At 61.9% G+C, this 83,091-nt stretch carries 74 protein-coding genes, 1 tRNA gene and 2 riboswitches; of the genes, 24 read left to right on the top strand and 51 right to left on the bottom strand.

The window, feature by feature from the left end:
* Positions 1-437: 437 nt before the first annotated feature.
* The 3 genes from AB4Y87_RS19750 to AB4Y87_RS19740 all read right to left on the bottom strand — a co-directional run bounded on the left by AB4Y87_RS19750 (position 438) and on the right by AB4Y87_RS19740 (position 3,757).
* A complete protein-coding gene (locus AB4Y87_RS19750; RefSeq protein ID WP_442005977.1) occupies positions 438-1,460 on the bottom strand; it encodes a Gfo/Idh/MocA family oxidoreductase in 1,023 nt (340 codons plus the stop codon).
* An 84-nt stretch (positions 1,461-1,544) separates the two neighbouring features.
* On the bottom strand, positions 1,545-2,576 hold the full coding sequence (locus AB4Y87_RS19745) for a sugar phosphate isomerase/epimerase family protein (RefSeq protein WP_442005973.1): 1,032 nt from the start codon (positions 2,574-2,576) through the stop codon (positions 1,545-1,547).
* A complete protein-coding gene (locus AB4Y87_RS19740; RefSeq protein ID WP_442005972.1) occupies positions 2,573-3,757 on the bottom strand; it encodes a Gfo/Idh/MocA family protein in 1,185 nt (394 codons plus the stop codon). The genes AB4Y87_RS19745 and AB4Y87_RS19740 overlap by 4 nt, the downstream gene beginning before the upstream one ends.
* Positions 3,758-3,914: 157 nt before the next feature.
* On the opposite strand from AB4Y87_RS19740, the gene AB4Y87_RS19735 reads away from it, so the two are divergent.
* Entirely contained in the window at positions 3,915-4,916 is a 1,002-nt protein-coding gene (locus tag AB4Y87_RS19735) for a LacI family DNA-binding transcriptional regulator (protein WP_442005971.1), read from the top strand.
* Positions 4,917-5,010: 94 nt separating this feature from the next.
* Here the strand turns inward: AB4Y87_RS19735 and AB4Y87_RS19730 are convergent, their stop codons facing one another.
* From AB4Y87_RS19730 to AB4Y87_RS19720, 3 genes are all read right to left on the bottom strand, one after another.
* Positions 5,011-5,937 carry an ATP-binding cassette domain-containing protein gene (locus AB4Y87_RS19730; protein WP_442005970.1) on the bottom strand — a complete coding sequence of 309 codons (927 nt, stop codon included), beginning with the start codon at positions 5,935-5,937 and terminating at the stop codon, positions 5,011-5,013.
* A gap of 12 nt (positions 5,938-5,949) precedes the next feature.
* The gene (locus tag AB4Y87_RS19725) at positions 5,950-7,008 is read right to left on the bottom strand and encodes an ABC transporter permease (protein ID WP_442005969.1); all 1,059 of its coding nucleotides are present in this window, start codon (positions 7,006-7,008) and stop codon (positions 5,950-5,952) included.
* 64 nt (positions 7,009-7,072) lie between these two features.
* Complete coding sequence (locus AB4Y87_RS19720; protein WP_431118628.1) at positions 7,073-8,068, bottom strand: substrate-binding domain-containing protein; 996 nt, start codon at positions 8,066-8,068, stop codon at positions 7,073-7,075.
* A 308-nt stretch (positions 8,069-8,376) separates the two neighbouring features.
* Between AB4Y87_RS19720 and AB4Y87_RS19715 the strand changes: the two genes are divergently transcribed.
* Both AB4Y87_RS19715 and iolB read left to right on the top strand, forming a co-directional pair.
* Positions 8,377-9,117 (top strand): GntR family transcriptional regulator, encoded by a 741-nt coding sequence (locus tag AB4Y87_RS19715; protein WP_442005968.1) that lies wholly within the window; start codon positions 8,377-8,379, stop codon positions 9,115-9,117.
* Positions 9,118-9,134: 17 nt separating this feature from the next.
* The gene (gene iolB, locus AB4Y87_RS19710; RefSeq protein WP_442005967.1) at positions 9,135-10,028 is read left to right on the top strand and encodes a 5-deoxy-glucuronate isomerase; all 894 of its coding nucleotides are present in this window, start codon (positions 9,135-9,137) and stop codon (positions 10,026-10,028) included.
* Positions 10,029-10,098: 70 nt separating this feature from the next.
* Here iolB and AB4Y87_RS19705 read toward each other — a convergent pair whose 3' ends face one another.
* The 14 genes from AB4Y87_RS19705 to AB4Y87_RS19640 all read right to left on the bottom strand — a co-directional run bounded on the left by AB4Y87_RS19705 (position 10,099) and on the right by AB4Y87_RS19640 (position 27,465).
* Positions 10,099-10,971 carry a sugar phosphate isomerase/epimerase family protein gene (locus tag AB4Y87_RS19705; protein ID WP_442005966.1) on the bottom strand — a complete coding sequence of 291 codons (873 nt, stop codon included), beginning with the start codon at positions 10,969-10,971 and terminating at the stop codon, positions 10,099-10,101.
* A gap of 9 nt (positions 10,972-10,980) precedes the next feature.
* Complete coding sequence (locus tag AB4Y87_RS19700) at positions 10,981-11,994, bottom strand: Gfo/Idh/MocA family protein (RefSeq protein WP_442005965.1); 1,014 nt, start codon at positions 11,992-11,994, stop codon at positions 10,981-10,983.
* Positions 11,995-12,035: 41 nt separating this feature from the next.
* Positions 12,036-12,953 carry a sugar phosphate isomerase/epimerase family protein gene (locus tag AB4Y87_RS19695; RefSeq protein WP_216926073.1) on the bottom strand — a complete coding sequence of 306 codons (918 nt, stop codon included), beginning with the start codon at positions 12,951-12,953 and terminating at the stop codon, positions 12,036-12,038.
* Between the two features lie 27 nt (positions 12,954-12,980).
* On the bottom strand, positions 12,981-14,492 hold the full coding sequence (locus tag AB4Y87_RS19690) for a CoA-acylating methylmalonate-semialdehyde dehydrogenase (protein ID WP_442005964.1): 1,512 nt from the start codon (positions 14,490-14,492) through the stop codon (positions 12,981-12,983).
* Positions 14,493-14,558: 66 nt separating this feature from the next.
* Entirely contained in the window at positions 14,559-16,484 is a 1,926-nt protein-coding gene (iolD, locus tag AB4Y87_RS19685; protein ID WP_442005976.1) for a 3D-(3,5/4)-trihydroxycyclohexane-1,2-dione acylhydrolase (decyclizing), read from the bottom strand.
* Between the two features lie 40 nt (positions 16,485-16,524).
* A complete protein-coding gene (locus AB4Y87_RS19680; RefSeq protein ID WP_442005963.1) occupies positions 16,525-17,508 on the bottom strand; it encodes a Cgl0159 family (beta/alpha)8-fold protein in 984 nt (327 codons plus the stop codon).
* Positions 17,505-18,539, bottom strand: a complete 1,035-nt coding sequence (iolC, locus tag AB4Y87_RS19675; RefSeq protein ID WP_442005962.1) for a 5-dehydro-2-deoxygluconokinase — start codon at positions 18,537-18,539, stop codon at positions 17,505-17,507. Before iolC ends, AB4Y87_RS19680 begins: the two co-directional genes overlap by 4 nt.
* Positions 18,540-18,701: 162 nt before the next feature.
* Entirely contained in the window at positions 18,702-19,106 is a 405-nt protein-coding gene (locus AB4Y87_RS19670) for a tautomerase family protein (RefSeq protein WP_442005961.1), read from the bottom strand.
* A 214-nt stretch (positions 19,107-19,320) separates the two neighbouring features.
* On the bottom strand, positions 19,321-20,223 hold the full coding sequence (gene sucD / locus AB4Y87_RS19665) for a succinate--CoA ligase subunit alpha (protein WP_442005960.1): 903 nt from the start codon (positions 20,221-20,223) through the stop codon (positions 19,321-19,323).
* 12 nt (positions 20,224-20,235) lie between these two features.
* A complete protein-coding gene (gene sucC, locus AB4Y87_RS19660; protein WP_224093741.1) occupies positions 20,236-21,405 on the bottom strand; it encodes an ADP-forming succinate--CoA ligase subunit beta in 1,170 nt (389 codons plus the stop codon).
* A 265-nt stretch (positions 21,406-21,670) separates the two neighbouring features.
* A complete protein-coding gene (locus tag AB4Y87_RS19655; RefSeq protein WP_442005959.1) occupies positions 21,671-22,360 on the bottom strand; it encodes a hypothetical protein in 690 nt (229 codons plus the stop codon).
* A 22-nt stretch (positions 22,361-22,382) separates the two neighbouring features.
* The gene (locus tag AB4Y87_RS19650; RefSeq protein ID WP_442005975.1) at positions 22,383-23,801 is read right to left on the bottom strand and encodes a putative Ig domain-containing protein; all 1,419 of its coding nucleotides are present in this window, start codon (positions 23,799-23,801) and stop codon (positions 22,383-22,385) included.
* Positions 23,802-23,981: 180 nt separating this feature from the next.
* Entirely contained in the window at positions 23,982-26,534 is a 2,553-nt protein-coding gene (gene pcrA / locus AB4Y87_RS19645; protein ID WP_442005958.1) for a DNA helicase PcrA, read from the bottom strand.
* A 76-nt stretch (positions 26,535-26,610) separates the two neighbouring features.
* Positions 26,611-27,465 carry an inositol monophosphatase family protein gene (locus tag AB4Y87_RS19640; protein ID WP_442005957.1) on the bottom strand — a complete coding sequence of 285 codons (855 nt, stop codon included), beginning with the start codon at positions 27,463-27,465 and terminating at the stop codon, positions 26,611-26,613.
* Positions 27,466-27,498: 33 nt separating this feature from the next.
* Here AB4Y87_RS19640 and AB4Y87_RS19635 point away from each other — a divergent pair, with 33 nt between their 5' ends.
* A complete protein-coding gene (locus tag AB4Y87_RS19635; RefSeq protein ID WP_442005956.1) occupies positions 27,499-28,125 on the top strand; it encodes a hypothetical protein in 627 nt (208 codons plus the stop codon).
* Here the strand turns inward: AB4Y87_RS19635 and AB4Y87_RS19630 are convergent.
* Complete coding sequence (locus AB4Y87_RS19630; RefSeq protein WP_442005955.1) at positions 28,064-28,888, bottom strand: hypothetical protein; 825 nt, start codon at positions 28,886-28,888, stop codon at positions 28,064-28,066. The two genes, AB4Y87_RS19635 and AB4Y87_RS19630, sit on opposite strands and share 62 nt — an antisense overlap.
* A gap of 285 nt (positions 28,889-29,173) precedes the next feature.
* Positions 29,174-29,965 (bottom strand): hypothetical protein, encoded by a 792-nt coding sequence (locus AB4Y87_RS19625; RefSeq protein WP_442005954.1) that lies wholly within the window; start codon positions 29,963-29,965, stop codon positions 29,174-29,176.
* Positions 29,966-30,071: 106 nt separating this feature from the next.
* Between AB4Y87_RS19625 and AB4Y87_RS19620 the strand changes: the two genes are divergently transcribed.
* The 3 genes from AB4Y87_RS19620 (at position 30,072) to AB4Y87_RS19610 (ending at position 31,025) form a co-directional block, all read left to right on the top strand.
* Positions 30,072-30,144 (top strand) — tRNA-Arg (locus AB4Y87_RS19620).
* A gap of 1 nt (position 30,145) precedes the next feature.
* Positions 30,146-30,631, top strand: a complete 486-nt coding sequence (locus AB4Y87_RS19615) for a DUF6314 family protein (RefSeq protein WP_442005953.1) — start codon at positions 30,146-30,148, stop codon at positions 30,629-30,631.
* On the top strand, positions 30,618-31,025 hold the full coding sequence (locus tag AB4Y87_RS19610; protein WP_442005952.1) for an NUDIX hydrolase: 408 nt from the start codon (positions 30,618-30,620) through the stop codon (positions 31,023-31,025). Before AB4Y87_RS19615 ends, AB4Y87_RS19610 begins: the two co-directional genes overlap by 14 nt.
* Positions 31,026-31,089: 64 nt before the next feature.
* Here the strand turns inward: AB4Y87_RS19610 and AB4Y87_RS19605 are convergent, their stop codons facing one another.
* Both AB4Y87_RS19605 and AB4Y87_RS19600 read right to left on the bottom strand, forming a co-directional pair.
* A complete protein-coding gene (locus tag AB4Y87_RS19605; protein ID WP_442005951.1) occupies positions 31,090-33,003 on the bottom strand; it encodes an ABC transporter ATP-binding protein in 1,914 nt (637 codons plus the stop codon).
* Between the two features lie 2 nt (positions 33,004-33,005).
* Complete coding sequence (locus AB4Y87_RS19600) at positions 33,006-34,667, bottom strand: ABC-F family ATP-binding cassette domain-containing protein (protein WP_442005950.1); 1,662 nt, start codon at positions 34,665-34,667, stop codon at positions 33,006-33,008.
* 278 nt (positions 34,668-34,945) lie between these two features.
* Here AB4Y87_RS19600 and AB4Y87_RS19595 point away from each other — a divergent pair, with 278 nt between their 5' ends.
* The 5 genes from AB4Y87_RS19595 (at position 34,946) to AB4Y87_RS19575 (ending at position 38,928) form a co-directional block, all read left to right on the top strand.
* On the top strand, positions 34,946-35,668 hold the full coding sequence (locus AB4Y87_RS19595) for a hypothetical protein (RefSeq protein WP_442005949.1): 723 nt from the start codon (positions 34,946-34,948) through the stop codon (positions 35,666-35,668).
* Positions 35,665-36,372, top strand: coding sequence for a hypothetical protein (locus AB4Y87_RS19590; protein ID WP_442005948.1), 708 nt, complete (start codon positions 35,665-35,667; stop codon positions 36,370-36,372). Before AB4Y87_RS19595 ends, AB4Y87_RS19590 begins: the two co-directional genes overlap by 4 nt.
* A gap of 242 nt (positions 36,373-36,614) precedes the next feature.
* On the top strand, positions 36,615-37,430 hold the full coding sequence (locus AB4Y87_RS19585) for an amino acid ABC transporter substrate-binding protein (RefSeq protein ID WP_442005947.1): 816 nt from the start codon (positions 36,615-36,617) through the stop codon (positions 37,428-37,430).
* Complete coding sequence (locus AB4Y87_RS19580) at positions 37,431-38,090, top strand: amino acid ABC transporter permease (RefSeq protein ID WP_442005946.1); 660 nt, start codon at positions 37,431-37,433, stop codon at positions 38,088-38,090.
* Complete coding sequence (locus AB4Y87_RS19575) at positions 38,077-38,928, top strand: amino acid ABC transporter ATP-binding protein (protein WP_442005945.1); 852 nt, start codon at positions 38,077-38,079, stop codon at positions 38,926-38,928. The genes AB4Y87_RS19580 and AB4Y87_RS19575 overlap by 14 nt, the downstream gene beginning before the upstream one ends.
* Before the next feature lie 37 nt (positions 38,929-38,965).
* On the opposite strand, the gene AB4Y87_RS19570 is transcribed toward AB4Y87_RS19575, so the two are convergent.
* From AB4Y87_RS19570 to AB4Y87_RS19525, 10 genes are all read right to left on the bottom strand, one after another.
* Positions 38,966-41,992, bottom strand: coding sequence for an alpha-mannosidase (locus tag AB4Y87_RS19570; RefSeq protein ID WP_442005944.1), 3,027 nt, complete (start codon positions 41,990-41,992; stop codon positions 38,966-38,968).
* A gap of 171 nt (positions 41,993-42,163) precedes the next feature.
* A complete protein-coding gene (gene fdhD / locus AB4Y87_RS19565; protein WP_442005943.1) occupies positions 42,164-43,030 on the bottom strand; it encodes a formate dehydrogenase accessory sulfurtransferase FdhD in 867 nt (288 codons plus the stop codon).
* 1 nt (position 43,031) lies between these two features.
* Entirely contained in the window at positions 43,032-45,341 is a 2,310-nt protein-coding gene (locus tag AB4Y87_RS19560; RefSeq protein ID WP_442005942.1) for an FdhF/YdeP family oxidoreductase, read from the bottom strand.
* A gap of 57 nt (positions 45,342-45,398) precedes the next feature.
* Entirely contained in the window at positions 45,399-46,745 is a 1,347-nt protein-coding gene (locus AB4Y87_RS19555; protein ID WP_442005941.1) for a molybdopterin molybdotransferase MoeA, read from the bottom strand.
* Positions 46,742-47,635 (bottom strand): NTP transferase domain-containing protein, encoded by an 894-nt coding sequence (locus AB4Y87_RS19550; RefSeq protein ID WP_442005940.1) that lies wholly within the window; start codon positions 47,633-47,635, stop codon positions 46,742-46,744. Before AB4Y87_RS19550 ends, AB4Y87_RS19555 begins: the two co-directional genes overlap by 4 nt.
* Positions 47,636-47,677: 42 nt before the next feature.
* On the bottom strand, positions 47,678-48,178 hold the full coding sequence (locus tag AB4Y87_RS19545) for an HNH endonuclease (RefSeq protein WP_442005939.1): 501 nt from the start codon (positions 48,176-48,178) through the stop codon (positions 47,678-47,680).
* A 229-nt stretch (positions 48,179-48,407) separates the two neighbouring features.
* Positions 48,408-49,160, bottom strand: coding sequence for an NlpC/P60 family protein (locus AB4Y87_RS19540; protein ID WP_442005938.1), 753 nt, complete (start codon positions 49,158-49,160; stop codon positions 48,408-48,410).
* A 99-nt stretch (positions 49,161-49,259) separates the two neighbouring features.
* Complete coding sequence (locus tag AB4Y87_RS19535; protein WP_442005937.1) at positions 49,260-49,991, bottom strand: C40 family peptidase; 732 nt, start codon at positions 49,989-49,991, stop codon at positions 49,260-49,262.
* Positions 49,992-49,995: 4 nt separating this feature from the next.
* Positions 49,996-50,159: riboswitch (cyclic di-AMP (ydaO/yuaA leader) on the bottom strand.
* A 144-nt stretch (positions 50,160-50,303) separates the two neighbouring features.
* Entirely contained in the window at positions 50,304-51,134 is an 831-nt protein-coding gene (locus tag AB4Y87_RS19530; RefSeq protein ID WP_442005936.1) for a M23 family metallopeptidase, read from the bottom strand.
* Between the two features lie 6 nt (positions 51,135-51,140).
* Positions 51,141-51,370, bottom strand: a riboswitch (cyclic di-AMP (ydaO/yuaA leader).
* Between the two features lie 184 nt (positions 51,371-51,554).
* Positions 51,555-52,250 carry a metal-dependent transcriptional regulator gene (locus tag AB4Y87_RS19525; RefSeq protein WP_442005935.1) on the bottom strand — a complete coding sequence of 232 codons (696 nt, stop codon included), beginning with the start codon at positions 52,248-52,250 and terminating at the stop codon, positions 51,555-51,557.
* Between the two features lie 304 nt (positions 52,251-52,554).
* Between AB4Y87_RS19525 and serC the strand changes: the two genes are divergently transcribed.
* Positions 52,555-53,685: a phosphoserine transaminase gene (gene serC / locus AB4Y87_RS19520; protein ID WP_442005934.1), complete on the top strand. Its 1,131-nt coding sequence runs from the start codon at positions 52,555-52,557 to the stop codon at positions 53,683-53,685.
* Between the two features lie 85 nt (positions 53,686-53,770).
* On the opposite strand, the gene AB4Y87_RS19515 is transcribed toward serC, so the two are convergent.
* Together AB4Y87_RS19515 and AB4Y87_RS19510 are read right to left on the bottom strand one after the other, a co-directional pair.
* Positions 53,771-54,520, bottom strand: coding sequence for a DUF3027 domain-containing protein (locus tag AB4Y87_RS19515; protein WP_442005933.1), 750 nt, complete (start codon positions 54,518-54,520; stop codon positions 53,771-53,773).
* Between the two features lie 8 nt (positions 54,521-54,528).
* Positions 54,529-54,912 (bottom strand): cold-shock protein, encoded by a 384-nt coding sequence (locus AB4Y87_RS19510; protein WP_216926040.1) that lies wholly within the window; start codon positions 54,910-54,912, stop codon positions 54,529-54,531.
* Positions 54,913-55,225: 313 nt separating this feature from the next.
* On the opposite strand from AB4Y87_RS19510, the gene AB4Y87_RS19505 reads away from it, so the two are divergent.
* The 5 genes from AB4Y87_RS19505 (at position 55,226) to AB4Y87_RS19485 (ending at position 62,534) form a co-directional block, all read left to right on the top strand.
* Positions 55,226-55,441 (top strand): hypothetical protein, encoded by a 216-nt coding sequence (locus AB4Y87_RS19505; protein ID WP_442005932.1) that lies wholly within the window; start codon positions 55,226-55,228, stop codon positions 55,439-55,441.
* Positions 55,442-55,549: 108 nt separating this feature from the next.
* Positions 55,550-58,021 carry a helicase-associated domain-containing protein gene (locus AB4Y87_RS19500; RefSeq protein WP_442005931.1) on the top strand — a complete coding sequence of 824 codons (2,472 nt, stop codon included), beginning with the start codon at positions 55,550-55,552 and terminating at the stop codon, positions 58,019-58,021.
* A gap of 10 nt (positions 58,022-58,031) precedes the next feature.
* On the top strand, positions 58,032-59,690 hold the full coding sequence (locus AB4Y87_RS19495; protein WP_216926037.1) for a DNA repair helicase XPB: 1,659 nt from the start codon (positions 58,032-58,034) through the stop codon (positions 59,688-59,690).
* A gap of 186 nt (positions 59,691-59,876) precedes the next feature.
* The gene (locus AB4Y87_RS19490) at positions 59,877-60,350 is read left to right on the top strand and encodes a hypothetical protein (protein ID WP_442005930.1); all 474 of its coding nucleotides are present in this window, start codon (positions 59,877-59,879) and stop codon (positions 60,348-60,350) included.
* A gap of 12 nt (positions 60,351-60,362) precedes the next feature.
* Positions 60,363-62,534, top strand: a complete 2,172-nt coding sequence (locus tag AB4Y87_RS19485) for a multicopper oxidase family protein (protein ID WP_442005929.1) — start codon at positions 60,363-60,365, stop codon at positions 62,532-62,534.
* Between the two features lie 38 nt (positions 62,535-62,572).
* Here the strand turns inward: AB4Y87_RS19485 and AB4Y87_RS19480 are convergent, their stop codons facing one another.
* Together AB4Y87_RS19480 and AB4Y87_RS19475 are read right to left on the bottom strand one after the other, a co-directional pair.
* Entirely contained in the window at positions 62,573-62,797 is a 225-nt protein-coding gene (locus AB4Y87_RS19480; protein ID WP_442005928.1) for a hypothetical protein, read from the bottom strand.
* Positions 62,798-62,879: 82 nt separating this feature from the next.
* Positions 62,880-63,785 (bottom strand): LysR family transcriptional regulator ArgP, encoded by a 906-nt coding sequence (locus AB4Y87_RS19475; RefSeq protein WP_442005927.1) that lies wholly within the window; start codon positions 63,783-63,785, stop codon positions 62,880-62,882.
* A gap of 68 nt (positions 63,786-63,853) precedes the next feature.
* Between AB4Y87_RS19475 and AB4Y87_RS19470 the strand changes: the two genes are divergently transcribed.
* From AB4Y87_RS19470 to AB4Y87_RS19455, 4 genes are all read left to right on the top strand, one after another.
* On the top strand, positions 63,854-64,489 hold the full coding sequence (locus AB4Y87_RS19470; protein WP_442005926.1) for a LysE/ArgO family amino acid transporter: 636 nt from the start codon (positions 63,854-63,856) through the stop codon (positions 64,487-64,489).
* Positions 64,490-64,557: 68 nt separating this feature from the next.
* Positions 64,558-65,268: a response regulator transcription factor gene (locus tag AB4Y87_RS19465; protein ID WP_089597209.1), complete on the top strand. Its 711-nt coding sequence runs from the start codon at positions 64,558-64,560 to the stop codon at positions 65,266-65,268.
* A 2-nt stretch (positions 65,269-65,270) separates the two neighbouring features.
* Positions 65,271-66,716, top strand: a complete 1,446-nt coding sequence (locus AB4Y87_RS19460) for an ATP-binding protein (RefSeq protein ID WP_442005925.1) — start codon at positions 65,271-65,273, stop codon at positions 66,714-66,716.
* Positions 66,717-66,885: 169 nt separating this feature from the next.
* Complete coding sequence (locus AB4Y87_RS19455; protein ID WP_431118557.1) at positions 66,886-67,176, top strand: WXG100 family type VII secretion target; 291 nt, start codon at positions 66,886-66,888, stop codon at positions 67,174-67,176.
* A 145-nt stretch (positions 67,177-67,321) separates the two neighbouring features.
* Here the strand turns inward: AB4Y87_RS19455 and AB4Y87_RS19450 are convergent, their stop codons facing one another.
* The 5 genes from AB4Y87_RS19450 to AB4Y87_RS19430 form a co-directional block, all read right to left on the bottom strand.
* Positions 67,322-68,281 (bottom strand): RNase H family protein, encoded by a 960-nt coding sequence (locus AB4Y87_RS19450; RefSeq protein ID WP_442005924.1) that lies wholly within the window; start codon positions 68,279-68,281, stop codon positions 67,322-67,324.
* A 196-nt stretch (positions 68,282-68,477) separates the two neighbouring features.
* On the bottom strand, positions 68,478-70,103 hold the full coding sequence (gene groL / locus AB4Y87_RS19445) for a chaperonin GroEL (protein ID WP_442005923.1): 1,626 nt from the start codon (positions 70,101-70,103) through the stop codon (positions 68,478-68,480).
* A 313-nt stretch (positions 70,104-70,416) separates the two neighbouring features.
* Positions 70,417-70,620: a cold-shock protein gene (locus AB4Y87_RS19440; protein WP_216926027.1), complete on the bottom strand. Its 204-nt coding sequence runs from the start codon at positions 70,618-70,620 to the stop codon at positions 70,417-70,419.
* A gap of 188 nt (positions 70,621-70,808) precedes the next feature.
* On the bottom strand, positions 70,809-71,429 hold the full coding sequence (locus tag AB4Y87_RS19435; RefSeq protein WP_442005922.1) for a LytR C-terminal domain-containing protein: 621 nt from the start codon (positions 71,427-71,429) through the stop codon (positions 70,809-70,811).
* A 48-nt stretch (positions 71,430-71,477) separates the two neighbouring features.
* Positions 71,478-71,813 (bottom strand): DUF3263 domain-containing protein, encoded by a 336-nt coding sequence (locus AB4Y87_RS19430; RefSeq protein ID WP_442005921.1) that lies wholly within the window; start codon positions 71,811-71,813, stop codon positions 71,478-71,480.
* Between the two features lie 109 nt (positions 71,814-71,922).
* Here AB4Y87_RS19430 and AB4Y87_RS19425 point away from each other — a divergent pair, with 109 nt between their 5' ends.
* Entirely contained in the window at positions 71,923-72,690 is a 768-nt protein-coding gene (locus tag AB4Y87_RS19425; protein WP_442005920.1) for a uracil-DNA glycosylase, read from the top strand.
* 52 nt (positions 72,691-72,742) lie between these two features.
* Positions 72,743-73,582: a siderophore-interacting protein gene (locus AB4Y87_RS19420; protein ID WP_442005919.1), complete on the top strand. Its 840-nt coding sequence runs from the start codon at positions 72,743-72,745 to the stop codon at positions 73,580-73,582.
* A 24-nt stretch (positions 73,583-73,606) separates the two neighbouring features.
* Here AB4Y87_RS19420 and AB4Y87_RS19415 read toward each other — a convergent pair whose 3' ends face one another.
* From AB4Y87_RS19415 to AB4Y87_RS19380, 8 genes are all read right to left on the bottom strand, one after another.
* The gene (locus AB4Y87_RS19415) at positions 73,607-75,094 is read right to left on the bottom strand and encodes a threonine/serine ThrE exporter family protein (protein WP_442005918.1); all 1,488 of its coding nucleotides are present in this window, start codon (positions 75,092-75,094) and stop codon (positions 73,607-73,609) included.
* Positions 75,095-75,122: 28 nt separating this feature from the next.
* Entirely contained in the window at positions 75,123-76,436 is a 1,314-nt protein-coding gene (locus AB4Y87_RS19410; RefSeq protein ID WP_442005974.1) for a peptidoglycan bridge formation glycyltransferase FemA/FemB family protein, read from the bottom strand.
* A 105-nt stretch (positions 76,437-76,541) separates the two neighbouring features.
* The gene (locus AB4Y87_RS19405; protein WP_442005917.1) at positions 76,542-77,630 is read right to left on the bottom strand and encodes a lipid II:glycine glycyltransferase FemX; all 1,089 of its coding nucleotides are present in this window, start codon (positions 77,628-77,630) and stop codon (positions 76,542-76,544) included.
* Positions 77,631-77,741: 111 nt separating this feature from the next.
* Positions 77,742-79,652, bottom strand: coding sequence for an ABC transporter ATP-binding protein/permease (locus AB4Y87_RS19400; protein WP_442005916.1), 1,911 nt, complete (start codon positions 79,650-79,652; stop codon positions 77,742-77,744).
* Between the two features lie 77 nt (positions 79,653-79,729).
* Positions 79,730-80,869 carry a peptidoglycan-binding protein gene (locus tag AB4Y87_RS19395; protein WP_442005915.1) on the bottom strand — a complete coding sequence of 380 codons (1,140 nt, stop codon included), beginning with the start codon at positions 80,867-80,869 and terminating at the stop codon, positions 79,730-79,732.
* On the bottom strand, positions 80,869-81,663 hold the full coding sequence (locus AB4Y87_RS19390) for a hypothetical protein (protein ID WP_442005914.1): 795 nt from the start codon (positions 81,661-81,663) through the stop codon (positions 80,869-80,871). Before AB4Y87_RS19390 ends, AB4Y87_RS19395 begins: the two co-directional genes overlap by 1 nt.
* A 281-nt stretch (positions 81,664-81,944) precedes the next feature.
* Positions 81,945-82,766, bottom strand: a complete 822-nt coding sequence (locus AB4Y87_RS19385) for a DNA/RNA non-specific endonuclease (RefSeq protein WP_442005913.1) — start codon at positions 82,764-82,766, stop codon at positions 81,945-81,947.
* A 38-nt stretch (positions 82,767-82,804) separates the two neighbouring features.
* A partial coding sequence (locus AB4Y87_RS19380) for an L-serine ammonia-lyase, iron-sulfur-dependent, subunit alpha (RefSeq protein WP_442005912.1) occupies positions 82,805-83,091 on the bottom strand: 287 nt, incomplete at its 5' end.

Here is an 83,091-nt window from a genome sequence, read left to right as displayed (position 1 = left end):
GACCAAACCGCCGCGCCGGCGGCGTCCCACCAGCCACAGCCCACGCAAACCACCACACCAGCGCCCAGGAACCCCTGGCCGCCTAACCAACAACAACGAGAACTGTCTCAAAAACTTGACGAGCGCAATCGGGGAAAAAGCCGCAGGATGTGAGAGAAGATCAGGGGGCGACGCGGACGGGAAACGGGAACGCCGGTTTCCAGGGATTCCTGGGCGGCGTCGGCCACCTTGAGAGCAGCTACCCGCCCGATCCTCTCTCACATCGAGGCCCCTTTCGCCCGATCCTCTCTCACCTACCCGCGCGGCCGACCCCGACGTCGGCAGTCAGGTCAAGCGCCGGCGTCGTGGCTTTCCTGAAGCAAGGGAGAGAGGAACGCCGGCAATCCCGCAGGAAGTGAGAGAAGATCAGGAAAAATGGCGCAGGAAGTGAGAGAAGATCAGGGGGCGACGCGGACGGGGACGCCTGTTTCGAGGGATTCCTGGGCGGCGTCGGCCACCTTGGAAGCGGCGACGGCGTCCTCGGGGGTGCACGGATTCTTTCGTTCCCCGAGGACCAATTCCACAAACGCAGCCATCTCAGAGCGGTACGCCTGGTCGAAGCGCTCGGCAAAGGTCTTGTGGGAGTTGCCGGAGGGGAAGGCAACCCCTGGCTCAGCCGAACGGACAGCCATCTGTTCATCCATGCCAACCACAATGGAGCCGTCAGAGCCCTGGAGTTCCAGGCGGACATCGTGCCCGGCCCCGTTGTAACGGCTGGCTGAGACCGTGCCTACCGTGCCGTCGTCGAACGTTACTACCGCCAGGGCGGTATCGACGTCGCCCACCTCACCGATTGCGGGGTCGCCATTGTTGGAGCCCTTGGCGTAGACCTCCACGATTTCCTTGCCCGTGAGCCAGCGAAGGATGTCGAAATCGTGCACGGAACAGTCCCGGAACAGGCCGCCCGAGGTTGCCAGGAATTGGACCGGCGGCGGTGTCATGTCGCATGTGAGGGCACGGACGGAGTGGATCCAGCCCAATTCTCCGGCTTCGTAGGCCCGCTTGGCTTCCAGGTAGCCGGCGTCGAAGCGGCGTTGGTGGCCGATCTGCACGGTTCCACCCTTCTCCCGGATGTACTCAAGGACCGGCAGGGACTGGGCGACATTCACAGCCACCGGCTTCTCGCAGAACACGGGAATCCCAGCATCCACACCGGCGCGGATGAGGTCCGGGTGTGTCGCCGTGCCGGTGGCGATCACCAGTCCATCCACACCCGAGGAGATCAGCTCCGCCACTGAACCCAGGAATTCCGCTCCACATTCAGCGGCCACGGAACGGGCGTGTTCGCCGGCAACATCGGTCAGCTTGAGTTGGACCTGGACCCCCTCCGGGTTCAGGACCTGGTTGAGCGCACTGATGTTCTTGGCGTGCATTACACCGATCCGGCCGACACCCACAAGGCCGAGGGTCACTTGCTTCATCATTATCTGTCTCCGTCAGTGCAGCAGAAGTTGAGTCTTAAGAGGGATTCTTGAGGCGACACTAAACCTTGTCAGTTTGTCCTGTCAAATGGCACTAGCGGTAGAAGCGTTCAGTGACGCTTCCAGTGCCGCGTCAGCATCCTTAAGGACCTGAGCCGCCACCTCAAGTCCTTCAATGCGACCCAGGGAAACGTCTTCGTGTTCGATGTTCACCAGCATGTTGGGATCAACCTCATGGAGCGCCCGGAGGAACTCTGTCCAAAAGGCCGTATCGTGTCCACGGCCCAAGGCAACGAAGTCCCAGGCCGAGTTCTTGGGCCATTCGTTGGCCCACTCGTCTCCGCCCAGGTTGGTGCGGTTTTCCTCGGGTGAAAGCCGTCGGAAGCTGTTGTCCAAAACTCCGTACAGCGCAGCGTTTTCCTTGTTCACGCGGACGTCCTTCGCAGCTGCCTGGAACACCAGTGGGCCAAGTTYGCGAACCACAGCAACGGGGTCCATCTGCTGCCAGAACAGGTGGGAAGCATCGAGTTCGACACCAACATGGGTGGCACCGGTGAGCTCGATGAGTTTGTAGACATCAGCGGTGTTGAAGACGAGGTTCTGCGGGTGCAGTTCCAGCGCCACCTTGACGCCGTGATCAGCAGCAAGGCGGTCCGTTTCCCTCCAGAACGCAGCGGCCACATCCCACTGGTAATCCAGCACGTCCAGGGCCGCGGAGTTCCAGGCGTTGACTACCCAGTTGACGGTGCTCGCTCGAGGCTCGCCACCGGGCAGGCCGGACATGGTGACAACCCGGTTCTGTCCGAGTCGATGGGCCAGGCGAATGGAGCGGCGGATGTCTTCGGCATGCTTCTCACCGATTTCGCGCTTGGGATGCAGCGGGTTGCCGTTGCAGTTCAGGCCAGCGATGGAAACGCCGGTGCCCTCGAAGATCGCCAGATAGTCGTCGCGCGCTGCGTCGCTCTTCAGAATCTGGTCAAAGGTGGGGACGTGCACGGCGGGCAGGAACCCGCCAGTGTTGATCTCGATGCCCGTGAGGCCAAGATCAGCGATGACCTTCAGCGCTTCGGGAAGCGGGCGGTCGTGCAGGATCGAGTTGTAGACGCCGAGCTTCATAGCGTGATCTTCTTTCCGTTGCTCAGGCTGGATTCGGTGACTGCATTGAGTAGTTCCATGTTGCGGACGCCTTCATCGAAGGCGCAACGGGGCAAGGATGCTTCTGCGCTGAGTCCGGCAACTTCTTCGAGGAACGCGCGGGCCTGATAGCCGAATGCGTCGTTCTGGCCAAAGCCAACTTCCGGGGCGTCCATGGCGAGTCCGCCGGAGATATAAGGGTGACCCGGGCCGAGGATGACTTGGCGGTAACCGTTCTCGTTACCTGAGCCGTCATTGAGGAACAGTTGGATTTCAGACGGGCGGCGCTGATCGAACTTGGCCGCGCCGTTCTCGCAGAAGACCTCGAACTGGAGGCTGTTGGCGTGGCCGGCTGCAACGCGGGAGACCTCGAAGCTTCCGGCGCCGTTGGTGAACTCTGCGTTGAATGCTGCGTAGTCGTCATTCTCCACCGCTTCGAACGTGTCGCTGACGGCCACGTGATCGTGACCCATCACGGCACTCAGCGGAAGAGGGCGCTTGGCAATCGCCGTGGCGAGCCGGCCACCGCTGATGGACTTGATGTCGCCGCACAGGAATTCGGATACGTACGTCAGGTGACTTCCGACGTCGGCCAGCGCACCGGAGCCGGGCCCGCCCTTGTATCTCCAGCTCATGGGAGCCGAGGGGCTGAAGCCGTAGTCGGTCCAGTACCGGCCACTGAAGTGCAGGACGTTCCCGAGAACGCCGTTCTGGATCAGGTCACGGATGTAGGCGATGCCCGGAGTCCGGCGAAAGGTGAAGCCGATGCGGGCAAGCGTTCCATGTGCCTCTGCTTGCCGGGCGGCGTCTGCCATGGCGCGGGCATCGGCCAGGGTATCGCTGAGCGGCTTCTCGCACAGCACGTGCTTGCCGGCGGCGAGCAAGCCTTCCACGACTTCGCGGTGGAGGGAGTTGGCGATGACCACGCTCACCACGTCAATGTCATCGGCCTCGGCGATTGCCTGCCAGGACGTGTCGTTGCGCTCGTAGCCGAAGCGTCGAGCAGCCAGGGAACCAAATTCTGCATTCACGTCGCCGATCGAGACGAGGCGGAGCTGCGGCAGTACCGGGCTGTAGAGGGCAGATGCCGTGCGATATGCGGCAGCATGGGCTTTGCCCGCCATCCCTGCACCGATGACGGCGACGCCGAGGCTTTCAGCCATTGATTTCTCCTTTGAAATTTCGCCGTGCCATGAGGCATGAACGGCATTCTGTAGCGCTACAATTTTGCACTGGGCTCGATCGTAACTACGTCTATATGTCCTGTCAATCCTAGAGCGACTATCCTCAAGGACAGACACGAAAGGCACACCGATTCCGTTGAACAACGCACAGACCCGACGCCCCACCCTCTACGACGTCGCTACCCAGGCCGGAGTCTCGCCGTCGTTGGTTTCCTTGTTCCTCAAGGATCCGGCGAGGATCAGCGAAAAGCGTAGGCAGGCCGTCCAAAAGGCGATACACGATTTGGGCTACCGGCCAAGCCGGGCTGCCACCACTCTTGCCAGCCACCGCACCAAGAGCATCGGCCTGGTCATCGACGATTACCGCAACCCCTGGTTCGTCGATCTCCTCCGGGGTATGGAATCCGTCCTTTCGGATCTTGGCTACCACGTCATGCTCGCGGACTCCAGGCCTGGCGCGAACCGCATCAAGGAAGCCACCGACGGCCTGCTGGCCATGCACGTGGACGCTTTGGTCCTGGCCGCCGAGCCCAGCGAACCAATGCTCGCCGGAACGTGGGTCCCCATCGTGGTTGCCGGATGGCGGAACGGCGTCCCGACAGGCGCGGACCTGATAACCAACGACGACGACCGCGGGGGCAGCATGGCAGCGGACCACCTGCTGGGGTTGGGCCACAGCCGCATCGGCCACCTTTCGGGGTCCGACGGCGCGTCAGCACACCGGCGTGCCGGTTACCAAAGCGCGCTGGAGGCTGCCGGCGTCGAAGTCGTCATCGGTGAGACTGAAGGAACATCTGAAGAAGACGGGTACGGAGCCGCTTGCTGGCTACTGGACCACCATCCCGGCACTACCGCCATCTTCGCCGCCAACGACACCATGGCGCTGGGCGCTTTCGCCGCCATCAAAGCCCGTGGGCTTTCCGTGCCCAACGATATTTCGGTGATCGGGTACGACAATTCCCCGTTAGCTAAGTCGCGCTTCCTGGACCTCACATCCATCGATAACCGAAGCGATCTTGTTGGCGTAGATGCAGCACGCAGGCTGCTGGCCCGCATCGAGGATCCGACGTTGGAGCCAGAGCGGAAGCTCATCGAGCCGACGCTGGTACTCCGCGGCACGACATCGGCGGTTCGGTAGAGGCGGACGCTGCAGGGGGCCGCTCACTAGAGGTACTCGAAACGACTCTGCCCGGAGCCATCAGGCGCTCCGGGCAGAAGACAGCCGACCAAGCCTAGTGCCGCTTCGTGGCACCCTCCGGTGCAGCGTCAGCCACACCCGCCACTTCAGCCTTAACCTCCTCGAGCGCATCGGAGTGCCCGCCGAGCTGCTCCAGCTCATGGGCCAACTCCGCGAGCTCTGCACCGCCGGCCATTTGGGCCGTCAGCTCATCCAAGGTGATGTCCTTCTTGTCGTAGTAGCCGATCGACTTGCCGCGCTTGAGCAGCAGGAAGCGGTCACCCACAGGGAAGGCGTGGTGCGGGTTGTGGGTAATGAAGATTACGCCGAGACCACGGTCGCGGGCCTGCAGGATGTACCGAAGCACCACACCGGACTGCTTCACGCCAAGTGCGGCTGTTGGCTCATCCAGGATCAGCACCTTCGCGCCGAAGTACACGGCCCGGGCAATGGCGACACACTGGCGCTCGCCGCCGGAGAGCTGGCCGATGGGCTGGTCAACGTCACGGAGGTCGATGCCCATCTCGGCCAGCGCCTTCAGCGTGATGTCCTTCATCTTCTGGACATCCATGCTCTTGAACGGACCGAATCCGCTGATCAGTTCCGAGCCAAGGAAGAAGTTACGCCAGATGGGCATCAGCGGGACCACGGCCAGGTCCTGATAGACAGTGGCGATACCGGCGTCGAGGGCGTCCCTGGGCGAATTGAACTTTCTGGCATCGCCCATCACGTGCAAGGTGCCTTCGTCGTGCTGGTGCAGGCCTGCGATGATCTTGATCAGCGTTGACTTGCCGGCGCCATTGTCGCCCAGGACGCAGGTGACCCGGCCATTGTCCACAGCCATGGTTACATCGCGCAGGGCGATGATGTTGCCGTAGTGCTTGCCTACTCCCTCGAGCGAAAGCAGGTGCACGGGTGTGTGCGTCAACGGGTCCTTCTCGTTTTTCAGCAGTGTCTGCTGGTCGATCTGTTGTGCGTTCATTGTTCCGGCCCCTTACTTGAGCTCTGCCCGGCGCTTGACGATCAGGTTCACGATGGTGGCCAGGAGGAGCATCAAGCCCAGGAAGAACTTGAACCAGTCCGGATTCCATTGTGCGTACACGATGCCCTTGTTGGCCATGCCAAAGATGAAGGCACCGATAGCGCCACCCACCGCCGAGCCGTAGCCGCCTGTCAGGAGGCAACCACCGATGACGGCAGCAATGATGTAGAGGAACTCGTTGCCAACACCTTCACCGGACTGCACGGCATCGAAGGCAAAGAGGTTGTGCATGCCCAGGATCCAGCCGCAGAAACCAACGGCCATAAAGAGGCCGATCTTGGTCTTGGTCACCGGGACGCCAACTGCGCGGGCAGCATTGGCGTCACCGCCCACTGCGAAGATCCAGTTGCCAACGCGCGTGCGCAACAGGATCCACGAGGCCACTGCCACAAGGATGATCCAGAAGAACACGGTGATCTTGACTTCCACGCCGCCGATGCTGATGGAGGACGCGAATACCGCTCGTGCCGATTCGAACCCGTCCAGCTTGGAGATCGACGGCGAGGAGACACTGCCGCCGATGAGGCGGGTCAGTGCCAGGTTCAGGCCCGTCAGCATGAGGAAGGTCGCCAGGGTGACGATGAAGCTCGGAAGTTTGGTCTTGACGAGAATCCAGCCGTTGATGAATCCAATGCCCAAGGAGACAACCAGTGCCAGCGTGACACCAACCCATGCATTCGTTGAGAAGTTCCAGCTGAAGAGAGAGGCGGTCAGGGCGGAAGAAATCACGGCCACACCTGTGGAAAGGTCGAACTCACCGCCGATCATCAGCAGGGAAACCCCTACCGCCATGATGCCAATGGTTGAGGAACCGTAGAGCACCGTAGCGAGCGCGTTCGGCTGCGTAAACGTCTGGGAAACAGACGCGAAGAAGATGAAAAGGACAACTGCTCCGACCAGTGCACCGACCTCGGGCCTCGCCAGGAACTTTTGGACCGGACTACGGCGTCCGACCCGTTCGTCGCCAGGGGCAGAAGCCCCCGCCGGCGGCAGAGTTGTTGTATTTGCCATAGGAATGACTCCTTGTTGGTCAGGCTGCGCGGCGGTTCCCCGCCGCGCAGCCGAATGCCTGGATCTAGCGGACGCCCTGCTGGGCGAACTTGAGGACATCGGCGGCGTTGGCCTTGTCCACGAGGGTCGGGCCGGTCAGCACAGGCTGGCCGCCGCCAATCTTGAAGCCACCGCGCTTTGCCTGCCACAGGGCATCAACTGACATGTAGCCCTGAAGCCATGGCTGCTGGTCAACGGTGAAGATCACTTGGCCGTCTACGATCTTCTGGGCGAGATCGGCATTGAGGTCGAAGCTGGCCACCTTGGCCGAACTGCCGGCGTCAGTAACTGACTTGAGCAGGGTGAGGGTGATGGGGGCACCGAGACCGATGATCACATCAGCATCTTTGGCCGCCTGGAGTTTCGCTGTGGCCGTTGACTGGACCGCAGTCATGTCCTTGCCATCAACGTAGAGGATTTCCGTTGCCGGGACCTTGGCCTTCACGCCGGCGCAGCGAGCTTCCAGGCCCACGTGGCCCTGCTGCTGAATAACGCAAACGGGGTGCTTGTATCCTTCTGCAGCGAGCCGCGTGCCAACCGCCTCGCCTGCGAGCTTTTCGTTGGATCCGAAGTGCGTGAAAGCGCCCAGCTGGCTGGACACGGATTCACCCGCGTTGAGGCTCACCACGGGGATACCTGCATCGGTTGCCTTCTTCAGCACATCCTTCAAGGCGTCCGGAGTTGCCAGGGTGACAGCAATGCCGTCCACCTTCTGGTCGATGGCCTGCTGAACAAGCTGCGCCTGGCGCCCGGCTTCGGGATCGCTGGTGTACAGGAGTTCTACGTTGTCCTTGCTTGATGCTTCCTCTGCGCCCTTGCGGACAATATCCCAGAAGGTGTCACCCGCCGCTGCGTGCGTAATGAGGGCCACCTTGATGCGTGCCGTGCTGGCTGCTTGTCCGGCAGCTGCACCTCCCCCGGAATCAGCCGGTTTGCCGCCCTGGCTCGAACAGGCGCTCAGGGCCACCAATGGAACCACTGCTGCGACGACCGCCGCTTTGCGCCACGAGAATTTTGCCACCGTTATCTCCTTTGATGTCAGCTTCGGACGTCCGGGGACTCGTGCCCGGATCGCCTGCTACCTCGATCATGGTGACTCGTCTCACACTTTGTCAATAGTTTGTCCTGACATTAGGATGTTTTTACGTAAGTTCCTCGAGTAGATGACGCCGCAGCGTGGGCGGAAGTCACTTCCTTGACCAGCACAGCCCGGCTGCTATTATCAGAAAAAGGCAGTATGTCCTATCAAGAGAACATGGGCGGACATACTCATCCATCCGGCCGGGATACTGCTTCCCCGGCCGGGCTTCCGCAGGCTAGGAGAATCCCGTGGCGAACCAACTCAGCCTCAGCATCGACCGTTCGTCCCCGGTGCCGCTCTATCACCAAGTGGTCCAGGGAATCGAAGCCGCCATCCACAGCGGCGTCCTGGAACCGGGCAGCAGGTTGGACAACGAAATCGACCTTGCAGCGCAGCTGAACCTGTCCCGCCCCACTATGCGAAAGGCCATGGACGAACTGGTCCGCTCCGGCCTCCTGGTCCGCAAACGCGGCGTTGGCACGCAGGTTGTTTCAAGCCAGGTCCGGCGGCCGCTGGAGCTCTCCAGCCTTTACGATGACCTGAGCAATAACGGCAAGAAACCCACCACGGATGTGCTCAGCTTCTCCCACGTGGAGGCCGACGCCGCCACCCTCACGGCACTTCAGCTGCCGCCCGGGTCAAAGGTCTACCACTTCACCCGCCTGCGCAAAGTTGGCGGCAAGCCCCTGGCGCTCATGGAGAACTGGGTGCGTGACGACATCACCAGCATGGATGAAGCCCAGCTCTCCAGCGAGGGACTGTATTCCATCCTTCGCCGCGGCGGCGTGAATTTCCGGTTGGCGTCCCAGCGTATCGGCGCCATGATCGCCAACGACTACCAGGCTCCGCTCCTCGAAGCCGAAGTAGGTTCGGCGCTTGTGACCATGGAGCGCACCGCGGTGGACGACACGGGACGCATGGTTGAAACGGGCCACCACGTCTACCGCGCCGATTCCTACAGCTTTGAAATGACACTCGTACAGCGCTAACGCAAGGACACATACTTATGGCCAACTGGGTCTACCCGCTGGGAACCGCCACTGACGGCAAGTGGGACATCTCGCTCGGCACTTCCGATTCCACTCTCGCGATCGACGGCTGGGCCCATACGGGACTGAAGGTTGCGACGCTCGTGCCTGGTGCCGCCGTCGAGCTTCCTGCCGCTGCGGAAGAACGCATTGTGGTTCCGTTGAGCGGCTCGTTTACCGTCACGGTCGACGACGGCGAGTACAGCCTCGCGGGCCGGCCTTCAGTTTTCCACGGGCCAAGTGACGTCCTGTACACAGGTATCAATAAGGCCGTCACCATCAGCTCGCACGACGGCGGCAGGGTGGCAGTCGCGACCGCACCGGCGAAGGCCGAGTACCCAATCCGCCTGATCACGGCAGCCGAGACCCCCGTAGAGCTGCGTGGGGCGGGCAACTGCTCCCGGCAGGTCCACAACTTCGGCACCCCGGCCGCGCTGGAAGCTGATCGCTTCATTGTTTGCGAGGTCATCACCCCTGCCGGCAATTGGTCCTCCTACCCTCCCCACAAGCACGATGAGGAGAAGGAACGCGAGACCAGCCTGGAGGAGATCTACTACTTCGAAACGCGCGTCGCTGAAGGTTCGCCCGCCCCGGAAAACTCAGACGCCGTCGGCTACGCCCGCGTCTACGCCTCCGATGACCGGCCCATCGATGTTTCGGCTGAGGTCCGCACCGGTGACGTAGTCCTGGTCCCCTACGGCTGGCATGGACCTGCCATGGCAGCTCCGGGTTATGACCTCTACTACCTGAACGTCATGGCAGGCCCCGGACGCGTGCGCGACTGGCTCATCAGCGATGACCCCCACCACGGCTGGATCCGCCAGACCTGGGACGGCCAGGACGTGGACCCAAGGCTCCCGTTCGGCGCCTAACCTTCCGACCTTTTGCAAAGCCAAGGCCCCCTGGATGATATCCAGGGGGCCTTAGCCGTACACAAGCTACCTATTTTGTTCCTGCGATGTAGTCGTTCATCGTCTTGAGCTGGTACCGGGAAACGTCCTCGGCATTCTCGTCCTCTGCGAACACCGAAGAGACCATGACGGTGTTCTCCTTGTCCAGGAACCCGATCTCCTTCAGGCCGCCGAAGAACTCGTCCCAGTTCACATCCCCGTCACCGATCTTGAGGTGCTGGTGGACGCGCACAGCGTTGCCCGGAGGGTTGGTGATGTACCGGAGGCCGTGTGAGGCGTGGTGGTTCATGGTGTCTGACACGTGCACCAGGCGGAGCTTGTCGCCGGCCGCACGCATAATCTCCAACGGCTTGTTGCCCATATGGAAAGAGTGCGAAGCCACGTAGACCATGCCGATGTTCGGGGAGTTCACGCCTCGGATCACGCGCAGCGCGGCCAGTCCGTCCTCCACAAAGTCGTCCGGATGGGGATCAATGAGCACATCGATGTCTTCGCGCTCGATGATCGGCAGGAGTTCCTCCATGGAGCGGTAGAACGCGCGTTCAGACTCCTCGGCCTTCTCCGGACGGCCACTGAACTCAGTGTTCATGGTCTGGACCCCGAGATCGACGGCGATCTGGATGGCCCGCTTCCAGTAGCGGACCGCAGCTTCCCGGGCGTCCTCATCGGGTCCAGACCACCGCAGGACGGGCAGGACCGAGGCGATTTCGACGCCGGCGTCCTTACACGCGGCCTTCAACTTGGCCACAAGCTCGTCATCAGCCTTGGGGTGGTTGAAGAACGGGATGAGGTCCGCATGCGGGGTCATCTGCAAGTACTTGTAGCCGAGATCAGCTGCCACGCGCGGGAACTCCAGCAGCGTATGGCTGTGGTGGAACGGAGTGGGATCAAGGGCGATCTTCATAACAGTCCCTTACTTGTAGAGATCCGGCTTGGTGTTCAACTGGACCTTGACCTTTTCGCCCGACTTCTGGGCCTCGACGCCGGCCTCGCAGCAGGCAGCGGTGGCATAACCGTCCCAGGCGGTGGGACCACCGATGTCGCCGCGAAGGGCGGCATCAACCCAAGCTTGTACCTCGACGTCGTACGCTGCTCCGAAGCGCTCCTCGAAGCCCGGAGTGACGCTGCCGCCCCACTTGCCAGCCGACTGGATGTAAGGGCCGCTGTCCCCGCCGATGCTCACAATGCCGTCCTCGAAGGACGCCTGAGTGGCCACCTGGTAGCCGAACTTGGCGTTGACGTAAATCTCGACGTCGGCCAACACGCCGGATTCAGTTTCAAGCAGCACATGCTGGGGGTCGTGCTGGCCATTCGGGGCGTTGCGCGTAGGCTTCCCCAGACGGACCTGCACCGACGTGATTTCTTCGCCGGTGAAGTAACGGATGGCATCGAACTCGTGGACCACGGAGTCGTTGATCAGCATCTCGTTGGTGAAGCCTTCAGGTGTGCTGGGGTTGCGGTGCTGGTGGTGCAACATCAACAGCTCCCCCAATTCACTGTTGCGGATGATCGAACCCAGTGCCGAGTACTCGGCATCAAAGCGGCGCATGAAACCCACCTGGATGCGCTTGTGGCCCAAAGCCAGCTCAGCCTGGACAACCTTCCACGCGCTCTCTGCATCCGGCGTGAGCGGCTTCTCACAGAGAATCGGGAAGTCCTTCTCCAACGCCTTGTACAGGATTTCCTCGTGCAGGAAGCCCGGCGTGGCGATCAGGACGGCGTTGACGTCACCATTGTTCAGCGCCTCATCGGCACTGGACAGCGCCACGGCGCCGTCGATTCCTTCAACGGCAGCCTGCGCACGGGCRAGGTCAACATCGACGACGGCGGCTACTTCAGCGCCGTGGATGCGGGTGCTGAGGCGCTTGATGTGGTCCGCACCCATGCGGCCTGCGCCGATGACGGCAACGCGGAGAATCTTTGTCACTTTTCTATCCTTCGTGAGGTTCGGTTTGTTACTGGACCGCGCTACTGGACCCGTGTGCGGGATCCGCAGGAGAGCAGATAGTTCCGGGTTCGCTTGGCGATGGGCATCGGCACATCGAACGCTACCGGGTACATGTCCTGCTCCACGATGCCAAAGATCGGCCGGTTGAGGCCCTCCACAGCTTCGATGACCGCGCGCAGGTCCGGGAGGCCGTTCGGCGGTTCGGTCATGACGCCGGCCAGGTTCGCCGCAGCCCAGGTCATGTTCTTCTCGTTGACCTCGGCCAGGATCTCGGGGTTGATCTGCTTGAGGTGCAGGTAGCCGATGCGGTCCGGGTAATTCTTGATGAGCTCCAGGCTGGAAGCGCCACAGTATTCCGCATGGCCCGTGTCCAAGCAAAGGTTCAGGTACTGGGGATCCGTTGCCGCCAAGAGGGTTTCGATGTCCTGCTGCGCGCCAACGTGGGAGTCAGCGTGGGAGTGGAACTGCTGGTGCAGACCAAAGTCCTCCAACAGGACCTTGCCCATCCGGTTGTGGCCCGCGAAGAGATCAGCCCACTGTTCGTCGGTCAGTTCGCCATTCTCTACGGCCTCGCCCGTGACGTCGTCCCGCCACATCGCGGGGATAACCACAATGTGTTCGCCACCCATGGCCGCAGTCAGTTCGGCCACCTTGCGTGCCGGCTCCCAGGCTTCGTCGTACTGCTTGGCACCCCGGTGGAATGCCGTGAACACCGTTCCGGCAGTGACCTTGAGGTCGCGCTGCTTGAGCTCTTCCGCCAAGCGGGTGGGGTCGTTCGGCAGGTAGCCGTAGGGACCCAGTTCAATCCATTTGTAGCCGGATTCAGCAACCTCATCCAGGAACCGTTCCCACGGAGTCTGCTGGGGGTCATCGGCAAACCACACGCCCCAGGAGTCGGGGGCGGTGCCGATGATGAGCTTGTTCTCGACGTCAGTCATGACAGCAGTGTCTTTCTTCGGGATGGGTCAGTTGGAGGGGAAGTTGTAGGAGGCGCCGGAGGCGTGGGTGGGTTCTGGCCAGCGGGAGGTGATGACTTTGCCGCGGGTGTAGAAGGAGACGCCTTCGGGGCCGTAGATGTGTTTGTCGCCGAAGAGGGAGTTCTTCCAGCCGCCGAAGGAGTGGTAGGCCACGGGGACGGGTAGGGGCACGTTGATGCCGACCATGCCCACGGTCACGGAGCGCTGGAATTTGCGGGCGGCGGCGCCGGAGGAGGTGAAGATTGCGGTTCCGTTGCCGTAGGGGTTGGCGTTGATCAGCCGGATGCCTTCCTCGAGGTCGGCGACGCGGACCACCACCAGCACGGGGCCGAAGATTTCCTCGGTGTACGCAGTCATTTCGGTGCTGACGTGATCGATCACGGTGGGTCCGACCCAGAAGCCTTCTTCGTGGCCCGGGACGACGAGGTCCCGGCCGTCGACGACCATGGCTGCGCCGGCGGTTTCGGCTTCGGTGACGATCTTCAGGATGCGTTCCTTCGAGGCCGGGGTGATGACCGGGCCCATGTCGGCGTCGGGTTCGGTGCCGTTGCTGACCTTGATGGCCAAGGCGCGTTCTTCGACTTTCTTCACGATCAGGTCTGCTGCGTCTCCGACGGCGACCGCGACGGAGATCGCCATGCAGCGTTCCCCGGCGGAGCCGAAAGCGGCGGCGGCGAGGTGGTCTGCGGCGTTGTCCAGGTCCGCGTCTGGCAACACGATGGCGTGGTTCTTCGCCCCGCCCAGGGCCTGGACCCGTTTGCCGTGCTTCGTGGCGGTTTCGTGGACGTACTGCGCGATCGGGGTGGAACCAACAAAGCTGATGCCGTCCACGTCCGGGTGGGTCAGGAGCCCGTCGACGGTTTCCTTCCCGCCGTGGAGGACCTGGAACACCCCATCCGGCAGCCCGGCCTGCTTCCACAACTTGGCGAGGAGCATCGGGGCGGACGGGTCACGCTCGGAGGGTTTGAGGATGAACGCGTTGCCCGTGGCGATCGCCATCGGCGCCATCCACAACGGCACCATGACGGGGAAGTTGAACGGGGTGATACCTGCAACCACGCCCAGGGGTTCGCGGAAGGAGAACACGTCGATGCCGGTGGAGACCTGGTCCGAGTAGTCGCCCTTGAGCAACTGTGGGATGCCGCAGGCGAATTCGATGACTTCCAGGCCCCGGCCGATCTCGCCCTTCGCATCCGAGAGGACCTTGCCGTGCTCGGCCGTGATCAGCTCGGCGAGATCGTCCACGTGCGCGGCGACCAGTTCACGGAACTTGAACAACACGCCGGTGCGTTTGGCCAGGGAAATATCGCCCCAGGACTCGGCAGCGTTCTTCGCCGCAGCGACCGCGGTGTTCAGGTCAGCCTCGTTGGCCAGGCGCAGTTCGGCGCTGACCTGCCCTGTCGCGGGGTTATACACGGGCTGGGTGCGGTCGCCGTCGCCTGCGGTTTCGGCGCCGTTGATGAAGTGGTTAATGGTGGTCAGTGTGGTCGTCGTTGACATGCGGACTTCCTTTGGTCTGTGGCTTTGAAAGCTGTGGCTTTAGAGGCGGGGGCTGTGTGTTGGGAATCAGCCGAGCAGTTTGCGCTGGCGGTTCTTGTGCTCGGTGTACGTCGTGTAGGCCTGCTGGGTGGATTCGAGCTCGGAGATCTGGGAGACGGGAACGTCCCACCAGGATTCGGAGCTGGGGGCGTCCAGCAGAGGATCGGACTCGACGTGGATGACGATCGGGCCGGTTTCGGGGGCTGCCTTGGCTTCTTTGATGGCCGAGCCAAGGGCTTGGATGACGTTCTCGCCTGGTTCGATCCGGATGACCTTGGCGCCGAGGGACTCGGCGTTGGTGGCCAGATCGATCGGCAGGTGCTCACCGGCGTCGAAACTGTGCTGTTCCTTGTCCAGGACCCGGTACTGTGTCCCGAAACGCTGGGAACCGAGCGACTCGGACAGCGAACCGATGGAAGCGTAGCCGTGGTTCTGGATCAGGACCACGATCAGTTTGATGCGTTCGGCGACGGCGGTGACCAGTTCGGTGTGCATCATCAGGTAGGAACCGTCCCCCACCATCACCACGACATCCCTGTTGGGACCGCCGGCAGCGGCTTCGGCCAGTGCTGCGCGCTTCACGCCCAGCCCGCCAGGGATTTCGTAGCCCATGCAGGAGTACGCGTATTCCACGTGGTAGCCGAACGGGTCCCGGACGCGCCACATTTTGTGCAGGTCCCCGGGCAGGGAACCCGCCGCGCAGATGACGACGTCCTGGTCATCCATGGCTTTGTTCGTGGCGCCGATGATCTCGTTCTGGGCCGGCAAAGGTGTGTAGCGGGTCTCGAAGGCTTCGTCCACGATCGCGTTCCAGCGTTTCTTCTCCGCCGCGACCTTTTCTTCAAGGTCGGCACCTACACGGTAGCCGCCCAGTGCCTGGTTCAGTTTGACCAGGGCCTTGCGGGCGTCAGCGACGACCGGAATGGTGGTCCCGTGCTTGTAGGCATCGATCGGGGCGACGTTGATGTTCACGAACTTCACGTCCGGGTTCTGGAACGCGGTGCGGGAGGCGGTGGTGAAGTCTTCGTAGCGCGTGCCGATCCCGATGACCAGGTCCGCTTCGGCAGCGATGGCGTTGGCCGCCGTCGTGCCCGTGGACCCGATCGCACCCAGGGAGTGCTTGTGGTCCCAGGGCAGAACCCCGACTCCGGCCTGCGTGTTCCCCACGGGAATGCCGGTCAGTTCGGCGAACTTGGCGAGTTCCTCGTTGGCGTAGGCGTAGAGCACGCCGCCGCCAGCGATGATCAGGGGGCGCTTCGCGGCACGGATGGCCTCGACGGCGCGGCGAATGTCATCGTCCTCAGCCTCGGGACGGCGAATCCGCCAGTCACGCTCGGCCAGGAATTCTTCCGGGACGTCGAGGGCTTCGGCTTGGACGTCCTGCGGCAGGGAAATGGTTACGGCACCGGTCTCGGCCGGATCCGTCAGGACACGCAGGCCGTGGTGGAAGGCCGAGAACAACTGCTCCGGGCGGGACACCCGGTCAAAGAACTTGGACAAAGGACGGAAAGCATCATTGACCGTGATGTCGTAGGCGTACGGCAACTCCAACTGCTGCAACACCGGGTCCGCTGCCCTTGTGGCAAAAGTGTCGCTGGGCAGCAGCAGGACCGGCAAACGGTTGGTCGTGGCCAAGGCGGCACCCGTCAGCAGGTTCGAGGAACCCGGTCCGATCGAGGTGCTGATCGCGAACGTCTGGCGCCGGCGCGTGTGCCGGGCGTAGCCCACGGCTTGGTGGGCCTGGGCCTGCTCATTGCGGCCCTGGTAGTACGGCATGATGGACGGGTCCAGGGCCTGGTACTGCTTCAAAGCCTGACCAACGCCGGCAACGTTGCCGTGCCCGAAGATACCGAACATGCCCGGGATCAGGCGCTCGCGATAGTCCACCCCGTTGATGGAATCCACTGTGTACTGCTTGGAGAGGAACTCGACCACGGCCTGGGCCACGGTCATCCGACGGGTTACTGTTCCTGTTGAGGTCCGCATGGCGGGGCTACTCCGATACTTTCACTGGAATACGGTCAGACGAGGTGGGCTCCCCCGCAGCTGGCGCGGGGCCGGTCGCGGGCCCGGTCGCAGGTGCAGTGCTGTTCAGCAGCGAGGCGGCCGTCGCTACGGCACCTGCCACATCGCCGTCGTGCGGGTAGAGCAGCGTCCGGCCCACCGTGAGGCCGCGGACGCCCGGCAGCGCGAGGGCAGCCTGCCAACTGGCGAAGACCTCGTCCTGGGAGCCATCAGGGTCACCACCCAACAGCACCGTGGGAAGCGTGGTGGAGGCCATGACGCGTTCCATGTCTGCCACCACTGGAAGTTTCATCCAGGTGTAGGCACTGGTGGAACCCAGGCCCTCGGCGATCCCGACGGACTTGATCACGGCGTCCGCGCGAAGATCGTTGCGGACCTTGCCATGGGCGTCCCGCACCGACAGGAACGGCTCCACCATGGCGATGAGCTTGCGTTCGGCCAACGAATCGATGGCCTTGGCGGTCGCTTCCAGCGTGGCCACCGTGTCCGGGTCACCCAGGCAGATCCGCGTGAGCATCTTGCCGCCATCTGCGCCCAGTGCCTGCAACGCGGCGGCTGTGTGGCCGGTGAACCGGTCATCGAACTCGTTGACCAGACCAGCCAGGCCACCGCGGTTCATCGAGCCGAAGACGAGTTTGCCGTCCAACGCACCCAGCAGCAGGAGGTCGTCCATGATGTCCGGTGAGGCGAGGATGCCATCCACGGCCGGGTTCGCGAGGGCGATCTGCAACCGGTCCAGCAGGTCCCGGCGATCGGCCATCGCCATCGGCTCCGCCCCGACTGACAAGGCGCCACGCGCCGGGTGGTCCGCCGCAACAATGAAATTCTGCACACCGTGCTTCAAGCCCGGATGGCGACGCCGGGTGGCGGCCGCGCGCGCGACGGCCTCCGGGTCCTCAAGCCGGATGCGGCTCAAATGCTCATACCGGCGGGGGTCATCGTTCAAGCTCAACGGACTGCTCCTTCTGCGAACGTGGGTGCTGCCGGGGCAGGGGCCACAACAGGGGAAGCTCCCGGGATCCGCCGGCCGCGTTCGGCCAGCAGCGAGGTGACCTCATCCGGCGTCGGCATCGCATCCGCGCAGGAAACCCGCGAAGCGACGATCGCGCCGGACGCATTGGCGTAATCCAGGACCTCGGACAACGGCCAGCCGGACAGCAGCCCGTGGCAGAAAGCCCCGCCGAAGGAATCGCCCGCGCCCAGGCCGTTGACGGTTTCCACCGGCACAGGGGCCGAGACAACACGCTCAGTGCGGGTCTTGGCCATGACGCCTTCCGGGCCGAGCTTCACCACGGCGATCTCGACGCCGGCGGCCAGCAGGCGGTCTGCCTGTTCGTCCGGCGTCCCCTCCCCTACCGCAACGGCGCATTCCTTGTCGTTGCCGATCGCGACCGTAACGTGCGGGAGGATCTTGGCAACCTCCGCGCGGGCTTCCTCTTCCGAATCCCAAAACATCGGCCGGTAATCCAGGTCCAGGATGGTGAACTGGCCTTCCTTCAAACCAGTCCGGGGCCGGGCTTCGTGGGCGGCGAGGTGAGCGCTGCGGCTCGGTTCCTGGCAAAGGCCGGTCACCGTGGACCAGAAAATGCCCGCGTCCGTGATAGCGTCCAGATCCAACTCTTCGGCCTTGATCTGCAGGTCCGGCGCCGTGGGGAACCGTCCGTAGAAGTACAGCGGGAAATCTTCCGGCGGCTTGATCGCACAGAAAGTCACCGCCGTCGGGTACTCCTTCACTGGGGAGACGAACGAATCATCAACATTGAACTTGCGCAGTTCCCGGTGCAGGTACTTTCCGAACGCGTCATCGCCCGTGCGGGTAATGACACCGGTCCGGCGTCCGTGGCGTGCAGCGGCGACGGCCACGTTGGAGGGCGAGCCTCCCAAATATTTGCCGAAGGACGTTACGTCCTCCAGGTCCACCCCAATATCGTTCGGGTAGATATCAACGCTGATGCGCCCGATCGTAAGCAGTTCGTGGGTCACGATGATCGTTGACCTTTCTCTTGTGAACTCTGAACCTTTGAGCGCTGGGCCCCAATGCCTTGCCACCCCTCAGTGAGCGGGGCCACATGACTACTTTGCCCCAGATTTCATGTCCTGTCAAAGGTTTGTACTGACATATTTACAACATGACACGGACTGCATCTACTTGCGTGGGACGGCCAATTCTCCGGTGACATATTGACTGCGCCCGAAGCCGAAAGACCAGTCGCCGGGCGAGTTCTCCATGTAGCCAATGAAGACATCCTCGCCCTTGACGCCAAGCTCGCTAAGCCCTCCGGCGATGGCCTCGAAGAGCGAACTCTTGGCCATCTGGGTTCGTCCGGCCTGCGTGAAGATCTGGATCATGATCACGCCAAGGCTCCGCTCAAAGCCCAACCCGGCATCCTGGGCCACTATCTGCGCCTCCGGATGTTCGGTGAGGATATGGAAGTAGTCACGCTCAGGGATTTCATACTCAGAGACGATTGCATCGTGGATGGCCCGGCTGATAGCGGCCAATTCCTCCGCCGACCGGCCCTGATTGACGTCGATTCTTACCAGTGGCATCTTGTGCGCTCCTTCGAAGTAGTTTGTCCTGACATACTAACAAACAAAGGGCATGAAGGTACAGGGGCTCCGCGTTAAAGCACGACGGCGACCCCGCACCTTCCGTGTGGAAAGGGCGGGGCCGCCGTCGTGCTTTAAAGAGCAACGCGGGGTCACTTTGAGCCCATTCCACGTTCAGGAATGGGCCATAAGTGACCCCGCGTTGCTTTAGGAACTAGAGCGTTGCGAAAACCTCGCGCAGCAGCTTAGCGGTTTCGGACGGCGTCTTGCCGACCTTCACGCCTGCAGCTTCGAGAGCTTCCTTTTTGGCCTGTGCGGTACCTGCGGAGCCGGAGACGATGGCGCCGGCGTGGCCCATGGTCTTGCCCTCAGGAGCGGTGAAGCCTGCAACGTAGCCAACAACCGGCTTAGTGACGTTGGCCTTGATGAAGTCAGCAGCGCGCTCTTCGGCATCGCCACCGATTTCGCCGATCATGACGATCGCCTTGGTCTCCGGGTCAGCCTCAAACGCAGCCAGGGCGTCGATGTGCGTGGTGCCGATGATGGGGTCGCCACCAATACCGATGGCGGTGGAGAAGCCGAGGTCGCGGAGTTCGTACATCATCTGGTAGGTCAAGGTACCGGACTTGGACACCAGGCCGATGGGGCCCTTGCCCGTGATGTTCGCCGGGGTGATGCCAACCAGGGCTTCGCCCGGGGTGATGATGCCGGGGCAGTTCGGCCCGATGATGCGGGTGACCTGGTTGCCGTCGGCGTCAACCTTGGACTGGGCGAGTGCCCAGAATTCGGCGGAGTCCTGAACCGGAACGCCTTCAGTGATGACTACAACGAGGCCGATGCCGGCTTCGATGGCTTCAACGACTGCATCCTTGGTGAATGCCGGCGGAACGAAGACGATGGAGACGTCTGCGCCGGTTTCAGCGATGGCTTCCTTGACGGTGCCAAAGACGGTGATTTCCTTGTCGCCGTGCAGGACCGTGGTGCCGGCCTTGCGGGCGTTGACGCCGCCAACAATGTTGGTGCCGGCCTTGAGCATCAGTGCGGTGTGCTTGGTGCCTTCGCCGCCGGTGATGCCCTGAACGATGACCTTGGAGTCTTTGTTGAGGTAGATAGACATTGTCGCGTCCCTTTACTTAGCTGCGTTGGCGAGCTCGGCGGCCTTGTCGGCGCCCTCGTCCATGGTGGCGGCCAGAGTAACCAGCGGGTGGTTGGCCTCGGTCAGGATGCGGCGGCCTTCCTCGACGTTGTTGCCATCGAGGCGAACGACCAGCGGCTTGTTCGCAGCGGATCCGAGCTCAGCAAGTGCACCCACGATGCCCTTTGCCACAGCGTCACAAGCGGTGATGCCACCGAAGACGTTCACGAACACGCTCTTGACCTGGGAGTCGCCCAGGATGACGTCCAGGCCGTTCGCCATGACCTCGGCGGATGCTCCACCACCGATGTCCAGGAAGTTGGCAGGCTTGACGTTGCCGTGGTTTTCGCCAGCGTATGCAACGACGTCCAGGGTGGACATCACAAGACCGGCGCCGTTGCCGATGATGCCTACTTCGCCGTCCAGCTTGACGTAGTTGAGGTCCTGCGCCTTTGCCTTGGCCTCGAGCGGGTCAGCTGACTCCTTGTCCTCGAGCAGTGCGTGGTGCACGTGGCGGAAGTCGGCGTTTTCGTCGAGGGTAACCTTGCCGTCGAGGGCAATGATGTCGCCTGCGCCGGTGCGGACCAACGGGTTGACCTCAACCAGGGTTGCGTCTTCCTTCTTGAAAACGTCCCAGAGCTTCAGAATGACGTCGGCCACTTTGCCGCGCAGTTCTTCAGCGAAGCCTGCAGCTGCGACGATCTCGTCAGCCTTGGCCTGGTCAATGCCCACAGCGGGGTCGATGGCGATCTTGGCCAGGGCCTCGGGACGCTCAACAGCCAGCTGCTCAATTTCCATTCCGCCTTCAACCGAGCACATGGCCAGGTAGTTGCGGTTTGCGCGGTCCAGGAGGACCGAGAAGTAGAATTCCTCGGCGATGTCCGCACCCTGGGCGATCATCACCTTGTTGACGGTGTGGCCCTTGATGTCCATGCCCAGGATGTTGGTGGAGTGCTCAAGCGCCTCTTCGGCGGTCTTGGCAACCTTGACGCCGCCAGCCTTGCCGCGGCCACCAACCTTAACCTGTGCCTTTACGACAGTAACGCCGCCGATCTTCTCGGCAGCTGCCTTTGCTTCTTCAGGAGTGTGCGCCACGATGCCGGCGAGCACGGGTACACCGTGCGCTTCGAACATATCGCGCGCCTGATATTCAAACAGGTCCACGGTTTAGTGTCCTTCTACGTCGAAGTAGTTTTCTGTTCAGCCGGGAACCGCGATGACCGCGATAGCCAGCTGCGGAAAGTACGCGGTAAACAACCGGGATTGAAGCCGGTCACATTGCGTAAGGTCCTCTCGGAACTTTAGCCCTTTGAGGAGTCCCGCCAGCTACACACTACCTGTTAAGTGAGTAACCTTACACTTCTATCGGCTGTAGAAAACCCGCAGAATGACGCGGTTTTTTGGCCGCTCATCGTCTGTTCGACGGCGATCACGACGCCGGTTTCAGGTTCCCGCGGACCGTTTTGCCGCCGTCGGAAATCAGCTGGTAGCCCTCCCGGCTAACAAAGAACGCCACGCCACCGGAGACATTTCCGCAGGCTACGCCGTCGTTATAGGCCGAGCACCGCAGGCCGTTGCGCTCGATGTTCTGCCCGTCGGCCAGCTCGCGCAGCTTGGAAATGGGGCCGCTCCGGCTACCTTTGGGCCCGAACTCTGACTCCATTTGTGTTACGCCGGAACGACACGAGCCATAGACGGCCTTATCCGGAGAAAGGAGAACCGTGCCGCCAAGGTAGCCCAGGCCTGTGCCGGCGCAGTCGTCGGAGATGTCATCGATCTCCGGTTTGGCATACTTCGCCAATTCGCAGTGCACCACGGGCACCACGGCGAACTTATTATTGGCCGCATCAGAATACGAGTTCGCCTCGTACGGCACGTTGAGGTGCCCGCCCTTGGAAGACGTCATGGCGCACACGATGTTGCGGTCCGGCGTCACAAACGCGGTGACGCCCTCGCCTGCAGCCAGGGCGGTCTGCTCGGTAACGGGGACCTGCTTGAGCTGTTCCAGCGGAGGCAACGGCGCCGGCGGAACGTAATCAGGGTCCTTGGTGGCGAAGGAGCAGCCCGTGGCCAATACCATCAGCAAGGCGGCAAGAATCCCCAATACAGTCCGTCGCATGGCACTAATTATGCCGGTGACCTCAAACCGGACTGCTTCGCCGCCGACGCAAGCTGTTCAGGACGATCAGCGCAGCGCCCACAACCAGCAGGCCCACGGCGGCCCCCAGAGTGGTTTTCAGGCTTCCGGACTGCAGTCCGGTTACGGCGAGTTCAGCGCCCGACGTCGACGCCACCGCTCCTGCCGGAGTCACCGCGGCCGGAGGTGCTGGAGCTGCTGGAGCCTCCACTGCCGCCGGTGGACTTACCGCGGGCGGCTGCTCGACGACCGGAGGCCGCGTTTCGAGTACAGTCACGGTTGTCCAGAAAATGCGCTGCGTCAGCTGGTCCGCGTCGCGGACCCACACGGCAATCCGGAAAGAGCCAACGCGTGTGGGTATCCCAGTGAGGAAACCGTTCGCATCCACAGTCAGGCCCTCTGGAGAGGGATCACTCGAGCTCAATCCGCCGGCAAAGTACCTCCGCGTGGAATAGCCGTAAACATAAGGTGCTACTCCCCCGGTAGCTTGTGCAATCCTGGCCGCATACGGCTCACCCAACACGGCCGGCGGAACGTCAAAACCAGTGGTTTGCATTCCCAAGGCATGGACGATGATTCTGGATGTCTTGTCCGAGAAGCCGAAACGGTCCTGGATATGGAGAGTAAATCCATAGGTACCCGGAGTGGTTGGCACTCCGGAAACCGATGACTCGCGAAGTTCCAGGCCCGGGGGAAGTTGCCCGGAAACTATTGAGATCGAGGTGTTCGCACGGTCCAACCCGTAATAGTCGAGGAACTCTTGGTAGTACCACCCCACCACACCGTCGTCGAACGTGCCCATACCCGGCAGCAGCTCTCCGTCCGACACGTAAACGCTCGGCGGATAGTAGCTTTTGATGTCGATGTATATCTGTTCGGTCAGGGTTTGCCGGGGATCCGAGGAGTCCGAAACAGTGACCGTCAGAGATGGGCTGTACAGCTCAGTAGGAGTACCGCTGAAGCTCAGGGTCACCGGGTCAAAAACCAAACCTGCTGGGATATCCGTCGCCGTAGCGGTATATGGGCCGGTCCCGCCGGTAACCTGCAACTCAGCCTCAAACGGTTTGCCCACGAACGCGCGGTCCTCGCTGAGCCTTACCGACAGCGGGGCTGCCGCCTCAACGGCGACTTTTTCGACGGCGGGTGGTTGGGTTTCGGTAGGGCTCGCAGTTGGTGTCGGGCTGGGCGTGTTTGTCGCGCTGGCGCTGGGACTGGCACTGGGCGAGGGACTCGCACTGGCGGTGGGACTCGCGCTGGGCGTGGCGGCCGGGTTTGGAGTGGGGACGCTACTCGGAGCGGGCAGATCAGCAGCAGTTCCCGGCTCTGCGCCCTGCAGGGCGAGGCCCCCGGCGAAGCCGCCAACGAGGAGCACAGCAAGCGAGAACCTCAGAGATTTACCGGCATAACCATGCCGCCCAGCCATTGCGCCCACGCGCGTCCTCCCCCACAGGAATGCAACATTTGTTGGCGCTGCAAGGTAGGCAAAACAATCGACGCCGGCCCCAGTGCAACGCCCCGTCAGTCTAGGGGTGGCCTGAACTTATGGCAACAAACCCGGCGGGACGTCAACGAGGAGGCGGCCTTGCCTGCAGTTGAGCCTCGGTCAGGCATCCAGTTTGGTCAGGGGCGCGTACCGCAACAGCAGACGCTTCTCACCGACGTCGAACTTCACCTTGGCGACGGTCTTGTCACCCGAGCCCTCGACCCCCAGCACAACGCCGTTGCCGAAGCTTGTGTGGTTGACCTTGTCCCCCACCACCACTGAAATGACTTCCTTTTGTGGCTGCACCCTGTTGCGTGCGACGGCAGCCGGGACGTCGGCGTCGAAACCTGCGGTTGGGCTGGCGGCAACGCCGCGGGACGTGCCTGCTCCCCAGAAAGAGCCGCCGTAGCGGTTGGAGCCGATTGGAGCATTTCCCCAACCACTACCTGCCGCTTGCCGGCTCATGCCTTCACGTTTCCAGTCCACCAGCTCGGAGGGTATCTCTTCCAGGAACTGGCTGGCGGGGTTGTACTGGCTTTGGCCCCACATGCTGCGGACCTCGGAGCGCGTGACATAGAGCCGTTTGCGTGCACGGGTAAGTCCCACGTAGGCCAGGCGGCGTTCTTCGGCCAGTTCCTTGGGGTCCGTGGCCGAGCGCTGATGCGGGAAGATACCGTGTTCCATGCCGGTGAGGAAAACCACCGGGAACTCCAGGCCCTTGGCGGTGTGCAATGTCATGAGCGTGACAACGCCCATGCGCTTGGCTTCGGCCACCGCGGCGTCAATGTCTCCGCCGGGAGCATCAGGAATTTGATCAGCGTCAGCCACCAGGGAAACCTGCTCCAGGAACTCGCCCAGCGAACCGTCCGGGTTGTCGCGTTCATACTCACGGACTACGGCCACCAATTCGGCGAGGTTTTCCACGCGGGACTCGTCCTGAGGATCGTTGCTGGCGCGCAGACCCTCGAGATATCCGGTCTGCTCAAGCACGGCCTCCAGGGCAGCGGAAGCACCGGATCCGGAAGCCACTTCAGCGAGGTCATCCAGCAGCTTCACAAAGCCGAGGACTGCGTTCACAGAACGCGTTGCCATCCCTGGCGCCTGGTCAGCACGGCGGGCCGCGGTCATGAAGGACGTCCGCTCACGTTCAGCCAAGGCAGCGACTGCACCCTCTGCACGGTCGCCGATCCCCCGCTTTGGTTCGTTCAGGACACGGCGGAGGTTGACGTCGTCGTCGGGGTTTACCAGGACGCGCAGGTACGCCAGGGCGTCTTTGATTTCCTTGCGTTCATAGAACCGAGTGCCGCCCACCACTTTGTACGGCAGGCCCACCCGCACCAGCACGTCTTCAATGGACCGTGACTGGGCGTTGGTGCGATAGAAAATGGCGACGTCGCCGGGACGCAGCCCTTCCTCGTCCTGAAGCCGGTCGATTTCCTTGGCGATGAACTGGGCTTCGTCGTGCTCGTTTTCTCCTACGTAGCCGACGATCTTCTCGCCATCGCCCTCTGCCGTCCACAGCCGCTTTTCCTGGCGGTTGGGGTTGCGGGAAATCACGGAGTTGGCAGCGGTGAGGATGTTCTGCGTGGAACGGTAGTTTTGCTCAAGCTTGATGGTGCGCGCATTGGGGTAATCGGCTTCAAACTCCACGATGTTGCGGATGTCCGCGCCACGGAAAGCGTAGATGGACTGATCGGAGTCTCCGACCACCGTGAGTTCGCTGGGCTCGACGTCGGTATCAGTGCCAAGGCCAACGATTTCCCTGACCAGCGCGTACTGGGCGTGGTTGGTGTCCTGGTACTCGTCCACCAGCACGTGCCGGAACCGGCGCCGGTAGGACTCCGCGAGCGCGGGGAACGCCCGGAACATGTAGACGGTCTCCGCGATGAGGTCATCGAAGTCCATGGCATTGGCTTGGCGCAAGCGCTGCGTGTAGCCCTTGAAGACCTCTGCCACGGCTTGTTCGAAGGGGTCGTTGTGGTTTGCCGAGGAGACGTAGGAGTCGGCGTCGATTAGCTCGTTCTTGAGTGCGGAAATCTTGTGCTGGATGGCCTTGGGCGGGAACTTCTTGGGGTCCAGATCCAGATTCTTGGACACAAGGGTGATCAGTCGCAGGGAATCCGCGGAGTCATAGATGGAGAAGTTCGAGTTCAGGCCAACATTGGCAGCCTCGCGGCGAAGGATGCGCACACAGGAGGAGTGGAACGTGGAGATCCACATGCTCTTGGCCCGGCCACCCACCAAGGCCTCGATACGCTCGCGCATCTCCGCGGCGGCCTTGTTGGTAAACGTGATGGCCAGGATTTCGCCGTGGTGGGCACGCTTGGTGGCAATGAGGTAGGCGATCCGGTTACTCAGCACGCGGGTCTTGCCTGAGCCTGCACCCGCAACGATCAGCAACGGGCTGCCGGCGTGCTTCACAGCTTCTTCCTGCTGGGGGTTCAGGCCCTGGAGGAGGGCGTCGGCGGACGGAAGCCTTCCAGTCCCTTGGTTGCCCCAACCACCGGGAGCAGGAGCGTCGTTTGTTCCACTGCTGGACCCACCACTGCCCTCACCGAAGCGGGCGCGGGAAGCGCCGCCGCCCGCGTGCGAGAGCTCCGGGGCAGCCTTGATTGCGGCTTTGGAGCCTGCGTTGAAGGGGCCGTCTGCGTAGGGGTCGAACAACATATCCATGGTGACTACCAGTCTAGGCGGTGCCTCTGACACTCAAGGGCCACCCCAAAGAGAGCACGGCCCCGGCGATCAAGAACTACGCAAACTGCGGTACAGAGGTGAGGGCCCCGCTCAGCTCGCGGACCGCCGTCGGGCCTCCTGCGATGAACCAGTTAAGACCGTTGACCTGCACGACGGCGGTGTCCCCACCCGCAGCGCGGACGATCGCCTTGCCGGGGAGCCAATCCCACTCAGGGCAGCTGTGCTGGAACCAGCAGCCGAGCTCGCCATCAGCCACGCGGCCGAGGTCGCATGAGCCTGAACCGAACATGCGCAGCGATGCGGCGGAGACAGCTGCGGCATGCCAGGGCATGGCAGTGCGGGGGTCCGCCAACCAGGTGGGGTGGATGTAGGTTGCTGCACAGATTTGGCCAACAGGGAGGTCTCCGGAACCTGAAATAGGTTCGCCGTTCAGGCTTGCCGGATGCTCGTCCCCGCCGAGCCACAGCTTGTCCAGTTCGGGCTGATAGATGGCCCCGAGCAGCACGTCAGGGTCCGCAACTGGATTGACTCGGTGATCTGAGGGGTCTGAACCGTCGCGTTTGAGGGCAATGGCCGAGCACCAGTAAGTGGAGCCGTGCAGGAAGTTGTATGTTCCATCCACCGGATCGATCACCCAGGTCCGGCCACTCGTCCCGGCAACAGAGGTGCCTTCTTCGCCAAGGATGCCATCTTCGGGGCGGCAGCGTTGCAACTGTTCCAGGACATACGCCTCGGCCGCATGATCGGCTGCCGTGACGACGTCGGACACTGACGTCTTGCGCGTGCCCTGCAGTCCGCCCATCCGCATGAGCAGCGCCAGTTGGCCTGCCTCGCGGACCAGTGCGCTGGCCAATTGGTAGTCATCAAGTGATGGATCGAGTTCAGTTGCGGTGTGCCTGCCGGTGGTCATGGTCCCAGCTTATGTGGCGGGATAATGAATGACATGGCCAAGACACCAGCGCAGCGCATCAAGAAGCACGGAGCCAAGGCGGTGGTCCCGGATCACACCCTCCCACCCGTGATCAATCCCACCACGCGGCGGACCCCAGAGAAGGCGCAGAGCAATTCCAAGCTCATTGTGATTGCAGGCGTAGTGGCCAGCCTGTTCCTGTTTTGGTACCTGCACTTGCTGACGCTGAACCAGATGACGCAGCTTTCAGGCGGCCTGGCAATGCCGGATTCGCTGATTGGTGGGTTCTCACAGGACTACGTCGCCCAGCTTCGCGCCGCGATGGACGAAGCCGCGCGCGGTCAGTTGAATTACGTCCATAAGACTGCCGGCACGCTCTTTCCGCTGATCTTCGGTTTCAGTTGGCTCCTGCTGATCGGCATCAACGTTGCACGCAAATCGTGGCGCTGGGCAATGTGGGCCGCTACCTTGCTTTTTGCTGTGGCTCACTTGTGGTCCAACGTCGCCATTGATTCCATGCTGGCTGCGGAAACGCCCGACGCCGGTTCGGTTGCCCTGGCTTCCGCCGTCACCATTGCGTCGTGGGTGCTGTTCCTTATCAGCCTGCTGTGCGGCGTGGCGGCGGTGTTCCTCGGACGGAAGAACGCGAAACAGCCCTGACAGCTTTCCGTTCCCTTGTGACGCGGTGAGCCACTACCAGCCCTACTAAGGACAACCCCAGGATGATCGGATACGCCATAGTGCGCTCGATGGCCCCCGGTTCCTCGACGCGCAGCTGCACGGCAAGGACGTAGATGGTTGCTCCCAGAGAAACAACCCCGAACAACAGCACTATCCACGACATCTGCGTATGACCCCGCCAGACGAGACCCAGTATCACCAAGGACAGCGGTCCTGCGATGAAGTACAGTCCCGCACCCGTCAGATGCAGGGCGAGGTCGGTGTCTTCGGGGATCAGGCCAACCATTGCCTGGCCTATGCCCGCCACGAGGATCAGCACCCTGACGGCCCCGGCTGCAAGCCAGGGAAAGGCGTCGGGTGACGCGACGCTTGATGCCATCCTTGGCCGGATGACCCGCACGCCCGGCTCAGCCGCCACAGAAAGGACAGCGGAGCTCAACAGCACCGCCCCGAGCACCATGGCAACTCCCTGAAGCACAAACGAAGCATTCATGAGCCAATTAAGCGGCGAGCACACCTCGTAACCGTTGAACGGACCGCAGTGGGCAGCGCCCAGATCACTGATGACGTGGGCACGCCGGTCATAACCTGGATTGCCTTGCCAGACAGCCATCGCAGTGGCTTCCACCACGAAATAGTGGATGAGGGTGATCGCGGCCCAACCCCCAATCAGCTCGCGCCGGCTGGCGAGGTCAGGCAGAAGTCCCCGGTCGCCGCCGCGCGGACCAGCCGCCGTCGTCATAGCGTCAGAATAGTCCCGCAGCCCGGCAGGCGCACCCGTTCAGTGATGCGGACCGCTGACTTCGGATGGGCAAGGCTGTACGAAGCGGGCGCAATAAAAACGATAGTGTTATACCAGTGGGCCAACCGCCCACCCCTTCGTTAAAACAATTGACCCGCCGGCAAGCGGGTCATTGTTAGGCGCAGGGCGCCTATGTTGTGCGATCAAGGGACTAATCCTTGGTGCCCACACATCAAGACTAGGCCCCCGAGCGGATTTTCCGCTCCTGCTGCCCCCATGCCTGAATCACCGCAGGGCCTTCGCCGCCTTTCGTACCGCGTGCACGCGCTGGGCGACGACCAGGCCGGCAGTTGCCAAGCCAATGGTGACGGGGTAGCCCATCAGCCGTTCCAGTGTTCCGGGCTGCGGCACGTCCATTCCCGTGATCCCGCCAACGATGAGCGCCCCGATACAGAGGGAGCCGCAGGCAGCTATGAACCAGCTCATCGGCGTCTGCCGGAACCAAAGGATGCCCAGCAGAAGCAAGGCGAAGCCGCCGCCGATGAAGAACATCAGCGCGCCGGCAAAATGCCATGGGGAGCCGACGTCTTCGGGCACCAGTCCAACAATGACCGTCCCGAGGCCGGAAACACCTGTCAGTATGCGAATGGCCACAGCCATGATCCATGGCTTGGCCAGGACCCGGGTCCGGGGCTCGTCATCGGCTGTGGCGGTGTGGAAACGCTGGGCATGCAAACCCGGACGCGCTGCCACGCACAAAAGCCCTGCGGTCAGGAACACCGCGCCAAGGATCAATGCCAGGCCCTGGACAACAAAAGAGGCGTTCATCAGCACATGTAAAGGCGAGCACACTGCCCGGTCCTCGTAGACGCCGCACGATACTGCGCCGAGGTCGCTGATGAACCCGGTGGCCCTGCTGTAGGGTTGCGGACCGGCCCAAACCTCGATGACAGCAGACTCTGCGACGAAATACTGGACCACGCTCAACTGGGCCCAGCCGCCGATGTTTGCCCGCGTGGCGCGAACGTCCGGAAGGAACGTGCCGGTGCTTTCCCGTGCTGTCGCATGCCCTCTCATGACCGCCAGCCTAGCCGTGTTCGGGCACTGGCCCGGCAGCTTGTATGCTTGTAGTCGTGTCCGGCCATGGAGCTCCGTAACGGTACTCCGGGCCATGGACACGCAGGCCCTCGTAGCTCAGTGGATAGAGCACGGCTCTCCTAAAGCCGGTGTCGTTGGTTCGATTCCAATCGAGGGCACTTGAACCACCAGCAGCCCATCCAGGACTTGCGTGCCTATTTGGCTGGCACGTGGAATGTGGAGCGGACTCTGTTGGACCGGGCCTCCGGCACCCGCGGAACCTTTACCGGCGTCGTGCGTTACACGGAAGAGCCCGACGGCGGCCTTCACTACCGCGAAGATGGAACCATGCACTGGCCCACGCACACAGGCCCGGCGTTCCGCGAATATCTCCTCAAACCTGGCCCTGAAGCGGATTCCATGGACGTTTTCTTCCCCGATGGCCGGCCATTCCATGTGATGAGTTTTGCGGAGCAAGCCAACCAGGACAAACACTGGTGCGATCCCGACGACTACTACGTGAACTACACCTGGGAAGGCCAGGACGCGTTCCGTTTCACGTGGGATGTCCGCGGTCCGGCCAAGGATCTGCTGCTGGAATCGCACTTGGTCCGAATGAACGCCTTGTCCGAATCAACAATGGGAGGCAAGCGTGAGCGTTACTGATGTGATCGTGGTCAGCGCCGTGTGCGTTTACAACAAGGAGGGCCAGCTCCTGACCGTCCGCAAGCGCGGCACGGACAAATTCATGCATCCCGGTGGCAAGCCCGAAGCCGGTGAAACCGCGGCAGAAGCTGCAGCCCGGGAATTGCTCGAGGAAGTGGGCATCGAGGTTGCCCCCGAAGACCTCGAACCCCTGGGCGCTTGGCTCGCAGTGGCCGCCAACGAGGCCGCGACCAACATCGAAGCCACGGTCTTCACCGCTCCTGGGACCTGGGAAGCGCACCCTTCGGCCGAGATCGCCGAGATCCGTTGGCTGGACCTCACAGCACCTTTACCCGGGGACCTCGCACCGCTCCTGACGGATCACGTGCTGCCTTTGCTCACCCCGCCCAAGTAGCTGGCATTAGTGGTTGTTCTGAGGGCTCAGAACAACCACTAATGCCAGCTAGTTGCGGACAGCGTTAGAGTTCCGGAAGCGCTTCCTCAGCCACCGCCGTGGCTTCCGCGAACTGGGTCCGATACAACTCCGCATAGCGGCCATCGGCAACAAGCAGTTCGGTGTGCGTGCCACGCTCCACGATCCTGCCGTCCTCTACCACCAGGATCACGTCCGCGGCCCGGATCGTGGACAACCTGTGCGCAATCACGACGGCGGTACGCCCCTCGAGCGCTTCCCCCAAGGCCGCCTGGACGGCGGCTTCGTTAGTGGAGTCCAGCGCGGCGGTCGCCTCATCAAGAATGACGACGCGAGGCTGCTTGATGAGCAAACGGGCGATGGTGAGCCGTTGCCTTTCGCCGCCGGAGAGCCGGTACCCGCGCTCGCCAACAACTGTTTCCAGGCCATCCGGGAGAGACCGGATCATGGGTTCCAGGCGTGCACGCCGGAGCACCTCCCACATGTCTTCTTCCGTGGCATCCGGCCGGGCCAGGCGCAGGTTGGATGCAATGGTTTCGTGGAACAGGTGGCCGTCCTGGGTCACCATGCCCAGCGTGTCGCGCAGTGAGTCAAAGCCGAGGTCCCGGACATCCACGCCGGTGCCAGGTCCCTGCCCGCCAAGGCGCACGGTTCCGGAGTCGACGTCGTACAGGCGCGACAACAGTTGGGCCACCGTGGATTTTCCTGCGCCGGAGGAGCCCACCAAGGCGACGGTTTGGCCTGGCTCAACACGGAAGCTGACACCGTGCAGGACTTCCTCGCCGCCGCGCGTGTCCAGGGTGGACACATCTTCCAAGGAGGCAAGGGACACTTTGTCAGCCGACGGGTAGGAGAAGCGGACGTCGTGGAATTCCACGGCGACGGGTCCGGATGGAACGGCTACGGCGTCCGGCTTTTCCGTGATGAGGGGCTGCAGGTCCAGGATCTCGAAGACCCTCTCGAAGCTGACAAGTGCGCTCATAATTTCCACGCGAGCGTTGGAGAGGGCGGTCAGCGGAGCGTAGAGACGGGTCAGGAGGAGGGCCAGGACCACTACGTCGCCAGGTGCCAGTTGGCCACCAAGTGCAAGCCAGCCGCCCAGTCCATAAACGAGGGCCAGGGCCAGGGCCGAGACCAAAGTCAGCGCCGTGACGAAGGTGAACTGCAGCATGGCGGTTCGGATGCCGATGTCACGCACCCGGCCGGCGCGGGCAGCGAACTCCTGGGATTCCTCGTCCGGCCTGCCGAAGAGTTTCACGAGTGTGGCGCCGGGAGCGGAGAACCTTTCGGTCATCTGCGTACCCATGGCAGCGTTATGCGCGGCCGCCTCGCGGCGGAGGTCGGCCAGCTTGGATCCCATACGCCGGGCTGGTACGAGGAAGATTGGCAGCAACACCATGGCCAGGACAGTGACCAGCCAGGACGTGTTGAGCATGACCACCAGGGTCAAGGCAAGCGCCACAACGTTGCTGACCACACCGGACAACGTGCCGGCGAAGGCAGACTGTGCCCCGATGACGTCGTTGTTCAGGCGGCTGACCAGCGCGCCTGTCCGGGTCCGGGTGAAGAAAGCGATGGGCATGCGCTGCACGTGGTCGAACACGCGGCTGCGCAGGTCCACGATGACGCCCTCGCCAATGGTGGAGGACAACCATCGCGTCACCAGGCCAACCCCAGCCTCGCCGACAGCCACAATCGCGATGAGTACGGCCAGCCAGATGACCGTGCCCACATCCGCCTTGGCAATGATGGCGTCAACCACTTGCCCCGCGAGCACTGGCGTGGCGACGGCGAGGAAGGCACCCGCGATCGAGGCAATGACGAAGGCGATGAGCTTGGCCTTGTGCGGCGCGGCAAAGCCCAGCACGCGCTTCAGCGTTTCCTTGGAGAACGGCTGTGAACCGCTCTTGGCTGTGGTGATGTTGTAAAGCGAGCTCCACGCTACGCGGTCCATACTCATGGTTACTTCTCCTGGCCGAGGGTGTGGTGAAGCTCCTGGACACGGCCGTTTTCCAGGTGCCAACGCGAATCGAGCCGAACGTTCTGAAGCAAACGCCGGTCATGGGTGACCAGCAGGAGGGCGCCTTCGTAGCTTTCCAGCGCCTCTTCAAGTTGCTCGATCGCGGGGAGGTCAAGGTGGTTGGTGGGTTCGTCCAGCACCAGCAGGTTCACGCCACGGGCCTGCAGGAGGGCCAGCGCGGCACGGGTCCGTTCTCCCGGGGATAACGAATCGACGGTCCGCGAGGTGTGGTCCGCTTTCAGGCCGAACTTGGCCAGGAGTGTGCGGACGTCCGCGCTATTCCAGTCCACCAGCACGGCTTCGACGGCGTCGCCCAGCTGCCGTCCGCCGTCGAGCAGTCCGCGGGCCTGGTCGATTTCGCCGACGGCGACAGAGGCGCCCATGGAGGCTTCGCCGTCGTCCGGTTTCCGGGTGCCGAGCAGCAAGCGGAGGAGAGTGGATTTGCCGGCGCCGTTGGGCCCGGTGATCCCGATGCGCTCACCGCCGTTGAGCTGGAGGTTGACTGGTCCCAGCGTGAAGTCGCCTTGACGGACCACGACGTCCCGAAGGGTTGCGACGACGGCACTTGAGCGGGGCGCCTGGCCGATGCTGAACTGCAGTTGCCATTCCTTGCGCGGTTCCTCTACCTCGGTGAGGCGGGCGATGCGCGACTCCATCTGGCGGACCTTCTGTGCCTGCTTTTCGGAGGACTCGGTGCTCGCGGCCCTGCGGATTTTGTCGTTGTCCGGATTCTTCTTCATCGCATTGCGGACGCCCTGGGAGCTCCACTCGCGCTGGGTCCGTGCGCGGGACACAAGATCGGCCTTGGTGTTGGCAAAATCTTCGTAACGTTCGCGGGCGTGGCGCTTGGCGACCGCACGTTCCTCGAGGAACGCTTCGTAGCCGCCGTCGTAGACAGCCACTGAATTCTGGGCGAGGTCCAGTTCCACAACGGTGGTGACGCAGTGGGCCAGGAACTCACGGTCGTGGGAAACCAGAACCACTCCTCCGCGCAGGCCCTGCACGAAAGCCTCCAGCCGGGCCAGGCCATCAAGGTCCAGATCATTGGTGGGTTCATCAAGAAGGACAACATCGAAGCGGCTGAGCAGCAGTGCACCCAAAGCAACCCGGGCAGCCTGCCCGCCGGAGAGCCCGGTCATGAGGGCATCGGTACCAAGCTCCAGGCCAAGGTCTGCCAGCACGGCCGGAATCCGGTCCTCGAGGTCTGCAGCGCCGGATGCCATCCAGCGGTCAAAGGCCAGGGAGTATGCGTCATCCGTTCCGGGAGCTCCGGAACCGAGGGCTTCGGCAGTAGCTTCCATCTCCGCCGTCGCCTGTGCGCACCCCGTACGACGGGCGATATACGCTGCGATGGTTTCGCCTGCGGTGCGCTCATGTTCCTGGGGCAGCCAGCCCACAAAGGCGTCCGACGGAGCCAGGTTGACGGTCCCCTCCTGCGGTTGGTCCACGCCGGCGAGGATGCGCAGGAGCGTCGATTTGCCGGCGCCGTTCGCGCCTACCACGCCCACCACATCGCCGGGCGCAACGGTGAGGGAAAGCTTTGAAAAGAGCGTGCGGTGGCCATGACCACCGGAAAGATCCTTGGCCACGAGTGTTGCAGTCATTCTCTATTCCTCTCGCAGCGCCATCAGGCGCTCGCGTCTACATCACCAGCACGGTAAAACAAGTGCGGGTTCACCTACGAAACGCGGCCACACTGCCCGTGATTCCCATGGGCATGGAAAAACCCGCTGGTCCGGACTTGGGGGGTGTACGGACCAACGGGTTCAAGCATCAAGCATAATTCAATGTGGCGTCGGCGTAAAATCAATCCGTACCTTCGCTTCGGCTCCTTTTTGGGCCCGGCCGGACTGCCCGTTTGAAATACCCCAGAAAGCCCCCCATGCCCTTACCGTCCAAGGCGTTCCAACGCTGGCTTCACGGCGTTGCACCCAACGCCAGCACAGCGGACGTCTGCAGGATTTCCGGGATAAAACGGACAACGCTGGCCCAACAGTTGGTCCGGGGCAAGGTGGCAGAGTCAACGTTGGTCAGCATCAGCCGGGGCTATCACATCAATCCCGTGCAAGCCCTTGCCACGTTTGACCTCTACGCAGATCTTCGGGGCGACGCCGTCCCGCCCACGCCGGATGAACTGGTGAGCCAGATTGCCACCATGGATTTGCTGCGCGCGGTAGTGGAACGCAGTGAACCGGGGTCCGTCTCCGTCACAGGACTGTCGCCAACACCGCACCCCACCGCAGTTCGCAACTGGGTGGATGCAATCGACGACGGCGAGTTGCGGCACCGGGTCAGCGAAGCCACCGGCATCGCGCCACAGAACTTCTCCGCCCACCTGACCGCCAACAGGCTTCCTCCCGAGTTGGCCATCGCGACGTCGCGGGCTGCCGGCGTCGGACCAGCGGGCGGGCTGGTTGCTGGAGGGCTGATCACGGAGGCGGAGGCCGGTTGGTCCCCCAACGGGCGGCAGGAGGCCCTTGACCGGATGACCTTGGGCGAGCTGGTGACCCTGGCCGGTGAGAGGCTTCAGTCGCTGGGCAAGACCTTGCGCCGCCAAGAACAAGACCACGAACGAACTGAACGAATTTGGGAGAATCTCGGATGACGGCTGTCCTGCCTTGGGCAACGCTGCTGGTGTGCCTGGCGATTACCATCGCGCGGATTCCGAGCCTGCTCAGGGGTGAGAACCGGGTGGTCTTCTACATTTTCGCGCTGATCACCCTGGATATCCTTCTCAGCATCGAGGCGCCATACCTCGCCATCGATGCCCTTCTCGGCGGGGTTAACGTCACCAACCTGATCCTGCGGTTCCTGCTGTACGGCACGCTCCTGCTGATGGGCATCAAAATTGCCATGGGTTTCGCTTCCAGGTCAGCGGAACGGGCCATTCGTGGCCCTTGGGGGCTGACAGTCCTCGGAATCACGGTGGCGTTGACCACGTTCTTCTTTGTCATCACGGACACCCGCGGCTCCACGGCGGGAATGACAGGACTGACCTGGGGACCTTCCATGGAGGCCTACGCGGCTCTGGGCCGCTTTTATCCTGGATACGTATCAGCCTGCTTGCTGCCCGCGATCTGGCGCACCATCATGGGCCGCTACCCCGCCTTGCTGCGTGCCGCCTCGGCCCTCCTGTTCGTTGGGCTGGCGTTGCTTTTGGTGTCCCAACTCTTCCCGCTGATCCCGCTGGTGCACCTGTGGCTGCGTTCCCTGATCAACTACTCCGCCGTGCTGGCGACGGCCATTGGGCTCGCCGGGATCTGGTTTTCCAAGGCGTTTGCCCGGCGGAAAGCAAGACGCACAGCGTAAGACTTTCACAAAACCATTAGATCGTGGCACAATCATGAATGTGTGAACGCGGTTGCAGCCTGGCACCGGAATCAGAGAACGGGTTTCCGGTGAATGTGGCGCCCACGTGATCACAATTGGGGGGATGAGTGGTGGCGGGCTGTTGGGGACCGCCCCCACTCAGCCTTTTTAACCACCCTTTCCGCAGGCCTCCAAGCCTTTCCTGCCGGGAATCCGTGGTGCCCCGTGACTAAGATGGCTCCATGACCAGCCTTCGCTCCCGCCGTTCTCTTTTCGCCGCTACCCTGGCCGCCGCCGCCATTGCACTCTCTGCCTGCGGTGGCGGTTCCACTCCTGCCCAGTCCGGTGGCGATACATCCTTGTCCGACGTGAAATCCAAGGGCGAACTCGTCATCGCAACGGAAGGAACCTACCGGCCGTTCAGTTTCCACGCCGAGGGCGCTGGTGAATTGACGGGCTACGACGTTGAGATTGCCAAAGCCGTGGCTGAAAAGCTGGGCGTGAAGGCGAGCTTCCAAGAGACGCAATTTGATGGCATTTTTGCGGGGCTGGACGCCAAGCGGTTCGATACCATCGCCAACCAGATCTCCATCAATGACGAACGCAAAGCCAAGTACGAGTTCTCCAAGCCCTACACGGTCTCAACCGGCGTTGTGGTGACCAAGAAGGACAATTCCAGCATCAACAGCTTCGCTGACCTCAAGGGCAAGACCACCGCGCAGTCGCTGACCAGCAACTTCTACAAAATGGCCGTGGAGGCCGGCGCCAACGTTCAGGCCGTTGAAGGCTGGGCCCAGTCTGCCACCCTCGTACAGCAGGGACGCGTGGACGCTACTGTCAACGACAAACTCACCTACTTGGACTACGCGAAAACCACCCCGGATTCCGGTTTGAAGGTGGCCGCCGAAGCACCGGACAAGACCGAGAGTGCACTGGTGTTCCGCAAGGGTTCCACCGAGCTGGCCAAGGCTGTAGACAAGGCGCTGGATGATCTCCGGGCAGATGGAACCCTGGTAAAGATCTCCGAAAAGTACTTCGGTGCGGATGTCACCAAATAAATGAACTGGGACCTCATTTGGAGTTCCTTCGGGCCAATCATCACGGGGGCCGTAACGGGCACCATCCCCCTTACTCTGGCCTCCTTTGCGTTTGGCCTGGTGCTGGCCTTGGTGGTGGCGCTGTTGCGGCTGAGCTCGAATTGGCTGCTGTCCGGCATAGGTCGTTTCTACGTCTCGGTCATCCGCGGAACTCCCCTGCTGGTGCAGCTGTTTGTGATCTTCTTCGGCCTTCCCAGCATTGGTATCCGGCTGGATCCCTGGCCGAGCGCCATCATCGCGTTCTCCTTGAACGTGGGCGGCTACGCGGCCGAGATCATCCGGGCCGCAATTCTTTCCGTCCCCAAGGGACAGTGGGAAGCCGGCCACACCATCGGAATGTCCCACCCCCAAGCGCTGGTGCGGATTATCCTTCCGCAAGCGGCACGGGTGTCTGTTCCACCGTTGTCCAACACCTTCATTTCCCTGGTGAAGGACACCTCGCTCGCTTCCCTCATCCTGGTTACTGAACTTTTCCGCAATGCCCAGCAAATCGCTGCGTTCAGCCAGGAGTTCATGGCCCTGTACTTGCAGGCAGCCCTGGTTTACTGGGTCATCTGCCTGATCCTTTCCACTGCGCAATCCGCCGTGGAAAGGAGATTGGACCGCTATGTCGCCCACTGATGCACCTCAACAGCGCGAACCGCGCGTCACCTCAGTCCTGAAGGCCCGGAACCTCGCCAAAGCCTTCGGCAGCAACGTGGTTCTGCGCGACATCGATATCGACATCCGGCGCGGCCAGGTGGTAGCCCTGATCGGGCCGTCGGGTTCGGGCAAGACCACTGTTTTGCGTTCGCTCAACGGCCTTGAAATCCCCGACGCCGGTACCGTCACCTTCGGCGGCACCGGCCGGGGTCCGCGCTCGGCTTCAGGCTCCGGCTCCGGGAGCGAGACGTCTGATGGCCTCTCCATCGATTTCGGCGCCAAAGTGGGCAAGAAGGAGATCGCAGCGCTGAGGGACCGCAGCGCCATGGTGTTCCAGCACTACAACTTGTTCCCGCACATGACGGTCCTGAAGAACATCATTGAAGGCCCCGTCCAAGTCCAGAAGCGGCCCAAGGCAGAGGCCATCGCCGAAGCCGAGCGATTGCTGGAGCGGGTGGGCCTGGCTGACAAGCGGGACGCTTATCCGTTTGAGCTCTCAGGCGGACAACAGCAGCGCGTGGGCATTGTCCGTGCTTTGGCRCTCCAGCCCCAACTGCTGTTGTTCGACGAGCCCACGTCGGCATTGGATCCCGAGCTCGTCGGTGACGTTCTGGGCGTTATCAAGGAACTCGCCGAGGAAGGCTGGACCATGGTGATCGTGACCCATGAGTTGGCCTTTGCCCAGCACGTGGCAGACGAGGTCATCTTCATGGACGGCGGCGTTGTGGTGGAGCGCGGCCCTGCTGCCGAGGTGCTGCGCGCACCCCGGCAGGAACGGACCAAGCTGTTCGTGAAGCGGCTGCAGCACGACGTCTAAACCTCTTGGCGCGGGTCCTCTTGGTGCTGGCCAGCCGTTATCGGGCGAACCGCAACGTCACCAATTGGAACGGGCGCAGGACCAGCTCAGCTGAGTCCTGCCCCACAGTCACTCCAGGGGCCTCTACCGGCCGTTCCAGCAGGTCCGTGGCCAGGACGCCATGAGCTTTAAAATTGGCCCTGACAACGCCGGCTGAGCGTTGTCCCAGGGATTCGTAAAGACGCACAATGACGTCTCCGGAGCCATCCTCGGCCAGCTTCACTGCCTCCACTGCCAAGGCAGGGTTGGACACGGACAGCAGGGGTTCCACTGGCTTGCTGCCAGTGACATAGCGGGGCTTCAGGTTGGTGCGGTAGCCCTCCTCCACGGCATCCCCGATCCCCGCTCCAGGCCTGATGGACAGTTCAAGCGTGTGCTCGCCGCGGTCTGCTTCGGGGTCCGGGAACCTGGCGGAGCGCAACAGCGAGACACGGACGGTGGTCGTCGTCCCCCCGTCTCCGCGGACAGCCCTGGTGACGTCGTGCCCATAGCTGGAAGAGTTGCTGACCGCCACGCCATAACCTGGCTCGGCAACGTGGATCCAGCGATGTGCGCAGATCTCGAACTTCGCAGCATCCCATGATGTGTTCGTGTGGGTCGGCCGGAGCACATGGCCGAACTGGGTCTCGGAGGCCGAACGGTCCGCCCGGACATCCAGTGGGAAGGCGATCTTGAGCATCTTTTCGCGTTCCTGCCAGTCCACTGTGGTGGCGATCCCCAGCGACTCCGCACCGGCGTCGAGCGTTATCCGTTGCGTGATGGTGGAGGCACCAACCGTACGCTTGACCACCACGACGGCGCCTGCCGCCGTACGCTCAAGATCGATGGTTTCCGCCTGCGTCAGCTTGGTGACGTTGCGACGGTAGAACTCCTCGATGTCCCAGGCGTCCCATTCATTGGGAGTATCCCTGAACAGCTCAAGCAGGTTGCCGGGCTGATCGGGGGCAATCGCCTCACGGCCAGAGGAATGATCCGTAAGCGAGGTCAACAAGCCATCACTGTCCACCACGGCTCGGATGATTCCGTTGTCCAGGACGTAGCCGCCGTCCTTTTCGCCGGCATCAACAACTGCGTCCGGCTTCACGGCTTCCGCAGCGGCGAGTGCCGGCACGCCAGCCCGCTTGTGTGGGGCCGCGTTGAGCAGGAACTGCCTGTCTCCCTGGCCGACAAGTGCCTGAGCAGCCTGGGTGATGATGGCCTCGAGATCGCGGGCGATTGCCTCGTAGTTCCGCTCGGCATCCTGGTGGACCCAGGCGATGGAACTGCCCGGCAGGATGTCGTGGAATTGCTGGAGGAGCACCAACCGCCAGAGCCTCTTGAGCTCCGCTTCGGGATAGGCATAGGCGTCGCCCAGTCGCACTGCAGCCGTGGAGCACCACAGTTCTGCCTCACGCAGCAGGTGCTCGCTGCGCCGGTTGCCCCGCTTGGTCTTCGCTTGGCTGGTGTACGTTCCGCGGTGCATCTCCAGATACATCTCGCCCACCCACACCGGGAGGTTGCGGTACTCGGCTTCGGCCGCCGTGAAGAAGTCCTTGGCCGTGCCCAACTTTACCTTGGGTGAACCCTCGAGATCTGCCGTGCGGTGTGCAGCGGCCACCATCTCGCGCGTGGGGCCGCCACCGCCGTCGCCATAACCGAAGGGAACCAGTGACATTGTGCCGCGCCCGTGCTCACGGTAGTTGCGTTCCGCATGCGCAAGCTCGCGGGCATGAAGCTCTGCGTTATACGTGTCGACCGGCGGGAAATGGGTGAATAACCGGGTGCCATCGATGCCTTCCCACGTGAACGTGTGGTGCGGCATCCGGTTCACCTTGTTCCAGGAAATCTTCTGCGTAAGGAACCATCGCAAACCTGCAGATTTAACGATTTGTGGGAGTGCGCCGGAGTAGCCGAACGAATCGGGCAGCCAGGCTTCCTGGCACTCCACATCGAATTCCTTCAGGAAGAAACTCTTGCCTTCCACGAACTGACGCGCCAGGGCCTCGCCACCGGGCATGTTGGTGTCCGATTCAACCCACATGCCACCGACGGGAACGAACTGCCCGGCCCTGACCTTTTCCCGGATGCGGACAAAAAGCTCAGGGAAGAATTCCTTGATCCAGGCCATCTGCTGGGCCGAGGAACACGAGAAGACGAAGTCGGGGTTCTCGTCCATGAGAGCCACGACATTGGAGAATGTACGGGCACACTTGCGGATGGTTTCACGGACAGGCCACAACCAAGCGGAGTCGATGTGCGCATGACCGGTGGCCACGAGTTGGTGGGCCGAAGCGTAGGCGGGCCGGCTCAGTACTTCTGCCAGTGCCTGGCGGCCTGCGGCAGCAGTTCCCGCGATATCGTCCGGGTCCATGATGTCCAGCATCCGTTCCAGGGCCCGCAGGATTTCGTGGCGGCGCGGCAGCTCCATGGGGAGCTCGTGCATGAGACCACTGAGTGTCCACACGTCCTGGTTCAGTTCCCACACCGTCTCGTTGAGTTCGGCAATGGCAATCCGGCCGAGGCGATACCGGGGTTCGTCTCCGGATGTCGCCTTGTCCCCCAAAGGAGTAGGCGCAAATGACCAACCCTGCGACACATCCGGGTTGGCTGCTGCTTCCACATAGAAATCCACGGACAATCCGCCACCGAGCAGCTTCAGCGGAACGTGGTAGTTACGTGGGGAGATGGCCTTGATGATGCTGGCATCGGCGCGCCAGGCTGTGCCTTCACACTGGAACCCCGGCACGTCGCTGTTGAAGCCAAGGTCCACGATGATTTCCACCGCCGTCCCCTCGGCAGAACCCCAGCCTTCTGGAACTTCACCCTGCAGGCGGAGCCATTTAGTGCTCCACGGCTTACCCCAAGGTGCGCCCGGCTCCTGGGGCGTGAAGAGCTGGCGCATGGCCTCGGCTGCGGGCACGGGTTCTCCAGGCGCATCCCAGCTGCTGAGCTGCAGTGGGACGGACCTGCCGTAAATGGCCGGAAGAAGACGTTCCCGAACGAATCGATCGAGACGCTGTTCAGTGATCCGGCGATCGTCGTGCAATTAAATCCCCTTAGGCATTGGCTGGTGGCAAAGCGTCATGGCCGGCGGGCGAGCCGGCACTTTATGGACGGCGTTATTCGAGGACACAGCGATTCCAATCGATGGATAAAATCTACGTTGTTCCAGCTCAATAGCCAAGTGAACGAGGACTATCCACAGGGAATAGCGGCGCTAGCCAGCCTCTTCTCCCACGATCCGGTCCCTGCCCGCGTACACGTTCAGGCTCGACCCACGGCTGAAGCCCACCAACGTGATACCTGTTTCGTCCGCGAGCTCGGCCGCGAGGCTGGAGGGAGCGCTGACGGCCGCAAGGACGGGAATGCCCGCCATGGCAGCTTTTTGGACGAGCTCGAAAGATGCCCGGCCGGATACCTGAAGAACTGTTCCTTTCAATGGCAGCTTGCCGGCCCGCAAAGCCCAACCCACCACTTTGTCCACGGCGTTGTGACGGCCCACGTCTTCCCGCAGGCACAGCAGCTCGGAAGTACCGTCGTCGTGAATCCTGAAAAGGCCCGCGGCATGGACGCCACCTGTTTTGGCGAAAACCGCCTGCGCCTCACGCAACCGGTCCGGGAGGGCAGCCAGCGCTTTTACGGGGACCGTGACCTCATCGCCTTGGGGACTGTGCCGCGAGGACTTCCGGACGGCGTCGATCGAGTCGGTGCCGCAAATGCCGCAGGAGCTTGAGGTGTAGACGTTACGGCCGGTGTCCGGACGTTCGACGTCGGGCCGCAGCTGTGCGTCCACAACGTTGAAGGTCTGCACGCCGTCCTCGTCCTCCCCCGCGCAGAAACGCTCGGAGACCAGTTGCCCCGGCTCCCAGATGATGCCCTCCGAGACAAGGAATCCCGCCACCAGATCGAAGTCGTCTCCCGGGGTCCGCATGGTCACCGAGAACGACATATCTCCGAGACGGATCTCCAAGGGTTCCTCGACCGCGAGGATGTCTTCCTTGTATCGGACAGGGTGTTCCAGGGCCTGGGGCGATCCGTCCAGGACGAACTTATGCAGCTTTCGGCGCTGGGTCACACGTCCCATGTCAGGATCCGTTCTCCTCGGGGTGTTTCACGAACCGCACGGTCATCGCCTTGTAGCCGGGCGTGTTGGATTCCCGGGCCACAAGCTCGCGGTGGACCAGGGCGTTAGCCTCCGGGAAGTATGCGGCAGCGCATCCCTTGGCCGTGGGGTACGCGATCAGCCGGAACTTATTGGCTCGCCGCTCAGTGCCGGCAAAAGTGGAAATGACATCCACCAGGTCACGGTCCTTGAAGCCCAGGCCAGCGAGGTCTTCCTCGTGGACCAGGATCACCCTTCTGGCGTCCGAGACCCCACGGTAGCGGTCATCCAGGCCATAGAACGTGGTGTTGTATTGATCGTGGCTGCGTACCGTCTGCAGGATCAAGTGGCCCTGTGGAGCTTCAAGATACTCAAGCGGACTTACGGAGAACCGTGCTTTGCCGATGTCAGTTGCGAAGGTACGGGTATCCCGTGGCGGGTTCGGCAGGACAAAGCCGTTCTTCGTCCGGACCCTGGCGTTGAAGTCCTCGAACCCCGGGATAACGCGTGAGATGTGGTCCCGGATCACGTCATAGTCCTCTGCCATGGCACGCCAGTCCACGCCGTGGTCATCCCCGAGGGTCGCCTGCGCCATGCGGGCAACGATGACCGGTTCGCTCAGGAGGTGCTCGGAGACGGGAGTTAGCCTGCCCTGGGTCTTGTGGATGACCGACATTGAGTCCTCCACGGAGAGGAACTGCTTGCCCTTGGGGTGTTTGTCGTCCGTGTCCGTGCGTCCCAGTGTGGGCAGGATCAGGGATGTCTTCCCGTGCACCACGTGGGCACGGTTCGGTTTGGTGGAGATGTGGACGGTCAGTCCAGCGGTCTTGAGCCCGGCTTCCAAAGCTGCAGTGTCAGAACCGGCTGCAGCGAAGTTCCCACCCATGGACACGAAGACATCCACGTCCCCCTTTTCCAGGGCGTGCTGGGTCTCCACGGAGTCATATCCATGCTCGCGAGGCATCCGGAAACCAAACTCCTCGTCCAGCGCGGCAAGGAACGTTTCGCCCGGCTTCTCCCAAATACCCATGGTGCGGTCGCCTTGGACGTTGGAGTGGCCACGCACCGGGCAAGCCCCGGCTCCGCGTTTGCCGAAGTTCCCTTGGAGCAGGAGCAGGTTGATGATCTCCTTCAGCGTATCCACGGAGTGCGGCTGCTGGGTCAAGCCAAGCGCCCAGCAAATAATGGTTGCCTTGGACTTGGCCATCAGCCCGGCCACAGTGACGATTTCCTCGCGCGACAAGCCTGTTGCCCGCTCGGTTTCGTCCCAGTCCAGCTGGGCCCGTGCCTTGGCGTACGCTTCGAAGCCTTCGGTCTGTTTCCCGATAAATGACTTATCGACGATCGTCCCCGGGTTCCGTTTTTCTTCCTCCAGCAGCAAGTGGCCCAGTGCCTGGAACAGCGCAAGGTCACCACCGACCTTGATCTTGAGGAACTCGTCCGCGATAGTAGTGCCGCCGCCGATCACACCGTTGAGAGACTGGGGGTCCTTGAAATTCAGCAGCCCGGCTTCCGGAAGCGGGTTCACGGCAACGATCTTTCCGCCGTTGTTCTTGCAGTCACGCAAAGCGGACAGCATGCGGGGGTGGTTGGTCCCGGGGTTCTGGCCCACCACAAACACGAGTTCGGCGTGGTGGATGTCTTCCAGCGAAACCGTTCCCTTGCCGATTCCGATGGTCGGGTTCAGCGCGCTGCCCGAGGACTCATGGCACATGTTGGAGCAGTCCGGCAGGTTGTTGGTGCCCAGGCTGCGGGCGAACAACTGGTACATGAACGCGGTCTCGTTGGCCGTCCGGCCGGAGGTGTAGAAAACGCAGCGATCAGGTGTGGTGGCATTGATATGCTCCCCGATCAAGGCAAAGGCTTCAGTCCAGCTGATCGGGGAATAGTGGGTATCTCCCGGTTTGAGGACTACAGGCTCGGCGATTCGCCCTTGGCTCCCCAACCAGTATTCGGTCTTGTCTTCAAGATCGGCAATGGAATGTGCTGCCCAGAAATCTGCCCCCACCGTCCGTGTGGTGCTTTCCTCAGCGATTGCCTTGGCGCCGTTCTCACAGAATTCCGCGGGACTGCGACGTCCCGTGATGGATTCCGGCCAGGCGCAGCCCGGACAATCAAAGCCGTCATGCTGGTTGACCCTGAGCATGGAGCGGACCGTACGGGCTACTCCTGCCTGGGAGTAGCCCCTTTCAAGGGCGACAGTGACAGCCTTGAGGCCTGCCGCAGCCTTCTTGGGCGGGTGGATTTGCAGGTCATCTTCATTGATGTCCTGTTCGGGAGCATGCCTGTTCATGGGTCCATCATTGCAAGCCCGGGCACCCAGTTGCCACCTGCGTCCACCCGGCGGCCCCTAGGCTTCCAGCGCGCTCCAGTCAACAGGACCGGACGGGGCCTTCTTTTGTTGCCGGGCCGGCGACTTGCGTGGTTTTCCTTCAGCGGCGTTGGGTGTGGGCAAAGGTTTACCCCACGGCAAGGGAAAGGCCGGGACCAGTTCGCCCATCTGGACACCATGCGGCGGCACCACCAAGACGCCATCTGCTCCCGCCAGCCCACGCATCATCCCCGGGCCGGCATGCTGCGCGGGCGATGCCAATCCGTAGACCAGCTTGAAAGGCATCAGGCGCGTCCGTCCAGGATCGGCGTCGATCATTGCACCGCTGGGAACCTCGCCAACGTCCTCCAGCTTCCCGTGGCCAAGCGCTGCGAGCAGCGGCCCCCCAACGGTGAACAATGCCATCATGGCCGCCAGCGGATTCCCGGGCAGGCCCAGCACGAAGCGTCCGTCCGGAAGCTCCGCCAACACGGCCGGGTGGCCAGGGCGCATGGCAATGCCATCGATCAGCAGCCGGCCGCCCAGTTCAGCCACGGCCCTCCTGAAATGGTCCGTCCCTGAGCGTCCGGTACCGCCCGTAGTAATAACGACGTCGGCCGGCGGCTCCGGTGCTGCATATGGTTCCGCGGGTTCAGGCTCGGTGTCCTGCAAAGCCGCAAGCCAGTCGTCGTAGTTGTCGCCAACCTTGAGTTGCTCTCCTGCGATGCCACCAAGGAGTTCGACGACGGCGCCAAGCTGAGGTCCGAAGGTATCCCGGACCTTCCCCGGTAGGGGAACTCCCTGCGTCACCACTTCCGAGCCCGTCAGGAGGAATCGCACCAAGGGTTTCCCCAGGACTTCCAGCTCATCGAGGCCCGCCAGGGCAGCCAAGGCAATGTGCGCAGGATTCAGGACGGTACCGGCTTTGAGCAGCACGTCCCCTTCTGCCGCTTCCTCGGCAGCTTTGCGGATGTGCTGGCCATTGCGTGGCTCCCCCGGCTTCGCCAAGCCGCCGAGCGCAAGGATCGGCAGGCCGTCGTCGTCCGTGGTAATAACGCCGCTTTCGGTGCGCAGAACGGCCTTGGCGCCGGGCGGAATGAGTCCTCCGGTGACGATGGGACTGGCCTGGTGGGGAGCAAGTCTGTGGCCGGGCTCAACAAGAATCCATGGACCCGTTCCGTTGACAGCCCAGCCGTCCATGGCGGAGGACGCATAGTGCGGCATGTCCTGAATGGCCACTGCATCCGAGGCCAATGTCCTTCCCAAGGCAGCCTTCAACGGCACTGGGCTTGGCGGGATGGGAGCGGCGACGTCAAAGGCACGCTGCCGGGCCTCATGCCATGTGTGTGCCGCGTGGTGGTGGCCCTGTCCGGGGGCCTCGGTCATTCCGCCTCAGTCCCGGGCTCCAGGTATTGCTTGGCAACCTGGCGGGCCAGATCCAGGGCAGCGCTCATGGCGGTGTCGTCCGCGGCTTGCCCGATCCCCCTGGCCATGCCGGCAGCGTAACCTGCGATGAACGTTGTCAGCGGCGCAGCAGGCCGCACCACGGAGTGGGCTGCAACTCCTGCCACGGCAAGGACTTCATTGATGTCCACTTCAACGCCCTCAAGCTCAAAGGCCTGCAACAGTGTGCGGCACCAGTCCTCGAGCGTCTCTTCCTGGCTCTTCATGTCCGCCTCCTGCTCGTTGTGTATGCCCAGGGCCGCGGCGTCCTCCCACGTGTCCACATCATCGGTAGACCCATCGGGGACGGTAACGGCCAGCAGGTTCAGCCTAGCAAGCAGCCGGAACACTGAAGAGTTCGTTAACCCCGAAGCTGCCGCAACTTCCCTTTCCAATGCCCGGGTGCTGTAGATGCCCAGGAGGGGCTGTTGCCGGCCGTCGGCTGAGACGGCCATTGCGCCTTCTACTTCAGGATGCGCACGCAGTCCTTCCCATAGCGGCTCAATGCCCCTGGCGGCGTGCGGCATATCGCATGCCAGGACGAGCGTCCACGGCGCTGGCTCCCCATTGTGGTGAAAGGCCGCCAGACCGGCAGCAATGGCGGCGGCAGGGCCGGCAAAGGCCGGCTCCTCCCGGGCGCTAAGAACTCCATCAGGCAGGACGCCACCGATACCAGAGGTGTCTGGACCAACCACCACCACTGCGGAAGCACCCCGCGCCGCCTGCAGGGCATGCGAAAGGAGGCTGGCGCCGTCGAACGTTAATCCGGGCTTGGGCACGCCACCGAGGCGGGTGGCCCTGCCACCCGCCAGAATCACAGCGTTGAACTCCATCCGCCCAGAGTACCCGGACGGCGGGAGGGCAACAGAAATCGATCAGGCGGCGGATTCCGGCAACAGGAACGGATCCCAGTCCGGCGCAGGTTTCTCGAGTTCTTTGATCTGCCACATGGTTCCTGTGGGCACGCCAGGTTTGAAACGAAGTTTCCAACCCATCTCGGCGAGCGTGTGGTCACTCTTGGCGTTGTTGCATTTCAAACACGCCGCAACCAGGTTTTCCCAGGAATCCGCGCCGCCCCTGGATTTGGGGTGGACGTGGTCTATGGTGTGCGCTGTTTTCCCGCAATAGGCGCAGCGATGGCCGTCGCGGCGGAGTACCCCGCGGCGGCTCACGGCAGTGATCTTGTTGTACCGGGGCCGGATGTAGCGATTGAGAAGAATCACGGATGGTCTTCCGAGAATCTCCTGTGGCCCGACGACAGGCTCGTCGCCTTCGGCCACCACGCTAGCTTTTCCAGTCAGCACAAGGACCAGCGCCCGGCGGAAGGTTACTACCGCCAGCGGTTCATATCCAGCATTCAGAACGAGTGTGCGCATGCACGTACCTCTTCACGGCCGCACCCGTCAGGGGCACGAGGGCCGGCTGCCCTCTGCTTGTACGGGCTGTGGATCGACAACACAAGGGTAAGCACTCATATGCCATATCAACGAATTTTTCTGCCGTTTCACCTGCGGTGTTGGCGAAAGTTCATGCGCGGGACACCTTGCTCGTTAAAGCAGAACACCCCGCCGGCCTGAGCCTCGGGGTGTTCTGTGGAGTATTTGATCAGCCGTTGACGCGGATGAAAACGGGGCCGGAGCCAACGTTCACGCTGAACAGTGCCGTGGTGGATCCGTTCCATCCACCGTGGACTGCCATGCCGTTGCCGACGTAAACAGCGATGTGTGCCATTCCGCCGTAGCCACCGTTGGCGTAGTAAGCGAGGTCGCCGGGCTGCGCTTCAGCTGCACTGACCGTGCGGCCGAGGGAGAGGTAGCCGGCCGGCCAATCGTGGAAGTGAATACCGACGGCGGCCAGCGAGTTGGTCACCAGCATGGTGCAGTCCTGCGTGACACCGAGCTGTGCGTAGGCCGCTGCAGCGATAGCTGCACCGAGGCCACTGGATGCAGCAGGCGCCTTTGCCGCGGAGGTATCAGTGTTGACCGCCAAAGTAGCGGTGCCGCCGGCAGCCGGAGCTTCCTTGGCAGGTGCCTTCTCGACGACGGGAGCCGGGGCTTCGACAGTCTTGACTACGGGGCGCTCGTAGGAGATGGCAACGCTGGAATCGGCAGCAATGGTGGCCTGGGCAACCGACTGCACATCAAGGGTGGACGCAGACGTGGATTCGCGCTGGACATTGGTATCCGCAGCATTTGCAGCCACGCCGCTGGTCAGGACAAGGCCTGATGCAGCTGCGATCACTGCTGCCTGACGGCCAACGCCACCGGCGTTGTCGCTGACAGCCTTGGCAATGACGGCAAGTGAGCTGGTCTTGGGGGCCTCAGCTCTATGCCGTGCAACCTTGTTTGCACTGGTCATGATTACTCTCTTTTCGTATCCGCGCACGGTGGGGACGCACGCAGGTTATGGGCGGCCAGCACTTGGGGGGCATGCTGGCTTACCCCGAATGGGATTTTCCTAGCGGAGGGTGAAGAACGAGGATGTGCCGGTGGCTGCGACCGGGGTCAGGAGCGTCCCCTGGCTGGGGTTGAGCGCGCTGATCATCATGCCGTTGCCGACGTAGATGCCCACGTGGGCTCCGCCGTTCTGCATGACGAGATCGCCGGGGGCCGGCGTGCTGGTGGGCTTCATGGCCGTCCAGGCATTGACCCGGGGGATGCTGATGCCGGCCTGGGCGTAGACCCACTGGGCAAATCCAGAGCAGTCCCAGCCGTTGGGGGAAGTGCCGCCCCAGACATAGGGGTGGCCAATGCCGGTGTAGGCAATTGCTGCGAGTCCGGAAGCTGCCGCGCTGGATGCGGCATCCTTGGCCGTGGAGGACAGGGCAGCGAGGGTGTCGCCCGTCTGGCCTTCGGCTGCCTGCGTGCGTTGGGAGGCGCGCTGAACCTTGGGGGCTTCCTTGGTAACCACAACGGGGCTTTCGAAGGAAACGGTTGCCGTTGGCTCAGCGGTAACAACTGCGGTGGCGACCAGCTGCTGGGTGCTGGAGGATTCCGACTTGGAAACGTCGGTGTCAGCGGCCTGGGCCGGGAGTCCAACGCTGAGAACAAGTCCCGAGGCTGCAGCCAGAACGGCGGCTTGGCGGCCTACGGTGCCTGCATTGGTTGAGACAGCCTTGGAAAGGGTGTTCAACGGGTTCGTACGAACCAATTCGGCGCGATGGCGCGCAGGGGTAGTGCGTGATGACACGAAGGTAGCCTCTCCCAATGCCTGCGAGGTGAGCTGTCGGATTCGGATGGGAGTCATCCGGCCGCGCCGCTTCAAGGAAGCTTTTGCGACTTAACCCCAAGGCCTTCTGATTCGAAGGCCAAAATTGGTTCCCCCGCCCCTGCCAGACGATTTTTGCGAACGGACCTCGAGTGGTGGCAGAGCTAGGCAATCCACTCAAGTGCATCGGCCCCCTAAAAAGCCGATGCGCTTTAGACGGTACAACAGATGTTCGTGAATGTCACATTCAGGTCACGGGCGTGTCATGAATGCGATAGACAACCATCAACTGGCTCAGAGCCAGCCCATGGGATCTACGACTTCACCGTTTACCTGGACCTCGAAGTGGAGGTGGCAACCCGTAGATGCGCCTGTAGTGCCGCTCAGCGCGACAGTATCGCCGCGGCTGACAGTCTGGCCCACCTTGACGTTGAAGGACGACAGGTGGTTGTACGTGGTCTCGAGGCCGTTGCCGTGGTCAATCACGACGCGGTTGCCTCCGCCGTACTCATGCCAACCTGCGAACGTGACCTTGCCTGCGGCTGCGGCGTGAACGGCAGTTCCGCACTGGGCTACGAAGTCCTGGCCACGGTGGAAGTCACCGGTGCCGCCGGTAAGGGGGCTGACGCGGTAGCCAAACGGCGATGCCGTGACGAGCTTGTCCAGAGGGCTTCCCAGCGTGCCAAGTGAGGAGGCGCGCTGGATGCTCCCCGCTGACTGGGCGCTCAGCAACTGCTTGAGCTTGCCGTCAGGATCAGCGGCGGTAGCGACTGCTGCGCGACTGAAATCGATTTTGGCAGAGGCTGCCGCAGAAACTTCGGGCTGGCTGCCACCGGGCACGGAGAGGGCCGCCTCGGCTTGGCCGGATTCGGATGTGGCCATGACGGGGCTTGTGACAGGCAGGCCTACAGTCAGGGCAAGTCCGGTGGCGGCAAGCGCGACTCCGGCCTTCTGCCCGACACCACTGGCTGCGGCGAAGTCGGCCACCTGGCGCAATGGGCTCTTGCGGCGGCGCACCTGACGCGGGGTGTCGCGTGGCCGGATCTCCATTGCTGCGCGGGCTGGCCGCAGCTCAGCAGCGGGGCCGGACGCGCGGCGACGGCCCCTGACGTTCTGCGATGTCAAACTCTGTTCCTCTCTGGAAAGCCTGCGAAGTTAGCTGTCGGATTCGGGTCAGAGAGTTCAAAGACCCGGTCCGCACGAAGCGCAAACGGCACACAGGTATCCCCGGAAGGACTTGCGTTAGTAGGCACTTCTGCTGCGGACTTCACCCCAAGGCTGCTTCTTTAGGCAGCCGCTTGTGGTTCCCCCGCCTCTGCCAGTAGTTGATGACACACCTGATCTGCTGGCAGAGCTCGGCTCCAGATCAGGTAACGCTTTGGTATCGGCGCTAGTAGATAACTATAGGCGATTAAAGCCCGCAGTAATAAATTCGTTATCTTGTCAAACGACCGTGTTGTGGACGCCCCCATATCACCAGTCGCAGAAATCCGCAGGTCACACGCGCGCCAGGCGCACCAAAGTGAGATCTGACACGCCTTAGGGTCAGCTGACAGCGACGAAGACGTGCGCAGCTACCTCGGGAGGCAGCTCCAGTGCTCCTTCAATACCGGGAACACGGACGGAGATGTATTCCCCCACCCGTTCCAAGGAGACAGTTGCGCCTGGACGAATTCCGCCTTCATCGAGCTGGGTGAGGAGTTCCGGCTCAACCTGGATGGGTTCAGCAAGCCGGCTGACTACTACGCGGGAATCGGCAGCGTACCCGTCCATGGCATGCAGCAGGTTCACGTCCAAGCGGGCAAGGGGCTGGTTGGCGAGGCCGCCAAGCGCCTCCAAACCCGGGATGGGGTTGCCATACGGTGACTCGGTGGGGTGCTCCAACAACTCATACAGGCGCCGTTCCACCCGTTCACTCATGACGTGTTCCCAGCGACATGCTTCGTCATGAACGTATGCCCAGTCCAGACCAATGATGTCCGCCAGGAGCCTCTCGGCAAGGCGGTGCTTCCGCATGACTTCGGTGGCCCGCTTGCGCCCGACTTCGGTCAGTTCCAGGTGGCGGTCGTTGGACACAATCACCAGGCCATCGCGCTCCATGCGTCCAATGGTCTGGGAAACCGTGGGACCCGAGTGCCGCAGACGCTCCGCAATGCGTGCGCGAAGAGCCACGATGTTCTCTTCTTCAAGCTCCAAAATGGTCCGAAGATACATCTCAGTGGTATCGATCAGATCCGTCATCCAGCTCAGCTCTCCTCGAACGCATTTCTTGCGTAATCTCCACCGTACCGCGTCCCCGCCAAGGTGGATGGTGTGCAACCGACACCTCAGGAACGTCAACCCAAGCCTAGCTTATTTGGAATTACTCTGGATAATTTTTCCCTGGGTCGCAATGCCCATGATGGTCCGGCATTCCACGTGGCGGACTATGACAACCGCAGATTCCTGACGGTGGGTCCGGTCAGGCAGAATGAGGGAGTCGAAGGGGCAGCCGATGCCACCTGCCCACCTCCCCCTCTCTAACCGATACCCATTGGAGCCACACGTGAGCGACAACAGCATCACTATTCCCGCCGACCTGCTGCCCAAGGACGGACGCTTCGGCGCGGGACCGTCCAAGGTGCGCCCGGAACAGGTCCAGGCCCTGTCTGACGCGTCGACCACCATACTTGGGACGTCACACCGTCAGGCACCGGTCAAGAACCTGGTGGGTTCGGTGCGCGAAGGACTCAGCCAGTTCTTCCGTGCACCTGAGGGCTACGAGGTTGTCCTCGGTGTCGGCGGCTCCACGGCTTTCTGGGACGTAGCGGCTTTCGGCCTGGTTGAGAAAAAGGCCCAGCACCTTTCCTTCGGTGAGTTCGGTTCCAAGTTTGCCGCGGCCACCAACAAAGCCCCCTTCCTCGATGCATCCTCCATCATCAAGTCAGAGCCCGGCACGCGACCGGCCTCCCAGGCAGAGGCCGGCGTTGATGTCTACGCCTGGCCCCAGAACGAGACATCAACCGGTGTTGCAGCCCCCGTCAAGCGCGTAGAGGGCGCCGACGCCGGATCGCTCGTCCTGGTGGACGCTACCTCAGCCGCCGGCGGGCTGGACGTGGACGTCGCCGAATCGGATGTCTACTACTTCGCCCCGCAGAAAAACTTCGCTTCTGACGGCGGTCTGTGGCTCGGCCTGTTCTCCCCCGCGGCGTTGGAGCGCGCCGCCCGCATCAAGGCCAGCGACCGCTGGATTCCGGACTTCCTGGACCTGCAGACCGCAATTGAGAACTCCAAACTGAACCAGACGTACAACACACCTTCGCTGTCCACGCTGGTGACTCTGGACGCACAGGTGCAGTGGCTCAACAGCAATGGTGGTCTGGACTTCGCCAGCAAGCGCACAGCAGACTCTGCCAGCCGCATCTACTCCTGGGCCGAGGCTTCCGAGTACGCCACACCGTTCGTCGCAAAGGCTGAGGACCGCTCCAACGTGATCGCCACCATCGACTTCGACGACTCCATCGATGCAGCGGCAATCGCCAAGATCCTGCGGGCCAACGGCGTGGTGGACACTGAGCCGTACCGCAAGCTTGGGCGAAACCAGCTCCGCATCGCCACTTTCGTCGCTATCGAACCGGACGACGTCTCAGCCCTGCTCGCCAGCATCGACTATGTCGTGGGCGAGCTCAAGAAATAAAAAACTCAAGAACTAACTGCCGCGGCTTTTCGCGAAAGGCAGGAAACGGCGTCGTCGGGGTTGTTCCCGGACGGCGCCGTTGCCGTTAATCCCCTAATCGGGCGACGGCGTCGTCGTCCTCTTCGTCGGCTTCCTCGGCTTCCTCGGCTTCATCGGCTTCATCGGCTTCAGGATCGGATGCTTCGGCGGCGTCGTCGTCCTCTTCGTCGGCTTCCTCGGCTTCCTCGGCTTCATCGGCTTCATCGGCTTCAGGATCGGATGCTTCGGCGGCGTCGTCTTCCGCAGCCTGCACGGATTCCTCGGTCACTTCCTCTACCGTCTCCTCCACCAGGGGCGTCTCGTCCTCCGGGCGGACACGCTTTGCCCAGGGGACCCATTCCGGGGCCAGGATGGAATCCTCAGAGGGCAGGAGGCCAAGCTCGCTGACTGTGACGATCTTTGACCGGGAATTGCGGGTGATCACGGCATACCACTGCCACCCGCCGTATCCCGCAAGCTTCGACTCGAACAAATGCGTGACCACGCGGTCGCCCTCGGACTTTGCGCCGATGTGGGCACCCACCTCGCCCGGGTTCGCGATAGTCTCCACCGCTTCCCGCGCGACGTCGACAGCGGCAGCCAGGAACGCATCCGGCTTGCCAACGCGCCACACGGGGATGCCGGCCCGCTGCTTCGCTGCGACCGGCTTCCGCGCAGGGGTGTCGCTGTTTTCAGGGGCTTGCCCGTTGACAGGATTCGCCCCGGCGACAGGAACTGGGGCGGCGTCAGTGACGACCCCAGGGCCGGCCTGCGCGTCCCTTCCTGCCTGTGTATCCTGTGCGGATTCCGAAGTCATGGCAGTTCCTAGGCTTCCAGCTCGTCGGCAACCTTGCGCAGCGCCATACCGATGGCCTTGGCCTTGTTGCCCTCCGGGTACTTGCCGGAAGACAAAGTACCGGACAAGTTATCCAGCACGGTCACGAGGTCCTGCACCAAAGGCGCCAGGTCCTTGGCGTTCATGCGCTTGGCCTTGGCGATGGAGGGCGTCTTGTCCAGGACCCGAAGGCCCAATGCCTGGGCACCGCGACGGCCATCGGCCACGCCAAATTCCACACGCGTACCGGCTTTGAGCTCGGTTACGCCTGCGGGCAGCGATGTCTTGGGCAGGAATACCTCCTGGCCATCCTCAGCCGCGAGGAATCCGAAGCCTTTTTCCTTGTCATACCACTTGACCTTGCCGGTGGGCACGTAATCAACCTTCTTCGTTCTTGCTTTGGAGACACGTCGCGCCGCCACCGCATCCGCAGGGATTTGCGGGATCGAGGGAGACAGCACGGTCCGTGTTGGTCTGTTACTTCAAGGTTATCCTGCCGGACCAGCTATTCATGCTTTGCCGCCGCTTTGCGGCGCCTTGCTGCACCCGTTGCTGCATCCGTTGCTGCATCCGTTTCTGCACCTTTCCTGCTCCTTTCCTGCACCCTGGCCGCGATGCTTGCCGAGATGCCGGCCGCCGAGGAGCCCACAGGCCTGGTTCGTGTGCCCTGCTGCTAGCGTTAGGCGCATGACTTCTCCGGGTTACCGCCGCCCCCTGATGATCGTCGCCGCTGTGATCGCCGTCCTTTCCCTGGCTGCAGTGGGCGCGGTCATGGCTATCGCCTTCAACGGTGGAGTGGCACCAGTGTGGATCACGTCCATCGCGCTATATGGGCTGCCGGTTGCCTTCATGCTTGCAGTGGTCCTGGTGTTGGATGCCGTCCGTCAACGGCGCCGGCAATAGCTAATCAAGCGTCGGCAACAGCGAACCAGGCGCCGTCAACAGCGAATCAACCGGGACGGCTTTGCCTTGGCCACGCACGAGCGGCCCTGTGGCGGTAACGTTGGATTGATGTCCCTTATTCGCGCGCTCAGCAAGGAACTGGAAGCGCGCAGCGATAACTCGCTGCGGGCCTTGTTTGCCGCGCGGCCGGACCTGATTTCTCCCATGGCCCCGGACTTCGCTGCCTTGGCAGCCCGGGCAAGTGCGCGAGTCAGCGTGCAACGGGCGTTGGAGCGACTAACAAAGCCTGAAATGCAGGTTCTGGAGACGCTCCATCTGTGCACGAATGCCGACACCGGTCACAGTGTTTCCGCTGCCGGACTCAAGAAGGTCATTGCAGGGTCCACTCTTTCTGCACTGGAGCCGATCCTCGCCAAACTTCAGGAGTTGGCGTTGATTCACCGGGCCGATCCGCCGGCGGCATCAAATTCACAACCGAATTCCCGGCAACGGTTCTACCTTCCCGTTGGAAGTCTGAAGGACGTGATCGGCATCTATCCGGCCGGCCTGGGTCGAAGTTACACGGAGCTGGTCAGGTTGCAGCCGGCTTTCGCCCAACGGGTGGTTCAGCTCGTAGCCGAGCTCCATCACTGTGGCTTGGACATCCACCCTGCCAGCACTCCCATGGACGCCGCCTTGTCCCTGCAACGCTGGACGTCAAGCCCCGAGAATGTGCGCGCTATTCTGGCCACGGCGCCCGAAAGGACCGTTGGCTTGCTGGACAAGTTCGGCAGTTGGGCCATGGGCGCAGTCCCCCAGGCTCAAYGGCGGGCCTCCGTGACCCACGAAAGCGCCGACGTCGGGCCTGTCGATTGGCTGCTGGCCCGCGGCCTCTTGGTTCCCCTGGATGCCGGTCACGTCGAATTGCCACACAGTGTGGGCATCGCCCTGCGCGGTGGTGCGATCGTTGACGACTTCACCCTGAGCCCTCCGGTTCCAGAACTGGGCCACACGAGTGCTGCCCTCCGGCGCAACGCCGCGATGGGCGCCATCGCCGAGACTCTACGGCTCACCAGCGAGGTGCTGTTCGCAGTCCGTGAGCAGCCGCTGGCAACCCTCCGGAGCGGCGGCGTAGGCGTGCGTGAGCTCCGGCGCCTGGCTGAATCCATCCGCTGCGGCGTCCACGAAACTGCCCTCCTGCTGGAGTTCTGCGCGCTGGCCGGCCTTGTGCGGCTGGACGTTGACAGTTCCACGTGGATCCAGCCGCCACAGTTGGAATGGCTCTCCCTGCCGCGACAGGAACAGTGGCTCTGGCTGGTGAACGCCTGGTTGGCCAGCGAGCGGGCACCTTCCATGGTGGGCCAGCCCCTCCCGGGAGCGACGTCCGGCTCGCCATCCCATCCAGGTTCCGCCGGCAGCACCATCAATGCATTGTCCGCGGAGGCTCAAAGGCCCGATGCTCCAGTGGTCAGGCGCAGGATCCTGGAGATCCTCAATGAACTGACGGTTGAGGCCGCAGCTCCGGATGGCAAAGCACCTGTCCTTGACGCGCGCGCGGTGCTGCAACGGGCGGAATGGGCGCAGCCCCGCATGTCCCGCCGCTTCAGCTCCCTGGTGCGGGGGATCCTGGAAGAAGCCACCTTGTTGGGCTTGATGGGGTCCGGGGCCTTCACCCAGTTGGGATCTGCCATCGCGCTCGGCCATCCGGAGGAGGCGATGACCCTCCTCGGTGAACACCTGCCGGCCGCGGTCAACCACATCCTCCTTCAGGCGGACCTCACAGCAGTAGCGCCCGGTTACCTCGCCCCCGAACTCAGCGAAACGCTGCTGCTCATGGCCGACGCCGAGGGCCAGGGTCCGGCGTCGATCTACCGTTTTTCCACGGCAACTATCCGCAGGGCCCTCGACGCCGGACAGGATGCGGAATCGCTGTTGTCGTTCCTCCGCGAGCATTCAGCCACAGACGTGCCGCAACCTCTGGCGTATCTGGTGCAGGACACAGCGTCCCGACACGGACGTTTGCGAATCGGTTCCAGTGCAAGCTTCATCCAAAGCGACGACGAATCCGCCATCACCGACCTGTTGCACGAGGCCCGGACGTCTGCACTGAGCCTTGTCCGGATCGCCCCCACCGTCCTGACGTCCTCTGCCAGCCCCAAGGAGACTGCACGTGTGCTGCGCGAGCTGGGACTCTCACCTGCTGTCCAGGAGGCGGAACCCGCCGTCGTGCGCTTTAAACGGACAGCGGCAGTGCCCGGCAGCGCGCGTCCGGTCTACACGGCTCCGCGGACGGCCCCACCGGACGACGACGTCGAAGCCCAGCTTGCGGTGTTACGGCAGCACCGCGCCGTCCCGGCTGATGCGACAGGCGAAGCCTCCACGCAGCTCGGCCTGGAAACGCTGCAGAAGGCCATCCGGCTCAAACAGGCGGTCACCATGAACGTGGTGGACAGCCTGGGGAATGCGAACACCGAAACTGTGGTTCCTGTATCCGTCTCCGGTGGCCGCGTCAGGGTCTTCGATCCTGGTAAGGAAACAGAACGTGTGCTGTCCATCCACCGGATCATCGATGTAGAACCAGCAGGAGAACTGCACAAGTGAGGATTCAAGAGTGACCGACGGTCCACTGATAGTACAAAGCGATAAAACCATTCTGCTGGAAGTCGATCACGAGCTCGCTACAGAGGCCAGGCACGCCATTGCGGCATTTGCTGAACTGGAGCGCGCTCCCGAGCACATGCACAGCTACCGGCTGACGCCCCTTGGGCTCTGGAACGCCCGGGCTGCGGGACTCGACGCCGAGCAGGTGCTGGATACGTTGCTGAAGTACTCCCGTTTCCCGGTCCCCCATGCATTGTTGATTGATATCGAAGAGACCATGTCGCGCTACGGCAGGCTTCGCCTCGAAAAAGATCCACAGCACGGTTTGGTAATGCGTACCGACGACTACCCCGTGCTGGAGGAAGTCATCCGTGCCAAGAAGATCGCCCCACTCCTTGGGCCCAGGATCGATGGTGAGACTGTGGTGGTTCACTCCTCGCAGCGAGGCCAGCTCAAGCAGTTGCTCCTGAAGTTGGGATGGCCGGCCGAGGACCTTGCCGGGTACGTCAACGGGCAACCCCACTTGATCATGCTCGACGAAACTGGCTGGCAGTTGCGCCCCTATCAGAAGCTCGCCACGGAGAACTTCTGGGCCGGCGGCAGCGGCGTCGTCGTTCTTCCTTGCGGTGCGGGAAAGACCCTGGTGGGCGCGGCCGCGATGGCGACGTCCTCCACTACAACACTGATCCTGGTCACGAACACGGTTTCGGCACGTCAGTGGAAAGACGAGCTGCTCAAGCGGACGTCCTTGACCGAAGATGAGATCGGCGAATATTCCGGGGCGGTCAAGGAAGTCAGGCCTGTAACTATTGCTACGTACCAGGTGCTCACCACCAAGCGCGGTGGACTTTACCCGCACCTTGAACTCGTGGACGGTCATGACTGGGGCTTGATCATCTATGACGAGGTGCACTTGTTGCCCGCCCCGATCTTCCGGATGACGGCGGACCTGCAGGCCAGGCGAAGGCTCGGCCTTACGGCCACACTGGTGCGCGAGGATGGCAGGGAAGGCGAAGTCTTCAGCCTGATTGGACCCAAGCGCTACGACGCTCCATGGAAAGACATCGAAGCGCAGGGCTACATCGCACCGGCGGATTGCGTTGAGGTCCGCGTCGATTTACCCCGCGACGAACGCGTGGCCTACGCCATGGCTGATGACGCCGACAAATACCGCCTGTGTGCAACCTCCGAGACAAAGACCCAACTGGTTGAGCAGCTCGTGGCGGCGCACAAGGGTGAGCAATTGCTGGTCATCGGCCAATACATAGACCAACTGGACGAGATCGCTGAGCGGCTGGATGCTCCCCTGATCAAGGGTGAAACCAGTGTCAAAGCCCGGCAGAAACTCTTTGATGCCTTTCGCAAGGGCGAGATCCAGACGCTCGTGGTGTCCAAGGTTGCCAACTTCTCCATCGACCTCCCGGAAGCTTCAGTAGCCATCCAGGTTTCGGGTTCCTTCGGGTCCCGCCAGGAGGAGGCCCAACGCCTGGGGCGCCTGCTGAGGCCCAAGCAAGACGGCCGTTCCGCGCGGTTCTACTCACTTGTGGCCCGCGATACTTTGGATCAGGACTTCGCCGCCAAGCGGCAGCGTTTCCTGGCTGAGCAGGGTTATGCCTACCGGATCATGGACGCCAAGGACGTGGGCAAGGATGCTGCCACCGACGAATAATCGCCAGGGCATTGCTATTTATCTCCAGCAATTTTAGGATTCCAAGTGAAGCTCTCCGCCCTTTAGAGTTGCCCTTGGTCCAGGCAGCCCGGCGGCCAGTCGTCGGCAGTGGGGGTAGCCCGCAKCCAGGGTGCCGGCGATTCGAAGGCCTTGAAGAATCTGTGATTTTTTACCAGAGGACTCCCTATGCGTAAAACCCTCCTGGTCCTGGCGGCGATCATCCTGCTATCGGGACTTGCCCAGCTCTTTTTCGCGGGCTACTTCCATTTCCAAAACACCATTGAAGCCCAGCGCGAAGCGGGCGTTTATCACGTAATCAACGGCCAATTCGTGCTGCGCTATTCGGCGTTGCTGGCTGTGATTGTCGCAGCTATTGCCAAGGCCGGATCCCGGACCATCTGGCTTGCCGCCGGCATCTTCCTCATGACATGGGTCCAGTTGTTCATCTTCATCATTGGCGGAATGCTCACTGGCTCGTCGGAGGATTTCATCACGCCTTCGGGTTCGTGGGTGGCTTCCATCCACCCCGTCACAGGACTGCTGATTATCTTCATGTCCTACTGGTTGTTCAGACGTGCCCGCGCCCTTGCACTCAATCCCCAACCCCTTCCACCCAAGGCAGCAGCATCGGATGCTTCCGCCTCTTCCGCTACAGCTTGATAAGCGGCGGCTGTGAACATCTCACAGCTACTGGCCGTCGACCTGGTGCTGGCTATCCTTGCCGCCGGCGCCTGGATTGTCGCCGCTTGGATGGTCATTTCTTCTGGCAGGGGGCCAGCCAGGCCACGCGTTGTCGACTTGGCGCTTCTTCTGCTGGGCTTAGCCGTTCTTATGACGGCAGCGCGCTATGCCTTGCTCCCAGCTTTGGTGGCCGGCAGTTGGTGGTTTGCCAGCGAACGCACAACCATCAGCCTGCCTTTGACCGCCATCCCCGCGGCTTGGGCCGCGATGGCCGGTGTTCCGTACTTGCTGAGGAGGCGGAACACCGGCCCACCACCTTCGCGGGAGCAACCCGGACTCCCTGGCCGAACCCACGAATGGGCGGTTCTCGCCATCGTGTCGGCCGCCGCTTCGGCAATTGCCTCACTTGCCCTGATGTTCGTCCTCGGCCCATTCCCCGCCCCGTGGACGCTGGCGGTTCTCTTGTTCCTGGTAGCAGGGACCGTGATGATAGCCAGGCTGGCGCTGTTCCCTGTGTTCCAGGTTCCGCACGCTGCTCCCGCTCCTCCCTCCCCTCCCGCCCTTCCCGGCGGCAGCCTCGCACCCGGCCGAGGCCTGGTTCACAGGCGCACGACGGCGGCTGCTGCAGTTGCCGGACTCATGGCCTGCACCGCTTTGGGCTCGGGAGTCTTTGCGTGGCTGGGTAGCCGGTCCTCCGATGGCGCGGTGATTGCGGCCGCCGTCGGTCATCACGGAGGTGTCACCACTGCACCAGTGGTGGCCCCAACGCAGGTAACAAGCCTGGTGGGAGAGATCCCTGACAACGCCGTGGTCCGGCACTACGAACTCACTGCCCGCACGGAACACATAACTTTGCCCTCCGGGGAGTCCACTGATGCGTGGACCTTTGGCAGCCTCCCCGGGCCCGGCATTGAAGCACAACTGGGCGAGGTCATGGAAGTTGAGCTAAAGAACCAGGATGTGAGCGCTGGCGTGACCCTGCACTGGCATGGTTACGACGTCCCCAACGCCATGGACGGCGTGGCCGGGGCAACGCAGGACGCCGTCATGCCCGGGCAGTCCATGACCTACCGCTTCCTTGCTGCCCAAGCCGGCACATATTGGTACCACACGCACCAGGACTCAGCCGAAGGTGTCCGCAAGGGCCTCTACGGCACATTCGTCGTGCACAACCCCACACTGCCTCGCGCAGATACTGACATTGTGGTGGCAGGACACGACCTCGGCGGTCTGGGGTTGCTGGGCTCCTCAGACCGTAACAGTGTGTACGCGGCCGTCCCGGGCTCGAGCGTTCGGGTGCGCCTCATCAACACTGATTCCCTGCCGCAGCGCTACCTTCTGGACGGAACAGCGTTCAAGGTTGCGGCCGTGGACGGAACGGACGTGAACCAGCCGCAGGAGGTGACAGGGAAGTTATTGCGGATTGGGGCAGGAGGACGGATGGACGTCACGTTCACTATGCCCGAATCCCAGGTGACGCTCCGCTCTGACTCGGCGGCCAGCGCCGTCGTCGTGTTGGCCCCATCCAGCCCGGACGGGGTGAATGCAGATGCTGCCAAGGGCGATGCCGCAGCGAAAGTGCCCGACGTCCCGGAGAAGGCGTCGGATGTTCCTGAGAACGCGCCGGATGTTCCTGAGAAGGCGCAGCCGGGCGTCTTTGCGACGACGCCCGTCCTGGATCTGTTGCACTACGGCGAACCTGTGGCTGCCACACCGGTACCCGCAGAAAATGTCCGGGAGGAAGTGTTGGTGTTGGACCGGCAATTCCGCTTTGTTGACGGAGTTCCGCGCTACGCGTTTACGGTGAACGGCGCATCCTATCCCCTGGTGCCATCCATTGAGGTGGCCGAAGGGGACACCGTAAAAATGACGATCGTTAACCGCACCGCTGAGCCTCATCCCATGCATCCTCACGGACACCACGTTCAAGTGCTCAGCAGGAACGGGGTTGCCCCCAGTGGATCGCCACTGATCCTTGACACCGTAGACGTGCTGCCGGGCGACGTGTGGGAGCTACTGCTGCACGCGAACAATCCGGGTATTTGGATGGATCACTGCCACAACCTGGACCATGCTGCAGAAGGAATGATGATGCTGCTGAAGTACGAAGGCGTGTCATCTGACTTCGTCCACGGCGGCCATTCCCACAACCGGCCTGAATAGGACGGCTGGCGGGATAGGACGGCTGCGGGCGGACGTCCTCAGGCAACCATGCGGCTGGCGTGCTGGATCGCAACGCGATCCACTACTGCCCAGCAATCGGCGTCGTGGAGCTGCGCGCTCGCGAAGCGCTCGGCTGAGGCCAGGTCCGGAAATTCCTCACGTCTGATGTGGCCCGAGTCTGTATCCAGGTACGTCACCTGGAACTCGACGTCCGCGGCTTTTTCATTGTGATGAATGCTGATGGGGGCTGCTTCTTTTGCCATGTTTCCAGTGTGGAATGGGGCACTGACATTTTTAGGAGCATCCGTGGGCGTGTTCGGATCTTTAGCCAGAACGTCCTGGGCTTCAGGGTGTCCGAAGGTACTCGGCGGAGACTTCCCGGACTGTGGAGCTAAGGACGTCGAGCACTCTTGACGCCGTCTTCCAGCGCTGCCAGTAGAGCGGAACATCAAAGGGACGCTCGGGAGCGAGTTCAATCAAGCGCCCGTCGGCAATGTCGGGTCCGCATTGAACTTCGGGAATCAGTCCCCAGCCCAAGCCCAGGCGAATGGCATCGCCAAAGTCCTGTGAAGCTGGCACGTAGTGTCGCGGCCCCTTCTGTTGTGCTTGTGAAGCACCTGGCCACGATTCCACGAAAGCCCACTGATAGGTGTCCTTTCGGTCGAAATCCACGGCCGGTGCCATGTTGAGCTTGCCTCCGTCCACCACATCTGCGAACCAACGATCCACAAAGGCTGGAGCTGCCACTGCCCGGTAGCGCATCACTCCGAGGCTCTCAACACGGCAGCCCTGCACCGGTTCGGGGGTGGCCGTGACTGCGGCCATGACAGTCCCCGAACGCAGCATCGAGGTGGAGTGTTGTTCGTCGTCACGGTGCAGGTCAAAGGTGATGTGGAGATCGCTCGGCACGCGGGCAAGTGCTTGCAGGAACCAGACTGCAAGCGAGTCCGCATTCACCACGATCGGCACAGCCAGCTGCGGACCGTCCGAGCCCAAACCCAACTCCACGCCGGCATCTGCTTCCAACTGGGCAACCTGCCGGGCGAGTCGAAGGACCACTTCGCCTGCTTCGGTGGCCTGCGCGGGATTACTCCGCTGGAGCAGGACCCTTCCGGATGATTGCTCAAGCGCCTTCAGGCGTTGGGACACTGCCGACGGCGTGATGTGCAGCCGGCGTGCGGCCGCATCCAATGTGCCTTCCGAAAGTACGGTGGCGAACGTTAACAACTGCTCTGAGGGAAACTGTGGCATAAGAAAATCTTACGGGGCATCAATAACATTAGCTGTCCTAAATGCCTTGCGGACCATAATTTGGAAGAGTGACTTTCTCTGACATCTTCAACTCCACTGGCCTCGGCCTTGCTACGGGCCTAGGCCTTATCGTTGCCATCGGCGCCCAAAACGCCTTCGTCCTTCGGCAAGGAATTCTTGGCAAACATATAGGCGCGGTTGTCGCAGTGTGCGCACTCTCAGACGCCCTCCTTATCGCTGCGGGCGTACTTGGCACGGGTGCACTGATCGCGGCCGCTCCTGCCGCCGTCGTGGTTCTGCGCTTTGTGGGGGCGGCGTTCCTAGTGACTTATGGGGTGCTTGCGGCTCGTCGGGCCCTTCGCCCGCAGGTGCTCCTTTCTTCCGAGACGCCCTCTCCCGACGGCGACGCCAAACGTGGCCTCGCCGCGGTTCTCACCACCGTACTGGCGTTGACGTGGCTAAACCCCCACGTCTACCTGGACATCGCACTTATCGGCTCGCTCGCCAGTGCCCAAGGCACTCTGTTGCAGTGGTGGTTCGGCGCCGGTGCGATGCTGGGCAGCATCCTCTGGTTCTGCTCCCTGGGCTTCGGCGCCAGATTCCTGCGCGGCTTCTTTGCGCGGCCCAAGTCGTGGCGAATCCTGGACGGCGGGATCGCTGTAACCATGGGAGCCCTCGGCGCAGGACTGGCCCTGGGAGTCTGAGGCGGCACGCAGTCTCCTCACATCAAGCATCCAGATAACTCACAGAAACTGGGAGCATCATGGGTGTCATGAAAAAGAACGGCCCCGAAGCCAAGCTCCTTGTCGTCGACGACGAACCCAACATCCGCGAGCTTCTCTCCACGTCCCTGCGGTTTGCAGGTTTCGAGGTCGTTGCCGCATCCAATGGTCGCGAAGCCCTGGCCGCCGCCGACCTTCACTCCCCGGACCTCGCAGTCCTGGACGTCATGCTGCCGGACATGGACGGCTTCACAGTGACGCGTCGCCTCCGGGCTGCGGGCAAACACTTCCCCGTCCTGTTCCTCACGGCGAAGGACGACACCGAGGACAAGGTCACTGGCCTGACCGTGGGTGGCGACGACTACGTCACCAAGCCATTCAGCCTTGACGAAGTCGTGGCCCGCATCCGCGCCGTACTGCGCCGGACCCAGCCCCTTGAGGATGACGACGCGGTGATCCGCGTGGACGACCTCGAACTCGACGACGACGCCCATGAGGTCCGACGCGGTGGCACAGTCATTGAGCTGTCCCCTACCGAGTTCAAGCTCCTGCGCTACCTCATGCTGAACCCCAACCGCGTTCTCTCCAAGGCACAGATCCTGGACCACGTTTGGGAATACGACTTCAACGGCGACGCCTCCATCGTTGAGTCGTACATCTCCTATCTACGCCGCAAGGTGGACATCGACCCCGATGCCGCAGCCCTCATCCAAACGAAGCGCGGAGTGGGCTACGTGCTGCGAACGGCAGAGAAGCGCTGACCTTGCTGCAACGCTGGAAATCGGCGTCCCTGAGGTCGCAGCTGGTCGCCATCATCATGGGGCTGCTCCTCCTCGCTCTGGCCGCGACGGGCGCCGGCACGCTGACGCTCGTCAAGAGCTACCTGCAAGGCCAGGTAGATGACAAACTCAAGGCCGCCGTCGCGCTGGCACAGGACCAGCAGTCATTCGACAAGCTCTCCGAGCCGAACCCCGCCGTGCCCACTGATTATTCGTTGACCCTGTATGTTCCGGGGCTTTCGCCGTACCAGTTCGGTGGCATGCAAAGTGACCGTCCGGCGATCGCCAACATCACTCCTGCCGAGGCCAAGGCACGCGGCAATGCCCCGTTCCAAGTGAGTGGCACCGCCGGTAGCAACTGGCGTGTCGTCGCCGTGGGCGTCGTTGCCAACGGTCAGAACGGCGTGGTGATTATCGGCCTGCCGCTGACGCCCGTGGACAAAGTCATGGAACACGCCGTACTCGTAGTGGTGGGCGTTGGCCTGCTGACCCTGGTTCTGGCGTTCTTCATCGCTACATGGACTGTGGCACGATCCTTCAGGCCCCTGGCCCGCGTGGAGAAGACAGCAGCAGCCATCGCGGCAGGTGACCTCTCCCGACGCGTGGAAATCGACAACCCCCATACAGAGGTGGGTCGGCTTGGCGCTTCGCTGAACGCAATGTTGGCCCACATTGAGGCTTCCTTCGCGGCGCGCGCCGCCTCTGAAGCCCGGATGCGCCGCTTCGCCGCCGATGCTTCCCATGAACTCCGGACTCCATTGGTCACCATTCGAGGTTTCTCAGAGCTTTACCGCCACGGCGCGCTGGCCACCCCCGAAGACGTCGCCACGGCCATGGGCAGAATCGAAAGCGAAGCCAAACGCATGGGTTCCATGGTGGAGGACCTCCTCCTCTTGGCCCGGCTGGACGAGCAACGGCCGTTGCAACTCAAGCCGGTGGACCTGCAGTTGTTGGCGCACGACGCCGTGGTGGATACCAAAGCCTCGTCCGGCAACCGGAACATCACGCTCATCGGACTCGATGGATCCTCCCCGACGCCAGCCCCCGTCCAGGGCGATGAGGCAAAGCTCCGGCAGGTCATCGGCAACCTCGTGGGCAACGCCCTGCGCTACACGCCAGAGGGCACCCCTATAGAACTCGCAGTTGGTGTTCGGACCACTCCTGAAGGCGCCTTCTCGGTCATCGAAATCCGAGATCACGGAGCCGGCATTCCAGATGCCGAGACCAACAAGATCTTTGAACGCTTCTACCGGGCGGATACCTCGCGCACCCGCGAGACAGGCGGCAGTGGCCTCGGTCTGGCCATTGTGGCTGCCATCGTTGGCTCGCATGGAGGCAGCGTCCGGGTGAAAGAGACCGACGGCGGCGGCGCAACTTTGGTGGTCAGCCTCCCGTTCCGCGAGGAGCCCGCGGAGCTGATATCCCAGTAACGCTGGTGTCATCCATGGCGGCATTACCAGGCAACGGCTCTTCAAGAGAGCTGTTATCCACATAGCGACGAATGGTTGTTCCCCGGCCCCAGGCAGCTGCCTAGGCTCAATGTTGTGGCCACGCACACCGCCGCGTTCAGCGGAACATCATCGTCGAAAGGCATCACCCATGAGCGTCATTTCCGTCGACACAGAGCTCCTTCAGCTCAAGTCGTCCAACGTCAAAGCAACCGTTGACCGCATCAGCACGGACGTGCAAGCCATGAAACACGGACTGGACGAGCTTCAAGCCACGTGGAGAGGCTCAGCCGCCACCAACTTCCAGTCGCTTGTCCTTGAATGGTCCCTGACGCAAAACAAGGTCGAGGCCTCGCTGGCTTCCATCAACATGGCTTTAGCGTCGGCCGCAGCAAGCTACCTCGAAGTGGAGCAGGGCAACACCCAGCGGTTCGCCTACTAGGGGCTGCACGCTCAAGGCACATTCGAGGTCCTGCTTCACATAAGCTCCTGCGGGGCCGGCTGTCTTCCCCCTGTGCAGCCGCCCCGCAGGTCACCAAGCTTTCTGTCTCCTGTGCTGTGAATTGATGTGCAGTGTTTCCGTTGGGTCAGTTTTCGGGGGTTCCTTGGTGGAACCGGAGCCGCCACTGGCCTCGGTCCAGAAGCCAAACGGAACTGCGGAGGGCCGAACCTGAGTGCGCGAAACTGCGGTAGTTCAGCAGGATAGTGTTCTCGCTCAGGCGATCGGCGCTAAGAACTTCCAGTTCAATGGGTTCGCCGGGGTCCTCCTCAAGGGCGACCATCATGGCGTCCCGGGTCCAGAAGCGACCCGAGCTGCCAATCTCGGCAAAGTCAGGATGAAGCAATACTCCAATCCTGCCGATGTCGGTCCGTACATCCGGGCGCAGGAGCTCGCGCTCCAAGGCAACCACGATTTCCTCTGCGGGCAACTCCTGGGCGGACGCATCCTCGTCCAGTTCGCTGAAAAGATCCGGCTGACCGAAGATACCCGACTCCCCAAACAACGTGGGTTCCGAGTGGGCTTGGAAGCTGCGCCCGGCTCTGGCCGGGACAGGAAGAGGCGCGGCGAGGGCCTCGTCGGAGCCTGTAAAGCCCGGTCCGATTGGAGCTGCAGTGCCCTGCTGGAAGGCGGTGGCTACGGCGCGTGCGCGCTCATCTGCTGCCTCGTTGAGGTCGTGTCCGGCGTGGCCCTTGACCCATTCAAACGTGTATTTGCGCCCGACGATTGCTTGGTCGATGTCCTTGAGGAGGTCGACGTTCAGGACGGGCTTTCCGTCAGCCTTGCGCCAGCCCTTCCGCTTCCACCCGGGCATCCACTTGGTGATGCAGTTGATGACGTACTGGCTGTCGCAAAGGATCAGCAGTTCTTCCTGCGGTACGTGGGCAGTGGAGCGGAACAGGTCCAGGACAGCCATGAGCTCGCCCATGTTGTTGGTGCCGTGGGGCCAACCTCCTGCGCGCCAACAGGAGTCGTCAACATACCAGGCCCAACCGGCCGGCCCAGGATTGCCGAGGGCAGAGCCATCGGCGGCAGCAATAATCGTCATGCCTTCAATCCTGCCAGATCACGCAGACACTGAACGCGTGCCAGCACCCATCTAAGTAGCAGCACATGTCGTTTTGAGCATTCAGAACGAGATGTGCTGCGACTTACTTGGGCGATACAGCAAGACGGCGGCCCCCACCAAAATGGTGAGGACCGCCGTCGTTTGCTCTGAAGCGTGACGCTACAGCTTAGGAGGCTTAGAAGCCGCCCATGCCGCCCATGTCGTCGCCACCGGCAGCCGGAGCGTTCTTCTCAGGCTTGTCGGCAACTACAGCCTCGGTGGTCAGGAAGAGACCAGCGATGGAAGCAGCGTTCTGGAGAGCCGAGCGGGTGACCTTTACGGGGTCGTTGACGCCGGCAGCCAGCAGGTCTTCGTAGACACCCGTGGCAGCGTTCAGGCCGTGGCCGGAAGGCAGGCCGCGAACCTTGTCAGCAACAACGCCCGGCTCGAGGCCAGCGTTGAAGGCGATCTGCTTCAGCGGAGCGTCGATGGCAACCTTGACGATGTTGGCACCAGTTGCTTCGTCACCCTGGAGGGTGAGGTTGGCGAATGCCTTGGCACCAGCCTGGATGAGGGCAACGCCACCACCGGCGACGATGCCTTCTTCAACGGCAGCCTTGGCGTTGCGGACTGCGTCCTCAATGCGGTGCTTGCGTTCCTTGAGCTCAACCTCGGTTGCGGCGCCGGCCTTGATGACTGCAACGCCACCGGCCAGCTTGGCCAGGCGTTCCTGCAGCTTCTCGCGGTCGTAGTCGGAATCGGAGTTTTCGATCTCGGCGCGGATCTGGGCAACACGGCCAGCGATCTGCTCGGCGTCGCCGGCACCTTCAACGATGGTGGTCTCGTCCTTGGTGACAACGACCTTGCGGGCGGTGCCGAGGAGTTCCAGGCCAGCGTTTTCGAGCTTGAGGCCAACTTCTTCGGAGATGACCTGGCCACCGGTGAGGATGGCGATGTCGGCGAGCTGGGCCTTGCGGCGGTCACCGAAGCCCGGAGCCTTGACGGCAACAGACTTGAACGTGCCACGGATCTTGTTGACGATCAGGGTGGCCAGAGCCTCGCCCTCGATGTCTTCGGCGATGATCAGCAGCGGCTTGTTGGACTGCATGACCTTCTCCAGAACCGTGACGAGTTCCTTCACGTTGGAGATCTTGGAGTTGACGATCAGGATGTACGGGTCTTCGAGGACCGTTTCCTGGCGCTCAGCGTCGGTGACGAAGTAAGCGGAGATGTAACCCTTGTCGAAGCGCATGCCTTCGGTGAGTTCGAGCTCCAGGCCGAAGGTGTTGGACTCTTCGACCGTGATGACGCCTTCCTTGCCCACCTTGTCCAGGGCTTCGGCAATGAGGCTGCCGATTTCCGGGTCACCGGCGGAGATGGAAGCCGTGGCCGCGATCTCTTCCTTGGTTTCGATTTCCTTGGCAGAGGCGAGCAGTTCTTTGATGACTGCCTCAACAGCCTTCTCGATACCGCGCTTCAGGGACAGGGGGTCGGCGCCGGCGGCAACGTTGCGCAGGCCTTCCTTGACCAGTGCCTGGGCGAGAACCGTAGCGGTGGTGGTACCGTCGCCAGCGACGTCATCCGTCTTCTTGGCAACTTCCTTGACCAGCTCAGCGCCGATCTTCTCGTAAGGGTCGTCCAGCTCGATCTCCTTGGCGATGGAAACACCATCGTTGGTGATCGTGGGGGCGCCCCACTTCTTTTCGAGGACGACGTTGCGTCCACGCGGGCCGAGGGTGACCTTGACGGCGTCGGCGAGGATGTTCAGGCCCCGCTCGAGGCCGCGGCGTGCCTCTTCATCAAATGCAATGATCTTGGCCATAACGGCGGTAGTCCTTTCGGGACAGTCGTTAAGAAGGAACCTGTCAGATGGGGTGCCCGCGACGGACGGTCCTTTGCTTGCGGCCTCTGTATGCCCCGCGCTCCGGACCTCACCCCACCAAGGTGTTTCTTGATCCCCCTGACGTTCCGAGAGCCATCCGCCGCCGGCGTAGGCCGGGCCGGAGTTAGCAGTCGAAGCGTAGGAGTGCTAAATCAATAATTAGCACTCGACCGGGGAGAGTGCAAGCAGAAGCGCCACTTTGCGCTATAAACAAAGGGGTTTCAGCCGTTAGCTGACGTGACGGCCGAAGGGACTATGCAACGCGGACGCTTTCGGCCTGCGGACCCTTCTGGCCTTCGCCTAATTCGAACTCCACCCGCTGGCCTTCCTCGAGGGCACGGAAGCCTTCCATCTGAATAGCGGACCAGTGCACGAAGACGTCGTCGCCGGAGTCATCCACAGTGATGAAGCCGTACCCTTTTTCGGCATTGAACCATTTGACGGTTCCCAAAGCCATGATGCCCACACTTTCACAGTAGCAAGACCGGTTGCCGGGATCTCCGGACCGGAATCAATCCACTGTAACCACAGTCACTATCCGCGCGCTGCTGCCGAGGGGCCGACCATGACTTTTGTTATTGAGGCTTAACCGAGTTGCAGCTTTCGAGGCTGAAACCACAGAAAAACGGGCGGGATTCAGCGAAATTACCGGTAGCCAGGTCCCACAACAACCACTAGAGGCTGCTGTATTTCAGGAGACTCAACAACCGCGGTGATACCGAGGAGTTTGCCCAGTGCTTCTGCATTCGCCTTCTGTCCAGGGACGTTGTAAAAGACCACGGACGACTGCTGCGGCAGGCCGCCCCAGTTCCCCACAGATCCCAAAGCCCAACCATCGCCTTGGACCAGGCCCGCGACGCGACTGGCAAGCCCAGCCGTAGCCGTGCCGTTGTAGACAGCCACTGCAACGGACTTGTCCACCGGCGCAGCAGAAGGAGTTGCCGAAGCTTCGCCTGAAGACGTGGTTCCCGGGCTCGGCTCGCCGGAAGCGATGGGTGCGTTGCTTGATTCGGTAGGTGCAGCAGAAGGGGAGGTTTCGCTCTGCTGGGGCGCCGGCGTCGAGACGCTTGTGGACGCGCTGGGGGCCACCAGGCCAAGCCGCGGAAGTATCAGGAAAGCTACGAGTCCCAGCACCAGGGCGACGGCCCCTACTGTCAAGACCGGCCACAAATTGGGGCGGACTGTCTCTTGGGCGTCACGGTGCACCCCCTGCCGGGAGCTGTTCTGTGGGACCCGGTCGAATTCATCCTTGGCAAATTTGGTCATGGTGAAGCCTTGTCCTTGCTGGTTGCTGCTGACGATCAGCCGGGCGATTTACGCGTCGGACCCCAAACGGCGCGCTGTCCGCGCACGTTGGCGCGACGTACGTAGTCTACGCAATCTCTTCACCAGCATGGGATCGTGGGCCAACGCATCTTCGGTATCGATAAGTGCGTTCAGGATCTGGTAATAGTGCGTGGCGGAGAGATTGAAGAGCTCACGGATCGCCTGTTCCTTGGCGCCGGCGTACTTCCACCATTGCCGTTCCAAGGCCAACATTTGCTGATCACGGTCACTTAGAGGTGAGTCGCTGCGGGTCTCGGCTGCCAGGTCTTCAAGTGCGAAACCGGTAGACTGCGGCGCCATTGGTTCCGGTGCTGGTTCTGCCACGGCACACTCCTTGACGCTGGTTGGGGGAAAATGTCCTACCCCCCATGTTACGGGCGAATAACAACGCTGTCATTCGCACCGCCGATGCTCTGGAGGAGACAATGACAGGGTGACTGGTGAGGATGCACTGTTTGACCTGGAACCCGCCGGCGTTGCCGATCGGGGCTTCGAGGAGCTTGTTGACCAACCCTTGGAAGAGCTGATGGCCGTGGACTGGGCGGACGCGTTGCGACCCGTGGAAGGCCAACTCCGTGAGGCTTTGGCCTTTGTTGCGGCTCAGGCTGCCCAAGGGATCCACGTCCTTCCTGCAGCTACCAACCTTCTCCGGGCTTTCCGCCGACCATTGGCTGACGTCAAAGTACTCATCCTTGGCCAGGATCCATACCCAACCCCGGGACACGCCGTCGGGCTTTCCTTTGCCGTTTCGCGGCATACGCGGCCGATCCCCCGGAGCCTTGCAAATATTTATCGTGAACTCCACGACGACCTCGGGCTCCCGCCGCGCATCCATGGCGACCTCACGGCCTGGACTGACCAAGGCGTCCTGCTGCTGAACCGTGTCCTTAGTGTCGCAGCCGGAAGCGCTGGCTCACACCGCGGCAAAGGCTGGGAGGCAATCACGACGGCGGCTGTCAGTGCGGTAGCCCATCGCACCGACGGCGCGGGACGCCGGAGTCCCCTGGTAGCGATTCTGTGGGGGAAGGACGCCGAAGCGGTCATGCCGCTGCTGGATGGCACACCGGTAATCACTTCGGTGCACCCGAGTCCCCTTTCGGCATCACGTGGTTTCTTTGGTTCCAAGCCGTTCAGCCGAACGAACCAGCTGTTGGCTTCACAGGGCGCAGAGCCCGTCGATTGGGAACTACCCATCTTGTAACCTTCGACTCATACCCAACTGGCACCCCACGAATTAGCTTAGGCTTGCCTATATGGCTGCTCTCCCCGTTTCTTCGTCCGCCACCCGGACCACACGCCCGCAGGTCAACCTGAGGGTCCTGCGCAAAGAATGGCTCTCACCTCACATGGTGCGGATCGTCGCCGGCGGGCCAGGGTTCAGCGACTACGTGAACAACGAATACGTGGACCGGTACGTCAAGATCGTTTTTCCCCAGCCCGGCGTTGATTATCAACTTCCGCTGGACCTGTGGGCCATCCGCGAGACGATGCCACGTGAGCAATGGCCGCACACCCGGACTTACACCATCCGCTGGGTGAACCTGGAAGAACGGGAACTGGCGATTGACTTCGTAGTCCATGGCGACGAGGGCCTGGCAGGGCCTTGGGCAGCGGCAGCGGAACCTGCGGACACTCTGATTTTTACCGGCCCCGGCGGCGCCTACAATCCTGCGCCCGACGCCGATTGGCACCTCTTCGCCGGCGATGACGCCGCGATTCCAGCCATCGCAGCCTGCATAGAGGCGCTCGCCCCGGAAGCCCGCGGATATGCGTTCCTTGAGGTGGACAGCGCCGAGGACATCCTGCCTATCTCTGCTCCTGCTGGCCTGGAACTCCACTGGCTGCAGCGCAATGGAGTGCCGGCCGGATCAAGCGAGCTGTTGCTTGACGGGCTCCGCGAAATGCAGTGGCTTCCCGGCCGCGTAGATGTCTTTGCGCATGGCGAAAGAGGCTACATGAAGGGCCTGCGGCAGATCTTCTTCGCCGAGCGCGGTCTGGAACGTTCGCAGGTTTCGCTCTCCGGATACTGGGCGCAGGGCCGGGTTGAGGAAGTTTTCCAGGCCGAGAAGAAGCTCCCCGTAGGACAGATTTAGTCAGATCCAGCGGCCAGCGCAGATCTAGCGGCGCCGTACCCTGCGGCGCTCGTTGCTGGATAGGCCCTTCGTGAGCGGCCTGGCCAGGTTGTCACCGAGGACGATTCCTGCTGCCACTCCCAGGACAATCGCGCCTGCATTCAGCATGCCTCCGGCGCCCTGAAGAATGTCCGCTTCCTCAATGGTCAATACATACATTGAACGGAATATAGTCAGGCCGGGCAGCAAAATGAGCGCGGCCGGAACAGCCACTACAAGTTGGGGAGCGCCAAGTTTAAGCGCCACTACCCGAGCCAGCAGGCCGATGGCCACAGCCGAAACTGCCGGCGACAAGCGGTCGCCGAACCCGGCGGTAGTAGCCGCCCACAAGACGAAGAAGCCAACCAAGCCGACTGCCGCCGTCGGGAGTAACAGACGCATCTGCGTCTGCTCGGTGACGCCGATAGCCACTACAGCGATGGCGATCAGAATGGCTTGGCCCCACAAAGGATACGCATCCGGGAATGTTTTGGTGACGTCCAGGACTTCGCTGCCCATGAGGGTCCCGACGACGACGGCCACGGCGATACCAGCCACGATCGCGCCGAAGGTGAGCAGTGTGGAGAGGAATCGTCCGGCGGCCGTGACCGGGAAGCCGTTGATGGCGTCCTGCACGGAAGACACGAGCCTGCCCGTTGGAAGCAACAACAGGATTCCACCCGCAACCACAATGGATGGAGCGATGTCCGCACCCGCCCAACGCAGCATCAGGGCGATAAACGTGACCAGGAACGAGCACGCCATGGTGATGAAGAAGTCGGGGGTGCGCCAGCGGCTGAGTTGCCGGGCAACCAAACTGATCAGCAAGTTGGAGCCAAAGGCGAGGGCTGAAGCGCCCGGACCACCACCCAGGACGCCCACGAACACCGCCGCGAACACAGCGAAGGCAACCGTGACCATCCATCGAGGGAAAGGCTTGGCGCTGCGGACGATGTCATTCAATCGACGGACGGCTTCGTCGCGGCCCACTCCCCCGGCCACGATGTCCGTGACCAGTTGATGCACCTGCGCGAGGCCGGCGTAGTTATTGGTCCACGAGCGCACCACACGCAACAACGTGATGGGGGTCTGGTCCTTTGGCGCATAGTTGATGGCCACCGACTGGTTGGTGATGTCCACTTCAACGTTCTTCAAGCCAAGGGCCGCTGTAACGGCAATCATGCTTGTCTCAACTTCAAGGGCGCCTGCACCGTATCGGAACATGACCTCGGCCAGATGCAGGGCGAAGTCGATCGTCTTACGCGCTGAGGCGTCGACACCCACAACCTGGATAGTGGGGTTGGCGTAGGGACTGCCCGCGAGCCGGTCCACGATGTTCATGGGGGCTGTGGGCGGGCTATCGCCTTGCACCAAGCGCATCAGCATGCGCTTGGCATTGGCGTTCTGCCGGATTTGCGATGGTCGCATCGGCTGGGTCTTGGGCAAGCCGTCAGTGTGAGGCCTGCCGCCGGAGCCCTCAGGGCGTTCAGTCACGCAGCGTTCCTCCTTAGGCTTTGGTTGATTAGTTCTTCACTCGGAATTTCCTCAGCAGGTTTCCGGGCTCCGGCAATTTTGCCAGAACCGTCTTGGCGGCAGCTGCGAGCTTCCTGACCGCCTGGTAAGCGGTGAAGACCGGCAGATTCACCGGCGTCACGAAGTCGCCAACCAGCTGGACCACCTCGCCGCCGAAGCCCTTCTTGAATTCGTAGCCGCCGTGACCGGTTTCGTCCTGGCCCTGGATGCCGAAGGTGCCGTAGAAGTTATAACGCGAGTAGCCGTTGTTCAGAGCGTGCAACAGCATGCCCCAGTACAGCGACGTAGCTCCGTTGAAGTAGATGTAGTCCTGGACCGTGCCGCCGATCACGCACACGATTTCATCGCCGGAGCAAGCGAAGTGGATCGCCGCAACCGTAGCCACGCCAACCGAATCGGGGAAGCGTTCAATATCCTTGAGGCTCCGCTCGTAACTGTCCACGAGGTCCTGGACCACCTTGATGCGGTTGGCCTTCTTCTTGCTCCCGGTTTCCTCGACGTCGCGCTTGAGGTCCGCGAGTGTCTTGGACTCCGCATCCAGGCGCTCTGTGATGGAGGCCCGGTATTCGGGGATGTTGATCTTGGCCATCATGAGCTTGGTGAACTCATCCGAGGTATTGCGGAGCAGTTGCTCGTAATACTCACGCTCGCGGTAGGTGAAGCCCTTTTCGTCACCGGCGGTGCTCAGCGCGTCGTAGAAGTCGTCCAGGGTTTCCAGCGTGGCCTGTTCCAGGTAAACGCCGTTCTTTTCGGCCTTCCGGATGGCCTTGCGCGTGCGGTAATTCATTCCCATGATGAGCTCTTCGGAATCGGCGATCCCGTCCAGCTTCTTGACGAACATCCAGTTGATGTTCGCGAAATTCATGTCAAAGCCCTGGTGTTTGAAGCCCAGCCCTGCCAGCTCCTTCAGCAGTGGACGGTTGTCCTCAACCTCCGGGTGCTCCGCTCCGTCCTCGTCGCGTGCGATGTACTTGACGTTTGGTGAGATGCGCAGCTCAGCAGCCTTCTTCGAGGCCGCATGCTTTTTCAACTGCTCGACGACGAACCGCACCGCTTCGGCGTCGCTATAGTCCATCAGGGGTCCCTTTGCGCAGTCGCAAACCTTGTAACCAAAGCGGTTGGCGGTGTAGACGAGCTTTCCGGCTGCGATCAGGCTGCCACCGCGGGTCACGCCAAAGAGCTCCACTTCCTGGCCGCGAGCACGCTGGAAACGCGCCAGGTCCTCGGACTGGATGAAGCTGCCTTGCGGGTGTCCCTTGGCGAATGTCTCGAAATCAGCGTCACTGAGAATCACGAATTCCATGTCGGTTCCAGCCTCAATCGGAGTCAAAGAAATTACCTCACCTAGATAGATTTGCACCCGTTGGTGGCCGGGGCGGGCCTGAAGTGTTGGGTTGGTGCCGGTTCTTTAGTAGAACTGTCCGCCTGTGCGCATAGTTTCCAGCCGGCGGAAGATGCGCTCTGCACCCTTGAGCCAGAGCTTATGGCGGATTGGTCCGAGGACGAGGTCGTAGCAACCCACGAAGTCCGTCACGGTCTTGGTGAAACTCGTTTTGAACAAGCCCATGCCGAACAGCGGGTGTGTCTTGTCCTTGATCCGGGCGGCAGGCGGCGTGCCGCAGAAATCATACTCAACGCAGCCCAGTTCCTGCATCCGCTGGATAGCTGCCCACTGGACCAAATGCGAGTCACCGTACTGCTTGCGGTTCTGGGCGGAACCGCCATCCTTGTAGGTTGCCTTGGAGCCATAGTTGATAACAAAAGCACCGACGCTGGGTGCGCCGTCCTCGTAGACAAAGAAGAAGTGACCCTGGCCACGGCTGCAGAATTCGTGCCAGAAACGGGAGTAGTACTCGTAGCTCCGCAATGGCATGGCACCCTTGGCGTTCACTGTGTCTTGCATCAGTGCGTAGAGCTTGCGATAGGTCTCCTCGCCGGGCTCGGCTGGGAGGACCTCGCATCCTTCACGTTCTGCCCTGCGGACAGCGTTGCGGGCCCGCGATGAAATGCTCCGTAGTACTTCGTTGGCGGGGGCCGAAATATCCAGGAGTGCGGTGGAATCGTTGGATTGGATGTTCGGGGCCTTAACCAAGCCAGCCGCCTTCAGCTGACCGGACACCTCAGCTGACTCCACGACGTCGGGCTCTATCTTGATGGTGAAGACGTTCATCTTCTGTTCCTTCGCCAGATTGGCGACGGCGGTGAGCATCGGTTTGATGTCGCTTACCTCGGCTGCGTCCGGTCCCTTGATGAGGTACCAGAGCCGGCCAAGGACGGGGAACTTCTTCTCCAACAGCAGGTTGTAGCTGGCGTAGTCAGCGGCCTCAATGACGAGCCGGCGGACCAACCAGCCGTTGCCATCCTTGACTGCCGCATAGGCGTCCGACTGCAGCATGTTGCCGCCATTGGGGTTGGCTGTGACGTGCTTGTCCCAGTTATCGATTTCCTCGGCGGTGGCAAAGCGGGCGGTAAATTCTCGCAAGGTGGCCGTGTCCAATCTCAGGGGTTTGGTGCAGTGTTCAAAAGCTGGGTGCGCATGCGGACATGCAGCCTCAAGTCTATCGGGCCGAGGAAAATAGCCCGACTCTGGGTGAGTTGCCCGCTCGAACTAGGCGCGAATAGCCTGAGCCGGATCCGCTTTGGACGCCGCAATGGCTGGATACAACGCTGAAAGAACACCAGTAGCTGCGCCAGCGGCAACTCCGGTCCACACTGATTCAGGCCCCAGAACCGGTGTCCACCCTTGGCCCAGGCAAAAGGTCAGAACTCCCAGCACTCCGACCGCTCCGCCAGCCAGTCCACCGCCCAATCCCACCAGCAAACCCTCAAAGATAAACATCCGGCCAATGCTGAAGCGACTCGTACCGAGGGCTCTCCGCAGAGCGATCTCCGACCTTCGCGTTTGCACAGTCAGATACATCGACGTAGCAGCGCTAAGACAGGCGAGTGCCAGCAACACCCACGAGATGACACTGATCAACACGCCCAGGTCATTGTTGACTCCCTTGCGGAGTGAACGAAGGTCTGCCACCGTGTTGACGGTGAAGTGCTCGGGATGAGCTGCGTCAAGGGCCAAAGGAATCGCGTCGGCCAATGGTGCTGGAAACCCAGGGAGGGTGCGGACCACAAATACCGGGTTGTCAGAAGCAGCGGATGGGTAGGCGTTGATCCCCAGGATGATGCTGTCTGCAAGAACCGGGTTCCTTCCGGCTTGGCGCAGTATGCCCACGACTGGAACCGACTGCCCACCGATCCAAATTTTCTGGCCCGGACCCGCAGAAGGAATCCCTAAACGGACGGCCGTATCTTGTCCCACTATTGCTATGGGCTTTCCGAAGGAATTGTCCAGGAGAGATAAGGCAGAAGCAGGCTCAACTACGGCCTGGCTGATGTCCAGAAAGGTCGAGTCCACGGCCAGGAGTGACCCTGCGAAGTCGTCCTCCTGGATTCCCCTATTTGGCTGAAAGCGTGTGGGCCGAAATTCAGAAGTCGCCAACTCCACTCGCAAACCAACCGCGACCACTCCGTGAAGATTCTCTATTTTCCTCTTCTGACCTCGCAAGGCTGCGATGTCAGCGTTCGTGGGTTGGACCCCAGATGGGCTTCTTGAGGCTTGCACTTCATCCAATGCGGCTTCGGCCAAGCGCTCGGAAACCTGCGCGGAGGCACTTTGGCTAAGGCCTACTGAGGCAACCAGTCCGCCCGATCCCAGCATGAACGCCAGAATGAGCAGCAGTGCCTTGCCTGCCCTGGAGGTAAGGGATGCCAATGCATCATAGACGTCATCCATCAAGAGATTGAGCCGTCTCCCCAGTGGGGCTGGGGAGAAAACTTCAGTTGGATCCGGGCGCCCAACCATGGGCTCGTGAACAGCTGTCGAGGCAGGGGAACCCGGCGCGTCGGGCTTTGCCAGTCGTCCGTCGTCGATGACGATCCGGCGGGCTGCTGCGGCGGCGACGATCGGATCATGCGTAATGACGACGACTGTCACCCCGGTTCGATTCAACGCCTTGAGATCCGCGATGACGCTCTGGGTATTGACACTGTCCAGGTTGCCTGTGGGTTCGTCTGCGAACAGGATCCTGGGCTTGGTCGCGAGAGCACGAGCCAAGGCAAGACGTTGCCTCTCCCCTCCAGAGAGGTTCTTGCCGAGCACGCTTGTCCTGTGCAGCAACCCAACGCGCAGCAGGGCCTGCGTTACTTCCAACTCCCGGTCCAGGTGGCGGACACCTTGCACACGAAGGCCGAGCGCTGCGTTCCGTGCGGACGATTCATCCAAGATCACGTGCGAGGCTTGGAAGACAAACCCAAACATCCGCGATCGCAACCAGTCACGCTGCTTCTCGGCCATCAGTGATACGTCTGCACCGTTGATCGAGTACGTGCCTTCTGATGCACGGTCCAACAGTCCAAGAATGTTCAGTAGCGTTGATTTCCCGGATCCTGAGGGACCAATGATCGCAACGAATTCACCCTCACAGATCTCAAGATTGACGTCTTGAAGGGCCGCAGTAGGCACATCGGCTCCTGCATAGGAGCGCCCGATGCCTTCCAACCGGAGCAGGGGAATCCTGCCGGGCCTTTGCGCAGGCAGGTTCACGATACGTCGACCGTGGTTCCAGGCTCCAGCTTCGAAGTCTCGGCCAAGGCAGCCCAGCCATCGCGCTGCCCTGTCACCGTCACGTCGATTCTTTCTGCCGAAGTATCCTCACCAGCGTCCTTTTTCGAACTTGGCACGGTCACATACGTCCCGATGTCATCCTGTTTGATGGCGGTCAGGGGAACTGCCAAGGTCTCTTGGACCGGCTCCTTCACGCTGACAGWGACTGGCTGACCCGGCTTTGGTTTGTTGGGATCGTCCGGAACAGATGCGATGATGTCCATTCCTGGAAGCGTCCCCTTTTCCAGATTGCCTTGGTCGAAAACCCCGATGCTCTGAATGACGCCCTGGGCGCTGTACCCACTGGCTTCGAGCGCAACGGCCTGGCCAACTGTGAGAGCTTCAGCCTGTGTAATTGACGCCCGTCCCACGGCCACGTCCGGGGCAGTTTGCGCTGTAGCCACCAAAAGATCGTCCGTCAGCACGGCTCCTGAAGCAGCAATGCTCGTCACAGAGCCCTCATCACCAGGAATTTGAACAAACTCCCTCCACCGGACCATGGCCTTCTTGTCGTCGGATTTTGGGGCTGACTGATCAACGTCACGGTACAAAGCCGCCACGGATTCTTGGGTGGACTTATCAAATATTCCGGTCATGTTGGGCCGATACCCTATGGATTGAAGCCAATTCTGCAAGGCGGAAACGTCTTGACCGTTGTCACCATCTTTCAGGTCCCGATACAACGGGACGGACGTTGATATGACAATGAGAGGGCGCCCGGACACAGTCGCAACGATTGTCCCGGGCTTTAGCGTGTCGCCAACAGCAACCAGCATGCGCGTTATGACGGCGCGTTCAGTCCCTGGCGGTACTGATGCTGCGATGCCCACCGACGTTCCCGGGGTCATGCTCCCGGGGATGATCAAAGTGCTCGCCAAAGTCCTACGCTCCACTGTGGCGGTCACCTTGATTGGAGTGTTGATGGAGTCGAGGGTCGCAGACTGGGGTGACTTTATGTAGCTTCCGGCAAGGAAGGAACCTGCCATTCCTGCCATAACTATGACCAAGAAGCCAATGATCCGCCGGAGTCGCGGAACACGTGGGACCTTAACTACTGCGTCTTGCTGCAACGGCATCAAGCGGCGCCCTTGCCATGTTGCCGGAGAATCGTCCTCGCTTTGGCCAGAGCCTCGGTCTTATCATCCGCGAGCCTGTTCATGGCAGCTTGGTTGGCGGCGATCAGGGCAGATTGATACTGCGCCCGGATATCCGAGATGCGTTGCATTACCTTGGTTTCCTGCTTGCAATTCGCGTCTTGAACAGCTGTCCTGATTTCGCCTTGCTTGTCCGAAGGGTACGAAGGCACCCACGCATCAGGTGAGTCCTGTCGCATTGAAATTCCGGCATCTTTGAGGCAAGCAATCCAGTCGTCGCGTGATTCCCTCCAGTCAGGATCCCGCTCAGATAATGCATTTGAGTCATTGCTAATGTTTGTTAGCAATGAGTCCGCACCGGCGATTCTGCTTCGGAATGGAGGTATCTGATTCGAGGTCGTGGCGTTATCGCATTCAAAGTACTTCTTGACATTTGCGTCCGCTGATTCCCTCGTCCTGGAATCGTAAATACCTGGGACGGTACGGATGATTGCCTTGTCATATCCGTACTTCGCCGCAAGTTCGGGAACCCAAACGCCATACGACTGGTCGGCTTTAACCGTCAGATCACCGTGCTTCTCTGGCATGGTGACACCGGCGTTTTTCATGCAATCCTCGATGACATACATGTTGGCCGCAGTTATGACCATTGATTCGTCGGGCGTCGCTTCGTACGCATCCATGGGCAAGGAAATGGTCGCCGTAGCCGGATCCAGTTTTGCATGCACGCCGGCATATGCTGCTCGGTCCACGGATGGCAAGGACGCGGCATCCACTCCGCCAGGCTGCGAATTGGCGCTGCATCCGGCCAATGCAACTACCAACACGAGCAGACTCAGTGGATACCGTGCCATTTTGCCTCCCGGCCCCCAGCTCCGATTGAAACTGTATTGATGCTAAAAATAATCATCTTGCGAGGGAACATCAAACGGGGCAGTTTATCGGGAATTCAATGGTGAAACATTAGGGATTTATCAGAAATAGTCATGTTTGGGCGTCACGAAGCTCCTGGCCACGACACATATAAAGGGGACGTCCGTCCCGGTCCAACGCGCCCTTACAGCCGGATCTGCTCAGCGCTCTCCAACTTGATGGCTTTCGGTTCCTTCCCGAGTTCGCGCTGGCCCTTCACCAGACGGTCCACGTTGGCGAGCCTACTGAGGCTCAGTCCGGTCAGGTCTGCGATCTGCGCGATAGGGACCTGGAAAGTCCGGTACGGCCCCAGCGGGGGTGGCTCACCTTCAAGGAGCCGCTGGTCGATCGCCTTTTTCAGTTCAACTTTGCCCAGTAACGGCGATTGATCCAGTACAAAGCCCGCGGCGCCGAGCTTGGCGTCGTTGGTCCATACGGCAATTTTCCAGAACTTCCGCGGAACCTGTACGCCCCTGTACGGGAGGTCGTCGTCGAGAAGTACTGGCCCGGTGAACACGGAGAGCTTGGCGTCATACGCATCCGCGTGACCCAGCACGTGGTCCTCGAGCCCCACCCACAGTTCCTTGCCTTGGTTGAAGTCGTCCACCTGCGGCGCGGCATTGGTAAAGACGAAGGTCTCCTGATTCGCCGTTTTAGCCGTGGCCGGATCGCCCCACACGGGATCCAGGCGACGGACCAAGTGCCCACGATCGAACGCGTTGTTCTTGTAGACGTCCGGGCCGGCCTGCTGTTCTTTAGGGATCCTGCTATCGAAATGCCAGGTTCCCTCGCGGGCCAGCGGGCTCAGCTCACGGCCACTGATGTTGACCCCCACGATCGCCGCGAGCTTCCGGGCAACCCGGAAGCGCACGGAGAAATGCGTGTAGTCCAGAAGAATCGTCGTTGCCGACGGACTGGGCAGTTCAAGGCGTGCCCGCAAAAAATCCCTGTCGTATCCCCCGCTCATGGATACATGATGGCACTAGGCACCGACAGTAAACAGACTCAGCATTCGACGACGTTCACGGCCAGGCCGCCCATCGCTGTTTCCTTGTACTTGGAGGACATGTCCTTGCCCGTCTCGCGCATCGTCACGATCACCTCATCCAGCGACACCCGGTGCGTCCCATCACCCCACAACGCCATCTTCGCGGCGTTGATCGCCTTCGCCGCAGCGATCGCGTTCCGCTCAATACACGGAATCTGCACCAACCCTCCGATCGGATCACACGTGAGCCCCAGGTTGTGTTCCATCGCGATCTCCGCCGCGTTCTCCACCTGACCCGGCGGCG

The sequence above is a fragment of the Paenarthrobacter sp. RAF54_2 genome, from assembly GCF_052113945.1.
In the GTDB taxonomy this organism is placed as follows: domain Bacteria; phylum Actinomycetota; class Actinomycetes; order Actinomycetales; family Micrococcaceae; genus Arthrobacter.
Note: the sequence above shows the minus strand (reverse complement) of the source record. Positions and strands in the feature narration are given on the sequence as shown.

Bases quoted from the DNA above. Each gene is read 5' to 3' on its own strand.
- AB4Y87_RS19750 (WP_442005977.1), bottom strand. From the start codon at position 1,460: ATGAAGCAAGTGACCCTCGGCCTTGTGGGTGTCGGCCGGATCGGTGTA.
- AB4Y87_RS19740 (WP_442005972.1), bottom strand. From the start codon at position 3,757: ATGGCTGAAAGCCTCGGCGTCGCCGTCATCGGTGCAGGGATGGCGGGC.
- AB4Y87_RS19730 (WP_442005970.1), bottom strand. From the start codon at position 5,937: ATGAACGCACAACAGATCGACCAGCAGACACTGCTGAAAAACGAGAAG.
- AB4Y87_RS19725 (WP_442005969.1), bottom strand. From the start codon at position 7,008: ATGGCAAATACAACAACTCTGCCGCCGGCGGGGGCTTCTGCCCCTGGC.
- iolB (WP_442005967.1), top strand. From the start codon at position 9,135: ATGGCCAACTGGGTCTACCCGCTGGGAACCGCCACTGACGGCAAGTGG.
- AB4Y87_RS19705 (WP_442005966.1), bottom strand. From the start codon at position 10,971: ATGAAGATCGCCCTTGATCCCACTCCGTTCCACCACAGCCATACGCTG.
- AB4Y87_RS19695 (WP_216926073.1), bottom strand. From the start codon at position 12,953: ATGACTGACGTCGAGAACAAGCTCATCATCGGCACCGCCCCCGACTCC.
- AB4Y87_RS19690 (WP_442005964.1), bottom strand. From the start codon at position 14,492: ATGTCAACGACGACCACACTGACCACCATTAACCACTTCATCAACGGC.
- iolD (WP_442005976.1), bottom strand. From the start codon at position 16,484: ATGACCGTGGCCCAGGCCGTGGTCGAGTTCCTCTCCAAGCAGTACACA.
- AB4Y87_RS19670 (WP_442005961.1), bottom strand. From the start codon at position 19,106: ATGCCACTGGTAAGAATCGACGTCAATCAGGGCCGGTCGGCGGAGGAA.
- sucD (WP_442005960.1), bottom strand. From the start codon at position 20,223: ATGTCTATCTACCTCAACAAAGACTCCAAGGTCATCGTTCAGGGCATC.
- AB4Y87_RS19655 (WP_442005959.1), bottom strand. From the start codon at position 22,360: ATGCGACGGACTGTATTGGGGATTCTTGCCGCCTTGCTGATGGTATTG.
- AB4Y87_RS19650 (WP_442005975.1), bottom strand. From the start codon at position 23,801: ATGGCTGGGCGGCATGGTTATGCCGGTAAATCTCTGAGGTTCTCGCTT.
- pcrA (WP_442005958.1), bottom strand. From the start codon at position 26,534: ATGGATATGTTGTTCGACCCCTACGCAGACGGCCCCTTCAACGCAGGC.
- AB4Y87_RS19640 (WP_442005957.1), bottom strand. From the start codon at position 27,465: ATGACCACCGGCAGGCACACCGCAACTGAACTCGATCCATCACTTGAT.
- AB4Y87_RS19635 (WP_442005956.1), top strand. From the start codon at position 27,499: ATGGCCAAGACACCAGCGCAGCGCATCAAGAAGCACGGAGCCAAGGCG.
- AB4Y87_RS19630 (WP_442005955.1), bottom strand. From the start codon at position 28,888: ATGACGACGGCGGCTGGTCCGCGCGGCGGCGACCGGGGACTTCTGCCT.
- AB4Y87_RS19625 (WP_442005954.1), bottom strand. From the start codon at position 29,965: ATGAGAGGGCATGCGACAGCACGGGAAAGCACCGGCACGTTCCTTCCG.
- AB4Y87_RS19605 (WP_442005951.1), bottom strand. From the start codon at position 33,003: ATGAGTATGGACCGCGTAGCGTGGAGCTCGCTTTACAACATCACCACA.
- AB4Y87_RS19600 (WP_442005950.1), bottom strand. From the start codon at position 34,667: ATGACTGCAACACTCGTGGCCAAGGATCTTTCCGGTGGTCATGGCCAC.
- AB4Y87_RS19595 (WP_442005949.1), top strand. From the start codon at position 34,946: ATGCCCTTACCGTCCAAGGCGTTCCAACGCTGGCTTCACGGCGTTGCA.
- AB4Y87_RS19590 (WP_442005948.1), top strand. From the start codon at position 35,665: ATGACGGCTGTCCTGCCTTGGGCAACGCTGCTGGTGTGCCTGGCGATT.
- AB4Y87_RS19585 (WP_442005947.1), top strand. From the start codon at position 36,615: ATGACCAGCCTTCGCTCCCGCCGTTCTCTTTTCGCCGCTACCCTGGCC.
- AB4Y87_RS19580 (WP_442005946.1), top strand. From the start codon at position 37,431: ATGAACTGGGACCTCATTTGGAGTTCCTTCGGGCCAATCATCACGGGG.
- fdhD (WP_442005943.1), bottom strand. From the start codon at position 43,030: ATGGGACGTGTGACCCAGCGCCGAAAGCTGCATAAGTTCGTCCTGGAC.
- AB4Y87_RS19560 (WP_442005942.1), bottom strand. From the start codon at position 45,341: ATGAACAGGCATGCTCCCGAACAGGACATCAATGAAGATGACCTGCAA.
- AB4Y87_RS19555 (WP_442005941.1), bottom strand. From the start codon at position 46,745: ATGACCGAGGCCCCCGGACAGGGCCACCACCACGCGGCACACACATGG.
- AB4Y87_RS19550 (WP_442005940.1), bottom strand. From the start codon at position 47,635: ATGGAGTTCAACGCTGTGATTCTGGCGGGTGGCAGGGCCACCCGCCTC.
- AB4Y87_RS19545 (WP_442005939.1), bottom strand. From the start codon at position 48,178: ATGCGCACACTCGTTCTGAATGCTGGATATGAACCGCTGGCGGTAGTA.
- AB4Y87_RS19540 (WP_442005938.1), bottom strand. From the start codon at position 49,160: ATGACCAGTGCAAACAAGGTTGCACGGCATAGAGCTGAGGCCCCCAAG.
- AB4Y87_RS19525 (WP_442005935.1), bottom strand. From the start codon at position 52,250: ATGACGGATCTGATCGATACCACTGAGATGTATCTTCGGACCATTTTG.
- AB4Y87_RS19515 (WP_442005933.1), bottom strand. From the start codon at position 54,520: ATGACTTCGGAATCCGCACAGGATACACAGGCAGGAAGGGACGCGCAG.
- AB4Y87_RS19505 (WP_442005932.1), top strand. From the start codon at position 55,226: ATGACTTCTCCGGGTTACCGCCGCCCCCTGATGATCGTCGCCGCTGTG.
- AB4Y87_RS19490 (WP_442005930.1), top strand. From the start codon at position 59,877: ATGCGTAAAACCCTCCTGGTCCTGGCGGCGATCATCCTGCTATCGGGA.
- AB4Y87_RS19480 (WP_442005928.1), bottom strand. From the start codon at position 62,797: ATGGCAAAAGAAGCAGCCCCCATCAGCATTCATCACAATGAAAAAGCC.
- AB4Y87_RS19475 (WP_442005927.1), bottom strand. From the start codon at position 63,785: ATGCCACAGTTTCCCTCAGAGCAGTTGTTAACGTTCGCCACCGTACTT.
- AB4Y87_RS19465 (WP_089597209.1), top strand. From the start codon at position 64,558: ATGAAAAAGAACGGCCCCGAAGCCAAGCTCCTTGTCGTCGACGACGAA.
- AB4Y87_RS19455 (WP_431118557.1), top strand. From the start codon at position 66,886: ATGAGCGTCATTTCCGTCGACACAGAGCTCCTTCAGCTCAAGTCGTCC.
- AB4Y87_RS19450 (WP_442005924.1), bottom strand. From the start codon at position 68,281: ATGACGATTATTGCTGCCGCCGATGGCTCTGCCCTCGGCAATCCTGGG.
- groL (WP_442005923.1), bottom strand. From the start codon at position 70,103: ATGGCCAAGATCATTGCATTTGATGAAGAGGCACGCCGCGGCCTCGAG.
- AB4Y87_RS19440 (WP_216926027.1), bottom strand. From the start codon at position 70,620: ATGGCTTTGGGAACCGTCAAATGGTTCAATGCCGAAAAAGGGTACGGC.
- AB4Y87_RS19435 (WP_442005922.1), bottom strand. From the start codon at position 71,429: ATGACCAAATTTGCCAAGGATGAATTCGACCGGGTCCCACAGAACAGC.
- AB4Y87_RS19420 (WP_442005919.1), top strand. From the start codon at position 72,743: ATGGCTGCTCTCCCCGTTTCTTCGTCCGCCACCCGGACCACACGCCCG.
- AB4Y87_RS19410 (WP_442005974.1), bottom strand. From the start codon at position 76,436: ATGGAATTCGTGATTCTCAGTGACGCTGATTTCGAGACATTCGCCAAG.
- AB4Y87_RS19385 (WP_442005913.1), bottom strand. From the start codon at position 82,766: ATGAGCGGGGGATACGACAGGGATTTTTTGCGGGCACGCCTTGAACTG.